The sequence below is a fragment of the Chitinophaga eiseniae genome, from assembly GCF_012641265.1.
Lineage (GTDB): Bacteria > Bacteroidota > Bacteroidia > Chitinophagales > Chitinophagaceae > Chitinophaga > Chitinophaga eiseniae_A.
In genome coordinates, this window is sequence record NZ_JABAHZ010000002.1 from 1 (window position 1) to 115,343 (window position 115,343).

The 115,343-nt window shown below is 46.6% G+C and carries 95 protein-coding genes and 1 tRNA gene (1 of these 96 running past the window's edge); 47 read left to right on the forward strand and 49 right to left on the reverse strand.

Features of this window, described 5'->3' with window-relative positions:
• Nucleotides 1-204: integrase core domain-containing protein (locus HGH91_RS07550; RefSeq protein WP_168737888.1), on the forward strand; the 204-nt coding region annotated here is incomplete at its 5' end.
• A 56-nt stretch (nt 205-260) separates the two neighbouring features.
• Here the strand turns inward: HGH91_RS07550 and HGH91_RS07555 are convergent.
• A complete protein-coding gene (locus tag HGH91_RS07555) occupies nt 261-2,459 on the reverse strand; it encodes a hypothetical protein (protein WP_168737889.1) in 2,199 nt (732 codons plus the stop codon).
• A 379-nt stretch (nt 2,460-2,838) separates the two neighbouring features.
• On the opposite strand from HGH91_RS07555, the gene HGH91_RS07560 reads away from it, so the two are divergent.
• Nucleotides 2,839-3,522 carry a response regulator transcription factor gene (locus HGH91_RS07560; protein WP_079471020.1) on the forward strand — a complete coding sequence of 228 codons (684 nt, stop codon included), beginning with the start codon at nt 2,839-2,841 and terminating at the stop codon, nt 3,520-3,522.
• 199 nt (nt 3,523-3,721) lie between these two features.
• Complete coding sequence (locus HGH91_RS07565) at nt 3,722-4,771, forward strand: sensor histidine kinase (protein WP_168737890.1); 1,050 nt, start codon at nt 3,722-3,724, stop codon at nt 4,769-4,771.
• A 72-nt stretch (nt 4,772-4,843) separates the two neighbouring features.
• Here HGH91_RS07565 and HGH91_RS07570 read toward each other — a convergent pair whose 3' ends face one another.
• Nucleotides 4,844-6,172 (reverse strand): porin, encoded by a 1,329-nt coding sequence (locus HGH91_RS07570; RefSeq protein WP_247651687.1) that lies wholly within the window; start codon nt 6,170-6,172, stop codon nt 4,844-4,846.
• Nucleotides 6,173-6,329: 157 nt separating this feature from the next.
• Between HGH91_RS07570 and HGH91_RS07575 the strand changes: the two genes are divergently transcribed.
• Nucleotides 6,330-7,250, forward strand: a complete 921-nt coding sequence (locus HGH91_RS07575; protein ID WP_168737891.1) for a helix-turn-helix domain-containing protein — start codon at nt 6,330-6,332, stop codon at nt 7,248-7,250.
• Between the two features lies 1 nt (nt 7,251).
• Here the strand turns inward: HGH91_RS07575 and HGH91_RS07580 are convergent, their stop codons facing one another.
• The 12 genes from HGH91_RS07580 to HGH91_RS07635 all read right to left on the reverse strand — a co-directional run bounded on the left by HGH91_RS07580 (nt 7,252) and on the right by HGH91_RS07635 (nt 27,633).
• The gene (locus HGH91_RS07580; RefSeq protein WP_168737892.1) at nt 7,252-8,736 is read right to left on the reverse strand and encodes an MBOAT family O-acyltransferase; all 1,485 of its coding nucleotides are present in this window, start codon (nt 8,734-8,736) and stop codon (nt 7,252-7,254) included.
• Nucleotides 8,723-10,006, reverse strand: coding sequence for a GDSL-type esterase/lipase family protein (locus tag HGH91_RS07585; RefSeq protein ID WP_168737893.1), 1,284 nt, complete (start codon nt 10,004-10,006; stop codon nt 8,723-8,725). Before HGH91_RS07585 ends, HGH91_RS07580 begins: the two co-directional genes overlap by 14 nt.
• Entirely contained in the window at nt 9,981-11,384 is a 1,404-nt protein-coding gene (locus HGH91_RS07590; protein ID WP_168737894.1) for a hypothetical protein, read from the reverse strand. The genes HGH91_RS07585 and HGH91_RS07590 overlap by 26 nt, the downstream gene beginning before the upstream one ends.
• A 21-nt stretch (nt 11,385-11,405) precedes the next feature.
• The gene (locus tag HGH91_RS07595) at nt 11,406-11,981 is read right to left on the reverse strand and encodes a glucosaminidase domain-containing protein (protein WP_168737895.1); all 576 of its coding nucleotides are present in this window, start codon (nt 11,979-11,981) and stop codon (nt 11,406-11,408) included.
• Between the two features lie 312 nt (nt 11,982-12,293).
• Nucleotides 12,294-14,042: an aspartate--tRNA ligase gene (gene aspS, locus HGH91_RS07600; protein ID WP_168737896.1), complete on the reverse strand. Its 1,749-nt coding sequence runs from the start codon at nt 14,040-14,042 to the stop codon at nt 12,294-12,296.
• A 144-nt stretch (nt 14,043-14,186) separates the two neighbouring features.
• Complete coding sequence (locus tag HGH91_RS07605; RefSeq protein WP_168737897.1) at nt 14,187-15,221, reverse strand: NAD(P)/FAD-dependent oxidoreductase; 1,035 nt, start codon at nt 15,219-15,221, stop codon at nt 14,187-14,189.
• Nucleotides 15,222-15,294: 73 nt separating this feature from the next.
• Entirely contained in the window at nt 15,295-21,330 is a 6,036-nt protein-coding gene (locus tag HGH91_RS07610) for an alpha-2-macroglobulin family protein (RefSeq protein WP_168737898.1), read from the reverse strand.
• Between the two features lie 146 nt (nt 21,331-21,476).
• Entirely contained in the window at nt 21,477-22,364 is an 888-nt protein-coding gene (gene sucD / locus HGH91_RS07615) for a succinate--CoA ligase subunit alpha (protein ID WP_168737899.1), read from the reverse strand.
• Nucleotides 22,365-22,543: 179 nt separating this feature from the next.
• Entirely contained in the window at nt 22,544-23,359 is an 816-nt protein-coding gene (locus HGH91_RS07620) for an ABC transporter ATP-binding protein (RefSeq protein ID WP_168737900.1), read from the reverse strand.
• A 2-nt stretch (nt 23,360-23,361) separates the two neighbouring features.
• Complete coding sequence (locus tag HGH91_RS07625) at nt 23,362-24,105, reverse strand: MlaE family ABC transporter permease (protein ID WP_168737901.1); 744 nt, start codon at nt 24,103-24,105, stop codon at nt 23,362-23,364.
• Nucleotides 24,106-24,167: 62 nt separating this feature from the next.
• A complete protein-coding gene (locus HGH91_RS07630) occupies nt 24,168-25,199 on the reverse strand; it encodes a hypothetical protein (protein WP_145660666.1) in 1,032 nt (343 codons plus the stop codon).
• Between the two features lie 112 nt (nt 25,200-25,311).
• Nucleotides 25,312-27,633, reverse strand: a complete 2,322-nt coding sequence (locus HGH91_RS07635; RefSeq protein ID WP_168737902.1) for an NADP-dependent malic enzyme — start codon at nt 27,631-27,633, stop codon at nt 25,312-25,314.
• A 144-nt stretch (nt 27,634-27,777) separates the two neighbouring features.
• Between HGH91_RS07635 and HGH91_RS07640 the strand changes: the two genes are divergently transcribed.
• Nucleotides 27,778-28,221: a DUF4293 domain-containing protein gene (locus HGH91_RS07640; protein WP_145660680.1), complete on the forward strand. Its 444-nt coding sequence runs from the start codon at nt 27,778-27,780 to the stop codon at nt 28,219-28,221.
• Between the two features lie 151 nt (nt 28,222-28,372).
• On the opposite strand, the gene uvrA is transcribed toward HGH91_RS07640, so the two are convergent.
• A complete protein-coding gene (gene uvrA, locus HGH91_RS07645) occupies nt 28,373-31,189 on the reverse strand; it encodes an excinuclease ABC subunit UvrA (protein ID WP_168737903.1) in 2,817 nt (938 codons plus the stop codon).
• A 292-nt stretch (nt 31,190-31,481) separates the two neighbouring features.
• On the opposite strand from uvrA, the gene HGH91_RS07650 reads away from it, so the two are divergent.
• Nucleotides 31,482-32,063: an RNA polymerase sigma factor gene (locus HGH91_RS07650; protein ID WP_246121028.1), complete on the forward strand. Its 582-nt coding sequence runs from the start codon at nt 31,482-31,484 to the stop codon at nt 32,061-32,063.
• A gap of 80 nt (nt 32,064-32,143) precedes the next feature.
• Here HGH91_RS07650 and HGH91_RS07655 read toward each other — a convergent pair whose 3' ends face one another.
• Nucleotides 32,144-33,343, reverse strand: coding sequence for a thiolase family protein (locus HGH91_RS07655; RefSeq protein ID WP_168737904.1), 1,200 nt, complete (start codon nt 33,341-33,343; stop codon nt 32,144-32,146).
• A gap of 184 nt (nt 33,344-33,527) precedes the next feature.
• Here HGH91_RS07655 and HGH91_RS07660 point away from each other — a divergent pair, with 184 nt between their 5' ends.
• From HGH91_RS07660 to HGH91_RS07675, 4 genes are all read left to right on the forward strand, one after another.
• Nucleotides 33,528-35,429, forward strand: a complete 1,902-nt coding sequence (locus HGH91_RS07660; protein WP_168737905.1) for a M23 family metallopeptidase — start codon at nt 33,528-33,530, stop codon at nt 35,427-35,429.
• Between the two features lie 149 nt (nt 35,430-35,578).
• Nucleotides 35,579-36,622: a 23S rRNA (adenine(2503)-C(2))-methyltransferase RlmN gene (gene rlmN, locus HGH91_RS07665; RefSeq protein ID WP_145660699.1), complete on the forward strand. Its 1,044-nt coding sequence runs from the start codon at nt 35,579-35,581 to the stop codon at nt 36,620-36,622.
• Nucleotides 36,623-36,681: 59 nt separating this feature from the next.
• Nucleotides 36,682-38,220: a pseudouridine synthase gene (locus tag HGH91_RS31200; protein ID WP_247651688.1), complete on the forward strand. Its 1,539-nt coding sequence runs from the start codon at nt 36,682-36,684 to the stop codon at nt 38,218-38,220.
• Between the two features lie 15 nt (nt 38,221-38,235).
• Nucleotides 38,236-38,994, forward strand: a complete 759-nt coding sequence (locus HGH91_RS07675) for an RluA family pseudouridine synthase (RefSeq protein ID WP_168737906.1) — start codon at nt 38,236-38,238, stop codon at nt 38,992-38,994.
• 244 nt (nt 38,995-39,238) lie between these two features.
• On the opposite strand, the gene HGH91_RS07680 is transcribed toward HGH91_RS07675, so the two are convergent.
• Nucleotides 39,239-39,874 carry a peroxiredoxin gene (locus tag HGH91_RS07680; protein ID WP_168737907.1) on the reverse strand — a complete coding sequence of 212 codons (636 nt, stop codon included), beginning with the start codon at nt 39,872-39,874 and terminating at the stop codon, nt 39,239-39,241.
• Between the two features lie 214 nt (nt 39,875-40,088).
• Nucleotides 40,089-40,715: a hypothetical protein gene (locus tag HGH91_RS07685; protein ID WP_168737908.1), complete on the reverse strand. Its 627-nt coding sequence runs from the start codon at nt 40,713-40,715 to the stop codon at nt 40,089-40,091.
• A 139-nt stretch (nt 40,716-40,854) separates the two neighbouring features.
• On the opposite strand from HGH91_RS07685, the gene HGH91_RS07690 reads away from it, so the two are divergent.
• Nucleotides 40,855-41,859, forward strand: coding sequence for a helix-turn-helix transcriptional regulator (locus tag HGH91_RS07690; RefSeq protein WP_168737909.1), 1,005 nt, complete (start codon nt 40,855-40,857; stop codon nt 41,857-41,859).
• A gap of 72 nt (nt 41,860-41,931) precedes the next feature.
• On the opposite strand, the gene HGH91_RS07695 is transcribed toward HGH91_RS07690, so the two are convergent.
• The gene (locus HGH91_RS07695; protein WP_168737910.1) at nt 41,932-42,648 is read right to left on the reverse strand and encodes an outer membrane lipoprotein-sorting protein; all 717 of its coding nucleotides are present in this window, start codon (nt 42,646-42,648) and stop codon (nt 41,932-41,934) included.
• Nucleotides 42,649-42,768: 120 nt separating this feature from the next.
• On the opposite strand from HGH91_RS07695, the gene ade reads away from it, so the two are divergent.
• Nucleotides 42,769-44,412 (forward strand): adenine deaminase, encoded by a 1,644-nt coding sequence (ade, locus tag HGH91_RS07700; protein WP_168737911.1) that lies wholly within the window; start codon nt 42,769-42,771, stop codon nt 44,410-44,412.
• A gap of 7 nt (nt 44,413-44,419) precedes the next feature.
• Here ade and HGH91_RS07705 read toward each other — a convergent pair whose 3' ends face one another.
• Entirely contained in the window at nt 44,420-45,529 is a 1,110-nt protein-coding gene (locus HGH91_RS07705; protein ID WP_247651689.1) for an anhydro-N-acetylmuramic acid kinase, read from the reverse strand.
• 82 nt (nt 45,530-45,611) lie between these two features.
• Between HGH91_RS07705 and HGH91_RS07710 the strand changes: the two genes are divergently transcribed.
• The 5 genes from HGH91_RS07710 (at nt 45,612) to HGH91_RS07730 (ending at nt 51,078) form a co-directional block, all read left to right on the forward strand.
• Nucleotides 45,612-47,525, forward strand: a complete 1,914-nt coding sequence (locus tag HGH91_RS07710) for a YfbK domain-containing protein (protein WP_168737912.1) — start codon at nt 45,612-45,614, stop codon at nt 47,523-47,525.
• 42 nt (nt 47,526-47,567) lie between these two features.
• Nucleotides 47,568-48,221, forward strand: coding sequence for a uracil phosphoribosyltransferase (gene upp / locus HGH91_RS07715; RefSeq protein WP_168737913.1), 654 nt, complete (start codon nt 47,568-47,570; stop codon nt 48,219-48,221).
• A gap of 171 nt (nt 48,222-48,392) precedes the next feature.
• Complete coding sequence (locus HGH91_RS07720) at nt 48,393-49,406, forward strand: PorP/SprF family type IX secretion system membrane protein (protein WP_168737914.1); 1,014 nt, start codon at nt 48,393-48,395, stop codon at nt 49,404-49,406.
• Between the two features lie 199 nt (nt 49,407-49,605).
• Entirely contained in the window at nt 49,606-50,370 is a 765-nt protein-coding gene (locus HGH91_RS07725; protein WP_145660739.1) for an EI24 domain-containing protein, read from the forward strand.
• The gene (locus tag HGH91_RS07730) at nt 50,371-51,078 is read left to right on the forward strand and encodes an SAM-dependent methyltransferase (RefSeq protein WP_168737915.1); all 708 of its coding nucleotides are present in this window, start codon (nt 50,371-50,373) and stop codon (nt 51,076-51,078) included. It begins immediately after the preceding gene.
• Nucleotides 51,079-51,162: 84 nt separating this feature from the next.
• Here HGH91_RS07730 and HGH91_RS07735 read toward each other — a convergent pair whose 3' ends face one another.
• Both HGH91_RS07735 and HGH91_RS07740 read right to left on the reverse strand, forming a co-directional pair.
• On the reverse strand, nt 51,163-51,555 hold the full coding sequence (locus tag HGH91_RS07735) for a hypothetical protein (protein ID WP_168737916.1): 393 nt from the start codon (nt 51,553-51,555) through the stop codon (nt 51,163-51,165).
• A gap of 23 nt (nt 51,556-51,578) precedes the next feature.
• Nucleotides 51,579-52,952 carry a M20/M25/M40 family metallo-hydrolase gene (locus tag HGH91_RS07740; RefSeq protein ID WP_168737917.1) on the reverse strand — a complete coding sequence of 458 codons (1,374 nt, stop codon included), beginning with the start codon at nt 52,950-52,952 and terminating at the stop codon, nt 51,579-51,581.
• Nucleotides 52,953-53,127: 175 nt separating this feature from the next.
• Between HGH91_RS07740 and bshA the strand changes: the two genes are divergently transcribed.
• Nucleotides 53,128-54,267 (forward strand): N-acetyl-alpha-D-glucosaminyl L-malate synthase BshA, encoded by a 1,140-nt coding sequence (gene bshA, locus HGH91_RS07745; protein ID WP_168737918.1) that lies wholly within the window; start codon nt 53,128-53,130, stop codon nt 54,265-54,267.
• Here the strand turns inward: bshA and HGH91_RS07750 are convergent.
• The 8 genes from HGH91_RS07750 to porU form a co-directional block, all read right to left on the reverse strand.
• On the reverse strand, nt 54,264-55,652 hold the full coding sequence (locus HGH91_RS07750) for a murein hydrolase activator EnvC family protein (RefSeq protein WP_168737919.1): 1,389 nt from the start codon (nt 55,650-55,652) through the stop codon (nt 54,264-54,266). The two genes, bshA and HGH91_RS07750, sit on opposite strands and share 4 nt — an antisense overlap.
• A 93-nt stretch (nt 55,653-55,745) precedes the next feature.
• On the reverse strand, nt 55,746-57,161 hold the full coding sequence (locus HGH91_RS07755; RefSeq protein ID WP_168737920.1) for a murein hydrolase activator EnvC family protein: 1,416 nt from the start codon (nt 57,159-57,161) through the stop codon (nt 55,746-55,748).
• Nucleotides 57,162-57,252: 91 nt separating this feature from the next.
• Nucleotides 57,253-58,089 carry a DUF4292 domain-containing protein gene (locus HGH91_RS07760; protein WP_168737921.1) on the reverse strand — a complete coding sequence of 279 codons (837 nt, stop codon included), beginning with the start codon at nt 58,087-58,089 and terminating at the stop codon, nt 57,253-57,255.
• A 24-nt stretch (nt 58,090-58,113) separates the two neighbouring features.
• Nucleotides 58,114-59,850 carry a tetratricopeptide repeat protein gene (locus HGH91_RS07765; protein WP_168737922.1) on the reverse strand — a complete coding sequence of 579 codons (1,737 nt, stop codon included), beginning with the start codon at nt 59,848-59,850 and terminating at the stop codon, nt 58,114-58,116.
• A gap of 3 nt (nt 59,851-59,853) precedes the next feature.
• Nucleotides 59,854-60,297 carry a dUTP diphosphatase gene (gene dut / locus HGH91_RS07770; protein WP_168737923.1) on the reverse strand — a complete coding sequence of 148 codons (444 nt, stop codon included), beginning with the start codon at nt 60,295-60,297 and terminating at the stop codon, nt 59,854-59,856.
• A 36-nt stretch (nt 60,298-60,333) separates the two neighbouring features.
• On the reverse strand, nt 60,334-60,822 hold the full coding sequence (gene ispF, locus HGH91_RS07775) for a 2-C-methyl-D-erythritol 2,4-cyclodiphosphate synthase (protein WP_145660772.1): 489 nt from the start codon (nt 60,820-60,822) through the stop codon (nt 60,334-60,336).
• Nucleotides 60,823-60,939: 117 nt separating this feature from the next.
• Nucleotides 60,940-62,118 (reverse strand): type IX secretion system outer membrane channel protein PorV, encoded by a 1,179-nt coding sequence (gene porV / locus HGH91_RS07780; RefSeq protein WP_168737924.1) that lies wholly within the window; start codon nt 62,116-62,118, stop codon nt 60,940-60,942.
• 107 nt (nt 62,119-62,225) lie between these two features.
• Nucleotides 62,226-65,633, reverse strand: coding sequence for a type IX secretion system sortase PorU (gene porU, locus HGH91_RS07785; RefSeq protein ID WP_168737925.1), 3,408 nt, complete (start codon nt 65,631-65,633; stop codon nt 62,226-62,228).
• 153 nt (nt 65,634-65,786) lie between these two features.
• Here porU and HGH91_RS07790 point away from each other — a divergent pair, with 153 nt between their 5' ends.
• Nucleotides 65,787-67,337 carry an SUMF1/EgtB/PvdO family nonheme iron enzyme gene (locus tag HGH91_RS07790; protein WP_168737926.1) on the forward strand — a complete coding sequence of 517 codons (1,551 nt, stop codon included), beginning with the start codon at nt 65,787-65,789 and terminating at the stop codon, nt 67,335-67,337.
• 74 nt (nt 67,338-67,411) lie between these two features.
• Here HGH91_RS07790 and bcp read toward each other — a convergent pair whose 3' ends face one another.
• Together bcp and HGH91_RS07800 are read right to left on the reverse strand one after the other, a co-directional pair.
• Complete coding sequence (bcp, locus tag HGH91_RS07795; RefSeq protein ID WP_168737927.1) at nt 67,412-67,876, reverse strand: thioredoxin-dependent thiol peroxidase; 465 nt, start codon at nt 67,874-67,876, stop codon at nt 67,412-67,414.
• Nucleotides 67,877-67,905: 29 nt separating this feature from the next.
• Entirely contained in the window at nt 67,906-69,594 is a 1,689-nt protein-coding gene (locus HGH91_RS07800; protein ID WP_168737928.1) for a M23 family metallopeptidase, read from the reverse strand.
• A gap of 159 nt (nt 69,595-69,753) precedes the next feature.
• Here HGH91_RS07800 and gldA point away from each other — a divergent pair, with 159 nt between their 5' ends.
• The 7 genes from gldA to HGH91_RS07835 all read left to right on the forward strand — a co-directional run bounded on the left by gldA (nt 69,754) and on the right by HGH91_RS07835 (nt 75,510).
• On the forward strand, nt 69,754-70,668 hold the full coding sequence (gene gldA, locus HGH91_RS07805; RefSeq protein ID WP_168737929.1) for a gliding motility-associated ABC transporter ATP-binding subunit GldA: 915 nt from the start codon (nt 69,754-69,756) through the stop codon (nt 70,666-70,668).
• Nucleotides 70,669-70,761: 93 nt separating this feature from the next.
• Nucleotides 70,762-72,051 (forward strand): phosphopyruvate hydratase, encoded by a 1,290-nt coding sequence (gene eno / locus HGH91_RS07810; protein WP_168737930.1) that lies wholly within the window; start codon nt 70,762-70,764, stop codon nt 72,049-72,051.
• A gap of 89 nt (nt 72,052-72,140) precedes the next feature.
• On the forward strand, nt 72,141-72,452 hold the full coding sequence (locus HGH91_RS07815; RefSeq protein WP_168737931.1) for an FtsB family cell division protein: 312 nt from the start codon (nt 72,141-72,143) through the stop codon (nt 72,450-72,452).
• 108 nt (nt 72,453-72,560) lie between these two features.
• Nucleotides 72,561-72,776, forward strand: a complete 216-nt coding sequence (locus tag HGH91_RS07820; protein WP_145660801.1) for a hypothetical protein — start codon at nt 72,561-72,563, stop codon at nt 72,774-72,776.
• Nucleotides 72,777-72,815: 39 nt separating this feature from the next.
• Nucleotides 72,816-73,463 (forward strand): endonuclease III, encoded by a 648-nt coding sequence (gene nth, locus HGH91_RS07825; protein WP_168737932.1) that lies wholly within the window; start codon nt 72,816-72,818, stop codon nt 73,461-73,463.
• A gap of 2 nt (nt 73,464-73,465) precedes the next feature.
• A complete protein-coding gene (locus tag HGH91_RS07830) occupies nt 73,466-74,194 on the forward strand; it encodes a YqjF family protein (protein WP_211092245.1) in 729 nt (242 codons plus the stop codon).
• Between the two features lie 104 nt (nt 74,195-74,298).
• Nucleotides 74,299-75,510 (forward strand): nucleoside permease, encoded by a 1,212-nt coding sequence (locus tag HGH91_RS07835; RefSeq protein WP_168737933.1) that lies wholly within the window; start codon nt 74,299-74,301, stop codon nt 75,508-75,510.
• A gap of 76 nt (nt 75,511-75,586) precedes the next feature.
• Here HGH91_RS07835 and HGH91_RS07840 read toward each other — a convergent pair whose 3' ends face one another.
• Nucleotides 75,587-76,264, reverse strand: coding sequence for a DUF6134 family protein (locus HGH91_RS07840; protein WP_168737934.1), 678 nt, complete (start codon nt 76,262-76,264; stop codon nt 75,587-75,589).
• A gap of 53 nt (nt 76,265-76,317) precedes the next feature.
• Entirely contained in the window at nt 76,318-78,168 is a 1,851-nt protein-coding gene (locus HGH91_RS07845; RefSeq protein ID WP_168737935.1) for a 2-oxoacid:acceptor oxidoreductase subunit alpha, read from the reverse strand.
• A 284-nt stretch (nt 78,169-78,452) separates the two neighbouring features.
• On the opposite strand from HGH91_RS07845, the gene HGH91_RS07850 reads away from it, so the two are divergent.
• Both HGH91_RS07850 and HGH91_RS07855 read left to right on the forward strand, forming a co-directional pair.
• Entirely contained in the window at nt 78,453-79,193 is a 741-nt protein-coding gene (locus tag HGH91_RS07850; RefSeq protein WP_168737936.1) for a Bax inhibitor-1/YccA family protein, read from the forward strand.
• Between the two features lie 465 nt (nt 79,194-79,658).
• A complete protein-coding gene (locus tag HGH91_RS07855; RefSeq protein ID WP_168737937.1) occupies nt 79,659-80,405 on the forward strand; it encodes a head GIN domain-containing protein in 747 nt (248 codons plus the stop codon).
• Nucleotides 80,406-80,499: 94 nt separating this feature from the next.
• Here the strand turns inward: HGH91_RS07855 and HGH91_RS31205 are convergent, their stop codons facing one another.
• From HGH91_RS31205 to HGH91_RS07890, 6 genes are all read right to left on the reverse strand, one after another.
• Nucleotides 80,500-81,897, reverse strand: a complete 1,398-nt coding sequence (locus tag HGH91_RS31205; protein ID WP_247651690.1) for a 2'-5' RNA ligase family protein — start codon at nt 81,895-81,897, stop codon at nt 80,500-80,502.
• Between the two features lie 9 nt (nt 81,898-81,906).
• Nucleotides 81,907-83,175: a kynureninase gene (gene kynU, locus HGH91_RS07870; RefSeq protein WP_168737938.1), complete on the reverse strand. Its 1,269-nt coding sequence runs from the start codon at nt 83,173-83,175 to the stop codon at nt 81,907-81,909.
• A gap of 389 nt (nt 83,176-83,564) precedes the next feature.
• Nucleotides 83,565-87,119: an efflux RND transporter permease subunit gene (locus HGH91_RS07875; RefSeq protein WP_168737939.1), complete on the reverse strand. Its 3,555-nt coding sequence runs from the start codon at nt 87,117-87,119 to the stop codon at nt 83,565-83,567.
• A 29-nt stretch (nt 87,120-87,148) separates the two neighbouring features.
• A complete protein-coding gene (locus tag HGH91_RS07880) occupies nt 87,149-88,270 on the reverse strand; it encodes an efflux RND transporter periplasmic adaptor subunit (RefSeq protein ID WP_168737940.1) in 1,122 nt (373 codons plus the stop codon).
• Nucleotides 88,271-88,305: 35 nt separating this feature from the next.
• On the reverse strand, nt 88,306-89,664 hold the full coding sequence (locus HGH91_RS07885; RefSeq protein WP_168737941.1) for a TolC family protein: 1,359 nt from the start codon (nt 89,662-89,664) through the stop codon (nt 88,306-88,308).
• A 4-nt stretch (nt 89,665-89,668) separates the two neighbouring features.
• Nucleotides 89,669-90,334, reverse strand: a complete 666-nt coding sequence (locus tag HGH91_RS07890; RefSeq protein ID WP_168737942.1) for a TetR/AcrR family transcriptional regulator — start codon at nt 90,332-90,334, stop codon at nt 89,669-89,671.
• A gap of 109 nt (nt 90,335-90,443) precedes the next feature.
• Here HGH91_RS07890 and HGH91_RS07895 point away from each other — a divergent pair, with 109 nt between their 5' ends.
• The 13 genes from HGH91_RS07895 to HGH91_RS07955 all read left to right on the forward strand — a co-directional run bounded on the left by HGH91_RS07895 (nt 90,444) and on the right by HGH91_RS07955 (nt 103,620).
• Nucleotides 90,444-91,052, forward strand: coding sequence for a DUF502 domain-containing protein (locus HGH91_RS07895; protein WP_168737943.1), 609 nt, complete (start codon nt 90,444-90,446; stop codon nt 91,050-91,052).
• A gap of 97 nt (nt 91,053-91,149) precedes the next feature.
• Nucleotides 91,150-92,130 carry a zinc dependent phospholipase C family protein gene (locus tag HGH91_RS07900; protein WP_211092246.1) on the forward strand — a complete coding sequence of 327 codons (981 nt, stop codon included), beginning with the start codon at nt 91,150-91,152 and terminating at the stop codon, nt 92,128-92,130.
• A 154-nt stretch (nt 92,131-92,284) separates the two neighbouring features.
• A complete protein-coding gene (serC, locus tag HGH91_RS07905; protein ID WP_317166813.1) occupies nt 92,285-93,397 on the forward strand; it encodes a 3-phosphoserine/phosphohydroxythreonine transaminase in 1,113 nt (370 codons plus the stop codon).
• Between the two features lie 138 nt (nt 93,398-93,535).
• Nucleotides 93,536-94,780: a DUF1015 domain-containing protein gene (locus HGH91_RS07910; RefSeq protein ID WP_168737944.1), complete on the forward strand. Its 1,245-nt coding sequence runs from the start codon at nt 93,536-93,538 to the stop codon at nt 94,778-94,780.
• A gap of 200 nt (nt 94,781-94,980) precedes the next feature.
• Nucleotides 94,981-96,057 carry a tetratricopeptide repeat protein gene (locus HGH91_RS07915; protein ID WP_168737945.1) on the forward strand — a complete coding sequence of 359 codons (1,077 nt, stop codon included), beginning with the start codon at nt 94,981-94,983 and terminating at the stop codon, nt 96,055-96,057.
• 95 nt (nt 96,058-96,152) lie between these two features.
• Complete coding sequence (gene paaN / locus HGH91_RS07920) at nt 96,153-97,808, forward strand: phenylacetic acid degradation protein PaaN (RefSeq protein ID WP_168737946.1); 1,656 nt, start codon at nt 96,153-96,155, stop codon at nt 97,806-97,808.
• 63 nt (nt 97,809-97,871) lie between these two features.
• Nucleotides 97,872-98,537: a YceI family protein gene (locus tag HGH91_RS07925; protein ID WP_168737947.1), complete on the forward strand. Its 666-nt coding sequence runs from the start codon at nt 97,872-97,874 to the stop codon at nt 98,535-98,537.
• 82 nt (nt 98,538-98,619) lie between these two features.
• A complete protein-coding gene (locus tag HGH91_RS07930) occupies nt 98,620-98,907 on the forward strand; it encodes a 2TM domain-containing protein (protein WP_168737948.1) in 288 nt (95 codons plus the stop codon).
• Between the two features lie 33 nt (nt 98,908-98,940).
• Entirely contained in the window at nt 98,941-100,755 is a 1,815-nt protein-coding gene (locus tag HGH91_RS07935) for an AMP-dependent synthetase/ligase (protein WP_168737949.1), read from the forward strand.
• A gap of 57 nt (nt 100,756-100,812) precedes the next feature.
• A tRNA-Arg gene (locus HGH91_RS07940) sits at nt 100,813-100,884 on the forward strand.
• 432 nt (nt 100,885-101,316) lie between these two features.
• Nucleotides 101,317-101,808: a hypothetical protein gene (locus tag HGH91_RS07945; RefSeq protein WP_168737950.1), complete on the forward strand. Its 492-nt coding sequence runs from the start codon at nt 101,317-101,319 to the stop codon at nt 101,806-101,808.
• 12 nt (nt 101,809-101,820) lie between these two features.
• Nucleotides 101,821-102,660 (forward strand): hypothetical protein, encoded by an 840-nt coding sequence (locus tag HGH91_RS07950; protein WP_168737951.1) that lies wholly within the window; start codon nt 101,821-101,823, stop codon nt 102,658-102,660.
• Nucleotides 102,661-102,963: 303 nt separating this feature from the next.
• Nucleotides 102,964-103,620: an alpha/beta fold hydrolase gene (locus tag HGH91_RS07955; protein WP_168737952.1), complete on the forward strand. Its 657-nt coding sequence runs from the start codon at nt 102,964-102,966 to the stop codon at nt 103,618-103,620.
• On the opposite strand, the gene HGH91_RS07960 is transcribed toward HGH91_RS07955, so the two are convergent.
• Nucleotides 103,621-104,265, reverse strand: coding sequence for a NeuD/PglB/VioB family sugar acetyltransferase (locus HGH91_RS07960; RefSeq protein WP_168737953.1), 645 nt, complete (start codon nt 104,263-104,265; stop codon nt 103,621-103,623). It lies immediately after the preceding gene.
• Nucleotides 104,266-104,457: 192 nt separating this feature from the next.
• On the opposite strand from HGH91_RS07960, the gene HGH91_RS07965 reads away from it, so the two are divergent.
• Nucleotides 104,458-105,534 (forward strand): DegT/DnrJ/EryC1/StrS family aminotransferase, encoded by a 1,077-nt coding sequence (locus tag HGH91_RS07965; protein WP_168737954.1) that lies wholly within the window; start codon nt 104,458-104,460, stop codon nt 105,532-105,534.
• Nucleotides 105,535-105,630: 96 nt separating this feature from the next.
• Here the strand turns inward: HGH91_RS07965 and HGH91_RS07970 are convergent, their stop codons facing one another.
• Together HGH91_RS07970 and HGH91_RS07975 are read right to left on the reverse strand one after the other, a co-directional pair.
• On the reverse strand, nt 105,631-106,572 hold the full coding sequence (locus tag HGH91_RS07970; RefSeq protein WP_168737955.1) for a polysaccharide deacetylase family protein: 942 nt from the start codon (nt 106,570-106,572) through the stop codon (nt 105,631-105,633).
• A complete protein-coding gene (locus HGH91_RS07975; protein WP_168737956.1) occupies nt 106,572-106,970 on the reverse strand; it encodes a DoxX family membrane protein in 399 nt (132 codons plus the stop codon). The genes HGH91_RS07970 and HGH91_RS07975 overlap by 1 nt, the downstream gene beginning before the upstream one ends.
• 85 nt (nt 106,971-107,055) lie before the next feature.
• Between HGH91_RS07975 and HGH91_RS07980 the strand changes: the two genes are divergently transcribed.
• Nucleotides 107,056-107,901, forward strand: coding sequence for an AraC family transcriptional regulator (locus tag HGH91_RS07980; protein ID WP_168737957.1), 846 nt, complete (start codon nt 107,056-107,058; stop codon nt 107,899-107,901).
• 57 nt (nt 107,902-107,958) lie between these two features.
• On the opposite strand, the gene HGH91_RS07985 is transcribed toward HGH91_RS07980, so the two are convergent.
• A complete protein-coding gene (locus HGH91_RS07985) occupies nt 107,959-108,240 on the reverse strand; it encodes a hypothetical protein (RefSeq protein ID WP_142684896.1) in 282 nt (93 codons plus the stop codon).
• Between the two features lie 144 nt (nt 108,241-108,384).
• Here HGH91_RS07985 and HGH91_RS07990 point away from each other — a divergent pair, with 144 nt between their 5' ends.
• Entirely contained in the window at nt 108,385-108,972 is a 588-nt protein-coding gene (locus HGH91_RS07990) for an SMI1/KNR4 family protein (protein ID WP_168737958.1), read from the forward strand.
• On the opposite strand, the gene HGH91_RS07995 is transcribed toward HGH91_RS07990, so the two are convergent.
• Nucleotides 108,960-109,955, reverse strand: coding sequence for an AraC family transcriptional regulator (locus HGH91_RS07995; RefSeq protein WP_168737959.1), 996 nt, complete (start codon nt 109,953-109,955; stop codon nt 108,960-108,962). The genes HGH91_RS07990 and HGH91_RS07995 overlap by 13 nt on opposite strands.
• Nucleotides 109,956-110,097: 142 nt before the next feature.
• Here HGH91_RS07995 and HGH91_RS08000 point away from each other — a divergent pair, with 142 nt between their 5' ends.
• Nucleotides 110,098-110,493, forward strand: a complete 396-nt coding sequence (locus tag HGH91_RS08000; RefSeq protein WP_168737960.1) for a nuclear transport factor 2 family protein — start codon at nt 110,098-110,100, stop codon at nt 110,491-110,493.
• Between the two features lie 285 nt (nt 110,494-110,778).
• On the opposite strand, the gene HGH91_RS08005 is transcribed toward HGH91_RS08000, so the two are convergent.
• Nucleotides 110,779-111,156, reverse strand: coding sequence for a hypothetical protein (locus tag HGH91_RS08005; RefSeq protein WP_168737961.1), 378 nt, complete (start codon nt 111,154-111,156; stop codon nt 110,779-110,781).
• A gap of 196 nt (nt 111,157-111,352) precedes the next feature.
• Here HGH91_RS08005 and HGH91_RS08010 point away from each other — a divergent pair, with 196 nt between their 5' ends.
• Together HGH91_RS08010 and HGH91_RS08015 are read left to right on the forward strand one after the other, a co-directional pair.
• Nucleotides 111,353-111,658 carry a hypothetical protein gene (locus tag HGH91_RS08010; RefSeq protein ID WP_168737962.1) on the forward strand — a complete coding sequence of 102 codons (306 nt, stop codon included), beginning with the start codon at nt 111,353-111,355 and terminating at the stop codon, nt 111,656-111,658.
• 195 nt (nt 111,659-111,853) lie between these two features.
• Nucleotides 111,854-112,180: a hypothetical protein gene (locus HGH91_RS08015; protein ID WP_168737963.1), complete on the forward strand. Its 327-nt coding sequence runs from the start codon at nt 111,854-111,856 to the stop codon at nt 112,178-112,180.
• Nucleotides 112,181-112,185: 5 nt separating this feature from the next.
• Here HGH91_RS08015 and HGH91_RS08020 read toward each other — a convergent pair whose 3' ends face one another.
• The 3 genes in view from HGH91_RS08020 to HGH91_RS08030 are tightly spaced (at most 13 nt apart) and all read right to left on the reverse strand, a layout consistent with a single transcriptional unit that may run on beyond the window.
• Nucleotides 112,186-113,406, reverse strand: a complete 1,221-nt coding sequence (locus HGH91_RS08020; RefSeq protein ID WP_168737964.1) for an ABC transporter permease — start codon at nt 113,404-113,406, stop codon at nt 112,186-112,188.
• Nucleotides 113,407-113,419: 13 nt separating this feature from the next.
• The gene (locus HGH91_RS08025; protein ID WP_211092247.1) at nt 113,420-114,172 is read right to left on the reverse strand and encodes an ABC transporter ATP-binding protein; all 753 of its coding nucleotides are present in this window, start codon (nt 114,170-114,172) and stop codon (nt 113,420-113,422) included.
• Nucleotides 114,169-115,343: the 3' portion of an efflux RND transporter periplasmic adaptor subunit gene (locus HGH91_RS08030; protein WP_168737965.1), read on the reverse strand. The gene runs 55 nt beyond the window's last position; 1,175 of the gene's 1,230 nt are visible here — the last part of the coding sequence; its start codon lies beyond the right edge, outside the window; it ends in the stop codon at nt 114,169-114,171. Before HGH91_RS08030 ends, HGH91_RS08025 begins: the two co-directional genes overlap by 4 nt.

Genomic DNA, 115,343 nt, shown 5'->3' on the forward strand with positions numbered 1-115,343 from the left:
GATCCTTATGAAAATGCCCTGGCTGAAAGAATGAATAAAACAATTAAAGAGGAATTTTTTCCCGACAGGCCTTTTAAAAGTAAAGAGTTGGCCATAAAGGCCACAGCGCAGGCTGTCACTCTTTATAATCAATACAGACCGCATCTGGCCCTTAAACTTAAAACACCAGGTCAGGTCCACGAACAAAAAATCCCGGTCATCTAATGACGACCGGGAATATCTTTAAATCTGTCAACCTATTTCAGGACGACACATTTAGCTTACTTTTTCTCGTCCTTCATCACCTGTTTGTAAGCCTTAATGAAAATAGCGCCCAGGTTTTTATGCGGTGGCACATAATCGCTGAAAAGCTCTTTATTCCGTGCATCTCCTGCAAATCTTTTGGTGAGAGCAGCCCACATCTGCACCCAGTCAACGTTTTTACCCGCGCGTACCTGGTCTTCCAGCGTATGGATGATCGGTTCATTTACAAAACGGGTACCTACCTGTTTGGAAGAAATAATATGCGCTTCGGGCGATTTCTCCAATACGGTAGCCAGGTTATGGTAACCTCCGCAGGAGCCCAGCATCACAATCTTGGCAGAGCTTTGCAGGTTCTCCAGGGTAGTATTGATATGGTAGCTATGGCCACGGTGAATAAAGATGCTCGGGTGAATATCATTTTCATCCAGGTAGTCCGACAGCTTGGCAATCGCTTCTTTATCACCCGGTTCATCTATCGGCAAATTCGCATAGATCACGGTAGGCTTGCCTTTGAGAGAAGAAATAGTAGCCCAGTATTTATTCTTGGTTACTCTCCATTCGGAAGACGGGAAATTGGTCATGAAGCTGGAAAATGATTCCTGCCCATCCTTATCTCCATAGAAAAATACCTGCTGGAATACCTTCCCACTATCGCTTTCCAGGCCGTTGTAGGCCACGAAGTTGATTGGCGGCAGCTGAAATTTGCTGGCCATATCGGTGGCTTTAGATGAGTCGTTTTCCGTTTTGGACTCGGTTTCAAAGAGGCTGCTGAGCAACTGGTAGATCACCGTACCCCGCTTATCTTTATGGCGACTTACATACGCCAGGTTCTTTTTTACTTCGGCCCGCAGGAAGTCGAGCAGTTGCTCATCGCGGATACTGCCAAAAGAATTGGCTACATCCACCGCGTCTTCCAGGTCTTCCGTTTTCTCCAGGTTCTGTACATATTTCTGCATCAGGTAATTGGAGTTTTCCGGCGCCATTGATTTCAGGAAATTATCGAGGGTATTGAAACCCGCTGCCATAGCGATAAACTTCTTGAAACGGTCGAAATTCACCATCACCAGCAGGCTGTCGCCACGGGGTGGCTTCATACGCAGCATCATCTGGTCGTATAAACCTGCGTTGTTATGGTTGGTGTAGCTGGAAGTATAAAGTTCTTCCTGGCCGTTGATGATGAGATAATACAGTTCTTCGGGGGTAAAGTTTTTAACGATAGCAAAACGCACCGGGGCGGATTCTTCGTGCAAATCGTTTACCTCGCGGATATACAGCAGTGATTTGGCCAGCATATTTTCCATCATCGCTTTCAGCCCGTAGGGTGTTTTCCCTTCGCTTTTCAATTTCTGCAGGGCGATGGTAGATTTTACCATTTGCTTGTAGTACTGGTAGTCATTGCTGACAATGGGTTCCAGCTTTTCTACGGTAGTAGTGCCGGCCAGCAGTTCGTCCAGGAAAGGCAGTATTTTGGTGCTCTGGGGAGATTGACCAATACGCACAATCTGTTGTACGATAGGATCCTGGTTACGTTTAATGGCGTTGGCCATAGGCGTATAAGAAGTAGCGTAGGTAAGCACCTGGTTGGGATACTTCCGGGCTACGGCAGCCACAATGGAATCGGTGCCCGGGAAGTCCAGGTATTCCGATAGTTTGGGCATGATAGTTTCCAGGTTACCGTAAGCGTATTTGGCAAACACTTCTCCTTTGGCATCTTTATAACCAGGATTATCCTGGAAGGATTCAATCATTCGTTCAGCACCGTCGAAGGAAAGGTTTTTTACGAAAGGCGCAATGCTCTGGCCTTTGATATCGGCGTGCATCATATCGCGGAAAGCGGTTACCATGGCGGGAGCTTCTTCCGGATCAATTTTATGACGGGCGCGTTTTGTGTTATAATCTTTCAGCATTATATAGATGCCGGAGAGGTATTTTACTTTCAGGCGGTGATCCAGCGCATCATTATCTTCAATCTCCTGCTGCATGTTGTCTACTTCTTTCAGGAGCGCGTTGGTTACCTGCAGGTTGGTTGTCTGATCGTCTGATACTTTAACAAAATCATCGGCTTTACCATCAAATTTGGCTGCGGCGGCCTGTTCTTTGTCGATGTTATCATGAAACCCCTGTCTGCTGATTGGAATCGGATGATGACTACTCTGCGCCATTAACGAACTGGCTGCAAATACTGCCAGTGCAAAAAATAATAAAAATCGTCTCATACTAAAGTGATCTTTTCCCGTGGGACCAGATAGCAAATTTACAACCAAAATACAGAGTTTGCCAGTAGTGCCCGTTTATCTTTTGTTTTTAAGGAGAAATATATATTAATATTCTATCTATAACTAGCATAATTATCTAACGGGGCAGATTTATGCATTTTGGCGACCTTGAAAATAAAAATGTTTCATTGCGGTAACAATCACATCCATATGAATGAAAGATAATTACCATATTGAAGGGAGATTATAAATTCATGTACCTTGTGAATGGTCGCGGAAAACCAGGCTGATACTGAATTAACAATTTCATAATGTTAATTTTCCATTAATCACGGGGATGGCTTTATAATTTTGTCCCGTCTTTTTAAAAGCAAAATTTATGATAGACCAAGCGGTAGCAGGAAAAATACTGGTAGTAGATGACGAATTGGACATTCTGGAAATTATCAGCTACAATCTAAAAACAGCGGGTTATGATACCGTAACCGCCAAAGACGGCAGCGAGGCTATCCAGAAGGCTAAAATATTCAGACCGGATCTGATTATGCTGGATATCATGATGCCCAACAAAAACGGGATTGATACCTGTCGCGAAATCAGGAAGATCCCGGAATTCAAAGACACCATGGTACTGTTCTTGACCGCGCTGAATGATGAAAAATCGGAAGTAGATGGTTTGAACATGGGGGCCGATGATTACATTGCCAAACCCATTAAGCCCAAACTGCTGGTGAGCAGGATCAACGCATTGTTCCGCCGTTTGCACAAACCGGAAGAAACCCGTGTAACCCTCGGAGACCTGATCATTGATCGTGAGAAATTCACTGTTACCTACAAAGGACAGGAAATCATTCTGGCGAAAAAAGAATTTGAGTTACTGCAATTGCTGGCATCCAAACCGGGTCGTGTATTTCTGCGCAATGAAATCCTCAACCAGGTATGGGGTACAGAAGTAATTGTAGGCGACCGCACCATTGATGTACACATCCGCAAAATCCGCCAGAAAATTGGTATCGACTTAATCACTACCGTTAAAGGAGTAGGATATAAGTTCGAAATGTAAGCTGATGCCATCATTAGCTGTTGGCCTTTACTGTTAGCTGTTAGTATCACTATCAGCTATTGGTTTTTATTGGCCCTCCATCCCACCAAAACATCATCTTCCTGAAAGCTGAAAAGCTGCTGGGCTAAACTGATTTCCGTTGGCAAGTAAAAAATTTAAAGTAATTTCCCATTATTATACTAATTACTCACTTTGGAGTATGTTTAAAGCTAAAAACCTATCCCCGCAAAAACTGGCGGGATTTACAGCCCTGATAATATCAGCTGTTATAGCATTGGGAAGCCTGCTAATAGATGGCAACTGGAAGGTAATGTTGGGGGCATTTATACTTACGTTTCTTGTTTCCTACTACCTGTACCTCTACACGTTGCAGAACTTTATTTACCGTAAAATAAAGCTGATCTACAAGTTCATTTACCAAACCAAGGCATCCAAGCGGGAGGAGTTTTTCCAGAAAAATATACTTCCCCTGAAAACCATTGAAGAGGTAAGTGAAGACGTGGAAAAATGGGCCAGTCAGAAAAAAGAAGAGCTGGAGAACCTGCGCCGGAACGAAGAATTCCGGAAAGAGTTCCTGCTCAATCTTTCTCATGAATTGAAAACGCCCATCTTCGCCGTACAGGGCTATATTCACACCTTGCTGGATGGGGCGCTGGAAGACCCAAACGTGAATAAATTATTCCTGAAAAATGCCACCAAAAATATTGATCGCCTTTGCCGCCTCATCGATGACCTGGATGAAATATCCAAACTCGAAAGCGGTGAAATGACTATCAATGCAGAAGTATTCGTTATCCAGGACCTGATCAAGGATGTATTTGATACCTTGTCTCTGAAAGCCAATACCAAAGGCATAAAATTCAGCATCAAAAAAGGCTGTGAAGCGCCACAGCCCGTGTTTGCAGATAAAGAGAAAATCAGGCAGGTGCTGATCAACCTGGTAGACAACTCTATTAAATATGGTAAACCTGATGGCCACACCATTGCCAGCATTTACAGCATGGACGGCAAAAGGGTACTGGTAGAAATATCTGATGATGGCATCGGTATGGCAGAAGAACATCTGCCTCGTGTATTTGAACGTTTTTACCGCACCGACCGCGCGCGCAGCCGCGATATAGGTGGTACCGGTCTTGGCCTGGCCATTGTAAAACATATCGTAGAGGCGCATGACCAATCTATTACTGTTCGCAGCAAACCTGAAATAGGCAGCACTTTCGGCTTCACGATGGAGTCTGGAAGAGAATAAATTTCTCGCGAAGGCGCAAAGCAGCAAAGGAAATATCTTTGTTTCTTTGCTACTTTGCGTCTTGGCGAGAAATTAAAACCGGTACTGCATCCTGCAGGTCAGCACATTATCTTTCAAATCGTTGGTATACCCCTCCAGTGCTGTTTTTTCATTGGTAACCCAGTCATAATAAAACATAAACTTCAGGTGTTCGTTGGCGTAATACAGATAGCCAACTCCCAAAGTATTATAGCGTATATCTGCGGCTGTTAGTCCTGATCCTGGTACGCCGATATCTTTCCCGCTCACCTTTTTATTGGGGTCATACCAATCGTATTTTACCACCAGCTGATGCTGTTCACTGGCCAGGTTTTGCAGGAAATACAGGTAGGCGCCATCAAAACTGCGGATATATAGCGGTGCATATTTTCCCTGGGGCGTAAGCGGGATAGCACCCGGTGTTTCGGTTGTTTGCGCCGTAGCGGTTTGTTGTCCCCGGATATACTCTGCCCTGAACTGGGTGCTACCCCTTCCCGGACCATTCGGAATTTTTACCTGTATATCTGCGCCATAATAATGGCGCGGCGCAATTTTCCCGGCATTGGCTACACTGGAATCCACCAGGTAACCCGGTTTACCGTTTACCGTCCCCATGGTATTGATATAGTTCGTAAACTGCTGCATGCCCCCATACAATACGGATACACCGCCCGACACCAGGGTTTTCGAAGCTCCTATTTTCTGAGGCTTGATGGCAATACGCCCTATAATGTCTTTATGGCTGTCGAAATCGGTAGTAGCAGTCAGTCCCTGCCCGTTAAAGGCGCCGAGATCGATTTTTAAGAACCGTAACGGATGGTCTTTTCGCCGGGGCTCAAAAGAGATCATGGCGCCAAGGTCGCGCTCCGTTTTCATCAGTATCTGCGACATACGCCCTCTCTCCGGGGTTTCACGGTCGCCCGATGACAGGTTTACCTCATAGCCGAAAGGGCGGGCAAACATCCCTCCCACCAGCGATAATACATTGAATTTGGTTTCAAAGAAGCGGCCGTAGAAGTCGCGGATAAACACCCCCCGCTCACTTCCGTCAAACTGGAAAGCAAACTGTACAACCGGCATGCCTTGCTTATCATACCGTTCATAATCCACGCGGATACGGCCACGGCGAAGTGTAAACCGGTTATCAACGGCAGCGCCAAAATCACCTCCTGCGTAGCTGGCAGCTCCTTTCGACTGTGCCATCTGGAATTGAGGCTGGATATAGCCGCTAAACCGTAGCGCATCATACTTCTGGTAAATGGAAATCATCCCCTTCCCCAGCTCAGAAGTGGTATCTATCATATCCATCAGGAATTGCGCCCGGGCGCCCATACTGGATAACAACATCAAAAGAACAACTGGCAATATTCTGGCTACGCGCATCTCGTTTTTAAATTATTGCGCAAAAGTAGATAATTAACCATTATTTAATAATGCTGTCTAAATGTTAAGCGCTCGTTAATACACTCCTGTTCTGCCGGGCCCCGCAAACCAGATTATCATTCTGACTAGATTAGAATCACCTTCCAAATATGCCAATATGAAAACTTCCACCATTACCCACTGGGAAAAGAAGATTGAACACGCCATCGCTTTATCGCATGATGATCCTTATGGAGAGCGGGATGTCAGGATGGTAGCCGCTATGATTGCCGAATCATACGACAACTTCTCGCATAAGTTTGTGGAAATGTACGGTGAATCTTATGTTCACTTTGCTAAAAGAAGGCGACTGGAAGCTGGCGCCGGCTACCTGCGGCACAGCGGCTTTGGCGTAAAACTGGTGGCAGAAATGTGTGGATATACGCATTCCAGCTTTACCAAGGGCTTCCGGGAACTGTATAACGAATCTCCTGTCAGTTTCCGTGACCGGCTGTACTTACCCAATGAAGCTTACACACTGGAAGAAACGTCGAGGGCCACCACACCCCACAACGATCCGCAGCATCTCATTTTTTCCATAGACAGAACGCTGGATGTAAGTCTGCCGGATTATACCCTATACTACAACATACTGCCGCAAAACAATAACCCGATAAAAAGCATGGTAGAGTATATGGACCGGTACCAACGGGAACTGCATACCATCAATGCGGTGCTGCAACTGTCGGGCGCCATGGTAATTACCGGCACATTGGATGTGGTGCCTGTTACCTCTTATAGTAAAATGATGATGTATGTGGGCATCCTTGTGCCCATGGAAAGTGCATATGACAGGGCACATCGGCAGATGCAGCTCACCTTCCAGGAATCACATGGCCTGTATACCAAAATGATTCCCGGAGGTAACTATAAAAAATTGCCGGTACCCATGAGCTTTGTTGCCGCCGGCCTGCCCATGTACCAGTTTATTAACACCAGCTGCAGGTCCGGGCACTTCAAAATGAGTGGCAACCATTTCTTTATTTCGCTCACCGGAATCGATCATTGTGAGATCTTCATTCCCTGGCAAAAGCGTTGAATTAAAACTGGAAATAGATCGGGATCATGGGTTGGGTACTCTTTACCTGCACCAACAGCCATATGAATACCACCATAATGGCTACACTGCCCACCACTGGTACTCTTCCGAGAAATTTCTCCAGGGAGAATTCCACCCTGGATGGCAGGAAGTGTAATACAAAACCCAGTACCATTACCCAGAATACGGCGGTATACCCCTGGTATAGTTCCATCGCTATTTCCGGTTGGAAGTCGTATGCCACCTGGTGCAACAGCGACCACGCATCGTGGAACGTAGCGGCCTTGAAAAATACCCAGCAGAAACATACAAAGTGGAAAGTAATGAGTACACCTATTATTTTAATGAGGGTGGCTTTCCAGCCTGTTATCACTTTTTTACGTTTTTTCAGCCAGTCAATGCGCACTTTGTCAATGGCCAGGGCACTGCCGTGCATAGCTCCCCAGAATATAAAATTCCAGCTTGCACCATGCCAGAAACCGCCGATTAACATGGTGAGCGCCAGGTTGATATACTGACGCACTTTCCCCTTACGGTTACCTCCCAATGGAATATAGAGGTAATCGCGCAACCAGCTCGACAATGAAATATGCCAACGGCGCCAGAACTCTGTGATCGAGGAACTCTGGTAAGGCGAGTCAAAGTTAGGCGGGATCTTGAAGCCGGTCCACCGGGCGATACCCAGCGCCATATCAGAATAACCGGAGAAATCGCAATAGATCACCAGGGCATAACCATACACGCCTATCAGGCACTCCAGGCCAGTATGCTTACTGGGATCGTCAAAAATATATTGTACAAAGTTCTGGTAGATAAAGTCAGATATTATGATCTTCTTAAACAAACCACCCATAATCAGGTACATCCCCTTCCCGATGTCTTCTGAGGTAAGACGATAGGGCATGGAAATCTGCGGAATAAAATCTGCCGCACGCACAATGGGGCCCATCATCAGCTTCGGGAAGAAAGACAGGAAGAAAAGATAATCCATGAAATTGTTTACCGGCTTGATTTCTCCGCGATATACGTCAATCGTATAGCTGAGGTTCTCAAAGGTATAGAAGGAAATCCCTATGGGCAGGATCAGGCTTAATGGGTGAATATGCCCGGCAGTAACATCGTTGATAATACCGATAAAGAAGTTGGTGTACTTGAAATAAAACAGCAATCCTATATTCAGCAGAATACTAAATATGAGCAACGATTTCTTTACTTTTTTATCACTACTATGGTAAATCCATCGCGACAAATTAAAGTCGACGATGGCAGACAGGATAACCAATCCCACATAATAGCCGCAGGCTTTATAGAAAAAGTACAGGGAAAACACGGTATACACCCATACCCTGGCGGTTTTGCTCCTGCTGGCCAGCAGGTAGCACATCATGAATAAAGCAAAGTAATAAAAGAAGAAACCGCTGTTAAAGAGAACCGGATTTTTCTCGTCGTACAACAGTTCTGACAACAACTCATTAACGCTGATCATTGGAGATAACTGGATTTTTCTTGGTTTGCTGTAAGTAATGTGTGTAAGATTGTTGCAGGGCTTCGTATAGTAACTGGCCCTGTTGCTGGTATCCTCTCACATTAAAATGAATATGGTCTGGCGCCCATGCCCCTGCAAATCTATCCTTCTGCGCTTTATTTACCGCATTAAAATTCCAGCAGGCAAGCCCGTGTTGACGGGCATATCCCATAATCTGCTGGGTAACCATTGAAATATATGGATTGGGATAATATACGGTATGGTATATCGTCTTATATTTTCTTTTCCCTACTTTCTTCCTCACTCCTTTCCTGCCGGCGCGCATACAATCGGGCGGCGTGGTGAGGAGAATACGGGCAGCAGGATTTTGTTCCCTGATCAGGGTAACTGTTCTGTCTATTTCATCTCTGAAGGCCAGCGGATCCATCCTGCCCCCATAAGCTTCATTTGTACCCAGGGAGATGATAACCAGCTGTGGTTTCAGCACCGCCATCTGCGCCAAAAGCGTATTATCAAATTCGTTGTATTGCTGGTACATGGCGCCGTTAATTCCTATACTATTGTATAGTACGCCCGGGCGACCGTTTTTCATGACCGCACCAAAAAAGCGGAATGGCCCGTTGCCTGTACCTTCCCACCTTACCTGGAATGAGTTGACGGTTTGAGGGAAATGAAGGGTAGCCATACTGATGGTGGGCGAACCAGGAAACGGCGCGGGGGTCACCGTCACCGTAGCATCGGGCGCCACCACTGTATTGTTGGTGTTACCGGCATCATAAAACAGTTCTACCTCACGGAAGTTATTATCCATACTGCCATCTGGTTTTCCGGAGAAAGCCAGGTTAGGCGCATCATTGAGGGAAGTGATCACAATAGCGCCCGGGCCGAGTACGCTCGACTTATTCCGGTCTACCACTCTCTCCGACGACCATCTTACGAAGCTGTTCCATTTAAAGTCTTCCGGTCCATTGGTGCCTGCCAGGCTATAGGGAAATACATATCCCCTGCCAGCGTAGCCAAACTGTTGTTGCAGCAGGGAAGCTGTGGCCAATGGAAAATAGCCTGCCTGCACATGGGAATCACCCAGGTGAAGAATAGATATTACACTACTGTCTGCAGCGGAAAGGGAATGAAAAACGCTAAACAGTGCAGTATCCTGCTGAATATTGTTAACGTTTACCTGTTGTGCATAAGTTGTTGTAATACCGGCGAGCAACAGCGAAAGCACTGCCACCCATTTTTTGTTAAGGTTGTGCCAGCCTGTATTCATTCATAATAGCTTTATAAAGCAGCGCTCCTACTTTGGCTGCTCCTGTTCTGTTAAAGTGTGTATAGTCTTTGTTGGCCATGACGGTATCGCCCTCTACCCACTTTACCATAGAACCATCGCCACCCATGGCAGCGTATAGGTTCCAGTAGGCGGTACCATGGCTTGCAGCCAGGTCATGTTGCACCTGCAACAATGCAGGTACCCCTGGTGCAGTGATATATTTATCAGCTTTGCGGTAAGATTTATCTGCTGTACCGATAATCAGGAAAGAAGTACCTGGCAAGTCGTTGCGCAGGGAATCCATTACCTTTTTCATCGGCCGCTCATACCAGCTATAATCTGTCAATTCCGGGCGGAATAATACGTTGGCGCCGTAGTGCATCACTACCAGGTCGTAAGGGCGTTCCCGTTGCATGCGGCGTACCATGTCGGCCGACAGGTGCCCCAGTTCTACCCCGCTGATTCCCCTGAAGGAGTAGTTATCTACATAAACACCATTTCCATTTTCAAAACAAACGCCATAGAAAGGCATCGCGCTACCGCTGTAACGCAACATCAGCGAAGGTTGCGCGGTATCCTGCTCCAGGTCCAGCCTGTTCACCGTTTCATTACCGGAAAGCGTATAGGCTTTATCGTTAATGGTAACGGTTCCGGAAGCTACGGGGCCATATAACAGGGATATATCCTGGAATTTGTCGAGCAATGGCTTTTTCACGGGCGAGTATTTCACCCAGCTGTTTCCACCCGGGTAAAAGGTATGCCCCGACAGGCCCAGCGTGATATTAGAAGGGGGTGAATTTTTATAGTGATAATCCTTCCAGTCGGTAGAAAAGGTGTGCGTGATGGTGGTTCTGAAAGAAGCTACCACGGAGGTAACCGGTACAAATCCAACGCCGGCACCGCCAAAGAAATGTTGCAGGCTGTCGCGCAGGTCACCGGTGATCAGGTCTCCTTCAATCATAGAGTCGCCGAAATAGGCAATCCGTACTTTACGGCGTTTACCGGATTTCAGTTCGCGAAGCGCGTTAAAGAAAAGCTGCATACCAGCGGAGCTATCGCCGGGAACCGGGGAAGGATATTCCATGATACCGGCATACGACATGAAGTCATGAGCATGATCGGGGTTGGGTACATGGGGATTGGCAGCTCCGGCGCTGCTGTCTAAACCAGAAAGCTTACTGTTGCCTTTGCCGGCAGCAGTAAGCTTTTGATTGTTTGTGGAAGCTGAATCTGTTTTCAGATCCGACAACAAATCCAGTTTCCTGAATTGAAAGTCTTTATATGATAAGCGGTAGTTCAGTTGTGACAGTCCTACCAGGCATCCGAGCGTTCCAATGATAATATAAAACGGGTAGGCAGACTTATTTTTGCCGGACATAGTTTATAATAGGTTAGCGCATCACTGTTCGCCTGTTGGCGGCATGCCTACGGTTAACCATTGCTTGGAGTCCGTTGCCACGCTATCCATATTTGCGTCCAGCTTATACAATTTATAGCGGTTAATAATATTCGTCACTCTTCTGATCCATTCATGGCCGGCGGAAGAATAACCGCTATGGTTCATTTTTTTGAGCCAGGCGGAAAATTCGGGGTTTCCTTTCATTTGACCGAACCATTTTTTACTGGCCAGCAGCTCCGCAAAATGCTCGTAGGAAGCCAGGTCAGTAACATATTGTTTGTATACGGAGCGGTGTCCGGACTTGGTCTTTGCCAGGTCGTTCTTGCCCACAATACCAAAGTGGTTATGCAATAATTTAGCATTTCTGCTGGTACCGGTGCCAGATTCCAGCATGGCAATTCCGAGGATAACGCTTGCCGGTATACCGGTTTCCTGCATGATCTCTACGGATACTGGTTTAAATTTCTTCAAATAATTGGTTGTCGATTGTTGAGCAAACCCAACATTGCTGAGCATGAGCAATAGTAACACCGCACCTGACCATACTGTCCGCTTCAAGAATGTAGAAATTCTCATCGTAGTATTTTTTGTTGGTGATAGTTTTTTCTTTGTTTTCAGCATCATTTTCTTCCTCACATATCAACGATGATCACATCGCAATATTACTTTAAAAAATTTGATAATATCTCTTCTCTCTGGTTCTTTTCTCTCGTTAATCTCTTGTTAAAAAATATTGTCCCTATATTAGTGTTAATCCCCTTTGATGCAGCAAATTGCCATATCAAAGGGGATTTTTAGCTACGAAGCCCTCTTCTTGCAAAGACTATGCCGGTAAGTCCGTTTTTACGGTAGAGGCCGTTACGGTTTAGTTAAACCCACCTCTAAAAATTACTTAACCAGGCTGATCTTTAACTCATTAAGCTGCGCTTGATCAATTTCACTAGGCGCATCCATCATTACATCGCGACCGGAGTTGTTTTTCGGGAACGCGATAAAGTCACGGATGCTTTCACTACCACCCAACAGCGAACACAGGCGGTCAAATCCGAGTGCGATACCTCCATGTGGTGGCGCACCATATTCAAATGCACCTAACAGGAAGCCAAATTTGCGCTCTGCCTCTTCATTACTCATTCCCAGGGCTGCGAACATCTTCTGTTGCAGATCGCGCTGGAAAATACGGATTGAACCACCACCGACTTCTGTACCATTTAAAACTATGTCGTAGGCGTTTGCCTTAATTTTAGCGTATTGTGAAGGATCGTCCATCAGGGCAATCTGCTCTGGCTTTGGCGACGTAAACGGATGGTGACGGGCCACCCAGCGTTTTTCTTCTTCGGCGTACTCAAACAGCGGAAAGTCTATTACCCACAACGGTTTAAACTCGTTTTTGTTGCGTAAACCAAGCCGTTCTCCCATCTCAAGGCGGAGCTCGCTCGCAGCTTTACGAGTACGCTCTTCCTTGCCGGCCAGCACCAGGATAAGGTCTCCGGGTTGTGCCTGACATTTTTGCGCCCATAATGCCAATTGTGACTCATCAAAAAACTTATCCACAGAGCTCTTCAGCGTTCCATCCGTGTTATATTTAACATAGATGAGACCGCTCATGCCAATCTGTGGACGTTTTACCCAGTCTGTTAGCTCATCCAGCTGTTTACGGGTATATTCAGCACAACCCTTAGCAGCAATAGCCACTACCAGTTCCGCTTCATCAAATACTTTAAAGCCCTTGCCTTTTACGGTATCGTTCAGGTTTACCAGCTTCATATCAAAGCGGATATCCGGTTTATCGTTACCATAATATTCCATAGCATCGTCGAAAGTCATTCTTGGGAATGGCTCATTGAACTCAAGACCTTTGATCTCTTTGAAGATATATTTCAACATAGCTTCAAAAGTGGTCAATATATCTTCCTGGTCTACAAAGCTCATCTCGCAGTCGATCTGCGTAAACTCCGGCTGACGATCGGCACGCAAATCTTCATCCCTGAAGCATTTTACGATCTGATAGTAACGGTCATACCCACTCACCATCAACAATTGCTTGAAAGTTTGGGGCGACTGTGGCAGTCCATAGAACTGGTTAGGGTTCATACGGCTGGGCACCACGAAATCGCGCGCACCTTCAGGGGTAGAGTTGATCAGGAAAGGTGTTTCCACGTCCATGAAACCAGCGGTGTGCAAATAATTACGTGCCGCACGGCCAATCTGGTAGCGGAGCTCCAGGTTCTGTCTTACCGCATTACGGCGCAGATCAAGGAAACGGTACTTCATACGCAACTCATCACCACCATCGGTATCATCCTGGATGGTAAACGGCGGCGTTTTAGCCGCGTTGAGGATAGTGAAATCGCTTACCGTGATTTCTATATCTCCTGTCGGAATATTCTTATTCTTATTGGAACGCTCTGTTACGGTACCTTTTACCTGGATAACAAACTCACGGCCCAGCGGCTGTGCATCCAGTTTAGCATTCAGGCTTTCGCCGAACAACAATTGCGTAATACCATACCGGTCCCGCAGGTCAAAGAAATTGATGCTGCCAAACTTTCTTACTGTCTGTATCCATCCGGCCAATGTTACTTCCTGGCCCACCTGTTCCATTCGTAATTCCCCGCAAGTGTGCGTCCTGTACATGCGTAAATAATTGATTTAGTGAGTTTTATGGTTGACATACGGAATAAGCTGTCTGCAAATGGCGACCACTATCCAGTTGTACACTTACACCCATAAGGGGGGCAAAGATACGGTTTGCATCGGGCATTTTATCCCGGGAGTATGTTAAAAATATCTGCGCAAGTCTACTTCCTGCATCAGTAGAGCATTTGCAACAAGCACTTCCTTGAAATGCGCTGCCATAAAAGGCGCCAGCGAGCAACCCTTCGTTCCAAGGCCGTTAAATATACCTATGGCGGGATACTCCGGGTGAAAACCGATAATAGGACGGCGGTCGTTTCCGGAAGGCCGTACGGCCGACAACTGATCAACTACCTCATATGGTACCTTTAATAACTGTTGCAGGCTCTTTTCCAGGATTTCCCGCTGCTTCGCCGTAGGCAGGTCATCTGTATAATCCCAGACAAAAGAAGATCCCGCCCAATATAATCCATCTTCCTGGGGCACCAGGGTAATGCCCTTCTTCAGGATATCATTGGTTACCAGTCCCGGTATCCTCACCAGCAGCACCTCCCCTTTATTGGGCAAAAACTTTACGTTTTTAAAGAAAGGCTCACCGGTAGTACCCACTCCATCGCAGAAGATCACTTTGCCGGCGCTGATGGTTTTATACGTTACACCGGTAGCTGTCATTTCCATCTCCACCGGGTCGAAGTGTTCTTCCAACAAAGCATCCTGTTCTGCCAGGTAACCGCGATAAGCGGGCAACAAGGCCCGAAGATTTACCGTAGCTCCCCGTACAATGGCAGCACCATAGGGCTGGTCCAGGAAAGCGTCATATTTTAGGGTAGTTGGCAGCTCCGTATATTCATTGCCGGTAGTCTTGTTCAGGAAAGCATCTCTCATTTGGGACGAGGGGAATACGGTCCATAGCTGACGTTCGGTGAAAACCGGCACCTGCAGCAAAGCCGAAAGCTGCAGATAAGTAGTTTTTGCAAACGGATAAATAGTATCATACATCCAGGCCGGCTCAAAACGACGGCCAGATACCGGGTTAATAATGCCGGCAGCCACCCGCGAGGCACTGTTGGGTTTGGCATCGTCAATAACAATTACCTTTTTCCCTGCCTGTAGTAAGAACCAACTCAGCATGGTTCCCGCAATTCCCTGTCCTATAATAAGGTAATCAGCTTTCCTCATGATGCTGCGAAGATATAAAAAGGGGATTTTACGGAAAACCGCAAAATCCCCTTTCCTGTAATTTAAGCTGATTTTATTCTGTCACCTTCACATTCAAACCTTCACTATGTGCCGTAAACTCCGGTGCATACATGCACTGTGCCTCACTGATGCCATTGGAATACCGGCCCTCATGTGTTACAAATAAGGCGTATTCAAACACATATGTACCTTTGGGCAAATAGCTGAAGAAGAAATCAGTAGATGCATCTTTGGTACTTTCATAATAACTCATACCATTCTGCCATTTGCTGGTACTGATTACATTGGTTGGCTCAAAACAAGCTGCCCGCATATCTTTCAGGTGAATGTATTCCATAGTCCTGTCAGCACGCAACACAATACGTACTTTCACTTTATCTCCCACTTTCAGTTCGTTGCCATCTGCAATCCTGGTGAGTACCGGCCCTTTGTCGCTGTTCACTTCTTTGTACAGTTCTTTTTCCAGAACCAACGGTGTTTTAGCCGTGGTAATCTTATCCAGCTCTTCAAAATACTGCCAGTATACAGCTCCCCAGGAAGGTTGTCCTTTGCTGTCTTGTACGGTTACACTGATATGTCCCATATCAGGCTTTACGGCTTTTCCATCAATCTTTTCCCTGAAGTAACCAGTGCCGGCTTCGGTGGCCGCTGGCTGTATGGTTTGCTTACCTAGTTGCAGCGTAACTTGTGGACTGGCAGCTAACCAGTTACTACCCTGCAGAAGCATGGCGTAGCAAGCATCGGCGGTAGCTTTAGTCGTAGACCAGTTATTGGTTTGCTTGTTTTTCAACAACCAGGTTTTCATATCGGCCACCGCTTTCTCATCTTTGCCAATCAGCTGAAATGCTTCTATCAGCAGTGCCTGTGTTTCAATAGGCGCCTGCTGCCAGCCATAACCAGCTACCACATCTTTCCAATACATACCCATTTCCGGGCTGGTTATCGCATTTTCTTTCAACGATTTTAATATAGCCGCCGGCGTTACCTTATCTCCTTTCCTGAACTGCGTCAGAGCTATCATGCCTTGTGCATAGCGTTCCTGCTTTGTCCACGCCATTTTTTCCTGGGCATAAAAGAAGTCGAAAGACTTTTTCATTGCCGCTGGCACGGGCTTATCGAAGAAGCTGCGGGCATACAGGTAGTGGATTTGCAGGTAGTTGATCTGTAGTGTTTTCAGATCTGCTTTTCTTTTGATAAGCTCATAGTAATCTTTATCTAATAATTTATCCAGGTAGTCAATGGCTTTATTGGCCATATTCGTGGTTACTGGGTCTTTTACAGTCGCCAGTTGTTGCAGGTGACCAATACCCGCTACTATGTACTGTGTAATAAATCTATCTTCCCACATGCCGGTAAACCAGGGGAAAGCGCCGCTGGGCAATTGTTTGGCAGCCAGTTTATCGAGAGAAGATTTACTTTCCTGTTTCATGCGTTGCAGATCAAACAACAAGGCGATATTTTTCTTCTGTTGCGCCTCGTTCTTTGCTTCCAGCACCCAGGGCGTTTGTTGCAGCAATACTGCTTTCAGTTCTTCATTCTTCTGCAGGTTGCTCTGCAATGCTGCGGTGTCGGTAGTTTTCCACTTTTCAAACACCGCCTTTAAACCTGGCGTAGCACCGGTAATGTATGTGGCAAGGGCATTGGCGTAATAGCGGTTAAACACCTGTTCCGCACATTCATATGGAAACTCCATCAGGTAGGGCAATGCTTGTACGGCATACCAGGCGGGATTGCTGGTATATTCTACTGTAACTGCATGCTGTACCAGTGTTTGGGAAGCATCGCTATGCAACAGTTTCTCAAAAGTAAAATCATGTTTTCCATCTCCTCTTACCGGTAAAGGCATTGCCTCTGTTACCAGCATCCGGTTGGTGAGCACCGGCAGGGCATTTTCTTCTCCATCGCTGAAATTGCCTGCCTGCGCGGTTACACGATATACCAGCGCACTTTGGAAACCATGAGGAATTTGCAATGGAAAACTTACCACAGTGCTTTGTCCCGGCTTAGCCGTGAAATGTTGCACAGGGAAGATGTTCTGGAACCATCCATCAACCGGCTGCATAGTAGTTGCATCCAACAATTCCAGGTGGGCCTGGCCTATCTGGAGGGTATCGGACAGGTTGCTCACTTTAGCGGTGAAGGTTATTTTATCCCCTTCGCGCACGAAGCGGGGCGCATTAGGCTGCACCATCAGCATTTTCTGCGTAACGATGCTGGCGCTTGTCATGCCGAATGCCAGTTCTTTGGTATGTGCCAGCGCCTGGAAGTTCCATTTGGTAAGGGCTTCCGGCACGGTGAACTCGAAAGAAATATTCCCGTCTTTGTCGGTGTGAAGATCCGGGAAGAAAAAGGCAGTTTCCTGGAAGTTTTTGCGAATGGAGGATGCAGGGGTTTCTGCTGGTGGAGCGCCGGCTGTATCCAGCATTTTCTTAGTACCATAGCCCACTTCTACTACCTCATTCAATTGGCGATCCATGGCAGGAGCGGCGGCAGGCGCTGGTGCCATCATTTTGGCATTTTCCATCATCACTCCCTGAGTATTTCTGGGTGCTATCGCCTTTCTGCGTATACCTCCAATCCCACCTGCCCATCCACCTCCGTCTGCCATGTTCCAATCAAACAGGTTCAACTCATCATATTCTTTTGACTCGGATGGATAGGATTTATCCGGACGGATATACAGCCCGGTAGATACCTCCATTTTAAAGTTTTCGCTGCCGTTGAAAGCCGAAGGTCTGGAAGCATAGGGATAAATACCTGGTATGGACCAGGCGCTATGGGCAAAGGCATCCAGCGATGCATCGTACATAGCGGCCAGCATTTCTGCAGCTACTTTCTCCCCTTTATTGCCGGAAATTTGGGCCGTCCATTTTTCTTTTTCGCCAGGCAACAGCTTATCGCGGTGCGTGCCCAATTTCACCTGCAGGTCCTTATTGCTCCAGGGCACGGCTATACCTGCTTCTGTAGTGAATATGCGGTTATCTTTTACAAAAACATAGTTGATTTGTTTGCCGCCTCTTTCTTTTTCGGTAATAGGATATTCCAGTTTTTTCATTCCGGCAAGATCCAGGCTAGTATGCACATCGCCATCCTCCACGGTTTGAGTGGATTGTAATATATTCAGGGGACCTGCACTCGTACCGAATAAGATGCTGGCGGTATTGCCCGGTTCTACAGTGGCTTCTGGCTGATATGTCCACAGGTAGGCAGGCGCCGGCAATACTTTGGTATTGGGGTCTACCAGCTCAAAAGTGGTTTTCTGCATTACCGTGTCATTATTTTTATCCAGGGTACTTACTTCCAGCTCGTAGAAACCAGGTTTCAACTTTTGGGTATTGAGCGCTAGATGACCATCTGGATTGCTTTTGATGGTTTCCTGCACAACGGGCGACAAGCGAGGCCAGGCAGCTGTTTCATCTTCATTTTTATAAATGTCTACCGGAAAAGCATTGATATAGTCCGCTTCGTCCATTACAAACTGGTCTGGTTTTTCCCAATAGCGGGGGCGTATCAGGCGCTTGTTGGGCGTAAGTGGTTTCAGTTGTACCTGCAGTGTAGCCGGCTCATAGCCACCATTCAGGTTTTTGGTGATAATCCTGATATCGGCCAGTTCTTTTTGCTGCATGCGCTCTGCGGTACGCAGCTCTATTTCCACGGATTGATAGCCTACACTCACAGATTGACCGGCACTGCGGGTTTCACCATTCAGATCTGTTACGTCTGCATGCACGTAGTAACTAAAAATAGGCTTGTTGGCCGGATCTACTGTTTTATCACTCAGCGCCGGGAATTTTACGGTAAATGCGCCATTGGCATCCGTAGTGGTTTCACCGTGTGCAATTTCACGGGAAGCATAAAAAGGAATAGGTTTCCAGTAAAACATCCATAGGTAGGGATAACGCACCTGGCGTTCTACCCGGTATTTTACTTTTGCCCCGTCGATGTTGTTTCCCGCGTAGGCGAGCGCTTTAGCAGTGGCAGTAACGGTGTCGCCTAAACGATAGCTTTCTTTCACGGAATCAAATGCTACATAAAACTTGGGCCGTTTATATTCTTCCACGCGAATAGCCAGGTTTCCTTTTCCCTTGGCCTCTTTCAGGTAGAAAATACCGTTCATCCGTCCTTCGGGCAAAACAAACTTCCCGGAGTAAGTACCATATTCGTTGGTGGTCAATTTCAGGGAGTCTACTTTGGTGCCGTTGGCATCATATAAATAGATACTGGACTGATAGCCGGTTTGAAGCTGGCTTTGTACCTCTTTTGCATGTTGCTTTATAACAATTCCTTTAAAGTAAACGGTTTGACCCGGGCGATAGATCCCCCGGTCGGCAAAGAGGTAATGATAGATGCCATCTGTATTGTTGTCGTAAGTATTATTATAGAAATACTTGTACTCATCTATATACAGCTCATCTGCACCATTTTTCCAGTGAGTGCGGATCTGTTGACCGTTGTTGGAATATTTGATTTTTACATTACCATTTTTATCGGTCACCAGGCTTTGCAGTAGCGTCCAGTTGTCCTGGTCATCGCGGTAGTTTCCTTTGTATACATCTACTGTTACTCCTGGCAAAGCCTTACCACTAGTGCGGTCCAGCGCGTAGTATTCGCTGTTGCCGCTGATATAGCTAATGTTTGATACCCAGGTCAACTGCATGGCCATGGGGTTATTGTTCAGCGCAAATGCAGGATCTACGCTGGACAGCAGCATATAATGTCCTGCCGGTAGTGCATCGATTTTAATCTCCGCTTTATGTAAGAGATAGTCGTTGGGGTTGGGCAGGGCTTGTTCCCATGATTTCAGCGCAGGCCGGGCCAGCGCCAGTTTCCAGTAAGCATTTTCATCGTTCCGGTAATTCTGCTGTGCTTTGCGTAGCTGTTTAAGGAATGCTTCATCCACCTTTACCATGCGGAGGTAGATTTTATCGATGTTCTTGTATTTAACCAGGGTCCTAAAGGGCAATGCTGGTACGTTGACCGCTTCCGTGGTCAGTTCCAGTGATTTTTCGTTCACCTGGTCCAGCATCTGGGCGCAAGCTACGCCACCGGCTGATTGAGGAGCCAGTTGCACGGCTTTCTCACAAATTTCCTTCGCTTTTTTGATGGCGGCTGCATTGGGTGCCTCTTCCTGTAGTCCTTCCTGCAGGTAATGAGCGGCCTGTAATTGCAGGATGGCTGTTACTTCCGGCTGGCCGGTATAGGCCTGGGCCATTTGGTCCAGCGCCTGCAGGTAAAGCCCGTCCTTGTTATCTATCACGGCTACCTGGCTCATATAGGTAATTCTTTCTGCGTCGATATCCAGCAGGGCGGCTTTATCTCCGGCATGCAGGCGGACGAGCTCCTGCAGGATCAACAGGGCATGATATTGCAAAGAGGCAGTATCCGTAGTAGTAAAGCGATGCGCGGCAAAAGTAGCTGCCGGGGCGAATGTTGCGGCATCCGTCAGCTCAAACTGGTTAACCGGGTTGGTGATAGCCGACTCGCCGGATTTAAAATACGCCAGGGCGCGATAGGCCAGCAAATCGTATAGCGTAGGCCGTAATGCGCGGGTATTGCCGGGTATGATAATGGGATCAAACTCACGGAGTGCAGTCTTTTCCAATAGCGATTTATCAGACAAAGAGGCCTCGTAAGCGGCGGTAATTTCCCGGTGTAGTTTTTCCATACCCCAGGTGGTGATATCTGTACCTTCATCGCCGGCGATAGCGGTGCGATTGTACAGCTGGTAGCGATGATACTCAAAATACCGGAGCAACATTTCTGCCTTGATACTTTGCAGGATCGCTTTCTGAGCGCCGGAGGTGGCAGCTATCTGCTTATCGATGCGCTGCATGTTTTCCAGGGTGCTGCTGTCTTTGATCTGGGCATTGTATTTCATTTGGTAGATCAGTGCTTTGATCTCCTGTACCGTTGCTTTGTCTTTTACAGCATGGGCATAAATATCGTTTGCTACTTCGAGTGCCGATTTAGGTAATCCCTTTTCTTCGAGGGTGGCGACTTTCTTCCAGGAGTTATCATAATTAAACTGGGCCATTATCTGAATGCTGCTAAAGATTAAAACAATGAATATTCCGATGAATAAACGCATAAAACCGTTATTTACATGAAGTAAGATACTTTTTAAAGAGATGCGGGTTTCTGTAAGGTTTCCATAAATGGGGGATAAAAAAAGGTGAAAAGTGATGGGATGATACCGCCTCACTTTTCACCTTTATATATTTTACCGGCAGATAATTATGCCAGGGCTGCTTTCTTGCTCAGTACTTCTGCCATGGTTTTACCGATGTTGGCAGGGCTTTCTACTACGTGTACACCGCATTCCGCCATGATCTTCATTTTAGCGGCAGCAGTATCGTCTGCACCACCGATGATAGCACCGGCGTGGCCCATACGGCGTCCCGGAGGCGCGGTTTGACCAGCGATGAAACCTACAACCGGCTTAGTACCAAATTCTTTGATCCATTTAGCGGCATCCGCTTCCATGCTACCACCAATTTCACCGATCATGATGATACCTTCTGTTTCAGGATCGTTCATCAGCAGTTCTACTGCATCTTTGGTAGGTGTACCGATGATAGGGTCGCCACCAATACCGATAGCGGTGGAAACGCCTAAACCAGCTTTTACTACCTGGTCAGCTGCTTCGTAAGTGAGGGTACCGGATTTGGAAACGATACCGATTTTACCTTTTTTGAAGATAAAGCCAGGCATGATACCTACTTTAGCTTCTTCTGCGGTGATAACACCAGGGCAGTTAGGCCCGATGAGGCGGGTAGTTGTACCCTGCAGGAAATTCTTCGCTTTGATCATATCCTGAACAGGAATACCTTCAGTGATACATACCACCAGGGCAATACCTGCTTCGGTAGCTTCCATGATTGCATCTGCTGCGAAAGCCGGCGGTACAAAAATGATGGAAACATTTGCACCTGTTGCTTTTACTGCATCCGCTACTGTGTTGAATACCGGGCGCTCCAGGTGCGTAGTACCACCTTTACCAGGTGTAACACCGCCCACTACCTGGGTACCATATTCAATCATCTGCGTAGCATGGAATGTACCTTCAGTACCGGTAAATCCCTGAACAATCACTTTACTATCCTTATTAACTAAAACACTCATCGCGCTTGTTTTATTGGTTTAATATTATATATCTGATTCTTCTGGACGGCAAAAATAAGCCGATTTCCATAATTCTGCAATTTATCGCCTTTAAGATAAAGCTACCAATCGCCCGGGGAAATAATTTGACGGCTGTTTACAAGTATATATATTTATATTAATGTATAATATACTGTTTTCTATTTTCCGCCCTGCTCCTTTTTCAGCTGATCCCGCCACTTTCCATCCTTAAACATTTCCAGCTGCCGCATTTCTTTGGCCTCCCGGAGGAACTCAGACGCGAAAATAAAGTCGTTTAATTTCTGATCCTTGCTGAATACGATGTCTTTGTTGCTTCCCTCCCATTGTTTCTGTCCCTGGTACATATATACAATGTGGTCGCCACTTTCCATTACCGTATTCATATCATGGGTATTGATCACCGTAGTGATATTATATTCTTTGGTAAGCTCGGTGATCAATTTATCGATGAGCAGGGAAGTTTGCGGATCCAGGCCGGAGTTGGGCTCATCGCAGAAAAGATACTTTGGATTCAGCACAATGGCACGGGCAATACCTACCCTTTTCTTCATACCACCGCTGATTTCAGCAGGATATTTTTTAGCGGCTTCCTTAAGCTGCACCCTTTCCAGGCACTCGGCTACACGGGTTTTCTTCTCTTTCAACGTACCAGTACCAAACATTTCCAGGGGAAACATCACATTTTGCTCCACCGTCATACTATCAAACAACGCAGATCCCTGGAACAACATGCCTATTTCCTGGCGAATGCCTTTTTTTTCTTTATCATCCATACTGGTAAAGTCCTGGTTATCATACAGTACCTTCCCACTGTCTACGCCCATCAATCCCACAATGCATTTCATCATTACGGTTTTGCCACTCCCACTGGTGCCGATGATCAGATTAACTTTACCGGGCTCCATTGTTGTAGACACGCCTTTCAATATTTCCTTATCCCCGAAGCTCTTTCTTATGTCTTTCAGTTCAATCATGATTACAGTAATATAGCCGTTAATGCGTAGTCCATGAATAATACCAATACACAACTTACCACTACGGCAGTGGTGCTGGCTTTACCGATTTCCAATGCGCCGCCGGTAACATTATAGCCGTAGTAGGCAGATACACTGGCAATGATAAATCCGAAAGTGTAGGATTTGGCCATCGCAAAAAATACGTTGTATGCTTTAAACTCCTGTCGTAATCCCTGCATAAATTCCTGGCCTGAAAGCACTCCGGATAGTTCCCCGGCTTCCTTGCCGCCCCAGATACCCAGGAAACCCGCAATGGCTACCAGGACCGGTATCATCAGTACAGCGGCCAGGATTTTAGGGGCTATCAGGTATCCTTTGGTATTGATTCCCATAATTTCCAGGGCATCAATTTGCTCGGATATCCGCATATTACCCAGTTCCGATGCTATTTTTGAACCTACCACACCGGCCAGTACAATACTGGTCAAGGTAGGAGCAAACTCCAGGATAATGGTATCACGTACCACCTGTGCAATGGTACTCCTGGGTATGATAGGACTTACAAGCTGGTAGGCTGTTTGCAGCGTCGTTACGCCACCCATGAACAGGGAAATAATAAAGACTATCCCAAACGACCCTACGCCGATATCCACGCATTGCTGCATAAATTGTTTCCAGTACATCTTCATGTTTTCCGGGCGGGAAAACATGCCCTTTAACATTAGCAGGAAATTTCCGAAATGATAGAAGAATTTGAACTCCATAACTGATCAAAGATAGGAAGGATTTTTTCAAACCTGTCTTAATTTAAGATTTAATACCGGGCTTACCGCAAGCTGCTCACCAGCAATCGCTTTAAGCTACGTTCTATAATTTCGCCCATGGTTTTGCAACGCGAGAAAACGGCATCATGATAATATTCGGCTAACTCATTTCCTAACTGCTGTATTTTTTCCGGGAAAGATACCCGGTCGGTCATGATCACATCCCGCAGGTCCTTGATCCGATGGCGATGCGCTTTGATACGACGGGCAATTACGGCGCGCTCCTCCTGTTGATACTGCTTCACCACTTCCGCATTCAGGTGCTTAATTGCCAGATCTACAAACACCCTGTTTTCTTTAAAATACTGCGGCATGTAGAGCGTACGCCGGCCTTCATAGAACTGCTGGTCAAAGTCGATGGCCCGTATCCTGAACTGCACGTCATCAAAATCGGGGGTAATGTCGAACACGAAGTTATATGAACGCATATCACCCAATAATCGTACAAAACAGCGTTCATTGAATTTCACAAACTCTTTGGCTATACGTTTCGGGTTAAACTCAGGCCTGTTCAGGTAATGCAAAATAAACTGATCACCAGGTACACCCGCAATATGTTCTTCCACCAGGGTATTACCATCTATCAGAAAGTTCATCCAGTAGGGAGATAAGATATGCTCCAGTTCCAGGCCATAAATACGGGAAGCATCGGCTATCTTAATATAAAAATAGTCGTATACTTCATTATAGTTATTGACGATTTTAATCCGGAAAGGATGAGAATTTCCGAAAGTGCAGTAGTCGATCCGTTCTATATGCAGGTGCTCCTCTGCGGTTTGATCCCCGCCCGCCTTCAAAATGGAATATATCCGCTTTAGCCCTGCATGAATGGATCCAACCATGCTTTGGGGATAGAAAACGGTTTCCCAAAGCGTGTCTTTACCCTCCTTATCATACACGGAAATAGATTGATCATAATACCGTAGTTCCTCGTAGGATATAGGCAATTTCAACTCCCGCTCATACAATTTGAGGTAATTGCGAAAGGCTGAATTAATCGGGAAAAATATTTTCTTACGGGAAATAGTTTGCATGTTTAAATATAGGAAAAAGCGGAAAGCAAAAAGCTATTGCAGAGAATGAGGATAGCGAATATTAAAATCGCTTCGGTCATCTCCACAATAGCTTTTTGCTATGCTTTATCGCTTACTTTTTCTTTTTCTCTTTTTTTCCTTTTCCCTCTTCAGTGGCCTGACGGCAACACTTCTCCTGTGCATCTACCACGGCGATGTTCACCATGTTTACGATCTGGCGTACGGTACTACCTAGTTGCAGGATATGCACCGGCTTTTTCATACCCAGCAGGATGGGGCCAATGGCATCAAACCCGGCTACTTCCTGTAAGAGGTTATATGCAATATTACCAGCTGCCAGGTTAGGGAAGATGAGGGTATTTACTTCTTCTCCCAACAGTTCCGTAAACGGATAATTATCTTTCAGAATTTCCTTGTTAAAGGCCATTGCAGCCTGTATTTCACCATCTACAATGAGGGATGGATCGCGTTGTTTTACGATTTCGCGTGCCTTGCTCATAGTTTGCGCTTCCGGTGTTGGGCTGCTGCCGAAGTTGGAATACGACAACATCGCAATGCGGGGCGTGATGTTGAAGTGTTTCACTTCCTTAGCCACCATCATGGTAATATCTGCCAGTTCTTCTGCAGTAGGATTGAAGTTTACGGTTGTATCGGCCAGGAACAATGGTCCGCGCTTGGTTTGGATAATATACATACCCGCTACGCGTTTGGCCCCATCTTCCATACCTATTACCTGCAGCGCCGGGCGGATAGTATCCGGGTATTTGCGGGTAAGGCCGGAAATCAGTGCATCTGCCTCACCGGTTTCCACCATCATACAGCCGAAATAGTTGCGCTCACGCATAATTTTACGGGCCTCGTACTGGTTCAGTCCTTTGCGCTGGCGTTTCTTGAAGAAGAGGTCACCGAAGCGATGACGCATTTCTTTCATTTCCTCACTCTTCGGATCAATGATCACGGCATTTTCAATCTCGATGGCATTTTCCAGCATCAGTTCACGAATACGGATTTCATTACCCAGCAGAATTGGGTGGGCAATACCTTCATCGTTCACCACCTGGGCGGCTTTCAGCACCTTCAGGTTATCTGCTTCTGCAAATACAACCTTTCTTGGATCACGGCGCGCTTTGGTACCAATTACGCGGAACAGTTGGTTATCCAGTCCCAGTCGATGGTTCAGCTCATTCTTGTAAGCTTCCCAATCGGTGATAGGCCGGTGGGCCACACCGCTTTCCATGGCGGCCTTAGCTACTGCAGGCGCTACGGTACTCAATAAGCGGGGATCCAATGGTTTGGGAATAATGTATTTAGGTCCGAAGAAAATATTTCTTTCGTTATAGGCCAGGTTAACGATATCCGGCACCGGCGATTTGGCCATTTCAGCCAGGGCCCTTACTGCTGCCAGTTTCATAGCTTCATTAATCTGGGTGGCTCTCACATCGAGGGCGCCACGGAAAATGTATGGGAAGCCCAATACGTTGTTTACCTGGTTGGGATAATCAGAACGGCCGGTAGCCATAATGATGTCCGGGCGGGCGGCGATAGCGGTTTCGTAAGCGATTTCCGGATCAGGATTGGCCATGGCAAATACGATAGGGTTCTTAGCCATGCTCTTGATCATGTCGGTAGACACTACGTTGCCTACTGATAATCCCAGGAATACATCTGCTCCTTTCATCGCTTCTGCCAGCGTAGTTATTTTTGTGTTGGTAACAAATTGTTTATGCCTGTCGGATAAGTCCTGGCGGTCTTTGTTCAATACACCGTCCTTATCAAACATGATGAAATTTTCCGGTTTGGCGCCCAGGGCTACATACAGCTTCACACAAGCCATGGCAGCGGCGCCAGCGCCGTTTACCACAATTTTCACCTTCTCTATCTTCTTTTTAACCAGTTCCAGTGCATTCAGCAAGGCGGCGGAGGAAATGATGGCCGTGCCGTGCTGGTCATCGTGCATGATCGGAATTTTCAGCTCTTTTCTCAGCCTGTCTTCAATTTCGAAGCATTCCGGGCTTTTGATATCTTCCAGGTTAATTCCGCCAAAGGTGGGCTCCAGGGCTTTTACAGCCGCTACAAAGGTATCCGGATCTTTAGCGTCCAGCTCTATATCAAATACATCTATATCGGCAAATATTTTAAATAATACGGCTTTCCCTTCCATCACCGGCTTGCCGGCTTCAGGACCTATATCTCCTAATCCCAGTACAGCGGTACCATTACTGATAACGCCCACCAGGTTGCCTTTCGCAGTATATTTATAAACGTTTTCTACGTCGTTGTAAATTTCTTTACAGGGTTCTGCTACTCCGGGAGAGTATGCGAGTGACAAATCCCATTGTGATTTAGTGTCTTTTGTAGGTATGACTTCAATTTTACCCGGCCTGCCCATTGCATGATAGTCTAACGCATCCTGCTTATTCAGTTTCTTTGCCATATAAATATAAGATTGTTATTGGGCGTGCAATATACGAAGTATTCAAATAGCGCATCCAACACAATAGTGGGATACCTGCCTATTATTAACGATACTAACCATTAAAATTACTTACTTTTACGGCGTTAAACATTCACAAATATCATGATACAACGCATCCAGAGTCTCTATCTGCTATTGGCTGCCGCCGCCGGCGCTGCCGCCTTATCTTTTAACCTGTGGAAAGCTACCCTGACCAACAACCCTAATCCGGTGTATGTAAACGCTTCCAGCAACTATCTCCTGTTTGTACTGTATGTGGTGATTATACTGCTGAGCGCAGTTACCATCTTCCTTTTTAAGAAGCGTAAACTACAGTTTCGGCTGACAATATTTAACATTCTTTTTGCTTTTGGCGCCCTGGCTTATCAATACTATGTAGTGCAGCAAACTGCTAATAAATTAAGTACTGGTGGCGTAGCCATCACATCCGCGTCTTACCAGATCGCCTCGTTTTTACCCATTGTGATCATCATTTTGTTGTTCCTGGCGGTAAGAGGCATTTATAAAGATGAGAAGCTGATCAAATCACTCGACCGACTCAGATAACCAGGCATTTGCCTATAAAAGTTTTCAGGGCTGCCACCTTCGGGGTGCGGCCCTTTTTTATTGGGCAACCGTTAGCATCACTGACGGCCCTGTCAATAAAAAAGGTGTATCATGACCGATACACCTTTCTAACTTTATTTTGATGTCTTTGTTACAGGAACTTCCCGGTATAGCTTTCGGCTACTTTCTTTAATCCGTCTGGAACACCTGCGTACAGCAGGTTACCACCGCCGGCGCCACCCTCTGGGCCTAAATCGATCACCCAGTCGGCGCTCCGGATCACATCAAGGTTATGTTCGATCACCAGTACGGAATGGCCTTGATCTATCAGTGCATTAAAGGAGTCCAGCAACTTCCTGATATCGTGGAAATGAAGACCGGTAGTAGGCTCATCGAAGATAAAGAGGATATGCCCCTGGGCTTTACCTTTTCCGAGGAAAGACGCCAGTTTCACACGTTGCGCCTCTCCACCACTGAGGGTATCACTGCTTTGTCCGAGTTTCACATAGCCTAATCCCACACTGCTTAAAGGACGTATTTTATTGCATACTTCTTTTTCATCTTTGAAGAAGTCCAGCGCCTCATCTACGCCCATTTCCAGTACTTCGTAGATATTTTTCCCTTTATAGGTAACTTCCAGTACTTCGTCTTTAAACCTCTTACCACCGCAGCTTTCGCAGGTAAGATGTACATCTGCCAGGAACTGCATTTCTACAATCACCTCTCCTTCTCCTTTGCAGGCATCACAACGGCCGCCATCTACGTTGAAAGAAAAATGTTTGGGCTGGAAGCCACGCATCTTGCTCAGCTGTTGCCTGGAATACAGGTCCCTGATTTCATCATAGGCTTTGATGTAGGTTACAGGATTGGAACGCGATGACTTACCAATCGGGTTCTGGTCAATCATTTCCACCTGTGTAATATCATCCATAGCGCCTTTGAGGGCTTTGTGGTTACCTACCCTTTCTGCAAACTCGCCCTTTAGCTTCATCAGCGCGGGGTAGAGGATCTGTTTTACGAGGGTAGTTTTTCCAGAGCCGCTCACACCGCTGATAACGGTGAGTACCTGCAACGGAAAATCAACCGTGATATTTTTCAGGTTATGTTGCCGGGCGCCTTCCACAGTAATGGCTTTTTTCCATTTCCGTACTTTGGCTGGCGGATCGATGGTAAACTGTCCGCTGAGATACTTACCGGTAAGGCTTTTACCGTCTTTCAGTATCTGGGGATAGGTACCTGCGAAAATGACCTCTCCTCCCAGGTGGCTGGCCAGCGGGCCCATATCGATGATGTAGTCCGCTTCTTCCATCATCTGTTCGTCGTGTTCTACTACCACCACGGTATTACCAAGGTCGCGCAGTTCTTTCAGTACGGCGATCAGGCGGTGGGTATCGCGTGCATGCAAACCGATACTGGGTTCATCCAGTATATACATAGAATTGGTAAGGTTGCTGCCCAGGGTCCGGGTCAGCTGGATGCGCTGACTTTCGCCACCACTCAGCGTATTGGCTACCCTGTTGAGCGTCAGGTATCCGAGACCTACGTCCAGTAAGGTTTTGATGCGATGATTTATTTCAATGAGAATACGTTTGGCTACTTGCTGATCGTATTCGTTGAGATCGAGTTCGTCGAACCATTTTCTCAGGTCTGATACGGGCAGGTCTACCAGCTCCGCGATATTCCGGTTGCCCACTTTGATGTAGAGCGCTTCCTTGCGTAAACGTCCGCCTCCACACTCCGGGCATATAGTACGACCGCGGTAACGGGCTTGCAGTACACGGTATTGCACCTTATACAGGTTTTGCTCTACCATCTTAAAGAATTCGTTCAGCCCATAGAAGTGTTCGTTGCCGGTCCAGAGCAATTTCACCTGTTCGTCCGTTAATTCGGCGATAGGCTTATGTACCGGGAAATTGAATTTACGGGCCACTTTAATGAGTGCGTCTTTATACTCACCCATTTTCTCCCCCCGCCAGGGAGCGATGGCACCTTCAAAAACGCTCAGTCGCTTATCGGGTATCACCAGGTCGGCATCGAGTCCGAGTACCTGTCCGAAGCCTTCACAGGTAGGGCAGGCGCCGTAAGGGTTATTGAAGGAAAACAGGTTAGGTACGGGTTCTTCGAAGGTGATACCATCCAGCTCGAAGCGGTTGGCGAAGTGCTGGATATCTTTTCCATCCACTTCCACATAGCAATCGCCCTCACTTTCGTAAAACGCTGTCTGCACGCTATCAGCTATACGGTGTTTATCATCTTCTTCAAAATCCTTTACTACCAGGCGATCTATCAATACCCAGGCATCGGCGGGTACGGTAATCTTCTTTTGTTCCAGCAGCTCCTCTATGCGTAACAGGCCATTACCTTCGGCGCCGGGTACGTATAAACGGGAAAACCCTTTTTGCTGCAGTATGCCCAGTTCTTCCTTCGCCTCCCTTTTGGCGTGGCGACGGAAAGGCGCCAGCAGTAATACTTTACTGCCATGCTTTAGTTTCGTGATAAAATCTACCACGTCACTTACCTCATGTTTTTTTACCAGTTTTCCGGAGATGGGGGAATAGGTTTTACCCACTCTTCCAAATAAAAGCCGGAGGTAATCATAAATTTCCGTCATAGATCCCACAGTGGAACGGGGGGTACGGGTAATTACTTTTTGTTCGATAGCGATGGCCGGGCAAATCCCCTTGATATAGTCGACATCCGGCTTGTTCATACGCATCAGGAACTGACGGGCATAGGAGCTTAAGCTTTCCGCGTACCGGCGTTGGCCTTCGGCATAGAGGGTATCCATGGTCAGGGAGGATTTTCCTGAACCGGACACACCAGTTACCACAACGAGTTTGCTACGAGGGATGGATACGCTTACATTCTTAAGATTGTGTACCCTGGCTCCTTTTATGAAAATATGGTCCTGCGGGCTAACTTCCTGAGGATCAATTACGCTTGTTTCTTTCTTTACTTTTGTTGCCATGACAGAACAAATTTAAGGGAAAAGATGTTAGTTCAATAGTTAGCTTTTGAGCGGTATATCGAATCCGCTCAAAGCCTTTATTTTAGCCTCCCGAAGCCTACTATAATATTATTTGTTTTATTGAACTATTCTGTTATATTTGCATAAGACCAGGTCTATCTCGCTGGCATTTCAGGCATCGATCTTTAACTAAAAACTACTCATTATCGCATAAACTTTACTTAATTAAAAACAACCAAACTGGCTGTAAAGTCTGTAATTTATTTACTAACCTGCCTAGTTGTAGAAGTTTATGCAAGTAATGTACAAATTGTGCGATGAGCAGTTGATTACTCTCTTTAAAAAGGGACATTCTTCCGCATTAGAAGAGTTGGTACACCGTCACAAAGACAAGGTGTTCACTTCCATCCTGCTACTGGTAAAAGATTCTTTCCTCGCAGAAGATATCTTCCAGGATACCTTTATTAAAATCATTGATACGATTAGGGCTGAACGTTATACAGAGAAGGGAAAATTTCTTCCCTGGGCCATGCGTATTGCGCACAACCTTTGTGTAGATCATTTCCGGAAGATTAAGCGTACGCCAATGATCAGGACCGGCGACGACAAAGATATCTTCGATGTATTAGGTTTCAGCGACAGCTGCGCGGAAGACAAGCTGATTACCCGCCAGAGTCATGACCGCGTTCGCAGGATGTTGGATATGCTTCCGGAAGAACAACGGGAAGTAATTATCCTGCGTCACTATGCAGAATTAAGTTTTAAAGAAATAGCAGATCTCACGCAAGTGAGTATCAATACAGCATTGGGTCGGATGCGTTATGGTCTGATCAATCTCCGGAAAATGATGACGGAGAAACAAATCTGTCTATGATGAACCCTTTTTTTTGCTTGCCAGCAACGAGCGGCCGGATGTAATGTCCGACCGCTCGCTATTTTAGGGCAATCCTACTCCTAAATTTTTTCGAATATAATAGCTGCTCCCTGACCAACACCCACACACATACTTGCCAGTCCATATTTAGCTCCGGGTCTGCGTTTCATTTCATGTAACAAGGTAGCTGTAATACGTACGCCGCTACAACCCAGTGGATGCCCGATAGCAATAGCGCCCCCATTTACATTCAGCAGTTCGGGGTTCAGGCCCAGGTCGCGTACGCAAGCCAGCGATTGCGCGGCAAAGGCTTCATTGAGTTCTACCAGGTGCAATTGATCCACCGTGAGGCCGGCACGCTGCAAGGCCTTATTGGAAGCGGGTACGGGGCCAATGCCCATAATGGAGGGATCTACGCCCGCTACTGCCATACTTTTGATTTGTGCCAGCGGCTGGAGGTTAAATTGTTTCAATGCCTTTTCCGACACAATAAGTACAGCTGCTGCACCATCGTTGATACCAGAGGAATTACCTGCAGTAACAGATCCATTTTTAGCAAAAGCGGGGCGTAATGCAGCCAGCTTTTCCAGGGTAGTAGCCCGCGGATGTTCATCTTCCGAAAAAAGTATTTTTTCGTCTTTCCCCTGGACAATTTCTACCGGTATAATCTCCTCCTGCCATTTACCGGCTTCTAATGCCTGCCGGTAAAGGGTTTGGCTACGCAATGCAAAAATATCCTGTTCTTCTCTTCCTATCTTCCACTGGTTAGCCACATTTTCGGCTGTTTCACCCATCGCATAGGGATGATACATGTCGGCCAACCGGGGGTTCGTGAAACGCCAGCCAATCGTGGTATCATACATCTCTGCCTTACGGCCGAAGGCGGAATCTGACTTAGCCACCACAAAGGGAGCACGGGTCATGCTTTCTACACCGCCGGCCAGGTATACATCACCTTCCCCGCACATCACTGCCCGGGCGGCGTCCATAATGGCCTGCATACCGGAGGCGCATAAACGATTTACGGTATTACCGGCTACAGTAACCGGTAGCCCTGCCAGGAGTGCCGCCATCCGCGCTACATTCCGGTTATCTTCCCCTGCCTGGTTGGCGGCGCCGGCAATCACATCTTCTATAACAGCCGGATCCAGGGAACTATTTCTTTTCATTAACGCTTTGATCAGATGCGCCAGCAAATCATCCGGGCGGATGTTACTCAGTGCGCCACCATAGCGGCCTATGGGAGTACGTACCGCATCTACTATGTAAGCAACTTGCATGTGACTGTTTTGGTTTAACTGCAATATAAAGCATCCCCGTTAAACCGCCTCTTCACCTGCAAGCTACCCCCAAAACACCGCCAGTTATAACCTTATTCCCGCCTTTTAATAAATACCGTTTGGCCAACTTTTGCAGAACCGTAGTTTTGCCCCCGATTATTATTCATCGTTAAAAACCCCACAAATGAAGTACTTACGTATCCTATTGTGCCTGACAGGCCTTTTTCCCCTGATCACCAAGGCACAGCAACCCGTCGGAGAAAATGACGCCAATCTCTCGGAATTACTTTACAGACCTATTAAACCTGTGGCCCCTATTAAGGAAGGTATAGAACCGTCCCGGCAACTCCCGGTAACACCAGGCCGCAACGTAAATGTGCAGCGCTTGTTGCCCGCGCCGAAATGGAACATGATAGCCAATAGTAAAACCGCTTTCATTGGCATCGACAATGGTCCTATTACGGTGAAAAAGCTGAATACACCGGTCTTCTGCACCACTCCTACTGTTACCATCGGGTGCTGCAGTTATAACATCAAAGATGAAGCTGCCAATAAAAATCAGCTATACGCCTCTCCTGCGGCTATTTTCAGCAACGAAAACGATGCACGGACTTATGCAGAAAGTCTTACTCCCAAAGTACCTTTCTTCCTCCCTTTCACTAACAGCAAAGTATATCCCGGGGGCGCCTGGAAGTATGATAATGGCAGTGGCCATGGTTCGGTAGATTTCTCCAAAACATCAGATGCTTATGGCCCCGGTATAGATCCTACTTTTGGGGTATACGCCAGCGCTGCAGGTAAGGTAGTTACCGCCATGTGGGATCCTTTTTTCGGTAATGTGGTGATCATAGAACATATCGCCCAGGACGGCACCATCTACCGCACCGGCTATTTCCACCTCCGTGGCGGGTTTGACCATGACGTAGCCAATGCAAAAGTGATCCCTGTCAGTGATCCCGGCAACCTGGATGCACGGGATACCAAGTATAAGAAATTCGCGAACCTGCCCAATCCTTCCCAGCTGCTTTGGGGTACTAATGACCAAAAGCTGAAGGTAAAAGCCGGCGACAAAGTATATGCAGGCCAGCAGATTGCCTGGTCGGGCAATACCGGCTTTGGTGGCGCCGGATGGGGACTTAACCAGGATGGTACGCCTACTAATCCCTATACCGCCAATAACCACCTGCATTTCATGCTGTGGATTAAAAGTCCCGGCACCGGGGCCGACTGGATGGAAGTAGATCCTTACGGTGTTTACTCCACTTCCGACAACAGCAATGCTTCCTGTTATGAAATCGGCGCCACGGGCGCATTCAACCGTTTCTTTGCTCCTTTCTATCCCTCGTTCCATAATGTGCCGGTGCAGCATATCACCCAGTACTGGGGCTATTATACCGGTATGGGGATGGCGCTGCAAACATTGAGTGTACATAAAGCCGGTAATCAATACCTGGCATCCGGTTCTTTCCAATACGGCCTGCCCTCACAGTGGTATTGCCGTATCAATATGAATGCTACCCAGTATCAGCAATACTTTGATGAGTATTACGCCAAAGGTTTTATTCCCCGCCAGATTTCCGTAGTAAACGATGCCGGAGGCAATCCTTTATTTACTGTTATCTGGAAACTCCGCGGCAACGAAAACTTTGTAGCAGTGCATAATGCCACCGACGACGTATGGAATGCCAAATGGAAAACCTGCGTTGATCAGCAAAAAATGCGGGTTACCGAACATGTGGTATACTATGCGGGTGGTAAACGTTATCATGCCGGGGTATTTGGCAGCAACAACCCAGGAGGATTTTACATGTATTATGGCATGAATACCAATGATTTTACTAAAAAATTTGACGAACTCAATAAAGCAGGATTGATGACGGTAAACGTCAATGTGGAGGAAAACGGCAGCCAAAACAACGTGGGGGGCCTGTGGTGGCCAAGGAACAAGGCTTATTATTCCTATATGAACATGAGCCCGGCCGATTACCAGGCCAAGTTCACCGACTTAACCGCCCAGGGATACCAGCTGTACCGAATACAGGGATACGACAACTCCTCCCGGTTTGCGGCCATATGGATGAAATAAATGCTATATAACTGCAGGGATGCCACGGCTGGAAACGGCTGTGGCATTGCTTTTTAGGCGCTATTCTGTCAGTATCCCAATATTACGTATCTTTGCCGTTACTTTTCGACTGCCGGAAGGCAGCCAATTGCTCAAACAACGGTCAAATAATGAAGTCTGACAATAAAAATATCCGGCATTTAAGCCTGCCGGCCTTACAGGAATATTTCGGGTCAATAGGTGAAAAACCTTTCCGCGCGAAACAGGTATATGAGTGGCTTTGGCTGCGTCATGCCGATAGTTTTGAAGCGATGACCAATCTCTCAAAAGAACTAAGACAAAAACTCACCGAACATTTCACCCTTCCGGCTATAAAAGTAGATGCCGTGCAGCAGAGTAATGATGGCACCATTAAAAGCCGTTTTCGCCTGCACGATAATCACCTGGTAGAAGGTGTACTGATACCTACTGATAGCCGTCAAACTGCCTGTGTATCCTCCCAGGTAGGCTGTAGTCTGAGCTGTAAATTCTGTGCTACCGGTTATATGGACCGCAAGCGCAACCTCGACTTTGATGAAATCTACGACGAAGTAGCGCTCATCAACGAACAGGCAATGACTTCTTATGGCAAAAAGCTGAGCAATATTGTGTTTATGGGCATGGGCGAACCTCTGCTCAACTATAAGAACGTACTGCAGGCTATTGAGCGGATTACCGCCCCTGATGGACTGGGGATGTCGCCCAAACGTATTACGGTGTCCACCGCCGGTGTAGCGAAAATGATCCGGCAGCTGGGAGATGATAAGGTAAGATTTAACCTGGCTTTATCTTTACACGCGGCAAATGATAAGAAACGCAGTGAAATCATGCCGATCAACGATTCCAACAACCTGAAAGAGTTGATTGCGGCGCTGAACTACTTCTACAAAGCCACTGAAAACGAAATATCCTTTGAATATATTCTCTTCAAGGATTTTAACGATGCCAAAGAAGATGCTGATGAATTGATTAAAATTTACCGGCAGGTACCGGCAGACCTGGTGAATATCATCGAGTACAACCCAATTGGTATGGCCCGTTTCCAGAAGCCTGATGCCCAAACAGCAGAAGAGTTTATGGAATACCTGGCTAAAAACAAGGTGAATGCAAGGCTGCGCCGTAGTCGCGGTAAAGATATTGATGCCGCCTGCGGACAACTGGCCAACAAAGGCTAACTATTAACATGCATATTCTTATTGGTCATGCATCCATGACCATCAATCAATGATAATTTATGAAGAAAAAACAACCTGCTAAAAAAGGGTTTGGTCCATCCAGGGACAATAAGATGGGTAAAAGCGACAAACCAGCAGGCAATCGCAACCGCTTTTCCGTTGACGGCGAAAGGCCAGGAAGAGCCTCTGCAAAAGATAGCGGCCATACAGAAGGCAAACCATCTTTCCGTTCTTCCCGTTTTGAAGGTGGGAAAACCGGGGATGAAAAGCCCGCATTCCGCAAACGTACTTTCGATAATAACGAGCGCCCCGCCCATAAACCAGGTTTCTCTGCCGGTGGCCGCAAGCCTGGCTTTGGCGCCGGTGACGATAAACCGAAACGCAGCTTCGGAGAAAGAGGCGAGGATAAACCCAGGCGCAACTTCGGCGAACGAGGCGACACTAAGCCTAAACGCAATTTTGGCGAAAGAAGTGAAGATAAACCTAAGCGCAACTTTGGTGAAAGAGGAGAGGATAAACCTAAGCGCAGCTTTGGCGAGAGAGGTGAAGATAAACGTAGCGGCGACTTCAAACGCGACGATAAGCCTGCATTTGGTAAACGTACTGGCGGCGAAGACAAGCCGTTACGGAAACGCACCTACGGCGTTACCAGAAAGAACGATGACAGCGCTTTCCATTTTCACGGTGACAATAAAAAAGGTGGCAAATCTGCAGACAGAGAGACTCCCAGCGGATTTAACCGGAAAAAATTCTTTGATAAAACCAATGAACGTTTTGCCGATAAACAAGACCGGAAAAAACGTATCAAGGTAAAAGATACTAACCACACGGCAGCTGCGAAAGATGGCGGCGAAAGCAAGCAAAGCATCTTTGGTCCCGGCGAAATGCCATTGAACAAATTTGTGGCGCACTGTGGTCTTTGCTCCCGCAGAAAGGCGGTAGACCTGATTAAAGAAGGTAAGGTAACGGTGAATGGCAAAGTAGTTACGGAGCCTGCTACCAAAGTAACCAGCAGCGATCACGTGACGATGCAGGATAAAAAAATTACCCCTACTAAAAACCTGGTTTATATTCTGCTGAATAAACCCAAAGGTTATATCACTACTACCGATGATCCGGAAGGCCGTAAAACCGTAATGGACCTGATCCAGGACGCCGCAGAAAATGAAAGAGTGTACCCGGTAGGCCGTTTGGACCGCAACACATCTGGATTGCTGTTGCTCACCAATGACGGAGAACTGGCGCAGCGACTCGCACATCCTAAACACAATATCAAAAAGATTTACCAGGTAGAACTGGATAAACCGCTTACCAAGGGCGACTTTGACAAAATTATTGACGGCGTAACCCTGGAAGATGGTGTAGCTGTAGTAGATGCACTGGGCTATGTAGATCCGAAGGACAAAAAGCAGGTGGGTATTGAGATTCACAGTGGTAAGAACCGTATCGTACGCCGTATTTTTGAACACCTGGAATATACCGTTGAAAAATTGGATCGGGTAATGTATGCAGGTCTGACCAAAAAAACGTTGAACCGGGGTCAATGGCGCTTCCTCACAGAGAAAGAAGTCATCCTGTTGAAACATTTTAAAAAATAACTGCCGAATAACCTGATGCGATTAGTAGATCATATTATACTGGAAACACCTGATTTTGTTATCGTGAACAAGCCGGCCGGCATGCTCACGCTACCCGATCGTCATGACAATGAGTTAAGCTCATTAATTGCTATCATGAAGAAGGCGTATGGTGAGGTATTTACAGTACACCGGCTGGACCGCGAAACCAGCGGCATTATCCTGTTTGCCCGTAATGAGGCCGCTCACAAATATTTCTCCCAGCTGTTTGAAAGCAGGGACGTGAAAAAATTCTACCTGGGCCTGGTAAGCGGTCAGCTTACTACTAAACAGGGGAATGTGAGCGAGGGCATTATGGAGCACCCCGTGCAGAAGGGAAAGATGGTGACCAACCGTAAGGGTAAGCCTTCTTCCACCGACTATGAAGTGCTGGAAGAATTTGGTTTGTATAGCCTGGTCAGGATGCAGATTCATACCGGGCGTACGCACCAGATCAGGGTGCACATGAAATTCCTGGGTCATCCCATTGCTGTAGACGAGTTTTATGGCAGCGCACAGCCCATCCTTTTGTCGACCATCAAGAAGAAATTCAAGCTGGGTAAGCATACAGAAGAAGAGCGTCCGTTATTGAGCCGGTTAGCGCTGCATGCGTCGATGCTGGTATTTAAAGATCAAAACGGAAAGGAATATACCATAGAGGCGCCACTGCCTAAAGATATGAGTGCCCTGTTGACGCAATTGCGGAAGCATAGGGGCAAACAGCCTGCCATTGGAGAGGAGCTCTCCGCGGAATAAGGGCTGTTATAAAGGATGTTGTTTTGTTTGATTTTTTAAGGATTAGGGGAAACGGAAGCAGGAAGCTGTTTTTGTTTTCCCTAATCTTTTTTATACTAATTACAGGGAGTCCTATCTATATGGGTTTGTTTAACAGGCAGAAAAAGGACATAAAAAAACGGGGAGAAATCCCCGTTTCGTAAAAATCAAAAACCAACCATTAAAAAATCTTTATAAGTAAAGCCTTTAGCGGGCTACTTCTTCATTATTTGTTGGGCTGAGGTGTTGTTCTCAGGTAAGGCTTGATAATTTTATGGCCTTTCGGAAAACGGGCAGGAATGTCTGCCGTGGACACCGCTGCGGTAACGATTACATCTTCTCCATCTTTCCAGTCGGCTGGTGTAGCTACGCTGTATTTAGCAGTAAGCTGCAGGGAATCCAGCACGCGCAGCACTTCATGGAAGTTTCTGCCGGTAGAGGCCGGGTAAGTGATGATCAGTTTCACTTTTTTGTCCGGTCCAATGATAAACAAGGATCTAACGGTAAATGTTTCAGAGGCGTTTGGATGAATCATGTCATACAGATTCGCCACTGTCTTGTTTTCATCTGCAATAATAGGAAAAGTTACGTCACACTGTTGTGTTTCGTTGATATCATTTATCCAGCTCAGGTGTTTATCCAGCGGATCTACACTGACAGCCAGCACTTTAGTATTACGTTTCGCGAACTCCTCTTTCAGAAGGGCAGTTTTACCAAGCTCGGTAGTACATACCGGGGTGAAGTCTGCCGGGTGAGAAAATAAGATACCCCAGCCATCACCGAGGAATTCATAAAAATCTATCTCTCCTAAAGTGGTATTAGCCTTAAAGTTTGGAGCAACATCGCCCAGTCTTAAACTCATAGTTCTGCGATTTTATTGACCAAAAATAACCTTTTCCTACAAAATTTATAGACTTCTAGGGATTTTTTTCTCAATTTTGCCGATTTTTTTTCCGGGGGAGGGGAATTGGGGTTAACAAACAATGTTTAACAGGGTTCAATCAACGGATAGAAAAGGGGTTCATACAACAGCTGAAAGGGGTTATTCAATAGATAAGAATATGGCTAACAGGGGGTTAAGTATTTGAGGTATGTAGCTGCCAGGCATAATAAGCCATGCTGAACTTATAATCATTTTCCAGACCGGCCTTCATTCTGGCAGCTTCATCCCCGAGTTCAATCTCAATAAATCCAAGGTATAGGTTATAGGCATCATGAAGTAACTGGATACAATACTCCATTTTCTCATTATCTTCTCCCTGCAGGCGGGCGGCGGGTGGTAAAGTGGGCGGTACCGGCACGATGGGCATCTGTATCACCCGTTCTATATAATAGCACTCTTCATCCGCATAGGCCTCCCAGTTATCGTCCTGCTGCAGGCATGGACGACGCATATAAAAAATAAGGTTGTCAAAAACTACGGCAGTTCCCAATTCCGCTTCCAGGTCGATAATATCCGGGATACGGCGCATATCTTCCAGTTTTTTCACAATGGTCATCTGTACCGCATCGTGTTTATCCTGGCCGAAACGCAGCATGGTATTCATGACTTCATAGGTAGTTACAAAATCACAGGGATACCACACACCATCCTGTAGCACCTGGCCCCAGAGCGTCAGGTAATTGGAATCATCCATGATGATTTGCCCAATTGAAATCGCCTGCATTTGTGTAATGGCTGTAGTTGTATTTACTTGATTCATAACCATTCCGTTTTGATAACAATACAAATCTAGCAGCGCTGAACGCATGGAATTTGCGTAGTGATCTTTTCGCTATATTTTTTTTATCCTTATTTGCAAAAGCAGGAATTGCTTATTTTTATTATCTAAATTTTATCTATTGCCAAAGAACAAAGATGCGGTGTCGCGCTACCGTTGGATCGATGAGCGACTGCGCAGCAAACAGAAACCCAAACCTACCCTGGACAACCTGATTGAATATGTATCTGATAAAATGGGAACGGGCATCTCCGTTCGTACCATCCAGAAAGATTTACAGGACATGCGACAGGACCCGGAATTAAACTACATGGCGCCTATCGTATACGACCGCAGCAGCGGCACCTACCGGTACGCAGATGAAAGTTTTTCCATCAGTAATTCCCCTATAGAAGAAGCAGATCTGCAGGGGCTGGAAATTGCCATTGGCATATTGGAACAATTCCGCAGTTTGCCGGTAGTGCAACAATTTGAAGACGCTATCCTCAAAATAGCCGCCAGCCTGAAAATGAACCGGGAAGCGCTGCAACATAAAGGCCTGATTAAATTTGCCCGCGCCTCTCAATACAAAGGCGCCGAACATATCCCCGAAATTGTAGACGCTATTAAAAACCTGGAAGTCATCCGGATTGCCTACCAGAGCTTTGAACGCGACGAACCCAAGGAACATTGGGTAGAGCCCTATCACCTCCGGGAATATCAACACCGCTTTTACCTGATCGGCAAAAGCCAGCAGACCCGCGGCGGCGCTGTTATTACCTTTGCGCTGGACAGGATTGTGAAGCTCTGGCCAACCATGAAACATTTTGATGAAAAGAATTTTGACGATGCCAGCTATTTCAAGCATGCTGTTGGCATCACCGTACATGATGGGGAACCCGAACATGTTTTGCTGAGCTTCGCGCCTAAACAGGGCAAATACGTTAAATCACAGCCCATACACGCTTCCCAGGAAGTAGTGGAAGATAATGACCAGGAATGTCGTATATCCCTTAACGTTGTCATCAACCCCGAGCTCACCATGACATTGCTCAGCTATGGCGCCCAGGTAAAAGTGCTGCAGCCAGTCCACCTGGCAAAAAAAATGGCCGAAGAGGCAAAAGCCATGGCCAAATTGTATAAATAATATTTGTACACAGGAGGTATACGCTGGCGGGGCGTGTCAATCAGCATTCCACCAGCGTATATCCGTAATTCTTTATTGTGGTTTAACAAACAGCGTATCTGCTACCGGTGTATTCACATCTACCTTAGACACATTTATTTTAACATCACCCGGTGTTTGCGTGGTAGTGACCGCATAGGCATAGCCTTCCGGCGTTTTCTTGTAGTCGGACATCAGCAACACCAGCTCCAGTGACTGTCCTTTGATATTAATATTATTCACCGTTTTCACAATCAGGAAGGTATTGGCATCTATATAAACATCTCCTGTAGAGCCGCTCTCCCCGGTCACTTTCAGCTTATAGGCCGGCGCACCATTTATATCTTCCTTACCTGCTAATTCTATTTTCTTTCCTTTGTTTTTATAATCGTACAGCTCTCCTCTCAGATCCAGCTGCGTTTGCATGATTTTCAGGGTAGCGCTATCCATATCCTGGGGCGCTGTTTGCATCATCACCGGCATCAGGCTCCATCCGGCAGACCGGGTTACTACCTGTATATTGCTGCTTCCCATCACATTGAATTCCAGTCGCATGGCTTCATTCTGTTTTACCCATTTTTTGATGGGCACAGATTGCCCCTGCACTTCCATACTCCCCTCTACATATTGTGTTTTCAGGTCTTTCAATTTTGCTTCCCCGCCCATCGCAGCGGTATTCTTTGCAATAATTTCGTCTGCAGTTTGGGCGTAAGTGCTGATTCCTGTTATCAGAAAGGCTGCCAGCAGCGCATAAGATTTAATTCTTGTCATAAATACGTTTTTGATATTCGTTTCTTTGGTAACTAAAGATAACCAAAAAACATCTCCTCCAACGTTTTACCAAAAAATACGCCAGGGCCGAAAATGCCACCTATTCCTTAGCTTTACGGCATGAATACATTCCAGATATCGGGCAACCTGGTGGATATCCTGCAAGAGGACATTTACCCGGCTACCCTGCATATAGAAAACGGCCGCATCGCCAGGATTACACGGGACAGTCGACCTTACTCCAACTACCTGCTGCCTGGCTTTACAGACGCGCACGTACATGTAGAAAGCTCTATGCTCATTCCTTCCGAATTTGCCCGGATGGCCGTTGTACATGGCACTATTGCCACCGTCAGCGATCCGCATGAAATAGCCAATGTAATGGGCGTTGCCGGCGTTACCTATATGCTGGAAAACGGTAAACAGGTACCCTTCCGGTTCAACTTTGGCGCCCCCTCGTGTGTGCCGGCCACCACTTTTGAAACCGCAGGCGCCACCGTTACGGTAGCCGATATCGAAGCCCTGCTGGATAGGCCCGATATCAGGTATCTTACGGAAATGATGAATTTCCCGGGAGTACTGCATAAAGATCCGGAAGTGATAGCTAAAATCGCCGCTGCAAAAAAAGCAGGTAAGCCTGTAGACGGCCATGCCCCTGGGCTGAGAGGCGACGCTGCCCGCGACTATATTGCCGCAGGTATCAGTACCGACCACGAATGTTTTACTATTGAAGAAGCGTTGGATAAATTGAAGTACGGAATGCATATTCTTATCCGGGAAGGAAGTGCTGCCAAAAATTTTGAAGCATTATACCCTTTACTGAATGACTATGCCGACCATATTATGTTTTGCAGCGACGATAAGCACCCCGATAACCTGGAAGAAGGGCATATTAACCTGCTGGTAAAGAGAGCGCTGGCACATGGTATAGATCTCTTCAAAATACTACGCGCCGCCTGTATCAACCCGGTAGTACATTACAAGCTGGATAACGGCCTGCTGAAGGAAAATGATCGGGCTGATTTCATTGTGGTAGATAACCTGGAAGATTTCAACATACTGGCCACTTATATCGATGGGGTAAAAGTAGCGGAAAATGGACGTACGCTCATACCCAGCATTGCATCGGCTCCTGTGAATAATTTCATATGCCATCCTGTGAAGGCGGCCGACTTCCGTATGCCTGCCAATAACATCGATAGCACCGAGGTAAGCGCCAGGGCGATAGCAGCACTCGATGGTCAGCTGATTACAAATACTCTCCAGGAAACACTCCCGGTAGCTGACGGGAACGTGCAAAACAGTATATCGAAAGATGTGCTGAAACTAGCTGTAGTAAACCGTTACCGCCCGGCAGCTCCCGCAATGGCATTTATCCACGGATTTGGGTTGCAACAGGGCGCCATTGCCTCTTCGGTAGCGCACGACAGTCATAACATCATTGCTGTAGGTACCGACGACGAAAGCCTGGCCGCTGCTATCAATGCGGTAATAGCCGAGCAGGGCGGTATCAGCGTGGTAAACGGCGCAGATACCGCCGTATTGCCTTTGCCGGTAGCGGGTTTGATGAGTAACCTCGACGGCTATACGGTAGCTGCACAATACAGCGCCCTCGATAAAGCAGCCAAAGCCCTTGGTTCCCGGCTGGCATCGCCATTCATGACATTGTCCTTTATGGCGTTACTGGTTATTCCTCATTTGAAACTAAGCGATCTTGGCTTATTTGATGGAGATAAATTCCAGCTCCTGGAGAAAAACTTCTAACATACTGTTACCGGCTCGTCCAGAGTGCTCCATTGATGGAATCTCTTGATGCGCCGGTGACCCCGCTCAAGATATTATCTTCCTGTCTCCAGCGCAAAGTGCCTATCAGTGCCATAATCAAGGCTTCTTTAAAATTAACAGTCAGTGCATCGGGCACTTCTACTGTAATTCCTAACGGCTCCAGTCGTTGTTGTATCGTATTTACCAGGAAGGTATTGAACGCGCCGCCACCGGTAACGAGCATTTTACCGGGTCCTTCCGGCATGTTTTCTTTCAGTGCTTTTACGGCCTGTGCTACCTGTACTGCAATATGTTCTACATAGGTACGCAGCTTACCTTGTACAGAAATACGCAAAGGCGCTATCATAGGCAGGATGGTATCGGTACCAAAATCGTTGGCAAGCGATTTGGGCCATGAAGCAGCATAATAAGGCAGGCTGTTCAGCTGATTCAGCAACACAACATCCGCAACGCCACCGGCCGCCAGGGCGCCACCATCGTCGTAAGGCTTATTCAGCGCTGCAGCCAGGGAATTCAGCACGCGGTTAGCGGGGCAAATATCAAATGCTACAAATTGATCCGGCAACTGGGCAGATACATTGGCAATGCCTCCGAGGTTCAGCCAGTATTGGTATCCCGGCAATAAGTATTTTTCACCAATAGGTACAATAGGCGCTCCCTGGCCACCCAATGCCACATCTACTGCCCGCAGATCGGTAATCACCGGTAAGCCGGTTACCGCGGTAATAGCCGCTCCATCGCCCAGCTGGGCCGTTGTTTTAGCAGAAGGTATATGAAAAGTGGTATGACCATGTGAGGCAATAAAATGTACTTTATGATCCAGCTGGTTCTTTTCTATGAAAGACAGGATACGCTGCCCGGTATAATGCCCATAGGCCGTATGCAGCAGCAGATAGTCCCTGGCCGGCAAGGTGGTTGCCTGGGCCAGTTTCTCTACCCATTCCGGCTCGTAAGGCAGGCTCTCGGAGGCTTTAATAGCATAGGTCCACTGTCCGCGTATTTCGGTCAGTTCTGCAAAAACTATATCCAGTCCGTCTAATGAGCTACCAGACATGGTGCCAATCACGTTATATACCATCTCAAAAAATTTCAGCAAAGGTAGTTTTAAAATATTTTTTTTCCTGATTTATGGAAACAGCCACATGGATGCCATCCTATTAGCAGAAAACAATATCGCCATGAAAAAATATCTCGCTCTGCTATTATTCAACTGCCTGGTGGCACTCGCTGTATCCGCCCAACAGCTGCGCACTATTACCGGTAATATAAAAGAAAGCACAGGTAATCAACCTGTAGCGAATGCGGTGGTTCGGATAAAAAATACGGATGTGATGACGGCCTCTGATACCAAAGGGCATTTTAGCCTGAAAGTCCCTGTGGGAACAGTTACACTGGAAGTCAGCGCTACTAACTACAAAGTAGTAACACTTACGGTAAACGACAAACAGACCTCCGTCAATGTTACCCTCCATCTGTTACAACGGCTAGTTAAAGACAGGAGCCGGTATATAATGCAAGACGTAGTCATCTGTGGAGAGCCGCCAGCACCGACTCCTGCACCTACTGTTAAATCTGCTGCCCCCAAACGCAATATGGTGGCTACTCAAAATTATGAGATGGTGGTATCAGGCGTAGCCGCCAATAATGGCCGGGTTTCATATGCACCATCCAACACAGAAGACTACAGTCCTATCAACGAAAATATCTTCCATGCGGTAACAGATCAACCGTTGAGTACCTTCAGCATAGATGTGGACCGGGCTTCTTACAGCAATATGCGCCGTTTCCTGAACAACGGCGAAATGCCGCCGCCAGACGCGGTAAGAGTGGAAGAAATGATCAATTATTTTGATTATGGCTATAAAGCCCCTACCGGCAAAGATCCGGTGGCCATTTATACCGATATGGCCATCTGTCCCTGGAATACCGGCCATCAGCTGGTGCGCGTGGCCCTGAAAAGCAAACAGGTAGACACCAAAGACCTCCCTCCTACCAACCTGGTGTTCCTGCTGGATGTTTCGGGCTCTATGGATGAAGAAAACAAGCTCCCATTGGTTAAAAAAGCCTTCAGGGTATTGACGGAACAATTACGCCCGCAGGATAAAGTAGCCATTGTAGTATATGCAGGCGCTGCCGGTGTGGTATTACCACCTACCAGCGGCAATAACAAGCAACGTATACTGTCGGCGCTCGATGAACTACAGGCTGGTGGCTCTACCGCCGGTGGCGCCGGCATACAGCTGGCCTATGACATTGCGGCTAAACTCCGCAAAGAAAACGGCAACACCCGGGTAATATTGGCTACAGACGGCGATTTCAACGTGGGTATCTCCAGTGAGGGAGCATTGACCCGCCTGATAGAAAATGAAAGACAGAAAGGGATCTTCTTGTCTGTACTGGGTTTTGGCATGGGTAACTTAAAAGATAACACCATGGAACTGCTGGCCGACAAAGGCAACGGCAACTATGCTTACATTGATAATTTCGAAGAAGCCCGCAGAACGTTTGTAACCGAGTTTGGAGGCACCCTGTTTACCGTGGCCAAGGACGTAAAGCTGCAGGTCGAATTCAATCCGAGCTTCGTACAGGCTTACCGGTTAGTAGGTTATGAAAACAGGATATTGCAGAACGAAGATTTCAATAACGATAAGAAAGATGCCGGCGATATGGGCGTGGGGCATACGGTTACCGCACTGTATGAGCTAATACCTACCAGTAAGAAAGGGGAAAGCGTGAACTGGGTGGATCCGTTAAAATACCAGCGGGGTAAAATAGTGGGTAATCAGAAAGAGGTGTTGACCGTAAAATTGCGCTACAAGGAGCCTGCTGCAGCAAAGAGCCAGCTAATGGAAAAGGTGCTGCCTTATGATAACCAGGAAATTGGCGCAGCACCGGAAGACTTCCGGATGGCCACCGCAGTAGCAGCTTTTGGCCAGTTATTAAGGCGTTCTGCCTTTGCAGGCACTGCTACCTACGACCAGGTGTTGTCGTGGGCAGGAACCGCCCGGGGAGAGGACAAAGAAGGATACCGGGCTGAATTCATACAGCTGGTAAAGAAAGCCAAATTACTGGACAAGGACGAGAAAGAGTAGTTCACTATTTTTCGGTAATTTGCGGCCTCAAAGGGATTGCTCATGATTATCAATTTAAGTGAAACCAATTCGTTGGTTGGAGAATGGTTAAGCGAGATCAGGAATGTGGAGGTTCAAACGGACCGTATGCGCTTCCGGCGTAATTTGGAGCGACTGGGGGAAGTGGCGGCCTATGAGATCAGTAAAATGCTGGATTACGAAGACAAAGAGGTGACTACCCCCATGGGTATTGCTACCTGTCGCGTACTGAAGGCACAGCCTGTACTGGCCACTATTTTACGCGCAGGTTTGGCCTTGCACCAGGGATTACTGCATTATTTTGACAAGGCAGATCATGCGTTTATCTCGGCTTACCGCAAACATAACCACGATGGCTCTTTTGATATCAGCCTGGAATATGTCAGCACCCCGTCGATAGATGGGCAGGTGCTGATTCTTTCAGACCCTATGCTGGCTACCGGCGCCTCCCTGGTAAAAACCATTGAGCACCTGGAAGCCATCGGGAAACCCAGTCATATTCACCTGGTGGTGGCCATTGCCTGTACTGTGGGGATAGAATATGTGCTGCGCAATACCAAAGCTAACCTGACCATTTGGGCGGGCGATATTGACGATGAACTGACCGCCAAAGGGTATATAGTACCTGGTCTTGGAGATGCCGGCGACCTGGCCTTCGGAAATAAATTGCAACAATAGTCACCATAAAATCGTTTTGCGAATAGCAGTTTTGTATCTTTAACAGGTACTGCTGCTATTCGCATTTTTATTTCAGCGGCTTTTTATACATGAATTTAATTTGCGATATGAACTAATTGATGTACCTTCACCGACATTGCATAACTACCCTATGCTTTAAGCTTTACTACTATGAAAAGAGCTTTACTATTTTTGACCATATTACTTTATTTTAATCCTTTAAGGGCGCAGGATCCGCACTTTTCGCAATTTTTTGCCTCACCGCTCACACTTAACCCAGCATTTACCGGCTTATTTTCAGGAGATTACCGCTTATCCGGCAACTACCGGTCCCAATGGAGCAGCATTGCCTCCCCTTTCATTACCGGGACAGCTGCTATTGATTTCGGGATACTCAAAAACGTGATTTCCTACACAGATATATGGGGCGTTGGGCTCCAGGCGATGTACGACAGAAGCGGTGGTGGGGCGTTAACATCTACCTATCTTTCGTTCAGCACGGCTTATCACAAAGGCCTGGATCCGGAAGGTAACCATACCCTCGCCATAGGTTTACAGGGAACGTTGGTGCAAAAAAGGATTGATAATACCAAATTACAATTTGAGAATCAAATAGATAACAACGGGTATAACCCATCTATCCCCAGTAATGAAACGCTGGTAAATCCAAAAATTTCCTATTTCGATCCCAATGTGGGGATCCTATACAATGGTTTAATCGGGGAATCATCCAATATTTACCTGGGCGCCTCCTATTATCATATTACCCAGCCTACCGAGTCGTTTATGAACCTAACCCAGAACCGGCTCAGCTACCGTTGGACCGTGCATGGCGGGGGCTCGGTACCGGTAAACGGGAAAGACCGCTTCCACACCAGTATCCTGTACATGAAACAAAGCACAGCTACGGAGTTTACGTTTGGCGGTGCTTATGGCTTCTCCCTCAGCGATGTAGATGATCAGCCTACCACTTTTTATCTAGGTAGCTGGTACCGTCTTAAAGATGCCGTTATTCCATATGTGGGATTGGAATTCAAAGGTTTCCAGCTGGGGCTTACTTACGATACCAACGTTTCTACCCTGAAACCAGCCTCCAATTACAGGGGAGGTTTCGAGATTTCGCTGATCTATATTCACACCAGGAACGAAAATAATAAGTATAAGACGCTTTGTCCGCGCTTCTAAGCGTACAAAGCTGAAGACGTCGAGCAAAAAGCTATTATGGAGAATGAGTGCTGCGATATTGTTAAATATTCGCCAATATCATTCTCCATAATAGCTTTTTGCTTTTCGCCTCCTGCTTTATGCTCACATTTAAAATATTTTTGCCTTAGTTTCGTTGCTCTTTCATAAAACATTTAGTTACACTAAAAAAATTCAGGCGTTGTTTTCATTCAGAGAAGTACTGTCGGCTGTTCAATCATATGGAAAGGCCCATCAGTTTATCATGCAGCATAAATTATGGAAATGGATACTGATACCGGGCATTATTTACTGCTTGCTGTTTTTTACGGGGTTTTACTTTGTATGGGGATACTCTGGCGATTTTGTGGAGTACCTGACCAAATTGCTGCATATCACAGAATGGGTACAGGACCTGGAAAGCAGCTGGATTAGTTTTCTTTTTATCCTCGTAGCTTTTTCAGTGAGGATAGTCTTTGTATTCTGGTATTTCTCTTATTTCAAATACTTGTTTTTGATAGTAGCCTCGCCGGTATTTTCCTATTTATCGGAAAAAACAGAGGCCATCCTGGAATATAAAGAGTTTCCATTCAGCTGGTCACAGCTGGGCCAGGATATTATCCGGGGCATTAAGATGTCGTGCCGCAACATCGTTTACCAAACTGCTGCTATCCTGGTATTGCTGCTGGTATCTTTTATCCCGGTTGTTGGCTGGCTGATCCCGATGATTAGCTTTTTTGTAGAGAGCTATTTTTACGGCTTTGCCATGATGGATTACAGTTGTGAAAGACATCGCTTAAATATGTCGCAAAGCATTGCATTTATACGCCAGCACCGGGGCATGGCCATTGGCAATGGCATGGTGTTTTACTTATTTATGCTGATCCCTGTAGTGGGTTGGATGCTGGCGCCATCGTACGCTGTGATTGCCGCCACTATTGACTTACAAAATAAAAAACTGCGATAAATGAATACTCCAGGCAATGTGTACCTTGTTCCTACCGTGTTGAGTCCTGATGCCTTATTCAGCATCCCGGCCTATGTAACAGCTATTGTACAGCGGCTGTCGGTTTTTTATGTAGAAAATGAACGTACTGCCCGTCGCTATTTAAAAGCGCTCGACAGGAATATTAATATAGATGCCCTCCAACTGCTGATCATGAATGAAAATCAGCCACCAGATGTAACGATTGGCCGGAAATTACTGTTGGAAGGAAAAGATATCGGCATACTAAGTGAGGCAGGATGCCCCGCCATTGCGGATCCCGGGCACCTGGTAGTGCAGATGGCCCACAGCATCGACGTCCGGATCATCCCGATGATAGGGCCCAACTCCATGCTGCTGGCCCTGATGGCTTCCGGCATGAATGGGCAAAATTTCCAGTTTGTAGGTTACCTGCCTATCAAAGGGCCCGAAAGGCTCAAAACTATCCGGGAACTGGAAGCCACCTCCGAACGGAAGCAACAAACCCAACTGTTTATTGAAACGCCTTACCGTAATAACCAGCTGCTGAAGGATATAGTGGATAACTGTAAAGACAGTACCCGCGTATGTGTGGCGGCAGATATTACCTCACCTACAGAATATATCAAGACAAAGACCGTGAAGGAATGGAAAAAACAATTACCTGATCTCCATAAAAGACCTGCTATATTTCTTATACAGGCGGGATAGGATTCAACACCTTCCTGCTTTTCCAATAAAAAATGCTGCAGCCATGAAATGAGCTGCAGCATTTTTTATTGGTTATACTTTTATTTAAGGAATCAGGTTCTGAGGTCCCGGGTTGGTGATAGAAATAATGCTATCCACAATAAAAGGACTATAGCCTCTCCAGGGAATAGCGCCCAGGTATTCTTTATAGTGCAGCTCTACCACTTTGCCGCTGGCAGTCATCAACTGCTGTGCAATACGTTCGCTGGCCACGGAAAACTGGAATTCGTTAGACTGAATAGTACCAGCTACTTTACCACGATAACCCGACTGAATCAATTTACCCTCGTAGGTTTTAAAGATATATCCTTTCTGCACAAAATAATTAAGCTCGCCTGCCTTTACCCCCTGTCCAAAAACGAAATAGTATTTATAGAAGAATATGCCCCCCAATACCAGTATAATAATAGAAACAACAATAAAGACAAAACGACCCATAAGTATATTTTAGTAGTGGATAATCAGAAATTCAGATCTACAAGATAAATCAAAGCAGCCATACCAAAAGCTCCCAGCTCCAGTTCTCTTTTATTCACATTTTCGAATACATCATTAGCGGCATGATGAATATCGAAATAACGCTGCGAATCGGGAGAAAGTTCAGCCATCGGTGTTCCCAATGCTTCGTGTAACTGGCCTACGTCTACGCCCCCTCCTTGTTCTTCAAAATCGTATATGCCATAGGGTGCGAATAAGGGTTTCCAGCTATCCATCTTTGCTTTTTGGGCAGCATCCATCGTAGTGATAAAGCCTCGTGGCGTGAAGCCACCTGCATCACTTTCCAACGCGAAGATATGTTTTTCCTGCTGTGCTTTGGCTACTTCCGCGTATTTACGACCGCCCCGTGTTCCGTTTTCTTCATTCGCAAATAATACAACCCGCAGGGTACGTTCAGGTTTTACTCCGGCCGCTTTAAAAGCACGCAATACTTCAATAGACTGCACACAGCCGGTACCGTCGTCGTGCGCACCTTCCGCTACATCCCAGGAGTCAAGATGGCCGCCTACGGTGATGTACTGGTCGGGATATTTACTGCCCCTCAGTTCCCCGATCACGTTATGCCCGATAGTATCTTTCAGCATCATACAGTTAGTACGCAGGAATACCTTCGCGTCAACATCATCTTTCAGCCGCTGACTCAAGCGGTCGGCATCTTCCAGTCCAATAGCTACCGCCGGGATCTTGGGGAACGCATTATCATATGCCATGGCGCCCGTGTGAGGGAAATTATTGGCGGCGTGGCTCATAGAGCGCACAATGACAGCTACTGCGCCATATTTGGCAGCACGGCTGGCGCCCTGGCCGCGATATTTCACGGCATCTCCATAGGAATGGAACGTTTTGATAAAGGTGGGATTGAAATGATAGTTATAAAAAACAATCTTCCCTTTTACCTGGTCTTTTTTGGCTTCCAGGTCATCGAAAGAAGCTACTTCCAGCACTTCGGCTGTTACGCCGGCAGGTCCGCTGCCTACCGAATTTCCTAAAGCCAATACATTCAGCGGAGGAATAAAGTCGCGCCGCTTCGATATGATACGGGCTTCTTCAGCAGCGCCTCTAACCCAATGAGGCACCATGCATTCCTGGAGATATACGGTATCCGCTCCGGCAGCCTTCAGGGCTTTTACACCCCATTGTTCAGCTTTTACCATCTGGGGTGATCCTGCCAGGCGGCCGCCCACCTTCTTGGTTAAAGTATGCAGGTTGTCGTACGCCGTACTATGCGTAAGTACTTCATCCGCCAGCTTTCTTAATGTAAGGGAGTCCTTTTCCTGGCTCTGGGCAACAACAGGAAGGGAAAAGGCCACTAAAATCGGCATTATAAACTTTTTCATGCAGCAGGTTAATTTATCGTTAAAACTACTAAAAAAAGCCGCAGGAGTAAAGCATAAAGCTATCGAGGTGAGGGCGGCAGTAACCTGTTGTCCATCCCTGCCTCCGGGCCGGCTTCGGCGGATGCTGTATCCTTTCCGCTTTTTAGTACCTTTGCGGAATGCAAAAAAACATCTCATGCGCATAGGAATAGTATGTTACCCTACCTACGGTGGTAGTGGGGTATTGGCAACCGAACTGGGTAAGGCCCTGGCAGACAAAGGCCATATGGTGCATTTTATCACCTACCAGCAACCAGTAAGGCTTAACGCGTTTCACGCTAATATATATTATCACGAAGTACAGGTCCCTACATATCCACTTTTTGATTTCCCTCCCTATGAATCTGCCCTCAGCAGTACCATGGTGGATGTGATTATTAACCAGAAACTGGATCTGTTGCACGTACACTACGCCATTCCACATGCGTCTACCGCATATATGGCTAAACAAATCGTGAAAAAACATGGCAGAACAGTGCCTTTCATTACTACGCTTCACGGTACAGATATTACCCTGGTGGGTAAGGATAAAACCTATGAACCGGTAGTTACCTTCTCCATCAATGAATCCGATGCCATTACAGCTGTTTCGGAAAACCTGCGGGATGAAACCTATAAGTCCTTCCCTATAGAAAAGGACATATCAGTGATCTACAACTTTGTGGATACGCAACGTTTCAGCCGCCGGGAGCTGCCTCATTTCAGGCAGGCAATTGCCCCTAATGGCGAAAAGATATTGCTGCATGTGTCCAACTTCCGTAAAGTGAAGCGGGTACCGGATGTAGTGAAAGTATTTGCCCGGGTGCGCCAGGAAATTCCTGCTAAACTGTTACTGGTAGGTGATGGCCCCGACAGGCCTTCTATAGAATGCCTTTGCCGTGAGTTAGGCATTTGCGAGGATGTAAGATTTGTAGGGAAACAGGAACAGTTGGAAGATGTAATGTCGATCAGCGACCTGTTTTTGCTGCCTTCAGAATATGAGAGCTTCGGGTTGGCCGCATTGGAAGCCATGGCTGCACAGGTACCGGTGATCTCCTCCAACGCAGGTGGATTACCTGAAATCAATATCCCCGGACAAACCGGCTATATGAGCAATGTGGGCGATGTAGAAGGTATGGCTACACAGGCTATCCGGCTGCTGAAAGATGAAAACCTCCTGCAACAGGTAAGGAAAGGTGCCTGGGAACAGGCCCAACGTTTTCATATCGACAATATCATACCAAAGTATGAGGCGTTATATGAAGAAGTATTGCAGAAACAGGTGCAATTACTTTAACGGGAACGTATCCAACGTTCAGGGTTCTGTTTTATAGTATTCCGGTATATCTGTAATTCTATTTCACCACCGCTGCCGGCGCCACCGGTAGCAGCAACACCCAGGGTTTGACCACGTTTTACAGTAGCTCCCTTGCTCACATGTACATCCAGTAGTCTCACGTAATTGGTAAAATATTTTCCATGGCGCAGGGTAACCATATATCCTGCGCCTGGAATCATAAATACCATAATTACCTCTCCATCAAAAATGGCTTTGACGGCCGCTCCTTTGCCGGTAGCAATGATAACACCGTTGTGATCCACTTCAATTTTTCCTATCCTGCCTGCACCAAAGTGCCCCGTGATGCGTCCGGCGTCTACAGGCCAGGGCAAGCGCCCGCGGTTGGCTTCAAAATCACGTGAAAGGGAGAGTGCTTCTGGTGTAGCCGCCAGCACATCTTCGGTAGACGTTTTTGCCGGCGGTAAATCCTCGTCATCTTCTTCTTTCTCTTCCTCCACAGGCTTTACCGGCAGTTTCTTATGCGCTTTCTTAGCGGCAGCTAACGCCGCTTTTCTCCGGGCTTCCCTGGCAGCGGCCAGTTGCCTGCGTTTGGCTGCTGCAGCTTTCTTCCTGGCCAATGCCTGGGCAGCTGCTTTTTTCTGGGCGGCAATAATTTCCCGTCGGATCGCTTCCTGGATGGCCTGGTCCACCTGTTTGGCTTCGGCTTTGCTTTTATTGATCTGTCGCTGTAAGTCCTGTTCCTGGTCTTTCAGCTGGGCAATTGTTTGATCCGTTTCCTTTTTATCTGCCAGCAGGCTAACCCGCTGTTGTTGCTCCTGGTGCAAGCTCCCTGCCTTTTCTGCCCGTTGTTGCTGGAGTACTACTAATTTCTGGCCCAGCTGCTCCCGGGTAGACAAGAGATTTTCTGCCTGCCGGCGGCGGTTTTCACGGTATTGCTGCAGGTACTGGTACCGGCGTATAGCATCGTTGAAACTGGTGGCCGAAAAAAGAAAGCTGAGAACATTATATGAGTCGCGGGTTTTATACGCATATACCACCAGCTGGGCATAGCGGGCCCTCAAGGAATCTACTTCCTTTTCCAGCGTGTGTACGTTATTGTTAGTGGTGCTAATATCCCCTTCTATCAGGCTGATTTCTTTATTAATGCTGGCGATCTGCTGATTGCGGCTGGCAATTTTCTGCTCCAGTTCGCGCTGCAGGGTGAGGTTCTGCCGCGTAGACTTCTTGGTTTGCTGCAGGGCTTTATTTGCTGCTTCTATTTCTTTCAGCAGCTCCTGTTTACGGTTTTCCAATACGGTGCGCGACTGTACCTTACTCCGTTGTGCCAACAACGGTGCAGGCAATAGCCACAGCGCCATCAGAAGAGGGATCAACTTTCTCAAAAAAAAAGCATTTGGTTAGTAAGCGAAAAGCTGAAAGCACTCAAAAGTGCTTTCAGCTTCATCGTATAGTTTCAGTTAGTTAAGCTCAAATATCTATCTTCTTCTTATCCACTGCTCAGGATTCTGCTTGTTAATGCCTTTCCATATCTGCAGTTCTACTTCACCGGTGTTTTCAATATCATTGGTACTGGCAGTACCTATTACCTGCCCTGTTTTAACCATATCTCCTTTTTTCACCCTCGTTGTCTGCAAACGCACATACGTGGTGAAGTATTGTCCATGGCGAATAATAATTACATAGCCCGATCCTGGCATCACTACCACAGATTTCACTTCTCCATCAAAAATGGATTTAACGGCGCCGCCTTTATTGGTGGCGATCACAATACCATCGGAAGGCACCTGGATATGTTCCATTACCGCATGTTGGTGAATACCAAAGTGCTCAATAATGTTACCTGCATCTACCGGCCATGGAAGCTTTCCGCGGTTGGCTTCAAAACTTTCCGATAAGGCCAGTGCCTCTGGCGTAGCCTCCAGTACATTCTCGGTGCGGGCAACTGGTTTTTCCGGTTCCGGAGTAGGTTCCGGTGGCTTAACTGGTACAGGCACCGGTTTTTCCGGAGCTGGTTTATTAGCGGCGGCGGCATCGGCTTTTGCCTTTTCAGCGGCAGCCAATGCGGCTTTGCGGGCTTCCTCGTCTCTCCGGCGTTTTTCTTCTGCAGCCTTACGACGGGCAGCTTCTTCCTCTATGGCTTTACGGCGCGCCTCTTCTATTTCCCGGCGGATTACTGCCCGGATAGCTGCCTGTACTTTTTGTGCGTCTTTGTTACGCTGATTAATATCCGCTACTAACTCTTTCTCACGTCCTTTCAGCTTACTCAGTACCACATCTTTTTCCTTCTTATCTTCTTCCAGCGTAGCTCTCTGGTCCTGTTCTGTTTTCAGTACATCCGAACGCTTTACCCGTTGGTTTTCCAGGTTCTGAATTTTGTGATTCAGCTGTTCCTGGGTAGTAACAATATTATCGGCCTGCCGGCGACGGTATTCACGATATTGCTTTAAATATTGAAACCGCTTTACGGCGTCATTAAAACTCTGTGCAGAAAACACAAAGTTCATCATATCGTAAGAGGAACGGTTCTTATATGCGTAAACAACCAGCTGGGCGTATTGGGCTTTCAGGGTATCCAGGTCTTTCTGGAGGGTTTTTACATCCCGCAACGCGGTGTTGATATCCCCATTAATAAAGTTGATTTCTTCATTAATATTATTGATCAACCGGGTACGCAGGGTAATTTTATCACGCAGGGCGCGCAATTGCCCAAGGCTTTCGCGGGTAGATTTCTTGGTCTCCTTCAGTTGTTCGTTGGCATCATCTATTTCTTTCTGCAGCTCCCTTTTCCTACGCTCAAGTTCCTCCCGCGATTGTTGCTGCCCACTATTCTGGGCTGCCAACGTAGCTGGCACTAACCATAGCATCAATACAAACGGGATAATCTTCTTCAAATACAACATGACTAGTTTTAGTAACTGCAAATTAAATAAATATACAACGTTTATTAGTTTAATAAAGACGACATTTTACGCAATGTTCATTTTACATGCGCTTATAGCTGGAAGGCATGCTAAAAGGAAAGCTCAGCGGCGTATCAAAATCGTACCGCGTAAAGTCAAGCGCTACCTTGGTTACATTTTTCTCTTCCACATAAATACGACGGGTGGTGGGGAATTTACGCCCGGCTACCGTTGTATAATCGCCATAAGTCAGCTCGCAGGAACGTTTGACGGCGCTGGTGCTGTCTTTGTCCATGACCTTGCTCTGTTGTAATCCATAGTCATCCGCAAACACATTAAACAGGCTCACAAACTTCGCATGATCGCAGCTGAAGGAAATGATAGACGGCGTTTTTACCACCTGGTATACAGAGTCGGTAAGATATACCGGGTTACCAATCAACATATCCTGCAGGGTCGAGAAATCAAATGGTATATTCAGCAACTCCTCTGCGTCCGACATCTTCCGGAGGAATAATTGTTTATCCAACCGGTTATACATTTTAAGGCTATCCGGCGTAATCACTGCCCTGATCACTTCGTCTACAATAGGCGCCGAAATAGAAATCCAGATGATGCTATCCTTTTTGATACGGAAGGTAGCATTCAGGTTATTATGACTTTTTTTATCCGTTTCAAATGCCAGCTTCATCTTACCGGAAAAAGTGGCAAAATCGATATGATTGGCATGTATTCCCTTCAGCATTTCACCGGTAAACCTCGCTAACTCCTCGTTGGAAGAGCTATCCCTGGTAACGGTTACCTTATTGGTATCCGCAGCGGGGAAGGTATTTCTTGCCAGTTTCTTGGGATGACGGCAGGCCATCATACCCATACCAATGGATGCAATTAAAAGTGTGACGATAATGTTTCTCTTCATTGATCAATACTTGTAGCTAAAAGCCTATTGAATATATCTTTTTTCAGCAATTTTACGGACCAGGCCAACAGAGGAAGCTCCTTTGTCTTTAGCCATCTGCCAGTATTCTACTGCCTTTGTAACTTCTTTCAGGTTAAACAGAATGTCTCCGTAATGTTCCAGTACATTCGGATTTTTCTGCGCCTCCGGATACTGCAGGGCTTTTTCTATCCATTGCCTGGCCTCCGTAAACTTCTCCTGACGGAAAAGGATCCAGGCATAGGTATCCATATAAGTTGGGCTATCGGGCTCTATTTCCAGCGATTGCTTTGACATTTCCGCCGCTCTGTCCAGGTTTTCTCCCCGTAGCGACAGGTAGTAGCTGTAATTATTCATGATCAGCGCATCTTTCGGACGCAACAGCAAAGCGCGTTCATAGCTGCTGTCTGACTGCTTATGTTGCCCTGTTGCGTGATAAGCATCACCCAGCAGGGAATAAATATCTCCTAAAAATTTCTTTTCTCCATTCCCTATCTCTAATGCAGTATTCAATGAGTTGATCGCATTAGGGTATTGTTGTAATAAGAAGCTGGCCACCCCTTTAAAATAATAGCCCATAAATTCCCTGGGGAATTTGGTGGTAACATTATTACTGAGGGTAAGCAATGCTGTTGGATCTTCTTTACGGGAGTAAATCCACATCAGCTGGTACCATACCGAAAAACGGGTATCGTCGAGGCTGATCGCCTTTTTATAACTCACTTCTGCACTGTCGATCATATCGGCCTGGGAAAACATATCCCCCTGTAATGCGTAGGCTTTGGCATCCTGGGGATGTGCCCGGATAATCAGGGAGGTAAGACGCAATCCCTCGTCCAGCTTAGTGGTGTCGAGGTTCAGCATTTGAAGATATGGATATACGTAGGCAACTTTCTCGTCGATATTATAATTGGGATTGGCGAAAGCTTTGGTAAGATTGGCCCAGTAGGTGGCCATGTCATTGTTCTTCCTGGCGTAGGAAGCCAGGGCGATCAGTGCCCTGGGGTTATCCGGGTCCTTGGTCAGGATGGTATGATATATCGATGCCGCATCAGGAACGCGGTCGTTGGCATCATAAATTTCTGCCAAAAGGTAGTAGTAGCGGATTTCCTGGGGATTCTGATCAATCAGCTTCTGTATTTCTGCGGCAGCCTCGTCTATCATACTCATCTTCAGCAGCAATTTTTGCTTTTGGTAGATGAGTTCTTCCACTACGCCTACTTTTTTCTCCAGTTGATTAAAAGTGGCCAGTGCGGAAGCAGGTTTGTTGGCTTTCGCCAGGAGTATGCCTTTATTGTAGAGATAATCTTCATTATCGGGATACTTGGTGGTGAGGCCATCAAACACGTAGGCAGCGCTGTCAAATCTTTGATTAACGGCATAGGCATCCGCGAGGGTTACCTGGAACCAATGATTCTGCGGATCGAGGGCTACCGCTCTGCGGGCAAAAAGGAGGGCATTCTCCGCATGTTGCGTTTCCATGAACAGCCGGGCCAGTTCATAGTTGACTGTCGCATTATTTTTATTCAGCCGTAGATAGTCGATATACTGGGTTATGGCCGTGCTGTAATCGCCCAGCATTTTGGAACGCTGTGCGGCGAAAAAAAGGCTATCGGCCCGTTGTGCAAGCACAACGGCATTTTTGCTGGTTGCGTTTTTCCGCGACGCTGTTTGCCTGGCGCCACTACAAGCTCCCATTAACAAAATGCCAGCCAATCCTATAACGGTGAAGTATATCCGCATTTATCAGGATTTACCGGTATGTCCAAACCCACCTTCTCCCCTAACGGTTTCTGTCAATACGGTTACTGGTTGAACGACCACCTGTACAAAGGGAGCTACTACCATTTGAGCGATACGGTCGCCCGGGTGAATAGTCTGCGGTTCGTTAGACAAATTGATGATAATTATTTTCACTTCTCCGCGATAGTCTGCATCTATCGTGCCGGGTGTATTCAGAACGGTAAGTCCCTGTTTAACAGCCAGTCCGCTGCGTGGGCGGATCTGTGCCTCATAACCAGCTGGCAGCTCCATAAATAAACCGGTAGGAATCAGTACTCTTTCCAGCGACTGCAGCGTTACCGCTGTTTCCAGGTGTGCGCGGAGGTCCATTCCTGCCGCATCCGCCGTTGCATAGGCCGGTAATTCGTTACCGGACTTATTAATAATTTTCACAATAATATCCGCCATTGAACAAAGATATTTTAAAATACTAAGGAATGGTAATTACTGGGTAATATGCTCCAGTAATACCACCGCATGGGCTGTAACGCCCTCTTCGCGGCCTACAAACCCCATTTTTTCTGTAGTGGTTGCCTTTACGGATACATCTTCTGTGCTGATATGTAAGGTAGATGCAATAACAGCCTGCATGGCCGGTACATAAGATTTGATTTTGGGCGCCTCCAGGCAAAGGGTACTGTCTACATTCACTACCTGGTAACCTTTTTCGCCAATCAGCTGCGCACAACGGGCCAATAATATCTTACTGTCGATATTTTTATAGGCATTATCTGTATCGGGAAAATGCACGCCGATATCTCCCAATGAAAGCGCGCCCAGCATAGCATCGCAGATCGCATGCAGCAACACATCGGCATCGCTGTGTCCCAGCGCTCCTTTGTGATGCGGTACTAATACTCCCCCCAGCCAGAATTCGCGGCCTTCCACCAATTGATGAAAATCTACCCCTAGTCCAATACGTATCCTACTCATATTTGTAATTATTTAATCATTATGCCAATCCGCAAGGTAAGGCATTAAATATAAAAATCCCCCCGTCTAGCGGAGGGATTCAACCGTTTAACCAGTTAGTTATTTACAGATATATCGTTACCAGCCGGTGCGACTCTCCTCATCTCTCGGGCCCAGGTCAAAGGTCAGTGTAAACCTCAGGGTATTCGACAGCGGGTTACGCTGAATACCGGTTCCGGAAGGCACCAGGTAGGAGAAATTCAGTCCGAAAATATCATACTTTACGCCAATACCCGCAGTAAAGTACTTACGATTTCCCTTGAATTTGTTTTCGTTAAAATAACCCGCTCTCACGGCAAACTGCTGGTTATACCAATATTCCGCACCTACAGAATACATCAGCTCCTGCAGTTCTTCCTTAAATCCTCCCGGTGCATCTGTAAAGGAGCTGAACATTCCCTGCAGGGTGCCTTTCTCCTTATATGCTCCTGATGAATCCGGCGTGGGCACCATCAGTTTATTAATATCCAGCGCAAAAGTCAGCTGGTTGCTCTCATCCAGGGAAATGGTATAAGCTGTTCCGAGACCCAGGTTGGTAGGCAGGAAATCCTTGTTGGCAGCAGAACCCAGGTAGGAGATCTTGGTACCGATATTGGAAATGGCCATCCCGATATTCAGCCGGTTTACCAGCCCATCAGATTTTTCAAATTCTTTGGTATAAAATCCAGACAGATCTACCGCAAAAGATTTACCTGCCTTGATAATACCATCATTGGTGCTCTGTCCTCCTGCAAGGTTAGAGTAAATATAGTGGCCGGTTAACCCGATAGAGAAGTGGTCGGACAACTTACGGGCATAGCCTGCATCTAATGCAAACTCCCGTGGGTGAAAATCTCCATTCGGGTTACCGGTTAAGTCTGTGAAATTGATGGTTCCCAGGGAAAAATAACGTAAAGACGCCGATATGGCTTCTTTATCGTTTAATTTGGTATACCCGGTAAGACTCGCCAGGAAAACATCATTCACCAGTTCTTTCAGCCAGGGAGTATAGGTCACTGCAAGACCCGCATTTTTTTCTGCGAATGGCAGCTTGGAAAGGTTATTATAAATAGAATATGCATCCGGTGAGAGTGCTACGCCCACATCGCCCATAGCACCACTTCGTGCATCCGGCGTAATTCTCAGAAAAGGGACGGCTGTATTCACAGCATTAGTACGGCCATCTGTCTGCCCCGGATTGGTGATTTGCGCTGAAACGTTAAAACTTATGAAAGTACCGTAAATGAACACGAGGCCCATTGTTACCTTTCGGATCATGCAGATTTTGTATTTGATAAGGATGTAAAAATAATCTTATTTATTAATATAACATAGAAAGGGGTTTATTTGGGATATTGGTCAAAATATTACGCACTTTACACGGGCTACCATAATACCAGTTTACCGCCTTTTGTCTGCGCTCTTTTCGTGGTCTTGATAATTAACCTGTACACGTACAGACCTGGAGATAGTTTTACTCCCGCATCATCACAACCATCCCACGGTATGCCATCATAACGACCGGTGACAGAAATTATTGTGCTGCGTAATGTTTTCACCAAGCGCCCCCCTACTGTATATACCTGCAGGGTCAGTTGCAATTCTTCTCCCTGCTGGTTATGCAAAAAGGTAAAACGTGTTGCATCATGAAAGGGATTCGGATAATTCCTCACCTCTTCTACTGCCAGTGCTCCTTGTTCTGCTACTTTAAAATAGATCGTAGTATTGCCAGCATTGTTATAAGTGTCCCATGCTTTAATAGTGATCTTATGCTCTCCAACGGGCAATCCGCCCAAAGGAAACAGTATACTTCCTTTCTTATAACTGTCCAAAGATGCCGCAAAATAATCATTTAACACAAAATATTCTGAACTATCCAGAATGGCTATAAGCCGATAGTTATCATTATTCCCGGCAATATCGATCCCGCTGCTATCGGCCAGGTCTACCAGCAATACCGGCGATGGCCCGGTAATATCGCCATTTTTGAAACGCCGGTTATCCAACCAGGCCGTTATTACAGGTCCGGTTACATCCCGAGCGGGATTGGCCGCAAGGCCGTTCGTAGTAAAATGATCGAAATAGCCATTACCATCCTGCTCGCCGTTGCTCACATAGTAACTGATCTTTCCGTTACCCGTACCCTCCCGGATGTCCCGTGGCGCTATAAATGTAAATGAAAACTTCCCCTGGGTCACCGTTTGCGTTCCCTGGAAAAGGACATTTTGCTGTAGGGTATAAGCTGTTGGCTGGCTGCCAGGATCATTTCCCCGCGTTTTTAGTTGGGCTGGCTGATCGTATACAATGGTGTTCAACGTGCCGCTATACGTATCCAGCCCCTTTCCTTGCGCATCGGCGATATGCCCTTTGACGGTGTAAGTTCCCAGCCCTTTGATCGTATCCACGGCCCCATTCACAGCTTTCCCGTTAATGGAATCGGTTACCACCCGGCAGGCAGGAAAGGCCAGGGTGAGGGCCGGGTCGCCAAGTAATTGGAACTTGCGGTTATTGATTACATCGCTGGAGCTGCTGTTGGTCCGTTTTTTAGCCAGCATGGCGGCCTGCCCCAGGGTAGGCATAGTGCCATCGGCCAATGGCGTAAAGGCGACGTCCAGGTAATTGGCATTCATCAATCGGTTGGAGGCGGCAAAAACGGCCCTGGTGGTAGTCATTAAGGCAATAGCCCCTCCGGAATGCTGTAATAATATACGATGCCCCAGGGAGGTAATCCCCGGGTCGTCGTACGGGGCGAAGTCGCACGTGGCCGTGATAAATAAGGGCAGCTGTTGATCGTTATGCCAGTCATTAATGCTGGTGGCATCCATGATATTTTCTGCTGCCAGCCGGGAGTTGCTGCCATGCCCCGAATAGTTGAATACCAGGGTTCCTTTGTTGATACGCCTGGCAATGGCAGCATTGACTGCCGGAGCAACGGGGCCGGCACTACCGGCTTCCTGGGGCCAGGCATCCAGGTATATCTTGTCGATGTTGAGCTGTGGGGCGCTACTGGCTATAACAGTACTCATTTTCTCAGCATCTTCAAAATGCAGGTTATCATCTTCATCATCGGCTACCAGGGTTGCCTGGTTGCGCCAGGGGCCAAACGCCGCCGGTTGCCGGTAGCGGATAATTTTATCCACTGCCAGGGAGGCTTCCCCCGGAGTACGGGCCGGGATACGCCCGATGCCTATTTCCGGTAAATCTGGTATATCCGTGCGGTTAATATCTCCCCCATCTTTCAAAATCCCAAAATAATCATCGGTTACATAAGACCGGATAGCGTCCAGCGATGCCGTACTTTCCCAGGAAGGAATGTCGTTCGTATTATTCTTTAGCCGCCAGCGGTAGTCATAAGACGCCGCACCAAACAACAACAGGTAGCGGGGCGCGGGCCCCCGGTCATAAAACATCTTTATATAATCGCGCAACGCGGTAGGATCGGGCGTGCCGGCTCCAAACTCGTTGTATACCTGGTCGATGGTAGTTACCTGTACTTTCAGCTGGTCCATATCCCGATGCAGGGCTGCCAGCCTTTCTGCTGCACTTCTCAAAGCGGCAGTGGTGATGATAATCATATCGGCGGCCTCATTTCCATGAAGATCCTGGTTAGGAATTGCGCCCACCAGTACCGGGGTCATGGCAGCGGTTTCATTAAAAGCGATGTATTCATGGAGGCGGTCATTTTTCCGGTTAAACAGGAGAGAATCTCCCTGCAGTATACCGTTTACAGCTACAGGGTGTATAGGATCGGTAACATCCCATATTTTCGTTTGCCCGCCAGCGTTATGCAGGGCCAGGGGGGTATAGGGAGAAGTGCCTGCAGTGGTGTTGCGAAAATCCAGCATACCATTGGACGGTAGTACGAGGGGGCAACGGGCCTGCACCTCCAGGTAGTCCAGCCAGCCCCGGTCATTGAGGTTGCCCGGTACAAAGGCTACTCCTATTTCCAGCTGGGCCTGGGCTGCGGGAGCAGTACCCGTGCCTGTGGCCACAGTAGCCACCCCTTCAAATATATTATCTGTTACAGGCAGCAGATATAGGTTACTAATGGCGCTTGCCTGGTTAACAGCGGCATTAAAGGTACTTCCGCTCCCACCACTGCGGGCGGCCGCCCGCATGGTCAGCGTTACCGGCCCGGCAGGCGCCGCGGGCAGTATAAAACGGTAATTGCGCGACAGCCCCACTACTTTACTAAACTCCTGCCCCCACCATTGCTTCCCGCTGTTCAGGAAGTTAATGCTGTCCCGTTCATAAAAGGCGCGGTAATCGAAGGTATTTTCCGGAATTCCGGGTTGTAAAGGTGTGTTATCAGATGATATACGGAGGCCATTGTCTGTGGCAGTAATAAAATACCAGGCGGTGTCCGCATACAGGTTACGCTGATGGCTGAACATAGCGGTTCCGGGGTCGTACTTCCAGCTATGCGGACCAGGGGTATAAAAAAGCAGGTAGTCATTGTCATCCAGGTAGCCGTCGCCGTTATCCTGTGCATAAAGCGCTACCTCGGGCAGATCGTCATAACGGGGGGAGCCGGTGGCTTCGTCCAGCATCTGTCCCCCGGTGCCAAACAGGCGGATAGCCCCGGTAGGCAGGTGGGCGGGCATGCTCATACTTTTGAGCAGGGAGCCGGTTATTTTATAGACGCCAGGTTCGCTGACCGCCAGCTTATACCAGCTGCCACCGGCCAGTACGGTATTTTTTTTATACTGCCTGGGGCTTTGCTGGGCATATGTTCTGGTTTCTCCCAGCAAAAAAACCAGGAACATCCCTATAAAAATATAATTGAGTTTCATTATCTTAATCGCCGTTTTTCGGCCAGTTGATTTAGAAGACCCTTTATCAGCAGGGACGATTGGCAGCAAATTACAAATTAATTTTTTTCGCCATAAAATAAAAAAGAGTACATTTGCGTTTACTGTAAATATACTAGACAAAAGCTGTATCGCATGCGTAGATTAACCTCTTTATCATTGCTCGTAGGTACCAGCGTAATGCTATCCATGAGTGCCTGTCACAAAGACGGCGGGGGACTTTTCGGTAAGAAGAAGTCAGCTTCTTCTGCTACCGGCTGGAACTATAACGACCAGAAAATGGGCGGTTTCAGCGTAGCAAAAAACGTAAACCAGCAAACGGGTCCCGGCCTTGTTTTCGTACAAGGTGGTACTTTTGCCATGGGAGCAACGGAACAGGACGTAATGGGCGACTGGAACAATATTCCACGCCGTATTACTGTTTCCTCCTTTTACATCGATGAATCTGAAGTAGCCAACGTACACTATCGCGAATATCTTTACTGGTTGAACCGCGTTTACGGCGAGTCATTCCCGGATGTATACCGCAACGCATTGCCAGATACCCTGGTATGGCGTAGTGAACTGGCCTACAACGAGCCGCTGGTAGAATATTATTTCCGTCACCCGGCATATAACGACTATCCGGTAGTAGGCGTTACCTGGAAACAGGCGACCGACTATTGTAAATGGCGTTCCAACCGTGTAAACGAAAAACTGCTGATGGACAAGGGCCTGCTCTCTAAAGCAGACGTGAACAACCAGTCAGACGATAATACTTTCGACACCAAGTCATACACTGCCGGTTTATACGAAGGCACTCCCGGTAAAATGTCTAAAGGCACCAAGGGCCAGTTCAAAAATGCGGACGGAACTCCCCGTAACGCAGCCTTTGAAGATGGTATCATGTTGCCTAACTACCGTCTCCCAACAGAAGCTGAATGGGAATACGCCGCACTGGGTTACATTGGTCAAAACCCTGGCCCTTCCAAAAAAGAAGGCAAACACGGGGAAGAGTTGATCATGAACAAACAGGTATATTCCTGGGGAACCAACACCAGCGGTTTACGTGATATCCGCCGCGGTACCATGCAGGGTCAGTTCCTGGCCAACTTCAAGCGTGGTTCCGGTGATAACATGGGTGTGGCCGGTGGTTTGAACGACCGTGCTTCTATCCCTGGTCCTATCCGCTCCTTCTATCCAAACACTTTCGGTATCTACAATATGTCAGGTAACGTAGCAGAATGGGTACTCGACGTATACAGACCACTGAACCCGATCGATGGAGAAGACTTCAACTACTATCGTGGTAACAAATTCCAGACTGTTTACCAGAACGAAAATAAAGAGTTCGAAAAAGATAGCTTAGGTCACCTGAAAATGCGTGATGTAACAGATGAAGAAAGTGCTAACCGTCTTAACTATCAGAAAGGCGATGTAATCAACTACCTCGATGGTGATTCTCTCTCCCAGGTAGAATATGGTTACGGTATCACTTCTCTCATCAACGATAAATCACACGTGGTGAAAGGCGGTAGCTGGAACGACCGTGCTTACTGGCTTTCCCCTGGTACACGCCGTTACATGCAGGAAGATATGGCTACTAATACCGTTGGTTTCCGTTGCGCTATGGACCGTGTAGGTAGTCCGGAAGGTAACAAGTTTAAAACCGGTAATCTGTTTAAGAAACAACGCCAGAAAAGATAATACTTAGTATAAGAAATAAAAAAGAGCGAAGATGATATCATCTTCGCTCTTTTTTTATCGCCTTTATCAACGGGTTATTTCCACAGTTCCAGGATTTCTTCCGTATGATTTTTAGTGTCCGGCTTTTTGATGATATGTGCAATCACGCCTTTTTCATCAATCAGAAAAGTGGTGCGATGAGTACCATCGTATACTCTTCCCATCATTTGTTTTTCGCCCCACACACCGTATTGGTTCACAATCTCCCTATCTTCATCGGCCAGTAAGGTAAATGGCAGCTCATATTTTTCAATGAATTTCTGGTGGCTTTGTTCGCTATCAGTGCTCACACCCACTACCACATATCCTTTTTTCAACAAGGAGGTATAGTTATCGCGCAGATTGCATGCCTGGGTAGTACATCCCGGTGTCATATCTTTCGGATAAAAATATAATACCACGCGCTTTCCTTTAAAATCTGCCAGGGATACAGTTTTGCCATGCTGATCTTTTCCTTTAAAAACGGGGGCTTTATCGCCTTCTTTCAAGTTTCCCACCATATATAAGAGTTTAGGTTTCCAGAGATCAATTATCTTTTAAAAGACAAACGGTAAGTGCCTTCATTTCCGGCCACATCGGTCACTTTCATCACCAGTACATGCGTTCCTGGCTGACAATGCTCATCAAACGTATAGGTAAGCACGTTACCTCTGCGTGAAAACAGCAGCCATTTACCATCCAGCTCTGCGCGGTAGCGTTGAATACCGCTGGCGTCGTTCATGGCAAAGGCAATCTTCGCTGCTTTGGCGAGGTTAGCGCCAGGCTTCACGCCCAGTGGCGTTACCTTGGGCGCAATCGTATCCACTTCCAGGTGGAAGTTGCCAAAGTCGCGGAAAGTGCCTTTATACCAGCCATTTTCCAACGTGGTACCGGAAGTGCTGCTTCCCATACCTTCCCGCACCATTACCACTTTTGATTGCAGTTGGTCTGGTACTGGCCTGGATGAGCGCATACGTACACCAAAGAAATCGTGTATGGGTACCAATGGCGTATGCAGATGGAAAATATTGGAATAGGCCCGGGGGCTTGTTGCCGGTGTTTCCAGGTAGTTGAAACAAATTTTATCGTAGAGCGCGTCCTCATCCAGGTAAAACTCTACCTGGTTGTTTTCAAATATGTTCCGGGAATCGGGGTACATCGTGTTGGCGCAAGGTTTCTCTGCCGGCTCCGGGCCGCCTTGCTGTAAAGCTAGTTTCACGGTGGAGGTATTACCATATGCATCTCTCACCAACAGCTTCACATCATGTACTGCGCCATCTTCCAGTGAAATGGTACCATCTCCCTTTACATCGTGATAGATATCCAGTTTGTTGCCAGGCAGGGAAAAGAGCAGCTGGTAGTATGGACCTCCACCTTTCTTTATTTTATAATCGATATGTGCATTCAGGTAACGGGTTTCATCGTAACCAATATTATCCAGCTGGAAGTCGATATCCGGCTCATTGCGCTGGTAAAGGGTTACCTCATAAATACCGTAAATATTGCCGCTATTCATGCGATCTACCGCGCTAATGCCCAATGCTGCTTTGTTGGCGTTAATTTTAATCACAGGTTGCGCCGTTACATACTCGCCGCCTGCTTTCTTTACAGCCACGGTAACAGGCTGTTGTTCATAGATACTTTTCTCCCGATCGTACACAGCAATGCGGTATACGTCGGGGGCATGCGTATCTGCAATATCAAAGCCGAACAGCAGCGGGTTTAGCGGTTTTTCGGTTTGGGTATTCCTGATTTCAAAATGGAGATGCGGACCAGCCGAACCTCCGGTGTTACCGCTCCAGGCCACAAAATCGCCTTTCTTTACCGGAAACATACCGGCCGGGATAGCAAGGTCGCTGGCCCAGCTTTCGGCCTGGTACTGCTGCTTTTTCACGTACTGCTGCAGGGCAGGGAAAAAGGCGTTCAGGTGAGCGTATACCGTCGTATAACCATTAGGGTGAGTAATGTATAATACATTACCAAACCCGGTATGTGAAACACCGATACGACTTACGTATCCATCTGCTGCCGCATGGACTGGCAGGTTTTCCTTTTGTTGGGTTTTGATATCCATTCCCGAATGGAAGTGGTTAGGTCGCAGTTCTCCAAAGTTACCAGCCAGTTCAATGGGAATATTCAAAGGATTTCTGAAATAGCCCTGCGGGTAGTCTTTTACCGGAATAGATTGCGCCTGTATCAGTTGCGGTAGCAAACAAAATAGGCCGATGACTCTCTTCATAATACGCAAATGTAGGAAAAAGAGAAAAGGTTATGTGTCCCTCACACTTACCAATTACCGCCAGCGGGCGAAGCGGCTTGCTGCTGCTGTATATGCGGGAGCTTTATACTTTATCCTCTTTTTATAGTACATTAGTTGCCGCAAAACGTGCAAGCATACATGTCTATCCAGGTATCAGAACTCAGTAAAGTATACGGCGAACAACGGGCGGTAGATGCCATTTCCTTCACGCTCAAAAAGGGGGAAATCACCGGCTTCCTGGGGCCGAACGGCGCGGGAAAATCTACCACCATGAAAATGATCACCGGCTTTTTGCCACCTACCAGCGGGAAAGCCAGTGTATGTGGATTTGATATTGTTACCGAATCGCTGGAAGTACGTAAAAGAGTAGGTTACCTGCCAGAGTCCAATCCCCTGTATTACGATATGTATGTCAGGGAATTCCTGGAATTCGTGGCGGGCATCCATCAGCTGGGGAAAGCAGGTGCACAGCGGATTACGGAGGTAATCGGGTTAACAGGGCTCCAGCCGGAGCAACATAAGAAAATCGGGGCTTTATCCAATGGGTATAAACAACGGGTAGGGCTGGCACAGGCGCTCTTGCATGATCCGGAGGTGCTGATACTGGATGAACCCACCACCGGGCTGGATCCTAACCAGCTGGCAGATATCCGCCAGCTGATCAAAGAGCTGGGCGCCAACAAGACGGTGATCCTCTCTACCCACATTATGCAGGAGGTAGAAGCCCTCTGCGACCGGGTTATTATCATCAATAAAGGGAAAATTATTGCCGATGACAAGTTATCCCTGTTACAGCAGCAAAATGGCTCCCAGGGTTATTTAATGGTTACATTTGGCGAGCCCGTTACGGAAGCCGAACTGATGACGATAAGCGGTATTAGCCGCGTGGTGGCCAGGGAAGACCATAGCTGGCAGTTATTTACCGGGGAGGTGGACGAAGCGAGAAAAAACCTCTTACAATTTGCTTTGATTAATAACCGGAACATACTTTCTTTGCAGAGCAATTCACAAAGCCTGGAAACTATATTCCGGGAACTGACAAAAAGTGCTTAGCTCTTGGTCGCTTTTAGCCCTGGTTTTACTCGCCCGCTAAAGCGCTAAGCGCTGAGAAACAAATAAATAGCTAACAATAACAACTTTCGAATTATGAGTACTATTTCAGAAATCCACGCCAGGCAGATCCTCGACAGCCGCGGTAATCCTACAATTGAGGTTGATGTAACCACCGAAGACGGACATTTTGGCCGTGCAGCAGTACCATCCGGTGCTTCCACCGGTAAGCACGAAGCGGTAGAGCTGCGTGACAACGATAAGGCTGTTTACATGGGCAAAGGCGTATTACAGGCTGTAAGCAACGTAAATGATATTATTGCTGAAGAACTGATTGGCTGGGAAGTAACAGATCAGGCTGGTATCGACAAAATGCTGATCCAGCTGGATGGTACTCCTAATAAAGCTAAACTGGGTGCTAACGCTACCCTGGCGGTGAGCATGGCAGTAGCCAAAGCTGCTGCTGAAGAAAGCAACCAGCCACTTTACCGTTACCTCGGTGGTGTAAACGCTTTCACCCTGCCTATTCCTTTAATGAACATCATCAACGGTGGTGCTCACGCAGATAATAAAATCGACTTCCAGGAATTCATGATCGTACCAGTAGGTGCTCCTTCTTTCTCTGAAGGTTTACGCTGGGGCGTGGAAATTTTCCACCACCTGAAATCTGTACTGAAGAAGAAAGGATACAGCACCAACGTAGGTGATGAAGGTGGCTTTGCTCCTGAAATCCAGAGCAACGAAGAAGCTATCGAAACTGTACTGGAAGCTATCAAAGCCGCTGGTTACGAACCCGGTACCCAGGTGGCTATCGCCCTGGATGCTGCCAGCAGCGAAATGTACGACGAAGCTACCAAGAGCTACAAATTCTACAAGAGCTCCCAGAAAGTAATCAGCAGCGATGAAATGGTGGCTTACTGGACTGAATGGGTAAATAAATATCCTATCGTTTCTATCGAAGACGGGATGGCAGAAGATGACTGGGATGGCTGGAAAAAACTGACCGATGCCGTAGGCAAACGCGTACAGCTGGTAGGTGATGATCTGTTCGTTACCAATGTACTGCGCCTGAAAGAAGGTATCGATAAAGGTATTGCCAACAGTATTCTGGTCAAAGTAAACCAGATCGGTACTGTTACTGAAACCATCGATGCGGTTAACATGGCACACAAAGCTGGTTATACTTCTATCATGAGTCACCGTTCCGGCGAAACTGAAGATACTACTATTGCTGACCTCGCTGTTGCATTGAACTGCGGTCAGATCAAAACCGGTTCCGCTTCCCGTACCGACCGTATGGCGAAATATAACCAGTTACTGCGTATCGAAGAAGCACTGGGCGAAGTAGCGATCTATCCTACTAACGCTATCGGTGTTAAAAAATAATCCTCCGGGAGAATCATATTACGAATTACAAAGGGCGTATTACTGTAAATACGTCATTTGTAATTCGTAATTCTTTAGTAAATTGCCTTATGTCCAGGTTTAAATTCATAAAAGTGCCCGCTTTCCTGAAGAACAAGTTCTTCATAGCATTCACGGCATTTGTTATCTGGATATCCTTCCTGGACAAGACCAACCTCATGTCGCAGTACCAGTTCCAGTCAGAGGTAAATAAACTGGAAGACCAGAAAGCTTTTTTTATCCAGGAAATCAAACAAACCCGGGAAGAACAACAGGAACTCCTTTCCAGCCCGGAAAAACTGGAAAAATTTGCCCGCGAGAAATATTATATGAAAAAAGATAATGAAGACCTTTTCATTATCACCCCTGCCCCACAACAATAGCCCTGGCGCTCTCTTGCATTTCTTAAAAATTTATCTTAAATTAACAATAGATTCCTCTTTATCTCCGTTATAAAATAGAACCTATTCTTTTTACTAAAACAATAATGCATGAGTAATTTTACACTTTCTGTACTGTCTACCCTGTGTCTTGTTACAAAAAGCGATCTTAAACATCACCAGGAGGAACTTTCCTTAACCCAGGAAGAACAAGCCCGCTTTAAAGACACGGCAGCAGCACTGAATACAGTATGCTATACGCCACGACCAGCTACCCTCCAGCTGATCTTTGATTATGCCAACAACAAGCAAACTGAAAAAAAGTAGCCCGCTGCTTACTTTTTTCATTTTTCCTATCTTTAGGGCATGACTCAAAAAGAGCGCTATGCGTTTGTTCTCAAGTACTTTGAGGAACATGCGCCCAATGCCGAAACAGAACTGATCTACGACAATCCATACCAATTACTGGTAGCTGTTATCCTGTCTGCGCAATGCACAGATAAACGCGTGAATATGACCACCCCGGCCATCTTTGAGCAATACCCGGATGTATACGCCCTGAGTAAAGCCACTTTTGATGATCTGTTCCCGCTCATCCGCAGTATCAGCTATCCCAATAATAAGACAAAACACCTGATAGGCATGGCCAACATGGTGGTGGACGACTTTAACGGGGAAATCCCCGCCACAGTAGCAGAACTGGTGAAATTACCAGGCGTAGGGCGCAAAACCGCCAATGTTATTACTTCTGTAGTACACCAACAACCCAATATGGCCGTAGATACCCACGTATTCCGGGTATCGGCCCGCATTGGCCTCACCACCAACGCCAAAACGCCTCTACAGACCGAACTGCAACTGCTAAAACATATACCTAAAGAAAAAGTACATATTGCCCACCATTGGCTCATTTTGCATGGCCGTTACATTTGCGTGGCCAGGAGTCCCAAATGCGGAGAATGCGGACTACGCCCGGCCTGTAAGTATTACGCCAAACTTATAAAAGCCAGTTAATCATGCGTCCATTCCTGACCGCTGCCTGGAGAAAGCTGTTAATGATCAATTTTGAAACTGATCCGGCAGTGCTTCGTCATTGGCTGCCGGCACATACGGAACTCGATACCTGGAATAACACCCACTATATCAGCCTGGTAGGATTTCTCTTCGAAAATACCCGGGTAAAAGGCTTCAGTTTGCCAGGCCATCGTACTTTTGAAGAGGTCAACCTTCGCTTCTACGTTCGTTATAAAGAAAACGGTAACTGGAAAAGAGGGGTGGTATTTGTAAAAGAGCTGGTTCCAAAACCACTTATCACCCTGGTAGCCAACACTATTTACCGCGAAAGGTATGCTACCCATGAAATGAGCCATAGCTGGCAATACCCGGATGCACACACCCTCGAAGTGAACTACCGGTGGAAGGTAGCAAATGAATGGAACCATTTATCCGCCAAGGCGTTGCAGGCCACGCAACCGATACTACCTGGCAGTGAAGCCGAATTTATTACCGAACATTACTGGGGATATACCCAGCTGAACGCACATACTACCAGCGAGTACCAGGTTACACATCCTCAATGGGAAATTCATCCGGTGACCGATTTTGATTATCATTGCAATGTCTGTGCTTTGTATGGCAGCAGTTTTGAGCCCATGTTGCAGCAACAACCGCTCAGTGCCTTGCTGGCGGTGGGTTCAGATATAGCCGTAATGCCTGGCAAAACCATCCGGCAGGGTACTCTGTAAACAACAAAAGTTTCTTTTAGCCGTCATTAATTTCAGCTATAACTATCATTTTTTATTTATCTTAAACAGTTCATTAAGATTCAATAAATTAAGTATTAGTCGTTATGAGATTAGCTGTTAGGGTACAACTATCGTTTATGATGTTCCTCGAATTCTTTATCTGGGGAGCCTGGTTTGTTACATTGGGCACTTTCGTGCTGAAGAATCTGCAAGGCACCACCGACAGCCAGGTGGGAGTGGCATTTCTGACCCAGTCTATTGGTGCGGTGATAGCCCCGTTCATTGTAGGTATTATTGCCGATCGTTTTATTTCCGCACAAATTATCCTGGGCGTCATCCATCTGCTGGGAGCTGCGCTGTTGTGGACCTGTTCCGGCATGACTAGCTTCGATAGTTTTTACCCGTTGCTGCTGGCGTATATGATCCTCTACATGCCTACACTGGCGCTGGTAAATTCTATTTCCTTCCGGCAAATGAGTGATCCCAGCAAGGAGTTTTCTTTTATTCGTGTATTCGGTACCGTAGGCTGGATCATTGCAGGCCTGTTGATCGGTTGGCTGAACTGGGAAAAAACCAATTCACTCGACCTCACCTTTAAAATGGCCACAGCAGCATCTGTATTATTGGGGGTGTTCAGCTTTACCCTGCCCAAAACGCCACCAGCAAAGAAAGGCACGGAAATTTCTGTCAGGGAAATCCTGGGACTGGATGCTATTCGCATGTTGAAAAACCGTTCTTACCTATTGTTTTTCCTGTCCTCTATCGCCATCTGTATCCCGCTGGCATTCTATTATAATTTCACCAACCCATTTTTGAATGAGATAGGCATGAATGCCGCTGCCGGCAAGCAATCTATGGGTCAAATGTCGGAGTTCCTGTTTATGTTGGTAATGCCCCTGTTCTTTGCGCGCCTGGGCGTAAAGAAGATGCTGGGATTAGGTATGCTGGCCTGGGTAATCCGGTATACCCTGTTTGCCTATGGAAATATTGATGCCAATTACTGGATGCTGATTGCAGGTATTGTGCTCCATGGCATCTGTTATGATTTCTTCTTTGTAACCGGTCAGATTTATACAGATAAAATAGCGGGAGAAGAATTCAAGAGCTCTGCCCAGGGTTTTGTAACGCTGGCCACTTACGGCGTAGGTATGCTGATCGGATTTTTAATTTCCGGTCCTATCGTGGAGTCTTATAAAACAGCTAATGGCCATAACTGGCAGCATATCTGGCTAATTCCTGCGGGTATTGCCGCAGTGGTACTGGTGCTGTTTATGTTATTTTTCAGAGATAGTAAGCAAAGTAAGGAGGCTCATTAATATTCATTGATTTCTATAAAAGCAAAAGGGTTATGCGATCACATAACCCTTTTGCTTTTATAGAGATGCTTTGTATTTAACTCACTTTTACGAAGATGGCTTTACCAAAGGAATGGTTTACTTCTACCAGTACCAGTGTACCGTTTTCATATTTATATACGTTCTTTCTTCCTTCGGGTAATATGAGTTCATACATGCCCCCACCTATTGACTTCACCGGCAGAAATAGCCCGAGTGTTTCGGAGAAGACCCGGCTCAGCTGCTTGGGCTCCGCAAAATAGAGATCTGCCACGCAGGCTTCTATTTCGGCATTGTCCAGCGTTGACTTTTCACCATTGACTATAATCGTATATTCTTTCCCGTTACGACGGGTAAGTGTTTGCTTATCTTCCCCATTTTTAGTGATCCGGGAAGATTTGGCCGTATTGAGCACGTTGTTACTGTATTCATTTACGATGTCGCTGTTTACCTTAGACAACATCACTTGTATACGTGTTTTGATAACGATGCTTTTTGTTTGCCCGTTTACTTTCCTGTTAGCTTCTATGGTGCCGACTGCATGGTTAGCTACGCGTACTTCGAAAGTATTGGTTTGTGCATATGCCTGCGCATACAGTACAGCTGATGTTATAACGGTAAACAATACACGAAAAAGGTTATTCATAATACCTGGCTTGATCAAAAAATATTTTTTATAGAGATAGGTAGCTGTAAATCCTCTCCCCATATAGGAAAATACAAAAAATCCTGTCACGATAGACAGGATTTTTTATTGTGTGCCATAAATAATATCTGGTGACTGGCAGACTAAGCCAGCATTTCTTTGATCTTGGTAACCAGTTCGCCTTTAGTGATGGGTACGCCCATGATCTTATTATAACCATGTGCATCGATCAGAAACTGGTCGCGGATAATTTTGATCAATTGACCGTTATTGATTTCCGGAATCAGCACTTTATCGTAGCTGTGCAGAATTTCGCCGAGGTTCTTCGGGAAGGGGCGGATATGGCGGATGTGTACATGCGCCACTTCGTGTCCTTCGGCCAGCAGGTCCAGTACGGCACTCTTGATAGCGCCGTAGGTTGATCCCCAGCCGAGTACGAGCACTTTACCTTTTTCCGGACCCAGCTCTATCTTCTGCAGTGGAATATGTTCTGCTATTTTATCAACTTTCTCCTGGCGAATTTTCACCATTAGCTGGTGATTTTCCGGATCGTAGCTTACGTTACCAGTGATATTTTGCTTTTCGAGTCCACCGATACGGTGTTCCAGGCCGGGAGTGCCGGGCACGGCCCAGGGTCGTACCAGGTTTTCATCGCGGTGGTAAGGCAGGAATTGCTCCTCTCCTTCCTCCAGTCCTTTCTTAAACTTCACTGCAATCTGCGGCAGATCGGCTGCTTTAGGGAAGCGCCAGGGTTCTGAACCGTTGGCAATGTATCCATCGCTGAGGAAGATAACCGGTGTCATGTGTTGCACTGCGATACGAAATGCTTCAAAAACGGCGTCGAAGCAATCTGCTGGTGTAGAAGCCGAGATCACCGGCATCGGACATTCGCCGTTACGGCCATAATAAGCCTGTAAAAGGTCGGATTGTTCCGTTTTGGTAGGTAGGCCGGTAGAAGGTCCTCCACGTTGAATGTCAACAATTAAAAGCGGAATTTCGAGCATTACCGCCAAACCCATGGCTTCGCCTTTCAGTGCCATACCCGGACCGGAAGTAGTGGTAATTCCCATATGTCCGCCATAGGAAGCGCCGATAGCGGAAGTAATACCGGCTATTTCGTCTTCCGCCTGGAAGGTACGGATACCAAAATTCTTGAAGCGGCTCAATTCGTGCAGGATATCGGAAGCCGGTGTAATGGGGTAAGTACCCAGGAACAGTGGCAGATCAGCTTTCTGTGAAGCGGCTACGAGGCCGTAGGCCAGCGCCGTGTTACCGGTAATACTGCGGTAGGTGCCGGGTTCCATGCGGGCTTTTTCCACGCGATAGCGGGTGGTAAAGGCTTCTACGGTGTCGGCAAAGTTATAGCCGGCATGCAGCACTTTCAGGTTGCTTTCCAGTATTTCTGGTTTTTTTCCGAATTTCTCTTTGAGGAACGTTTCGGTATTTTCCATGTTACGGTCGTACAGCCAGTAGAGGAAGCCCAGTACAAACATGTTTTTGGCCCGGTCTTTCTCTTTCATGCCGAGGGAAGAATCTTTCAGGGCTTCCCTGGTCATTTTGGTAACGTCCATGGTATGCAGCTGGTAAGCTGCCAGTGAACCATCTTCCAGGGGATTTACTCCTTCCGGATAGTTGGCGAGACGGAGGTTTTTAGCATCAAAGCCATCAGTATTGGCCAGGATGATGCCTCCTTTTTTGAGTCCCTTGAGGTTAGCCTTCAACGCAGCCGCATTCATGGCTACGAGCACATCGCAGGCATCTCCAGGGGTGAATATCCTGTTAGATGAAAAATGTAGCTGGAAACCACTCACACCTGGTAAGGTTCCTATTGGGGCACGTATTTCGGCCGGAAAATCCGGGAATGTGCTGAGGTCATTACCAAATAAAGCGGTATTATTTGAAAACTGGGTACCTGTTAACTGCATCCCATCTCCACTGTCACCCGCAAATTTTATCACTACATCCTCCAGCTGTTGAATCGAAGTATTAGGCATCTATTTATTCTTTTAAAGGTATTCTTTATTTAAAGATGTAAATTTAGGTAATCGGCCGGTGTTATTGTGCTATGAGGCAATATTATTCCCGATCCGATTACAAAAGTACACAACTTTAGTAGACTATTATGGCTTAAAGCCGGGCCGCTCATTACTTATTGTTATGGGTGATAACATGAAGTTATTGGTTATAAAAATGCTAATTTTGGCCGGATTTGAGGGATATAAACGCCCTGGTATTAAATCAAATCGTATTTTTAACCCATAAATTTAAACTATACTTTATGGCACTATTTCAATCGAATAACCCTGTACTGAAACAAAGTGTGTTTGACAAAGCTCCTCATATGGTGGGAGAAACCATGACTATCCGTGGTACTGTTAACAAAATGTCCTTTATGTTGCTGTTATTGATGGCAGCGGCAGTTTTTTCCTGGGGTCAATTTTTCAGAAACGGCAGCTCGGTGATGCCGCTGGCTATAGGTGGCGCTATTGGTGGTTTTATACTTGCCATGGTGATTATTTTCAAAAAAGAATGGGCTGGTTACCTGGCTCCTGCCTATGCGTTGGCAGAAGGATTATTCCTGGGTGCTATCTCCGCAATTTTTGAAGCCCAATGGCACGGTATCGTGTTACAGGCGGTTGGACTTACCTTTGGTACTTTTATCGCCATGCTGGTATTGTACCGCACGGGAGTTATCCGGGCAACAGAACGTTTTAAAGCTATTGTAATGACTGCTACCCTGGGTATTGCTGTTTTCTACCTGATAGCCCTGGTACTGCGTTTGTTTCATATTGAAATGCCGTTAATCCACAGCAGTGGTACTTTCGGTATTCTTTTTTCACTCGTTGTGGTGGGTATTGCAGCCCTGAACCTGATCCTCGACTTTGATATGATTGAACAGGGAGCTGCACAGGGTGCACCTAAATATTTTGAATGGTATGCTTCCTTCGGGTTAATGGTAACCCTGGTTTGGTTATACCTGGAAATATTGCGCCTGCTGAGTAAGTTGAACAGAAGATAATCACTTCTTCAATACACTTGAAAGCCGTCACCCACCAGGTGGCGGCTTTTTTATTTGCGGATAATCGATCCCGTTGTTTTGTTAATATCTTCCAAAAGATATGTTAAATGCAGGAGCTTGAAATATTATGGCACCGTAATTGCAAAATCGATCCATAACATCAGATACTTTACATCTTGAGGAGCAGGAAGCAAAGACTTTGAATAAGCCTACAACTGTTACTACCAGTGTAAATTAACTGAGAACGATATTCAACAAGAGCAATAGTTTGTTTTCATAGGGGTTAATCAAAAAGCCGGTTCCGTACGTCTGTACGGCCGGCTTATTTCTTTTATACGGATGATTATATCCCCTGCCCATTTCTCTCCTTTCTTATTTAGCCACTCCCGGGAAATTTAACTGCGCCATAGGGGTATCGCTGTTGGTATACGTCATTTTTTAAATCGACCCCTTAAAACAGCAATTATGAAGAAGCAATTTATTATCACATATACCAGTTTAAGTATCGGATGGCTACTATTAATGATAGTGATCTTCAGTATTATACTGTCCAGCTGCAACAAGGACAATATTTCCGGATCTGGCAATGTGGTGAAGGAAACCCGCAATGTGGGTGCATTCACCGACCTGGAGGTATCAGGGCCTTTTGAAGTACGGCTAATACAGGAAGGCAATGGCGCTGTGGAGATCCGTGCAGAAGACAATATTATTGGTGTAATAGAAACGGGTATCCACAACAACAGTTTGTTTGTGCGTTTGCGTAACCGGGTAAACCTGCGCCGTCATTTGCCCATAAAGATATATGTGCACAACTCCATTTTTCAGCGGGTGAAATTTGATGGCAGCGGTTCTTTAGATAATAAGGATACCATACATACTTCCCTTTTCAAGTATGAGCTAAACGGCAGCGGGGATGCCTCTCTGGTGCTGAATACAGGGGACCTGAACACCACTGTTAATGGGTCGGGGAATATTGGATTGAAAGGACTGGCTACTACCTTGAACAGTGAGATCAATGGGAGCGGGAAGATAGCAGCGATGAACCTGGAGGCGCAGAATGCGATTATTACCATCCGGGGTTCCGGCGATCATGCGGTGTATGTGCATAAAAACCTGGAGGCGAGGATTTATGGAAGCGGGAATATTTTCTACACCGGGGAAGCCAGTTTGATAGCCGATGTAAAAGGTTCCGGAAAAATTATCAAGCAATAATTTCGTATAGCCTACATAGTTATACTGTCTGTGTTTATAACGAAAAGGCCCCCGCATCTGCGGAGGCCTTTATTATTTGAGGATGGTTCCTTTATCAGGCGCCACCTAATTTGCATTTCTGCAGCACTTCCCATGATTTTCCGTTGTGACGGAGGAAGTAGAGGTTATTTACCTTAAAGGTAGCCTCGTATTCCTTGTTTTCATATTCGGGCCATGCTTTATTAAACTGGTCATCTTCCAGGTCTTTAAAGGCCACGGTAACGTGTGGTGTAAATCCTGTACGTGCCAGCATGGTACTGAAGCCAAATTCCTTACGCAGGAAGTTGATCAGTTGACGGTGCATAGCCGACATGGTTTCACTCTTTTCCACGTTGATGAAGAGTACACGGTTTTGTTTGTTCGGGAAAGTACCGAAGCCTTTCAGGGACACTTCAAAAGGAGCCTGTGTTTTGGCAAACTCTGTCAGTTCGTCGCAGAAAGCTTTTTCCAGTGCCGGATCAGCCGTGAAAGGTACCTGCAGGGTAATATGCGGCAACACTTTCAGTGCGTACATAGGACCGTATTGTTCTGCAAATTCCTGTTTGATCTTTATAATTTCTTTACCTACTTCTGCAGTTGGCAGGAGGGCGATAAAGTAAATTTTATTATCTGGTTTAGGTTCAAAGCGTTGAGGTCTTCCACCCTGTCTTGGGCTTCCGCCGCCGCGATTGAAGCCACCACCACCGCCACCGCGATTGTAGCCACCGCCACCGCCGCCACGGTTGTAACCACCGCCACCGCCGCCGCGATCGTAGCCACCGCCACCGCCGCCACGGTTGTAACCACCGCCGCCACCGCCGCGATCGTAGCCACCGCCACCACCGCCACGGTTGTAGCCACCGCCACCACCGCCGCGATCGTAACCGCCACCACCGCCACCGCGATTATAGCCGCCACCACCACCTTCACGGTTGTAGCCACCACCACCGCCTTCACGATTGTAGCCGCCACCACCTTCACGGTTGTAGCCACCGCCACCGCGATCGTAACCGCCACCACCGCCTTCACGATTGTAGCCGCCACCACCTTCACGGTTGTAACCACCGCCACCGCGATCGTAACCGCCACCACCGCCTTCACGGTTGTAGCCGCCACCACCTTCACGGTTGTAACCACCGCCGCCGCGATCATATCCGCCGCCGCCACGGTTGTAGCCACCACCACGATCGTAACCACCACCGCCGCCGCGGTCATACCCGCCGCCTTCACGGTTGTAGCCACCATCACGGTTATAGCCGCCATCACGATTGTAATCTGTACGCGGACGATATCCGCCTTCACGATTGTAACCAGAGCGCCCTTCAGAGCCGCCACTGTTGTAGTCGGGTTTGCCGCCTTCCCGCTCGTTGTTTAAGTTGGGTTTGTCATCGCCTTTCTCCTTATTGGGATCATTCTCTTTGTTGGTATCAGGAGAATAAGGCCTGCGGGGGCGTTCGTTTCTCTCAAAATTCATCTTACTTAATTAAGCGTTTGAAGCAATATTTGCTATGATTTCATAAAAATGAAATACGTCCTGATAGGAATTATACAGGGGTGCCGGTGATACCCTGATAACTCCAGGCTCTCTCCAGTCAACGATTATACCGGCATCGGTCATCCGTTGATGTATTTCTTTACCGCTGTTCATAAACAGCAAAGATAGTTGAGCGCCGCGTTCATTACAATTTTCCGGTGTTATAATCTGGAAGTTTATGCCTTTTAACTGTTGCAGCAGGAACGCAAGATAACCAGTCATTCCAATGCTTTTGCTAAGTAAAGCGCCGATACCGGCCGCTTCAAATAATTCCAGGGATGCTTTCAGGCTTACCATATTAAACACCTGAGCGGTGCTTTGTTGCCATCCTTCAGCTTCTTTTTTAGGCACAAACCCCTTTTCCATTTTAAAACGTGCACTCTCTTCATTGCCCCACCAGCCTCCTAATCTAAGAAAATCACGGTTGCTGGCATGTTTCTCATGCACAAATGCGCCTCCTACCGCGCCAGGACCGCCATTCAGGTACTTATAAGAGCACCAAACGGCAAAATCTACGTCCCAATTGTGCAATTCTACCGGTATATTTCCAGCTACATGTGCCAGGTCGAAACCTGCGTAAGCACCTGCCTCGTGAGCAGCAGCTGTTATAGCGGGGATATCAAAAAACTGTCCGGTATAGTAATTTATACCTCCAAATAAAACCAGCGCTAAGCTATCACTTTCCCGGTTAATAATCTCCAAAATATCTTCTAATCTTATCAAACTTTCTCCTGGTCGGGGAGAAACTTCTATCACTGCACTTTCCGGGTCAAATCCAAAGAACTTTACCTGCGTTTCAACTGCGTATTGGTCACTCGGAAATGCTCCTGCTTCCATTAACACTTTAAACCGCTGTTTGTTTGGCCGGTAAAAACTTAACATCATTAAATGCAGGTTCACCGTCAGCGTATTCATTACCGTCAACTCCTGCTGGCTGGCTCCTAATAAGCCCATCAACGGTTTACTGCAGTATTGCTGATAATATAACCAGGGATTTTTAGCCTTCCAATAACCCTCCACCGCACATTGCTGCCAATCCGCCAGTTCCTGTTCTATAGCCACCTTCACGTTCTTAGGTTGTAATCCGAGCGAGTTACCACATAAATAAATCGCATCCTTCCCGTTACGCTGTGGAAAATAAAATTGATCTCTGAATTTATGTAGAGGATCCTGTTGGTCCCTTTCTCTGGCAAAAGCCAACGTCGCTACGTACTCCATGGTCTTCCAATCTTACGCCTTAGTTTTCTCTCTTAATGGCGGTACTTTGGTTTTGTCAAGTTATCCCCTATACTATTATTGTAATATATCTATCTCTCATTACAGGCTAAATGGCCTAACCAACTATTTAAAACAGACTGTCTCTTAATATTTTATTGCTTAATTATCATATGGCATATAAGGCTAAGGCTGTATATGGCTAGTAACGTGTCAATTGTCTGTGGGTCAAAAGTAATAAAGGCTATTCAAATGCCACTCATTCCAAATGTTAAAATTTGTTAATGAGAAGAAAAATCTATTTCCAGCCCGAATATACAAAAAAAATCCGTCCCGAAGAATCGGGACGGAGACTGTTAACCTACAACTGTTACACTGTATTGAAAAAAAACTTAATTCACAGAGATGCCATCTACCTTTTTCTTACCCCGTATTTCCTCTACGGTAGCTTCAGGCTCAGGGAAGAAACGATAGGGCTTGGGCGACAGATACTTAGGATCATGCATCTTCCTCACTTCATCGCGCTTCATAAATATCTTCATCACCAGCACCAGGAAAGGCACATATTTAAGCCACCGGGGCAGGTTATACCGATCCAGCACATCGATAGACCGTTTGTTCATCGCATACATCACCGGTACCAGGATCAGGGTCAGGAACGTGGCAAACACGAGCCCGAATACCATGGTCCAGGCTAAAGGTCCCCAGAATGCCACGTTATCTCCCCCAAAGAAAATATGCGGATTAAACTCGCTGAACAGGGAAGCAAAGTCAATATTAAAGCCCACGGCCAAAGGAATCAGTCCCAATATAGCCGCTATAGCGGTCAATATTACCGGCGTCATACGGGTTTTACCCGCTTCCACTACCGCATCATATACCGGCATATTCTGCTGGATCAGCAAATCGGTAAACTCTACCAACACGATACCATTACGTACCACAATGCCTGCCAGGGCCATAATACCTACCCCGGTCATTACAATGGAAATGCTCATCTTAAAGATGGAGAACCCAAGGAATACCCCTATGATACTGAATAATATTTCCATAAAAATGACCATCGGACGGCCAATCGAGTTAAACTGGGTTACCATGATCATTAAAATCAATCCAAAAGCCCCCAGCATCGCCATCATCAGGAAGTTCATGGTTTCCTGCTGGTCTTCCTGCTCCCCGGTCATCTTAATCAATACGGAAGCCGGGTGACTGAAATCATGCAGCGATGTTTCGATATGCTGCACTACTTCATTGGCATTAAAGCCGGTCAACACGTTGGAATACAACGTAATCACCCTTTTCTGGTCAATACGTTTGATACCCGCATAGGTATTGGAATAGTGGATATCCGCTACTGCCGACAAAGGTACCTGGCGAACCACGCCTCCCATATTCATATCCCGGTATACCAGGTTCAGGTTCATCAGGTTATTAATATTATTACGCTGATCTTCCCTCAATCGTACCATGATCTTGTATTCGTCTTTCGCATCACGGATCTTGGAGGCTTCAAACCCGAACAAGGCCGTACGCAAAGCCCCTCCGATCTGGCGGGTAGAGATTCCCTGGGCATTGGCCCGTTCCCGGTCGATGTTCACCACGATTTCCGGTTTATTGGCTTCGAAATCGCTTTTCAGCTCTTCCACCCCACCAATCTGCAGGGAATCGAGGTAACGTTTAAGCCGGAACGACGTGCTGGTGAGCTCATCGAAGTTATCGCCACTGATTTCAATATTGATCGGCTTACCGGTTGGCGGTCCGCCCTGCTCCTGCTCTACCGTGATATTCGTTCCAGGTATACCCTTTACCGCTTCACGGATCTTGTCCAGGTATTGTACGGTGGATTGCCCGTTCCTGGCACTAAATTCCACGAAGGCAACGGTTACCTTACCTTTCTGCGGCTGTACGCTCAGGTCCATCTGGGAAGGATCTCCGGCGCCTTTAGCCACATTGGAAATAATAGATTCAACGATCGGGTTCTTAGCACCTACCACTTTGGTAATGCGGCTTTCCACGATACTGGTAATGGAATCTGTATATTTCTGGTCGGTACCATTTGGTAATTCTATATAGGTATAAATGAAGTTAGGATCGGCCTGCGGGAAGAATACCACTTTCGGATTTCGTATAGCTGTTAGCATAATACTGAAAATCAGCAATCCGAAAGTAGCTATCACAATCCATACCGGGCGCCATCCCAATAAACACCATTTCAAAATACGTTTGTAGCGTTCCTGTACTCTGGGCCAGAAGTTGTGCTGGAAGCGGCGGGCCACGCCACCCAACCAGAAACGTTCCAGTACAATCAGCAGGTATACGAATATGACAAAGTTGCCTGTGCCCACGCTGCCATTGGCATATCCCATCAGGGCTATAAAGGCGAATACGCCGGAAAGAATAGCAAACTTCTTATCGAACCTGGGTTTAGGGTGATTTTCGCCTTCATGCCTATCCATGAAATCTACCGCAAATACCGGGTTAATGATATAAGCCACGATCAGGGAGGCTCCCAGCGTAGTGATGAGGGTTACCGGCAGGTAGAACATGAACTTACCGATTACCCCGGGCCAGAAAAGCAGGGGGAAGAACGGCGCCAGTACCGTGAGGGTACCCGAGAATACCGGCAGGAACACCTCTCCCGCCGCTATCTTGGCGGCTTTCACAATACCCAGATCCCTTCGTTCATTATAAATACGGTGTACGTTTTCTATCACCACAATCGCATCATCCACCACGATACCCAATGCCAGCAGGAACGAGAACAGAACCATCATGTTGAGCGTAAACCCATACATCGGCATCAGCAGGAATGCGATGAACATGGAGATAGGCACCGACAGGGCAACGAAGATCGCATTCACTGCCCCCATGAAGAACATGAGGATCACTGTTACCAGCAGGAATCCGATAATGATGGTATTAATCAGGTCGTGCAGGGTTACGCGGGTAGATTTCGACTGATCGGCCGTGACGGTCACTTCCAGGTTTTTAGGAAAGTAATTTTCCTTCATATCCTTGGTGATGGCCTGGATCTTATCAGATGCGTCGATCAGGTTTTTTCCGCTCTGTTTAATAACGTTGAGGGTAATTACGTTCTTTCCCCGGAGGCGGGCATAGCTTTCCTGTTCCAGGAAGCCGTCTACCACCGTAGCTACATCTTTCAGGTAAACGGTGGCGCCGGATTGTCCGCGTACAATGATATTCCCAATCTTGCCCGGGTCTTTATATTCACCTTTTACACTGAGCGTACGTTTCTGACCATCCATGGCCACGAGGCCACCGGAGATGGTAATGTTTTCGCCCTGTATAGCGCCAATAATATCGTCAAAGCTGATCTGGGCCGCATCCATCTTGTATTTATCCACATTGATCTGGATTTCGCGTTCCAGCTCACCTACCAGGTCCACACGGGTAATTTCATTGAGCGCTTCGATGCGGTCCTTCATATCATCTGCATACTTCTTCAGGGTTTGCAGATCGAAATCACCCGACAGGTTCACGTTCATGATGGGAATCTGCGATACGTCAATCTTCACGATCTGCGGTTCCTGGGTCAGGTTCTGTGGCAGATCTTTTTTAGCATCATCTACTTTTTCGCGTACCTGCTGACGGGCCGCTTCTATATCTTCATTGGCGTTGAACTCGATGGTGATAGCAGAGAAGTCCTGCATAGAAGTACTTTTGATCTTCTTTACACCGGAGATGCCGTTGAGTTGTTTTTCGATAGGTTTGGTTACCGTCGTTTCCATATCTTCCGGAGAAGTACCGGCGTTGATGGTGTTGATATAGAACTGCGGGAACACTACCTCAGGAAACTGTTCCTTTGGCAGGCTATTATAGGTAAGAATACCGGCAAGTGCAATGATAATGGTGGCAACGTATACGCTTACCTTGTTATCAATGGCCCAGCTGGTAGGCTTAAATTCTTTATGGAGATTATCTTGCATACACTTGGTTTTAGCCGTTATCGCCAGCTTTATAATTTAATCAGGTCGTTATCATTCAGCCCCTGAAAACCGGTAGTCACAATTTTATCACCGTTGGTCAACCCGCTTCTCACTTCTGCTTTATCGTTGTACGTGCGGCCCATTTCGATGTTTTTGCGTTGGGCGATCATCTTACCGTTGGTGTTCTGCGCTACGATTACGTATGGCTTTCCGGCGGTGTACTGGATAACGCTTACCGGGATCACAACTGCATTTTTAGCGGTGTAGTCAACAATCCGGATGTGCGCAATCATGTTAGGACGCAGTACATTATCGGGTTTCAGCGGTACTTCAATTTTGATGGTCCGGCTCAGCGGATCGATGGTCCGGGAGGCGAAGCCGATATTGCTCCGTATTTCCCGGTCAATATCCGGGAAGGCGATAATAACGGCATCTCCTGTTTTCAAAAAGCCGGCATAGGCTTCCGCCACGTTGGCGGTTACTTTCAGGTTGTTAGCATTTACCACGCGGAAGGCAGGTGTGCCCGGGGCAGCATTATCTCCTACTTTAGCGATCACCGCGTCTACAGTACCGCTGATAGGAGCAATGATGCGGGTTTGCGCCTGTTGGTCCTGGAGGGTGGCCATTTTCCTTTCCAGGCTTTCCTTTTGGTTTTTAGCGTTCAGGTATTGTACTTCAGAACCTATTTTCTGTGCCCAGAGGTTCTTTTGTTTTTCGAAGAGAGTATTAGCCAGGTCCATCTGGGTGCGGAGTTCGGCCATATTGGCTCTAAGTACCTGGTCGTCTACCTGTGCCAGTGTTTGTCCCTGGGCTACCTGTTGTCCTTCTCTTACGAGGATGCTGGTAATTACACCAGGTACGCGGGCAGAAACGTTTACGTTTTCACGGGCATCTACACTACCCTGTACATCGATATAATGTTCGAATAAGGTATCTTTTACTTCTGATACCGTTACATCTTTCATTTTGAGTACGGTATCTTTCACGCCTGCTTCTTTTTCAAGTGCGGCAATCTTCTTGTCGATATCTTCATTATACTTCACTTTCTCCTGCTTCAACTGTTGCAGTTTTGCTGCTTTATTCTCGCCACCACCACAGGAAGCCAGTACCAAAGCGAGGAAGGGAACCAGGAAAGAATATCTTGTTGTCATATGAGTTGTAGTGAATAGTGATTGTAATAATTAAGCTATAGTTTGCCGTATGATTTCAGCAGATCTATTTTTGCGACGATGGCGTTGAACAACGCGGTGAAATAGTTATTCTGCGCGGTGAGCAGATCATTTTCCGCAGTGGTCATCTCCAGGCTGGAACCTACGCCCTCCCTGTATTTCACCTGTGTGGTGTGGTACACGTCCTGTGCCAGTTGCATATTCTTTTCCTGTGCTTCCAGCGTCAATACGTTGTTGCGGAAAGTGGAGGAAGATTGTTCTCTTTCGAGATCGATTCCCAGCTTGGTATTTTCAATAGCTACTTCACTTTTCTTTACTGCCAGCCACGCCTGGTCTACCTGCCGTTTGCGCTGTAGCCCGGTGAAGATGGGAACAGACAGGTTCAGTCCTGTATTTACATACCCGTACCAAACCTGGCTCTGGAAGTAGTCGAATTTATCGCTGCCCCGGAGCGCACCGGTAGCGCCAAACAATTGCAGGGATGGCAGTGCTTTCATCTTATATCTTTTCAGATCATATTCATTCGCTTTCTTCTGGGTCTGGAGCAACTGGTATTCTATACGTTGGGAATAATCGAATTTGTCCATGTCCAGCACGTCGGCTACAATCTTTTCTGTAGAAAGTGTATCCGTTAACGTTATAGGCTGTTTCAACGGCATGCCCATCTGGTATTTCAGGGAGGCGGTACCAAGTTCAACCAGGTTGCGGAGTTTGGTTTGTTCCGTTTGCAGGTTGGTGTATTGTACTACCAGCCTGTCTACGTCCAGCTTTTCTGCCATCCCGTTTTTATAGATTTCTTTGGTTTCTCCGAGGATTTTTTCCAGGGAGGCAATATTTTCAGACAGAATAGCCAATGCTTTATTGGCGGAGAGTACATTATAATAGGCTTTGTATACGGTAGATTTTACATCTATTTCCGCTTTGGCGACGTTCTGCGCCACCAGTATTTCCAGTGTTTTGCGGGCCTGCAGGGCTACGAGTACGCTGGGATCGAAGAGTGTTTGGGTTACCCGGAGCTCACCCAGCAGGTTGTTTTTAAGCTGGAATGATACGGCAGTAAAGGAATCGACAGGAGAACCAAAGTTCCGGGTATTGAACAATTGTTTCTGAACGATTGGATTGTACTGATAGGAGCCGGTTCCTGCAACGGATGGCAGCGCCATGCCGGCCACCTCTTTGTTCTTGGCCAGCTGAATCAGTTCGTCCAGTTTAGCGGTTTTGACGGAGCTCTGGTTAGCCAGCGCATAGTCTACCGCTTGTTGGGCAGACAGGCTGATGGGCTCCGGGTTTACCTGCTGCTGGGCAATGGCGGCAGTACCCATAAACAGCAACCATCCGACAAAAGCCATACTGGTGAGCCTTTTGATTGATAGCATAGTATTATTTATTTTGCGATAGTTGTTTATATTTTTCAATAAGCTGGTATCCTTCCAGAGAAGCCACCCCGTATAAAAAATTTTCCAACAATACTTTCTGCACTTTCATCATATCATAGCCTGCGGGGAAGACTTCGGGTTGAAAACAAATCATGCAGGCATGGATCCGGTACTGTGTTAATATTTTAATGTCCAGGTCCGGGCGGTACACCTTTTCGCGGATACCTCTTTCCAGGTTTTCGCGGATCATGGTGGTAAGTGTATTATTCTGGTAGTCCAGGAACAGTTGATAGGCTTTTGAGTGAAACTTTTGCAGATCGAGGATAATAACCGGGTTCATGTTACGTATCCGGCGATCCAGCATGTCCATTACCAGGAACAGCTCCTGTATTGCATCTTTAGATTGCTCCCTGTCTGTAAAGCACTCTTCTTTCACCTGCACGATGAACCGGTCAATGGTTTGGGTCACCATATCATCTTTATCGGTGAAATGAGCATACAGTGTTTTTTTGGAGATGCCCATTCTTTCGGCGATATCGTCCATGGTGATAGAGCGGGTACCAAATTGACGAAACAGGCCAAAAGCCGTGTCCATGATGCGTTCCTGTACTTCCATACTTGTTTCAGGATAACCTTTGTTATGCTGCACAAAACTATGGAAACTTTCCAAACTTCCAAAGTTTCCAGTAATTATTTTTTACATGTAGTAACATTCATTTAAGCAGTGGTAGCTTTCAGCTTTGCGCTTTATTGTCTAATTTGCAGTCTAATCTTGAACCATGTCGCCAAAGCTTAGATTTAAAGTATTTGCATCGAGACTGTTGCGTTACTTCTTCCAGGGATTACTCATCCTGGCACCGATAGGGATTACGGCGTTAACCTTATACTGGGCTTTCGTTACCATCGACAATATAATACCCAAGGAGATCATCCCGGAGGATGCCTCCTTCAGTTTCCTGAAATACAAGGGAGTGGGATTTGCGTTGGTATTGCTGTTGATCGTTGTGGTGGGTTATCTTAGCTCCTCCTTTATTATCGGGCGGATCTTCGATCTGTTTGATCATTTACTGGAGCGTACTCCATTCATAAAATACATTTATACCTCCATCAAGGACGTTTTTGATGCTTTTGTGGGTGAGAAGAAAAAGTTTGATCACCCGGTATTGGTGCAGATTTACGGGATAGATGTGTGGGAAATGGGGTTCATTACCCAGAGCGATGTCAGCAGCCTGGGGCTGGAGGGCTATATGGCCGTGTATGTACCGCATGCGTATGCCATTACCGGTAAAGTTTTTATGGTCCCGAAAGAAAGGGTAAAACCGTTGACCAACATCTCTGCAGGCGAAGCGATGAAGTTTGCCGTAAGCGGAGGTGTAACAAATATTTAATTATTCCGGTATTCAACGGGTGGTGTTAAATAACGCGACCCGTTGGATATTGGGACTGGTAAAATAGCTATATTCGTGTACCCAAAAATATAGCTATATGTTAACCCAATCCCGTTTACGTATTACCGTAATCTTTAGTGTAATAATATTATCATATACCGATGCTGGTGCATGGGGCTTTTTCGCGCATCAGCGTATTAACCGGCTGGCGGTATTTTGCCTGCCGCCGGAGATGATGGTATTGTATAAGCCGCAGCTGGAGTACCTTACCACGCATGCCACTGACCCTGATAAGCGCCGGTATGCAGTAGCGGCGGAGGCGCCGCGGCATTTCATAGACATTGATTTGTTTGATACACCGCCGTATAACAATATCCCCAGGAACTGGGCTGATGCGGTAGCGCGGTACACGGCCGATACGCTGCGTCGCAATGGTATCTTACCCTGGCATCTTGAAAAGATGCTGGCTTTGCTCACTGCTGCGTTCCGCGACAGGGACCAGCAGCGCATCCTGCGTTTATCGGCCGAATTGGGCCATTACATGGCGGATGCGCATGTACCATTGCATGCCTGTTCCAATCATAATGGGCAGCTGACAGGGCAAACCGGCATCCACGGTTTGTGGGAGTCGCGTATCCCTGAGTTGCTGGCCGACGAGGAATTCAGCTACTGGGCCGGGAAAGCCATATATATCGCGGAGCCGCGGAAGTATATCTGGGACGTGATCCGGGTAAGCGGCATGGCGGCAGATACAGTGTTAAGATGCGAGAAGCAGCTGAGCCAGGCGTTTCCACCAGCCCGCCGGTTTGCTTATGAAAACCGGAATGGCGTGTTGGTACGCACTTATGCTGACGACTATACGAAAGCATATGCAAGGTCTATGGGAGACATGGTAGAGCGCCGCATGCGGCAGGCCATTGGCGCGGTAGCCGCTGCCTGGTATACCGCCTGGGTCAATGCAGGGCAGCCGTCCCTGCAGGCATTGAGCCATACAACCCTTACCCCATCGGAGTTACAGGCATTTGAACAGCTGCAACAGCAGTGGGGGAAAGGGAATTTAACCGTCAGAGAAGAGTAAGAGCGCTAAAATATTTATAGTAATTCTAAATAATTAGAAAAGAAATTTTATCTTTGCCCATACCATCTTTTAGCCTATCCTACACCACGCGCCTTACAGGTTTTAAAATACCCGTGCCGTTTTTTTTCCGTTTCCTTAGAAAAACCAAAACAAAGTGGAAAGATCAAAAAATGAATTTAATCTGAATCGCAACATGAAGGTGCATAATTTTAACGCAGGTCCTTCTGTATTACCCAACGAGGTATTGTACAAAGCCAGTAAAGCGCTGATTGACTTTGAAGGGTCAGGCATGTCGATACTGGAAATTGGTCACAGAACGGAACCGTTTATCGCGGTGATGGACGAGGCGCGCAACCTGGTGAGGGAATTGATGCAGCTTGATGACGACTTTGAGGTACTCTTCTTACATGGAGGAGCTACCACGCAGTTTATGCAGGTGCCTATGAATCTGCTGGAAAGCAGTGAAACAGCGGCGTATGTAGATACCGGCGTATGGTCCAACAAGGCCATCAAAGAAGCCAAAGTGTTTGGTTACGTTGATGTAGTAGCCAGCTCTAAAGAAAGCAACTACAATCACATTCCAAAGCAGTTCACCATTCCGCCGCAGGCCAGCTACCTGCACATCACTACCAACAATACCATTTATGGTAGCCAATGGCATTTGACCCCGGTGACCGACGTACCCCTGGTAGCTGATATGAGTAGCGACATCATGAGCCGCAGCATGGACTTTAACAAGTACTCGCTGATTTATGCCGGTGTACAGAAAAACATGGGCGCTGCCGGCGCTACCATGGTAGCCGTACGCAAGAGCATCCTGGGCAAAGTGAATTCCCGTAAGATACCCGGTATCATGGATTACCGCAATCATATTGAAAATGGTTCCATGCTCAACACCCCTCCCGTTTTTGCTGTATACATCAGCATGCTTACACTGCGCTGGCTGAAAGAACAGGGCGGTATTCCTGCCATTGAAAAAGTTAATGATAAAAAAGCAGCCTTGCTGTACGATGAAATTGACCATAATCCACTGTTCCGTGGCACCGTGGCAAAAGAAGACCGTAGCAAGATGAACGCCTGCTTTATTATGGATAAACCGGAAATGGAGGAAGAATTCCTGAAATTCTGTAAGAAAGAAGACATTGTTGGTATCAAAGGACACCGTCTCTCCGGCGGCTTCCGCGTATCGATGTATAATGCCCTGCCTTATGAAAGTGTAGAAGTGATGGTAGAAGCCATGAAATATTTCTCCCTGAAAAAGGCCTGATAAAAAATTAAGATATCTCTCTTTACGGAGTTGCGGATAGTTATTTTATAGATAACTCCCCGTAACTCCGTAATTCGTTAGGGATAAATCGTTATTTTTAATTATAACATTTACCCTCAAAAATTATATATCTATATCATGGCTATTATCAGACCATTTAATGGATTAAGACCCAAAGAAGCATTGGCCGCCCAGGTAGCAGCAAGACCTTACGACGTACTCAGTTCGGAAGAGGCCAGCATCGCTGCAGCCGGTAACCCGCATTCATATTATCATGTTTCTAAATCTGAAATAGATTTACCCGAAAATATTGATACCCATAGTCAGCAGGTATATGATAAGGCTGCAGAAAACCTCCACCGCCTGGTGCAGGAAGGTGTACTTTTCGCAGAAGCACAACCCGCCTATTATATCTATAAGCTGGTAATGAACGGTCGCGCACAAACCGGCCTGGTATGCGTTTCGGCTATAACCGATTACAACAACGGTATCATTAAAAAACATGAATTTACCCGGCCCGACAAAGAACTGGACCGGATCAATCATATTAAAACTACCAAGGCACAAACCGGGAACGTATTCCTGGCTTACAACGATGTACCGGAATTAAATGCCCTGATAGACCGCTGGCAGGAGCATAACAAGCCGGTATACGATTTCACTGCCGATGATGGCATCCAGCACACCGTTTGGGTGGTAAATACACCTTCAGCCGTTCAGGACATCACGACCCTCTTTGCGGAGAAAGTGCCTTGTACCTATATTGCTGACGGGCATCACCGCGCCGCCTCCGCCAGCCTGGTACAAAAAGAATTTGAAGCTGCCGGCAAAATCACTTCTATAGAAAATCCGGTCAACTACTTCCTCACCACCATATTCCCGGCCAGCCAGCTGGCTATCCTGGACTACAACCGGGTGGTAAAAGACCTCAACGGTTTGAGTAAAGAAGCCTTGTTGTCCCGGCTCGACTACGATTTCACGGTTGAAGAAATCGGTCATCTGCCACAACAGCCCACCATGCTGCATGAATTCAGCATGTACCTGGAAGGCAAATGGTACCGCCTCGTAGCCAAAGAGGGCACTTATACCACCGACCCAATTGGCATCCTGGATGTAACCATCCTTTCCAATAATATACTCGACAAACTGCTGGGCATCAAAGACCAGCGCACTGATAAACGCATCGACTTTGTAGGAGGCATCCGCGGACTCGGGGAATTGGTAAAACGTGTAGACAGCGGGGAAATGAAAGTAGCATTTGCCTTGTACCCCGTTACCATTCAGCAATTATTTGATATTGCCGACAGTGGCAATGTGATGCCGCCCAAAAGTACCTGGTTTGAGCCAAAGCTCCGCGATGGGCTCATCACTCATACTATTTAATGTCGTTTTAATATGGTTTTTAATATCGTTAGTCCCCCGCTTAGTGGGGGACATTTTTATTTTGCCCATATTCCCTCATTTATTCAAATTATCATTTATAATAATATAAAACTGGCATTTTCTTTGTCTACCTGCGGATCGATTGATTGGCGGCACATTACCCCATTTTCCTTACTTTTACAACAAACGACAGACAAGGAATGAATAAGCGGTCTTCTTTATTGAAAGCATTTATAGTTGCAGGAGTTTTATTTTCGCAGGTAGTAGTGGCGCAGGATGCCAAAGAGTTGTACAATACGGCCACCGGCTTTATACGTACCGGAGATTATTCCAATGCTATACTGGTGTTGAACCAGGCCTTACAATTGGAGCCGGACAATTTTGAATATAAAAAGCAGCTGGGCTTTACCTTTTACCTGAAAGGAGACCTTGTAAAAGCCAAGAGTGTGATAGAACCTTTGCTGAACAGCAAAGAAGCAGACGTACAGGTATTCCAGATAGCTGGTAATATTTTTATAGGGCGGGAAGAATGGAAAGTGGCGCAGCGCATCTATGAACGTGGTATCCGCAAATTCCCTAACAGCGGAGAGTTGTACAATGATAACGGCAATATGCAGATGAACTTCAAGATGTATGATGCCGCATTGAAGAGCTGGATTAAAGGTATTGAGCAGGATCCGGGATTTCCGGGCAACTACTACAATGCCACCAAAACATACAGCTACAGTAACAATCCGCTTTGGTGCATATTGTATGGCGAAACCTTCATGAATATGGAAAGTTTCACCACCCGTACTGCAGAAATCAGGAACATAGTATTAGAATCCTATAAAAAATTATTCAATGATCCATCGCTGTTTGAAAGCGCGCTGACCGACGATAAAAAGGGAAAAAGAGGTGGTGGCAGCGACTTCGCAGAGGCATATAAAGCCTGTATGGGCAAACAGATCAGCGTAGTAACGGGCGGAATAGATCCCGATGCTTTGATAATGGTACGTACCCGTTTTCTGCTGGACTGGTTTAATTTTTATGGTATGAAGTATCCGTATGCGCTCTTCGACTTTCAGCGTAACCTGTTGCAGGAAGGTCTGTTTGAGTCTTACAACCAGTGGTTATTTGGCCCTGCTTCAAATCAGGCCAACTATAAAGCCTGGGTAGGACTACACAAACAGGATTACGATGCCTTCCAGAAGTTTCAACGCAGCTCCCCATTAAAGCCAAGACCGGATGAGTATTACAACGATGGGAAGTTTACGCTGATTAATTCGGGGTACTAGTATTTGGATATTTTTTGGATTTACCCGTATAGTCATTTAGTTGCTGTAGCAACTGAATGACTAAATCCGTAAATTGTAAATCTCAAAATCTGAATATGCTCGTTACCAAACACCAAAACACCATCAACAACGCGGTAAAGGCGAACCACGAAAGAACTTTTTACTCGCAATACCCGGAGCACCCCAAAGCTTACGGTGAAGAAGCCCATGCAAAGGGCGTTCAGAGTTACCAGCAACTGCTGGGCAAACCCTTTAAACAGTTACTGCAAACCGGAGAAACAGGCTGGAGCGGAGAAGAGGTATCTCCTTATACCCAGGAAGTTCTAGGCGTGAGCTATCCCAATTTTGCGGTCAGCGATTTACTTAGCAAAGCCGCCGAGGCGGGAAAAAGCTGGGGCAAGCTGCCGGTAGCGGAAAGAGCGGGCGCCCTCACCGAAACGCTGGAGCGTATCAAAGATTATTTCTTCGATATCGCCAATGCCACCATGCATACTACCGGGCAAAGCTTTATGATGAGCTTCCAGGCTTCTGGTCCGCATGCAAATGACCGGGCGCTCGAAGCCATTGCCACCGGTTACCACGAGTTACAACGCTACCCTCCCCACCTGGAATGGGAAAAGCCAATGGGTAAAACCAGCATCAGGCTTTATAAAACGTTTAAGCCCATTCCCAAAGGCACCGGCGTGGTGATTGGCTGCTCTACCTTCCCGGTATGGAATACCCTGCCTGGTGTATATGCAGACCTGATTACCGGCAACCCGGTCATTATAAAACCACATCCGAAAGCGGTTCTTCCCATAGCCATCGCCGTTAGCGCCATACAACAGGCATTACAGGACAACGGGTATGATCCTAACATATGCCAACTGGCAGCCGATAGCTCAGATCACCTGATTGCCAAGGAGCTATGCGAACATCCGGACGTCAGACTCATTGACTACACCGGCGGTAGCGCCTTTGGTAACTATATAGAGTCCCTTCCCGGAAAGACCGTATTTACGGAAAAAGCAGGCGTTAATTCCGTTATACTGGATAGCGTAAAAGAACTAGGTCCCGTTATTGAGAACCTGGCTTTTTCTGTTAGTCTGTATTCCGGGCAGATGTGTACCGCACCACAGAACTTCTTTATCCCCGAAAATGGGATCAATACCGCCAATGGACATATATCTTTTAATGACGTGGTACAACAGTTCAGGGACGCGATAGTGGGTCTGGTCAACCATCCTAAGATGGGAGCAGGCACCCTGGGCGCCATACAAAACGACCATACCCTGGTGAGGGCCAAAGAAGCCCGGAACCTGGGCGGTAAGCTCATACTGGAAGGCGGTCCGGTAGCCAACGAAGAATTTAACAAGGCCAGGATATGCTCTCCTACGATACTGGAAGTAAGCAGTGCGGATACCGCTATTTACGAGAAAGAGCTGTTCGGCCCTGTTATCCTGATCATTAAAACCAGGGATACCGACCATAGCATTCAACTGGCCAGACAGATGGCAGTTAAATATGGCGCTATCACTTGTGCCGCCTACGCTACCGATACGCATACCAAAGACAAAATAGAGGAAGAAATGAACAGCGTATTCACCCCTGTATCCTTTAATCTTACCGGGTTTATCTGGGTGAATCAACATGCTGCATTTTCCGACTTCCATGTTACCGGTGGTAATCCGGCGGGAAACGCCAGCTTTACCAACCAGGAGTTTATTGTGAAGCGATTTGTGTGGGTAGGCAACCGGGAACTGGCTGAATAACAAAAACATTGGCAAGCGTCCCCGAATCAAGGGGCGCTTGTTGTTTAAAGCCTATATGTATTTATGAGAAAACTGCTATCTGTCATTTTCGTTGCCACCTGCTATACCATGGCATGTGAGCAGGCGCCCAAAGCTGATAAAGCTACGATTACCGAAGCACAGACCGTGCAACCCGGAACAGGCAATGCTTATCTGCCCGACACGGCCGCCAGCCGGGTGGAGTGGGTAGGTACCAAACCTACCGGCAAACACCATGGTATCCTGAAACTGGCAGGTGGTGCGCTCTACGCACAAGACTCCGTTATTACCGGCGGACAGTTTATCATCAATATGAACTCCCTGCAAGATGTTGACCTGGCGCCCGATACCGCCATGCAACACAAGCTGGAAAATGAACTGAAAGGGCAAATGTTTTTTGACGTTAAAAAATATCCCCGTGCCATTTTTGAAATTACCCGCGTAACGCCTTTTCAGCCAGCAGCAGGCGAGTTACCTACGTTAAAAAATGCCACTCACACGATCAATGGCAACCTGACATTGAAAGATGCTACCAAAAACATTTCCTTCCCGGCCATCATCAGTTTTAGTAAGCACCAAATCAGGGCAGTGGCCAACTTCAATATAGACCGCACCCAATGGGGAATCAGTTACCGGGCCGACAAATCCCTGCAGGATAAACTGATCAACTCACAGGTAAATATTTCCTTCGATATCAGTGCCACCCGTTAAGTTCGCTTTTCGTTTTTTTCTACGCGAAGCCAATAAAATATTTTAAATTTAGTATCACCACTACTACTTAAAACTGACCGCGATGGAAACTTCCCAAGAACGAGATGAGCGACTATGGCGCATAGCGAAAGCCAGGGCCAGATTTAAATCTCATCTCATTATCTACCTTGTTATTAACCTGGGATTATGGGCCGTTTGGTTTCTGACAGACAGTAATAAATTGCATGGCACCCCCTGGCCCGTGTGGACATCGCTGGGATGGGGTATTGCACTCGGTTTTCAATACTTCAACGCCTACCATAAAGATCCTTATGGCGACGCGCTGAAAGAATATGAAAAACTGAAAGAACAACAACATACGCGACCCTGATATCATTGAACTAAAACGAAATTCGACAGCTATATGGATCAACCGCAGCGACTATTTGACGTGATTGCTTACCAACTTACCAACTATCCCAAAACAGATATGTTGGCCGGTAAAGAAAACGGGGAATGGAGAAAATACAGTACAAAGGAAGTAGCGGACATTACTCTCCGGTTTAGTTCAGGCTTGCTCAAACTAGGCATCAGAGCGGGTATTAAACATAATGAAGAAAAAGATAAAATAGCCATTATTTCACCTAACCGGCCGGAATGGCTGCTCACCGACCTGGCGGCACAGCAGCTGGGCGCGGTGCTCACCCCCATCTATCCGACTATCAGTGAACACGAACTGGCTTATGTACTCAACGATGCAGAAGCGCGCATTCTTTTTGTGAGCGACAAAGACCTGCTCGACAAAGTAACCGCACTGCGTGATCAATTTCCTACCATCCGGGAGATCTTTACCTTCAACAAAATAGAAGGCGCCCGCCACTGGACGGAAATACTGGACATGGCCAACGAGGCTGACTTTGCACAGATAGAGGAAGGAAAGAAAAATATTTCACCCGAAGAACTGGTCACCATCATTTATACCTCCGGTACCACCGGAACGCCCAAAGGCGTAATGCTGAGCCATCACAACATTATGAGCAACGTGCTGGCCTGTAAGCCCTACCTACCGGTAGACAACGATGCCAAAGCCCTGAGTTTCCTTCCCCTGAACCATATTTTCGAAAGAATGGTGACTTACCTGTATCTCACCACCGGCGTACCTATTTATTACGCTGAAAGTATGGATACCATTGGGGATAACCTGAAAGAGGTAAAACCAACCATTTTTACCACCGTACCCCGGTTACTGGAAAAAGTATATGAGCGGATTATGGCCACCGGCCTGGAGCTCAAAGGCATTAAACGGGCTTTATTTTTCTGGGCGGTAGACCTGGGCAAACGATATGAAATCAATAAAAACCAGGGCGCCTGGTACAACCTGCAGCTTAAACTGGCTAACAAACTGATTTTCAGCAAATGGAGAGCTGCTTTGGGAGGCAATATCCAGGCTATTGTGAGCGGCGCGGCCGCCTGCCAGGTGCGCCTACTCAAAATCTTTACAGCTGGCGGTATTCCCATTATGGAAGGCTATGGGCTTACCGAAACATCGCCGGTAATCAGCGTCAACCGCATTACGGTGGAAGACCGTATGTTTGGCACTGTAGGCCCCATTATCAGCGGCATTGAAGTAAAACTGGCAGAAGATGGGGAAATCCTCTGTAAAGGTCCCAATATCACTATTGGCTACTACAAACGCCCCGATCTTACCGCCGATGCCATCAAAGATGGCTGGTTCCATACCGGCGACATAGGTGTACTCATTGATAACAAATTCCTGAAGATCACCGATCGCAAAAAAGAATTATTCAAAACCTCCGGTGGCAAGTTCGTAGCGCCTCAGCCTATTGAAAATAAGTTCAAGGAGTCGCCCTACATAGAACAAATCATGATAGTAGGCGAAGACCGCAAGTTTACCGCCGCCCTGATCGTTCCTTCGTTCTCCAATTTGCGGAACTGGGCTCAAAAACGCGGCATTACGACCAATTCCAACGAAGAATTGTTGAAACACCCGGATGTACAGGACCTTTTCAAACAGGCAGTAGAGAAGTACAACCAATTCTTCAACCACATTGAGCAGGTAAAGAAATTTGTACTGCTCCCCAAAGAATGGACCGTGGATGGCGGCGAACTAACCCCCACCCTGAAAGCCAAACGAAAGGTAATACTGGAGAAATACAAAGCGGAAATTGACGGTATTTATGCCCCTGCCAATGGGAAAGTAGATATAGAAAGTCTTTAAATATTAATTTAAAACCCTTACTTTTGCCACCCGATCCCGGAATCGGGATGATAGAATGGCCTCATAGTTCAATGGATAGAATAGAAGTTTCCTAAACTTTAGATACAGGTTCGATCCCTGTTGAGGCTACGAAGAACATTTAAACGCTCGATTTCAGCTTTACTGGAATTGGGCGTTTTTCTTTACTGCACGTGAAGTTCGAAGAAAAGAGAGGTAAAAAGAGTAAAGCGGAATTAAGCCCCAATATCCCCAAAGCCTTCCCAATTTTGCCCCGCAGAACAGTTACACGGTTCATTGCACAATCATTCCTTGGCAAGAGCTTCAGTACATGTTAAGAAATGTTAAGGTCTGGCTAGTGTTTTCTGATATATAAAAGACATCTATAAAAACGGATTAGCTATTTACGTAAATAACCAAACTAGATAGGTTAATAAAAAATATTATGCCTGGTGAAAATAAAAACATCTAACTTAAGAGAGTCAGATGATATCGTAACACATGATATGGGCATCTCTCTGAAACCCACGATAAGTAAGTGAAAACGACAATAAAAAACAAATTATGATCAAGTCCATTTTACCCAAAGTAATGACAGTATTCTGTTTATCGCTATTTTTAAATAATTCAGCAAGCAGCCAAACTTCAACGCCACAAAAACAAAACCTACCATCCAGTACTCCAAATTCTAGCACTGATCTGGATGGGTATCCTGTGCCATATCTATTACCAGAAGGTGTTACATCTGGAACTCAGGAATTTACATGGTCTGTTGCCGAGCATATAAATGGATTATGGGTGATTAAATCGAAGGAATCAGTTGATGTAGGAAGCAAAATTACAAGTATTACTCATATAAGTTCCTGGCTAGAGGGCACCGTCATCGGCAACTACTCTGAAATTGCAAAAGAAGGCTTTGGTCTATGTGGCTGCCCCTCTGTTACAGTTAGGATAACTGGACAAATTGCAATCACCCTTTGGGGAAACCCTGTTGGACGTACGTATTCTAATACTCGTTTGTTTGCACTTGAAAAACTTACGCAAATCGTTGAGTAACATTATTATTAAATGAGAAAAAAAATATTCGTTTTTCTTGGTGTCGGTTTACTCTTTATTGCACCTTTGTTGCGGGGATTTAACAATAGGGAAACCGGTTTCAGAACATATAATTCCGAAAATGACAATGAGATAGTAATATCCTACAAAATAACTATTACTTTTCAAGGTCAAAAATTAGTAATGGGAGACACTATTTATTCTCGTGGTGATTTCATGTTGGAACCCTTGCATACCATAAAAACCGAAGATGCTATTGTAATAGATTCTACGGGTAAGACAATACGAAGTTCAAGCAAGTCAACTGTAGAAGTTAATCCCAGTGCCTATTACCTCACTTCCATCAGCAAGAAAGCAGGTATGGCATTTGATTCGAGCGTAGCGCCGAAAGTGACCAGGAGCTACACAAACGACAATAAACAATTAGGCTATGGCTTTTCTGATGAACCTTTTCTGACAAGTAGCAAAGGTCTTTTAGATAATCTGGAGAAAGAGAAAGATACCATTATTAACGGTCAGCGTTGTACCATTTTTTTATGCGTAAAAGATATTGCGACAACCGCAAATAACAAGCCTGATGTATCAAAGAAAACTAAAATTATAATAAACAATGAACAGCAGGAATTTTGCTACTCTTTTATAAGTAAAAAAATTTGCAACCAGTTTGGAGGATCAATTGTCTATATGGAAAGCTCCTTTGCTAGTGGATTGCATGCGATCATGCAATTTAGTTATAAGAAAGGATTTACGCCAAGAGAGAAGGTTTCGATGGATAAGTATGTTAGCTTATACAATGCAAACCTACATTTGCTTGACACTTTAAAAACCAGAACAGGAAAACGTGGATTGTAACTCGGAAGCGCTTTCTGTGTCCTAGTTACTAATATTTGCTAAGGTGTTGAATGTACCAGATGCAGAAAATGTAGCTCTTAACAATAAGTTCTTTAAACTTGCAATCGCAAAGGGGCCATTCGCCAAAACCTAAACCCGACATTGAAATGAAATTTACAAAAAATTAAATATCAATTAATTATAAATCATTCAAATAGCCCCAATGAGGCTACAAAGAAGCCTTGCAATTTATGGATTGTAAGGCTTTTTTATTTGCGGACCCTAAGAAAGTATATTTGTACATGATTTAATTTTGCTCTCATCATGAAAACACAATCCTTCACACTCACCGTCTCCCCCTCCGTAGGCACGGTTTCAGCCAAATACATCGCACCAGATAAACCTGCCTGCATCTTTACACTCGCACATGGAGCAGGAGCCGGAATGGACCATTCGTTTATGGAAACATTGGCTACTGCTCTTGCCCAGGCAGGCATTGCCACCCTGCGGTTTAATTTCCCCTTTGCGGAAAATAAAAAAGGCCGGCCTGATGCTCCCGCGGTGGCCCACGAAACAATAGCGGCGGCCATTGCAAAAGCGCAGGAATTGCATCCAAAGCTACCACTGTTTGCTTCCGGTAAATCTTTCGGGGGAAGAATGAGTTCCCAGTATCTTGCCATGCATCCGGAAAGTGCTGTTAAGGGCATTGTTTTCTATGGATTTCCGCTTCATCCATCCGGCAAGCCTGGTACCGAACGTGCCGAACATCTGAAAGCACTCAAAATACCAATGCTTTTTTTACAAGGCAGCAAGGATACGCTGGCCACCTGGGACCTGATTGAAACCGTATGTCGATCTTTGCGAAAAGCTACGCTGGTAAAGCTGGAAGGAGCTGATCATTCTTTCAAGGCCGGGAAAAAAGATGTGATGTCGTTGTTAGTAAGTGAAACTAAACAGTGGGTGGAGAAAGTGCTGAAGTAACTACCGTTTCACCAGCTTTCGCACTGGTACGCCTGTATACACCCCTTCTTCCAAAATATCTTTCACCACTATGCCTCCCATGCCGATGGTTACGTTGTCTGTAATCTTCACTTTTTGTCGTACGGCGGCATTGGTACCAAAATACACCCCATTCCCAAAATGGCAGTTGCCGCTGATATTTACGCCGGGGGCGGTGGTAAAAAAATCGCCGACTATGCAGTCGTGGCCCAGGGTGGTGTGATGATTGAGCTGCGCGTGTTTCCCAATTTTTGCATTGAGGCTAACGATGGCCCCAGGAGTGATGATGCTACCTTCTCCTATCTCTACTTGCCGGGAAATATAGGCGGTAGGATGGATGATGGTGGCATAGGTGGTATCAACGGGCAGTTTGTCGACGATGCCTTTTCTTACCGCGGGGTCAGCGATGGCAATCACCACGTCATACAACAAGGCATCAAAAGCAGAAAATGGGATGACAGTTACACCCATTACGGTTGCTTCCGTATGGTATTCATCGTCTACCATGAAGCAGGCAATATCTGCAATCGCCTGCGTTTTATCCATGGTATCCATGATATAGCAAAGTACTTCCCTGCCAAATCCGCCTGCACCCACAATGCATATTTTCTTTTTGTTGCCCGTCATACTTTTCCTGTTGATAAGATAACTGAAGATATTTAGGATTTAAATGTATGAAAATTGCAGAATAGTAACTATACAACATTTAATCAATAATTTATATATAAATATTTTCCACTACCCGTATTTTATACACAATCTTTGTACCTTCACTCATCCCGACAATTATAAATTCGAGGGATTTGTAATATAAGCCAGATGATACCAGTAACTAAACCCTTTCTTCCACCGAGAGAAGAATACAATAAATATCTCAACGATATATGGGACCGGCAATGGCTCACTAACCACGGGCCTTTGGTAAATGAGCTGGAGAGCAGTCTTAAAAGGTACCTGCATGCATCTAACCTGCTGTTCCTTTCCAACGGAACCATTGCCATTCAAATAGCTATTAAAGCACTCGATTTAAGTGGGGAAGTGATTACGACGCCTTTTTCTTATGTGGCTACTACCAGCACGATTGTTTGGGAGAACTGTAAACCGGTGTTTGTTGATATCGATCCGCTTACTTTCAACATCGATCCTGACAAGATAGAAGCCGCTATTACCGAAAAGACAACCGCCATCCTGGCTACCCATGTTTTCGGGAATGCCTGCAACATAGACCAGATACAAGCCATCGCAAAAAAGCACCAGCTAAAAGTTATTTATGATGCCGCTCATTGCTTTGGAAGCCTGTATAATGGCAAATCTGTTTTTGAATACGGCGACATCAGCACCTGCAGCTTTCACGCCACCAAAATCTTTCATACGGTAGAAGGAGGTGCGGTATTTACTACGCAACCTGAACTGATTGACCGCATGGCATTGCTTCGGAACTTCGGCCATACCTCTCCTGTTACCTTTGACGGTATCGGCATTAACGCGAAAAACTCTGAATTCCATGCTGCCATGGGACTGTGCTGCCTGGAGCATATGAACGAAATTTTCAAAACGCGCAAAGCTCAATGGCATCGGTACCAGGCAGCCTTGCAGGAATCCAATAAAGTGCAGCTGTTGACCATCACCAAAGGATGCGATTTCAACTGCGCCTATTTCCCGGTGGTATTTGAAAGTGAAGCCGTGTTGCTGAAAGTGATGGCAGCGCTCAATTTGCAGTACATACAGCCAAGAAGATATTTCTTTCCATCGCTCAACACTATCAATTATGTAGATAACAATAGTTGTCCAAACTCCGAGTCGATTGCACAAAGAGTATTGTGCTTACCACTCTATCATACCCTGCGGAAAGAAGACCAGGACCTGATCCTGAAAGTAGTCCTGAAAAACATATAAAGGAAAGATCAAAGTGCCAGTCACTTTGATCTTTTTTATACCGGTCAGAAAATAACCAGGCGGCCAATACTGGCCTACCTGGTTACACGGGCGCTTCTATTCTCTGATAGTATGTTTATCTGCCAGGGCCATTTTAGCAATTTCATCTTTCCGTTTAAAGCTTACACCCGCATGTTGCTGCATGTAAGCAAATAATTCGCTGGTGGCTTTTACCATTTGCGGAGATCCTCCTATACGATCGTGAAAACTGATAGACATCATACGGCGGCGGTGAGCAGCTTCTTCATACAACTGATCAAATTCCATTTTTACCTGCTGTAAAAACTGGTCGGTCGAAAACCATTGCCCGGTGATCAGTTGGATATCATTACAACGCAGCGTATAGGGCACCACGGCAAAATCGATGTTATTCACTTTCGTTATAAATGGTTCATCGCGACTGAGATCATCTATGTGATACAAAAATCCCAATTCCTGCAGAATGGTGAGCGTATTATCGCCGCGCCGCAACCAGTTGGCATTGTAGCCCACGGGCATAACACCGGTGGCTTTCTTCACTGCTTCTACCCCGTCTTTAATGAAGCGTTTTTCTTCTTCATAAGACAACATATACTGCGATGACCAATCGCGGCCATGTGCAGCGGCTTCATGTCCACGCTGTACAATTTCCCTGGCGAGCGCCGGGTTCTTTTCCACCGCGCTGCCTACCATGTGGGAAGTCACCTTAATACCGTGCTTGTCCCAGTTATCCAGCATACGGGGGATGCCTTCTTTATAACCGTATTCGTACCAGGTGTTAGCGGGCCAGTCTTTATAACCTTTCGGCATATTCTGTGGAAACGGGCTTTCCGGATGTGCTGGTTGTCCACCTGCTTCAAACTGCATGGATACGGATACTACCAGGCGGGAGCCGTCGGTCCAGCCGGGGCTTTGCTGGCGTTGGGGTGCTGTGGTTGCAGCCATCATACTAACTGGATTTACCATACCGGCCAATCCAACCAGGCCGGCTGTTTTCAGGAATTCTTTTCTTGTAGCCATTATTTTTTAATGAGATGATCAACTGCGATAGTGTTGTACTGGATGAAAGCCAGCAATATGCCGAAGAACGCGGCGTGAATAAGCTGAGAAGGCAGGGCCTCCCAATTTTCTATCATAGCGGTGCCAAATATCAGCAGCACCATTACCAGGCCTCCGCCAATCAGGGATACGCGGGTAAACAGGCCCAGGATGAGCAGCAATCCTATTACAAATTCAGCGATGGGCAATGTATAGCTGAAGGGTACCACCATTACATCGGGCAACATAGACTTCTCAAAACTTTTTACCATCCAGGCGCTGAAGCCGTTTAATTTAGGCAACCTTACCAAACCGTGTCCAAACATACTGGCGGCAACCGCCAGGCGGAGCAAAAAGAATACGATAGCGTTATTTTCCATGAGTGTGCGTTTATACCACAAAGATCAGCTACCGCCCCGGGAAATAATTTGTACATTTTTAGGATCATTCTGTACTTTTACAAGTATGCTACAAGAGAACTTATATCAACCTTTCGAGATAGAATACCGGGAATGCACGGAGTGTCCGATAGACCCTCACAAGCATAATTTCTTCGAACTGGTATATATCGTGGAAGGCAGCGGGATACAGTGTGTCAACAAAAACCAGCTACCTTACAGCCCGGGAAAACTGTTCCTGGTATTTCCGCAGGACTGTCATTCCTTTGAAGTAGCCGAAAGCACCAAATTCTTCTTTATCCGCTTCAACAACATCTACCTGCAAAATCAGCATAAAGATTGGATCCAGCAGCTGGAGTTTATTTTCCAAAATCATAATCACATGCCCGGCTGTATACTGAAGAACAGGAATGATAAACCGCTGGTAAAAGCACTGGTAGAGGCGCTGATACGTGAATTAGTGAATCAACAGGCCTACCACCGGGAAATGGCGCAGCAAATTGTGAATACTATTATTATGGTGATAGCGCGGAATATACTGCTGCAGATGCCCGAACAGCCTAAACATCCGGCCCGGAATGAGGCATCGCTCAATATCCTGCACTACATACATGAACACATTTATGCGCCGGAAAAGTTAAGGGCCGACCAGATTGCGGCACATTTCAATATCTCGCCCTCCTATCTCAGCGAGTATTTCAAACGTAATAATGGCGATACTTTACAACAGTATATTATGCAGTATAAGCTCAAGCTGGTGGAAACAAGGCTGCAGTACAGCAGCATGCGGGTAGGTGAAATTGCGGATGAACTGGGCTTTACAGACGAGAGTCACCTTAACAGGATGTTTAAAAAATATAAGGGGATTAACCCTTCTGCCTTCAGGAAAGAACTGGCTGTACAGGCGAATTAAGCGCATATAAAAAGCGACACCTCTTTGGATGGTGTCGCTTTTTATCGTTCATTATTACTATTCTTCGTCCTCTTCTTCTTCGCCATCATCCTCCAGCCACTCCATGTAGGAGTAGTACCAGTCTTCCAGCTGCTCCAGCAGTTCCTGTTTCTTTTCCGGCGCATTTTTGTAGAACTCTTCTACATTGTCGATTTCATGAATGATGTCAATGTAGGCAGTTTCTTCATCTTCTTCTACACGTTTGGCAAAGAAGCGGGGTTTTTCGGTATGAAAAATATATTCATTTTCCGGATCTGTTACAGGATCATCTGCAATCAGAAATTTAGGTAACTGTGCCATAAAGGAGTTATTTTTTTAATGATGTTGTACGCTTTACAAGAAATACAAAATTATTGATAATTACCTAATAAAAAACATGCAGTGAGAATGAATAAAATTATTGATAAAATTTCACATCTTTATAGTCGTTAAAACCCATACCATATGCAGCAATATTGGATCAGATGGGAGAACTGGATGACTCAGCATGCCCCCAGACTGCTCAATCTCCTTCGTTCCGGCGCTTCTTTTGAGTCGGTGGAGTCGCTTGAAAAACTTATTGGAACGGCATTACCGCCCGCTTTCAAAACCTTTTATGCTATTCATGATGGCCAGCAGAAGGCCAGGGCCGGATTGATAGATGCCGATCAGTTACTCAGTATGGAAGACATTACCGCACAGTGGTATCACTGGAAAGATCAGCTGGATGCCGGCACTTTTACCTGGCGTGACGAGCCTATTCAATCTACGCCGGATACCGGTATCAAAAACGACTGGTGGAATCCCCTATGGATACCCTTTACCAGCGATGGCTTCGGCAATCACCTCTGCATTGACCTGGACCCGGCGCCCGGCGGCAAACATGGACAGATCATCACCCTTTGGCACGATGACAGCCACCGCGCCATTTTAGCGCCTTCCTTTGAAGCCTGGCTGGAGGACTATCTCACGGCACTGGAAAAAGGAGAGTATATTTTCGTTAAAAAATGGGGAATTGTACATAAAGACACGTTCCTGAACTACAACGATTGATAATTAACCGGCGTACTGCCCGTCCACCGCTTAAAAGCCCTTGTAAACGCGCTCAACTCATTGTAACCAAGCATCCAGGAAATATCTTTCAGCGGATAATTACCAGAAGAAATATAATAAACTGCCAGTGAGCGCCTTACCGCATCTGCAATATCCTGGTATTTTACCCCTTCCTCTTTTAGCTTACGCTGCAGGCTACGCGGACTTACATTGAAGTTGGCCGCAATATCGTCCAGCGAAGAAACACCCAGGTAAGAGTTAGCTATCAGGTAATTATAAATCCTGGTTTGCAGATTTTGGGAATCAGATATTGGTTGTGGCATACTGGTTACTTTCTTCAATAAGAGCTCCTGCAACTCATAATTAGCCGTTAAAAGCGGTTCCTCCCAATATTTGATATCAAATACCAGTGCGTACTCCCCGTTGCGCTTTATGGGCTTACACCTGAATACCCTTTCATATTCCGCCGGGTCAGGTACTGTATAGGCCAGGCGCACTGCTTCGGGCGTAATTTTTTCCAGCAACAGCCCGTCCAGTTCATGGATGACCATGACCATCAGCAAGTCAATCAACTGCCGGAAAGCATAGGGCGGCGTGGCGCCATAATCCTGTGCAGGTAACAGCCTTACCGTAAATGCTTTATTACTGCGGCCTATCTCCATGCGTACGAGGTCTGTCACCAGGTGCGTAAGGGCTGCTGCATGCGTAATAGCTTCACCCACCGTAGCGCTACTCTGGATAATTTGTCCCACTATACCCAATGCCGCCGGCTTCAGGGATTCTCCAAAATGCAGCCCAAATAAGGGATCGTTGGTAAGCCGGCTGGCATTCAGCCACAAGTCCTGCAGTTGCTGCGCAGATACCGGCCCTGCGTGCGGCTTTTTCAAGGCGGTGATATCAATGCCCGACAGTTTGCATAGCTGCACCACATCTGCGTCCCGCTGTACGGCGTAAGCGATCATACTTAATACTAGCTGTTTCATGCTGTAAAGGTATTTATCTACCTGGTCATAAAAATCAGGTTGTCGTTAAATGGTAAGTAATTGTCGTGTAAAGGTAAATGATACATCTGCTCCGGGAAGTAGCTTTGCATTATCAATTCATCAACAACTAAAAACTATAAAAATGGAAAAGCAAACATTACAGGTAGTCACCGAATTTGTGGAGGCAGTACAGCAGTTGAATTTTGAAAAATTAGGTACGTTATTACATCCCGACATCAACTGGGAACAACCGGGCAGCAATCGTTTTTCAGGTACTAAGAAGTCCAGCGGCGCTGTGTTTGAAATGGTAGGTGGCATGTTTAGCGTGTCAGAAAATACCATGTCGCTGGCCGATGTAAAAACAATTGCCGTTAATGGCGATCAGGCTTCTGTGGTGCTTACCTGGAAAGCCAGCCGGCCGGGCGCTACATTACACACGGATAACGTAGACGTGTATACGGTAAAAGGCGGTCAAATTGTAGCGGCTAAAATATTTGCAGCTGATATCCAGCAGGAAGATCTCTTCTGGGGCAATTAAACTATCAGAAAACAGCATGGGTAACGCCTTCCGGGCTTCGGGCAGCCTGGGAGGTGCTTTTATTTGAAAAACAGAAAACGTTTTTTTCTTTTCACCCTTTCGGTGGGCGTTTGTTGATCGTTTTTACGCAAACGGATATTTCGGCCAGAATAATACATGGGCTCATTAGCTGGCTCAGGCCGCGCTATATCGGTTGTATGTACGCAAACGGCACCCGTTATGCCAGTACGTTTCTTTACAGCATAGGAAGTCACAACGATCTCTGGCAACTGCTGTATTTCCGCGTTAGGCAATGGTATCCCTGCCGGCGGGCACAATCCCCACTTCTACCCTTTCCAGGTCCCTCGATTCGGCATGCCCCGCGGTAGCAATACCGAGGGTTAGCCCGGCGCTCAGGAGTACGGCGGGCACGAAATAATGACGGGCAGGTACGCCCGGCATTATCGCTCTTTCCAGCTGAGACGGTTCAAAATGGCCACAAACAGTTCCTTTACTGTTAGTAATAACAGCAAAAATTTCAGCATCTGATAATAAGGAGAAATCGACTACCGTTTTCTGACAGCTGCCACAGCAACGTCCTTCTGCCGACAGGGGCATGTCATTCCAGTTCTCCTCGCAAGGTGTAGGAACAGATAGATACAGACCTTTTTTCGATGATTTCACAGGCATAGCAATATCGCAGATGAATATACGAAGAATAAAGCGACCAGATACGGGGAAAATCCCCAGTATACTATCTCAACAAATCAACTACTTATCCATAAAAGGATGTATTTCAATGAACAAACAATATGGCATTATTGTTGAAAATACGCCTATTGAGGAAACACATTTTTTTAACATTAATAGTACTCATAACATGAAAGCTCCAAAACATATCGCCGCCTATCTGTTTGCAGTCATTACAGCCGCCGCTCTTTCCTTTACCAGTCATCCTGCTGAGGCCCAGGGCATCAAAAAAACGGCAGAGAAAGTGGGGAACAAAACCGCTTCCATCGCTGTAAAAGGGACCTCAGCAGTTACAGACAAAATTTATAAAGGCAAGGAAGGACCCAATGGTGAAACGGTATACATCGATAAAAAAGACAGAAAATTCATCGTAGACGACAAGGGGAAAAAGGTATACCTGAAAAAATCGCAGATACATAACAAGAAAAAAGACTAATTACTCAACCTATAACTTGAGCCGGACAGGGAAACCTTCTGGCTTTTTTTATCTCCCCAATATATACCCAGCGGGAGTTCCTGCATTGCGTTTACTCATAACCGTTACAAGCGAAAAAAGAATTAACAGGTGACAATTTTAAATTCTCCGGCTGCCAATTGTTGCGTAAATTCATAGTGCCGTAAATCCCCTTTTATGCAATTAAAACCAGGCAGCTGTTACAGGATCAATGCACACGCCATTGCCCGGCTGCAATCATTTGGCAACTATGAATTTATCGTAACAGTGATCCATGCCAATGATACGTCTGATAGCGTGGTATTTGAGTTCCGGAAGATTATCGGTAAGGCTACCCGCCTGCAGGAAATTGCTACCCGGCAAATAGTGGAAATGCATGCCGATGGCGCCCCGCTGGAAGATATTACCGGCGCGCCCCTTAACCTGGAACCGTTTGAAAAGGAAAGTGCTTTTCAACAATGGATAGCCACCGGAATTGCTACGCTGTGCGACTGCAATGCCTGATGTGGTTATTCATACCGCAACGCTTCAATAGGATCTAACCGCGACGCCGCCTGCGCCGGGTAATACCCGAAGAATACCCCCGTAAAGGCGCATACAACAAACGACAATACGATAGAAGACTGCGACACCACCGTAGGCCATCCCAGCGTGAGAGTAATTACTTTGGCGGAAGTAATCCCCAGTACCACACCTATCAATCCACCGGTAACGCTGATGATAATGGCTTCCACCAGGAACTGCAGCAGGATGTCGAGCTCCCGGGCGCCTATCGACATGCGCAGTCCTATTTCCCGGGTACGCTCTGTTACTGATACATACATAATGTTCATGATGCCGATACCGCCTATTACCAGCGATATGCCGGCAATAGCGGTGAGGAGGATGGTCAGCAGGCTACTCGTAGAACTCAATGTTTTGATCAGTTCTTCCATCGTTCTTACCTGGAAATCATTTTCATCGGCTGGCCGCAAGCGGTGCGTCCCCCGCAGGATATCTATTATTTCATCGGTGGCCAGGGCTGATGTTGTTTCACTCACTGCCGAGGCATAAATACTCTGGAAATAAATAGTCGCCAGGATGCGTTTTTGCACGGTAGTATAGGGAGTAAGTATAATATCGTCCTGGTCTTGCCCGAAAGAACTTTGCCCTTTGGGCGCCAGGGTACCAATTACCTGCAGTGGAATGGAATTCAGGCGTATTACCTTCCCCACGGGACTTTCCCCGCTGGGAAACAGGTTAGAGATCACCGTTTGCCCCAGCACACACACCTTGGCCGCCGTAGCCACATCGGCATCAGAAAAGGCGATGCCATCGTTGATCGTTAACTTACGGATATCAAAATAAGAGGGCGCCACACCTTGCAGCGTAGTAGGCCAGTTCAAGGCGCCAAAGATCGCCTGCCCTTTGGTAGACGATACCGGCGATACCGCGCTTACATGCTCAGCTCCCCGCTGTATGGCCAGCACATCTGGCAGTGTTAACGACTGATAACTGGATCCTCCTATCCTTACGCCACCAGCCACATTGCTGGCCGGTAAAACAGTAATCATATTGGAGCCCATGCTGCTAAGCTGTGATTGTATGCTTTCTTTAGACCCTTCTCCTATGGCCACCATGGCAATTACCGCGGCCACCCCTATAATGATGCCCAGCATGGTCAGGAATGCGCGAAGCTTGTTTCGCTGCAAGGCCCTTAATGCTATCAGGATGAGATTGAATGCACTCATACTTACCGGTTAATTAATAATCCTCCGCCGGAGGCAATGCTGCCAGCGCTTCTTTGGCCGACCGCACATTTTCGTTTTTACTATCTTTTACCACCTTACCGTCCCTCAGCATTACCGTTCTGCTGCTAAATGCGGCAATATCCGGCTCATGCGTCACAAACACGATCGTTTTCCCTTCCTGTTGATTTAATTCCTGCATTAATGCCATGATTTCGTAGGAAGTACGGGTATCCAGGTTACCAGTGGCTTCATCGGCCAATATCATTACCGGCTGATTCACCAGGGCTCTGGCAATAGCCACCCTTTGTTGCTGGCCGCCCGAAAGCTGGCTGGGGGTATGATCCTCCCGGTCTGCCAGCTTCACCGATGCAAGCGCCCCCATGGCGCGCTCCCGGCGCTCCCGGGTGGTAAGCTCCGGGTTATAGAACAAGGGTAGTTCCACATTTTCCAGGGCCGATGTACGGGGCAACAGGTTATAGGCCTGGAATACAAAACCTATTTTATGATTGCGTAACCGTGCCAGTTCATTGCGCGATAACCGGCTTACATTAACCCCATCCAGCAGGTAATCGCCGCCGGTGGGCTTATCCAGGCAGCCCAGGATATTCAACAGGGTGGTTTTTCCCGAACCACTGCTCCCCATAATCGTTATAAACTCCCCGGAAAACACATCAAAAGACACGCTCTTTAAAGCACGGACTATCTCCGTACCCATCACAAACTCACGCCTGATCTGCTGTAATTCCAATATCTTGCTGCCGCTCATCGTCTACGCCCTCCTCCCATTTTTGGTAAAAACGGACTGCCAGTCCCCCCTTTCGCTGCTACTACACCGCCGGCATTAACACCTAGAACAACGATATCGCTTTCCTTTAATCCTGACAATACTTCAATGTGTGTATTATCATTCAGTCCTGTTCTGATATGCTTTTGCACCAGTGTATCACCACGCAGTAACCATACGTAGTTGGAAGACCCGATACGGGCAGTACTTTTGAAGGTTCTGCCAGTAGTGTCTTTTCGCTGGGCAGGGCTCTTATATACCGCGCTTTGAATGATGTAGTCCTTTAATTGCACACTGTCTGGTTTGAATTTCAACGCCTTTACCGGTAACAACAACGCGGAATCTTTTTCTGCGGTATAAATCGTCACATTGGCAGTCATACCGGGCTTCAGCTTCATATTATCGTTGGGCGCATTGATGATCGTATTATAAGTCACCACATTGGAAGATACGGAAGGTTGCAGCCTGATTTCCTGCACCTGCCCGGCAAACACATCTTCCAGGTAAGCATCTACTGTAAAGCTTACCCGTTGTGAATCTGCCACATTGCCAATATCAGCCTCGTCTACACTGGCTTCTACCTGCATTTTGGTAATATCCTTTGCAATTACAAATAAAGTAGGCGTATTAAAACTCGCCGCTACGGTTTGTCCTACACTTACATTCCTGTTTAATATCACCCCATTTATCGGGGAATGAATTTCTGTAAAGGAGAAGTTTTTTAAAGCCGACTGCAATTGTGCCGTTACACTGGCCACATTGGCCTTCCCCTGCTCCAGGGTATTCCTGGCTACATCGTAATCTGCTTTACTGATAGCACCGGTTTTATACAACAGCTCCTGGCGCTGGAAATTATTCTGCTGATAATTATAATTTGCCTGGGATACCTGCAGGTTCGCTTTCAACTGATCTACCTGCGCCTGGAATAAGTCTTTATCCAGTTCACCCAGTAGCTGGCCCTTCTTTACCTGGCTGTTGAAGTCAACATACAGGTATTTGAGTGTACCGGACACCTGTGTACCTACGGCCACGGTATCTACCGGCTGTATCCTGCCTGTAGCGGTAACGCTGGTAGCAATATGTCCATAGGCTGGATGAGTGGTCTCAAAGGATATGGGCACTGGTTTTTTCCTGATAAAGAAATACCAGATAG

Bases quoted from the DNA above. Each gene is read 5' to 3' on its own strand.
- HGH91_RS31200 (WP_247651688.1), top strand. From the start codon at position 36,682: ATGAAGAAAAAACAACCTGCTAAAAAAGGGTTTGGTCCATCCAGGGAC.
- HGH91_RS07625 (WP_168737901.1), bottom strand. From the start codon at position 24,105: ATGGAGTTCAAATTCTTCTATCATTTCGGAAATTTCCTGCTAATGTTA.
- HGH91_RS07555 (WP_168737889.1), bottom strand. From the start codon at position 2,459: ATGAGACGATTTTTATTATTTTTTGCACTGGCAGTATTTGCAGCCAGT.
- HGH91_RS07985 (WP_142684896.1), bottom strand. From the start codon at position 108,240: ATGGCACAGTTACCTAAATTTCTGATTGCAGATGATCCTGTAACAGAT.
- HGH91_RS07620 (WP_168737900.1), bottom strand. From the start codon at position 23,359: ATGATTGAACTGAAAGACATAAGAAAGAGCTTCGGGGATAAGGAAATA.
- HGH91_RS07655 (WP_168737904.1), bottom strand. From the start codon at position 33,343: ATGCAAGTTGCTTACATAGTAGATGCGGTACGTACTCCCATAGGCCGC.
- HGH91_RS07740 (WP_168737917.1), bottom strand. From the start codon at position 52,952: ATGAAAAAGTTTATAATGCCGATTTTAGTGGCCTTTTCCCTTCCTGTT.
- HGH91_RS07730 (WP_168737915.1), top strand. From the start codon at position 50,371: ATGAATACTCCAGGCAATGTGTACCTTGTTCCTACCGTGTTGAGTCCT.
- HGH91_RS07970 (WP_168737955.1), bottom strand. From the start codon at position 106,572: ATGGCTACAAGAAAAGAATTCCTGAAAACAGCCGGCCTGGTTGGATTG.
- HGH91_RS07955 (WP_168737952.1), top strand. From the start codon at position 102,964: ATGAAAACACAATCCTTCACACTCACCGTCTCCCCCTCCGTAGGCACG.
- HGH91_RS07585 (WP_168737893.1), bottom strand. From the start codon at position 10,006: ATGAATACAGGCTGGCACAACCTTAACAAAAAATGGGTGGCAGTGCTT.
- HGH91_RS07885 (WP_168737941.1), bottom strand. From the start codon at position 89,664: ATGCTATCAATCAAAAGGCTCACCAGTATGGCTTTTGTCGGATGGTTG.
- HGH91_RS07580 (WP_168737892.1), bottom strand. From the start codon at position 8,736: ATGATCAGCGTTAATGAGTTGTTGTCAGAACTGTTGTACGACGAGAAA.
- rlmN (WP_145660699.1), top strand. From the start codon at position 35,579: ATGAAGTCTGACAATAAAAATATCCGGCATTTAAGCCTGCCGGCCTTA.
- HGH91_RS07895 (WP_168737943.1), top strand. From the start codon at position 90,444: ATGTCGCCAAAGCTTAGATTTAAAGTATTTGCATCGAGACTGTTGCGT.
- ispF (WP_145660772.1), bottom strand. From the start codon at position 60,822: ATGAGTAGGATACGTATTGGACTAGGGGTAGATTTTCATCAATTGGTG.
- paaN (WP_168737946.1), top strand. From the start codon at position 96,153: ATGCTCGTTACCAAACACCAAAACACCATCAACAACGCGGTAAAGGCG.
- HGH91_RS07710 (WP_168737912.1), top strand. From the start codon at position 45,612: ATGAAAAAATATCTCGCTCTGCTATTATTCAACTGCCTGGTGGCACTC.
- porU (WP_168737925.1), bottom strand. From the start codon at position 65,633: ATGAAACTCAATTATATTTTTATAGGGATGTTCCTGGTTTTTTTGCTG.
- HGH91_RS07960 (WP_168737953.1), bottom strand. From the start codon at position 104,265: ATGACGGGCAACAAAAAGAAAATATGCATTGTGGGTGCAGGCGGATTT.
- HGH91_RS07575 (WP_168737891.1), top strand. From the start codon at position 6,330: ATGAAAACTTCCACCATTACCCACTGGGAAAAGAAGATTGAACACGCC.
- HGH91_RS07675 (WP_168737906.1), top strand. From the start codon at position 38,236: ATGCGATTAGTAGATCATATTATACTGGAAACACCTGATTTTGTTATC.
- HGH91_RS07650 (WP_246121028.1), top strand. From the start codon at position 31,482: ATGCAAGTAATGTACAAATTGTGCGATGAGCAGTTGATTACTCTCTTT.
- HGH91_RS07910 (WP_168737944.1), top strand. From the start codon at position 93,536: ATGGCTATTATCAGACCATTTAATGGATTAAGACCCAAAGAAGCATTG.
- HGH91_RS07660 (WP_168737905.1), top strand. From the start codon at position 33,528: ATGAAGTACTTACGTATCCTATTGTGCCTGACAGGCCTTTTTCCCCTG.
- HGH91_RS07570 (WP_247651687.1), bottom strand. From the start codon at position 6,172: ATGCGCGTAGCCAGAATATTGCCAGTTGTTCTTTTGATGTTGTTATCC.
- HGH91_RS07630 (WP_145660666.1), bottom strand. From the start codon at position 25,199: ATGCAAACTATTTCCCGTAAGAAAATATTTTTCCCGATTAATTCAGCC.
- HGH91_RS07975 (WP_168737956.1), bottom strand. From the start codon at position 106,970: ATGGAAAATAACGCTATCGTATTCTTTTTGCTCCGCCTGGCGGTTGCC.
- HGH91_RS07685 (WP_168737908.1), bottom strand. From the start codon at position 40,715: ATGAATCAAGTAAATACAACTACAGCCATTACACAAATGCAGGCGATT.
- HGH91_RS08000 (WP_168737960.1), top strand. From the start codon at position 110,098: ATGGAAAAGCAAACATTACAGGTAGTCACCGAATTTGTGGAGGCAGTA.
- kynU (WP_168737938.1), bottom strand. From the start codon at position 83,175: ATGGAGTACGTAGCGACGTTGGCTTTTGCCAGAGAAAGGGACCAACAG.
- HGH91_RS07595 (WP_168737895.1), bottom strand. From the start codon at position 11,981: ATGAGAATTTCTACATTCTTGAAGCGGACAGTATGGTCAGGTGCGGTG.
- HGH91_RS07760 (WP_168737921.1), bottom strand. From the start codon at position 58,089: ATGAAGAGAAACATTATCGTCACACTTTTAATTGCATCCATTGGTATG.
- bcp (WP_168737927.1), bottom strand. From the start codon at position 67,876: ATGGTGGGAAACTTGAAAGAAGGCGATAAAGCCCCCGTTTTTAAAGGA.
- HGH91_RS07875 (WP_168737939.1), bottom strand. From the start codon at position 87,119: ATGCAAGATAATCTCCATAAAGAATTTAAGCCTACCAGCTGGGCCATT.
- HGH91_RS07610 (WP_168737898.1), bottom strand. From the start codon at position 21,330: ATGCGTTTATTCATCGGAATATTCATTGTTTTAATCTTTAGCAGCATT.
- HGH91_RS07995 (WP_168737959.1), bottom strand. From the start codon at position 109,955: ATGAAACAGCTAGTATTAAGTATGATCGCTTACGCCGTACAGCGGGAC.
- HGH91_RS07945 (WP_168737950.1), top strand. From the start codon at position 101,317: ATGATCAAGTCCATTTTACCCAAAGTAATGACAGTATTCTGTTTATCG.
- nth (WP_168737932.1), top strand. From the start codon at position 72,816: ATGACTCAAAAAGAGCGCTATGCGTTTGTTCTCAAGTACTTTGAGGAA.
- eno (WP_168737930.1), top strand. From the start codon at position 70,762: ATGAGTACTATTTCAGAAATCCACGCCAGGCAGATCCTCGACAGCCGC.
- HGH91_RS07565 (WP_168737890.1), top strand. From the start codon at position 3,722: ATGTTTAAAGCTAAAAACCTATCCCCGCAAAAACTGGCGGGATTTACA.
- HGH91_RS07720 (WP_168737914.1), top strand. From the start codon at position 48,393: ATGAAAAGAGCTTTACTATTTTTGACCATATTACTTTATTTTAATCCT.
- HGH91_RS07850 (WP_168737936.1), top strand. From the start codon at position 78,453: ATGGCACTATTTCAATCGAATAACCCTGTACTGAAACAAAGTGTGTTT.
- HGH91_RS07845 (WP_168737935.1), bottom strand. From the start codon at position 78,168: ATGCCTAATACTTCGATTCAACAGCTGGAGGATGTAGTGATAAAATTT.
- HGH91_RS07915 (WP_168737945.1), top strand. From the start codon at position 94,981: ATGAATAAGCGGTCTTCTTTATTGAAAGCATTTATAGTTGCAGGAGTT.
- HGH91_RS07990 (WP_168737958.1), top strand. From the start codon at position 108,385: ATGCAGCAATATTGGATCAGATGGGAGAACTGGATGACTCAGCATGCC.
- HGH91_RS07800 (WP_168737928.1), bottom strand. From the start codon at position 69,594: ATGAAGAGAGTCATCGGCCTATTTTGTTTGCTACCGCAACTGATACAG.
- HGH91_RS07980 (WP_168737957.1), top strand. From the start codon at position 107,056: ATGCTACAAGAGAACTTATATCAACCTTTCGAGATAGAATACCGGGAA.
- gldA (WP_168737929.1), top strand. From the start codon at position 69,754: ATGTCTATCCAGGTATCAGAACTCAGTAAAGTATACGGCGAACAACGG.
- HGH91_RS08025 (WP_211092247.1), bottom strand. From the start codon at position 114,172: ATGAGCGGCAGCAAGATATTGGAATTACAGCAGATCAGGCGTGAGTTT.
- uvrA (WP_168737903.1), bottom strand. From the start codon at position 31,189: ATGGCAACAAAAGTAAAGAAAGAAACAAGCGTAATTGATCCTCAGGAA.
- HGH91_RS07935 (WP_168737949.1), top strand. From the start codon at position 98,941: ATGGATCAACCGCAGCGACTATTTGACGTGATTGCTTACCAACTTACC.
- HGH91_RS07965 (WP_168737954.1), top strand. From the start codon at position 104,458: ATGATACCAGTAACTAAACCCTTTCTTCCACCGAGAGAAGAATACAAT.
- HGH91_RS07880 (WP_168737940.1), bottom strand. From the start codon at position 88,270: ATGACAACAAGATATTCTTTCCTGGTTCCCTTCCTCGCTTTGGTACTG.
- HGH91_RS07695 (WP_168737910.1), bottom strand. From the start codon at position 42,648: ATGACAAGAATTAAATCTTATGCGCTGCTGGCAGCCTTTCTGATAACA.
- HGH91_RS07635 (WP_168737902.1), bottom strand. From the start codon at position 27,633: ATGGCAAAGAAACTGAATAAGCAGGATGCGTTAGACTATCATGCAATG.
- HGH91_RS31205 (WP_247651690.1), bottom strand. From the start codon at position 81,897: ATGAATTTTGAGAGAAACGAACGCCCCCGCAGGCCTTATTCTCCTGAT.
- HGH91_RS07765 (WP_168737922.1), bottom strand. From the start codon at position 59,850: ATGCGGATATACTTCACCGTTATAGGATTGGCTGGCATTTTGTTAATG.
- HGH91_RS07820 (WP_145660801.1), top strand. From the start codon at position 72,561: ATGAGTAATTTTACACTTTCTGTACTGTCTACCCTGTGTCTTGTTACA.
- HGH91_RS07790 (WP_168737926.1), top strand. From the start codon at position 65,787: ATGCGTAGATTAACCTCTTTATCATTGCTCGTAGGTACCAGCGTAATG.
- porV (WP_168737924.1), bottom strand. From the start codon at position 62,118: ATGATCCGAAAGGTAACAATGGGCCTCGTGTTCATTTACGGTACTTTC.
- HGH91_RS07835 (WP_168737933.1), top strand. From the start codon at position 74,299: ATGAGATTAGCTGTTAGGGTACAACTATCGTTTATGATGTTCCTCGAA.
- dut (WP_168737923.1), bottom strand. From the start codon at position 60,297: ATGGCGGATATTATTGTGAAAATTATTAATAAGTCCGGTAACGAATTA.
- bshA (WP_168737918.1), top strand. From the start codon at position 53,128: ATGCGCATAGGAATAGTATGTTACCCTACCTACGGTGGTAGTGGGGTA.
- HGH91_RS07605 (WP_168737897.1), bottom strand. From the start codon at position 15,221: ATGAGGAAAGCTGATTACCTTATTATAGGACAGGGAATTGCGGGAACC.
- HGH91_RS07830 (WP_211092245.1), top strand. From the start codon at position 73,466: ATGCGTCCATTCCTGACCGCTGCCTGGAGAAAGCTGTTAATGATCAAT.
- HGH91_RS08020 (WP_168737964.1), bottom strand. From the start codon at position 113,406: ATGAGTGCATTCAATCTCATCCTGATAGCATTAAGGGCCTTGCAGCGA.
- HGH91_RS07560 (WP_079471020.1), top strand. From the start codon at position 2,839: ATGATAGACCAAGCGGTAGCAGGAAAAATACTGGTAGTAGATGACGAA.
- HGH91_RS08010 (WP_168737962.1), top strand. From the start codon at position 111,353: ATGAAAGCTCCAAAACATATCGCCGCCTATCTGTTTGCAGTCATTACA.
- HGH91_RS07950 (WP_168737951.1), top strand. From the start codon at position 101,821: ATGAGAAAAAAAATATTCGTTTTTCTTGGTGTCGGTTTACTCTTTATT.
- HGH91_RS07735 (WP_168737916.1), bottom strand. From the start codon at position 51,555: ATGGGTCGTTTTGTCTTTATTGTTGTTTCTATTATTATACTGGTATTG.
- HGH91_RS07640 (WP_145660680.1), top strand. From the start codon at position 27,778: ATGATACAACGCATCCAGAGTCTCTATCTGCTATTGGCTGCCGCCGCC.
- HGH91_RS07815 (WP_168737931.1), top strand. From the start codon at position 72,141: ATGTCCAGGTTTAAATTCATAAAAGTGCCCGCTTTCCTGAAGAACAAG.
- HGH91_RS07855 (WP_168737937.1), top strand. From the start codon at position 79,659: ATGAAGAAGCAATTTATTATCACATATACCAGTTTAAGTATCGGATGG.
- HGH91_RS08015 (WP_168737963.1), top strand. From the start codon at position 111,854: ATGCAATTAAAACCAGGCAGCTGTTACAGGATCAATGCACACGCCATT.
- sucD (WP_168737899.1), bottom strand. From the start codon at position 22,364: ATGAGTGTTTTAGTTAATAAGGATAGTAAAGTGATTGTTCAGGGATTT.
- HGH91_RS07930 (WP_168737948.1), top strand. From the start codon at position 98,620: ATGGAAACTTCCCAAGAACGAGATGAGCGACTATGGCGCATAGCGAAA.
- HGH91_RS07590 (WP_168737894.1), bottom strand. From the start codon at position 11,384: ATGTCCGGCAAAAATAAGTCTGCCTACCCGTTTTATATTATCATTGGA.
- aspS (WP_168737896.1), bottom strand. From the start codon at position 14,042: ATGTACAGGACGCACACTTGCGGGGAATTACGAATGGAACAGGTGGGC.
- HGH91_RS07900 (WP_211092246.1), top strand. From the start codon at position 91,150: ATGTTAACCCAATCCCGTTTACGTATTACCGTAATCTTTAGTGTAATA.
- ade (WP_168737911.1), top strand. From the start codon at position 42,769: ATGAATACATTCCAGATATCGGGCAACCTGGTGGATATCCTGCAAGAG.
- HGH91_RS07925 (WP_168737947.1), top strand. From the start codon at position 97,872: ATGAGAAAACTGCTATCTGTCATTTTCGTTGCCACCTGCTATACCATG.
- HGH91_RS07680 (WP_168737907.1), bottom strand. From the start codon at position 39,874: ATGAGTTTAAGACTGGGCGATGTTGCTCCAAACTTTAAGGCTAATACC.
- upp (WP_168737913.1), top strand. From the start codon at position 47,568: ATGATTATCAATTTAAGTGAAACCAATTCGTTGGTTGGAGAATGGTTA.